66 protein-coding genes and 1 tRNA gene are annotated in these 84,857 nt (G+C 67.6%); 33 read left to right on the top strand and 34 right to left on the bottom strand.

The genetic code is table 11. From position 1 onward, the window contains the following. Nucleotides 1-253: 253 nt before the first annotated feature. The 9 genes from nagE to MHZ35_RS10595 form a co-directional block, all read right to left on the bottom strand. The gene (gene nagE / locus MHZ35_RS10555; protein WP_239435558.1) at nucleotides 254-1,966 is read right to left on the bottom strand and encodes an N-acetylglucosamine-specific PTS transporter subunit IIBC; all 1,713 of its coding nucleotides are present in this window, start codon (nucleotides 1,964-1,966) and stop codon (nucleotides 254-256) included. Then, nucleotides 1,963-4,500, bottom strand: coding sequence for a phosphoenolpyruvate--protein phosphotransferase (ptsP, locus tag MHZ35_RS10560; protein WP_239435559.1), 2,538 nt, complete (start codon nucleotides 4,498-4,500; stop codon nucleotides 1,963-1,965). The genes nagE and ptsP overlap by 4 nt, the downstream gene beginning before the upstream one ends. 40 nt (nucleotides 4,501-4,540) lie before the next feature. After that, nucleotides 4,541-5,677 carry an N-acetylglucosamine-6-phosphate deacetylase gene (nagA, locus tag MHZ35_RS10565; protein WP_239435560.1) on the bottom strand — a complete coding sequence of 379 codons (1,137 nt, stop codon included), beginning with the start codon at nucleotides 5,675-5,677 and terminating at the stop codon, nucleotides 4,541-4,543. Next, nucleotides 5,674-6,723, bottom strand: coding sequence for an SIS domain-containing protein (locus tag MHZ35_RS10570; RefSeq protein WP_239435561.1), 1,050 nt, complete (start codon nucleotides 6,721-6,723; stop codon nucleotides 5,674-5,676). Before MHZ35_RS10570 ends, nagA begins: the two co-directional genes overlap by 4 nt. A 40-nt stretch (nucleotides 6,724-6,763) precedes the next feature. Then, complete coding sequence (locus tag MHZ35_RS10575) at nucleotides 6,764-7,507, bottom strand: copper homeostasis protein CutC (RefSeq protein WP_239435562.1); 744 nt, start codon at nucleotides 7,505-7,507, stop codon at nucleotides 6,764-6,766. After that, nucleotides 7,507-9,828, bottom strand: a complete 2,322-nt coding sequence (locus MHZ35_RS10580; protein ID WP_239435563.1) for a GH92 family glycosyl hydrolase — start codon at nucleotides 9,826-9,828, stop codon at nucleotides 7,507-7,509. The genes MHZ35_RS10575 and MHZ35_RS10580 overlap by 1 nt, the downstream gene beginning before the upstream one ends. A gap of 71 nt (nucleotides 9,829-9,899) precedes the next feature. Next, a complete protein-coding gene (locus tag MHZ35_RS10585) occupies nucleotides 9,900-12,209 on the bottom strand; it encodes a S9 family peptidase (RefSeq protein ID WP_239435564.1) in 2,310 nt (769 codons plus the stop codon). Nucleotide 12,210: 1 nt separating this feature from the next. Further along, on the bottom strand, nucleotides 12,211-15,357 hold the full coding sequence (locus MHZ35_RS10590; protein ID WP_239435565.1) for a glycoside hydrolase family 2 TIM barrel-domain containing protein: 3,147 nt from the start codon (nucleotides 15,355-15,357) through the stop codon (nucleotides 12,211-12,213). A gap of 110 nt (nucleotides 15,358-15,467) precedes the next feature. Beyond that, nucleotides 15,468-18,404, bottom strand: a complete 2,937-nt coding sequence (locus tag MHZ35_RS10595; RefSeq protein ID WP_239435566.1) for a TonB-dependent receptor domain-containing protein — start codon at nucleotides 18,402-18,404, stop codon at nucleotides 15,468-15,470. Between the two features lie 310 nt (nucleotides 18,405-18,714). On the opposite strand from MHZ35_RS10595, the gene MHZ35_RS10600 reads away from it, so the two are divergent. Beyond that, nucleotides 18,715-21,492 carry a TonB-dependent receptor gene (locus tag MHZ35_RS10600; RefSeq protein WP_239435567.1) on the top strand — a complete coding sequence of 926 codons (2,778 nt, stop codon included), beginning with the start codon at nucleotides 18,715-18,717 and terminating at the stop codon, nucleotides 21,490-21,492. Nucleotides 21,493-21,512: 20 nt separating this feature from the next. Next, nucleotides 21,513-22,787: a histidine-type phosphatase gene (locus tag MHZ35_RS10605; RefSeq protein WP_239435568.1), complete on the top strand. Its 1,275-nt coding sequence runs from the start codon at nucleotides 21,513-21,515 to the stop codon at nucleotides 22,785-22,787. Between the two features lie 9 nt (nucleotides 22,788-22,796). Here the strand turns inward: MHZ35_RS10605 and MHZ35_RS10610 are convergent, their stop codons facing one another. Both MHZ35_RS10610 and MHZ35_RS10615 read right to left on the bottom strand, forming a co-directional pair. Then, nucleotides 22,797-23,939 (bottom strand): aminotransferase class I/II-fold pyridoxal phosphate-dependent enzyme, encoded by a 1,143-nt coding sequence (locus MHZ35_RS10610; protein ID WP_239435569.1) that lies wholly within the window; start codon nucleotides 23,937-23,939, stop codon nucleotides 22,797-22,799. A gap of 142 nt (nucleotides 23,940-24,081) precedes the next feature. Next, entirely contained in the window at nucleotides 24,082-25,272 is a 1,191-nt protein-coding gene (locus tag MHZ35_RS10615) for an amino acid aminotransferase (protein WP_239435570.1), read from the bottom strand. Between the two features lie 140 nt (nucleotides 25,273-25,412). On the opposite strand from MHZ35_RS10615, the gene MHZ35_RS10620 reads away from it, so the two are divergent. Then, nucleotides 25,413-26,054 (top strand): glutathione S-transferase family protein, encoded by a 642-nt coding sequence (locus MHZ35_RS10620; protein WP_239435571.1) that lies wholly within the window; start codon nucleotides 25,413-25,415, stop codon nucleotides 26,052-26,054. A gap of 6 nt (nucleotides 26,055-26,060) precedes the next feature. Here MHZ35_RS10620 and MHZ35_RS10625 read toward each other — a convergent pair whose 3' ends face one another. Continuing rightward, on the bottom strand, nucleotides 26,061-27,386 hold the full coding sequence (locus MHZ35_RS10625) for a dicarboxylate/amino acid:cation symporter (RefSeq protein WP_239435572.1): 1,326 nt from the start codon (nucleotides 27,384-27,386) through the stop codon (nucleotides 26,061-26,063). 188 nt (nucleotides 27,387-27,574) lie between these two features. On the opposite strand from MHZ35_RS10625, the gene alaS reads away from it, so the two are divergent. Next, entirely contained in the window at nucleotides 27,575-30,229 is a 2,655-nt protein-coding gene (alaS, locus tag MHZ35_RS10630; protein WP_239435573.1) for an alanine--tRNA ligase, read from the top strand. Nucleotides 30,230-30,582: 353 nt separating this feature from the next. Here alaS and MHZ35_RS10635 read toward each other — a convergent pair whose 3' ends face one another. Continuing rightward, entirely contained in the window at nucleotides 30,583-32,355 is a 1,773-nt protein-coding gene (locus MHZ35_RS10635) for a cation:proton antiporter domain-containing protein (protein ID WP_239435574.1), read from the bottom strand. Between the two features lie 134 nt (nucleotides 32,356-32,489). Further along, entirely contained in the window at nucleotides 32,490-33,713 is a 1,224-nt protein-coding gene (locus MHZ35_RS10640) for an NADP-dependent isocitrate dehydrogenase (RefSeq protein ID WP_239435575.1), read from the bottom strand. A gap of 147 nt (nucleotides 33,714-33,860) precedes the next feature. Here MHZ35_RS10640 and MHZ35_RS10645 point away from each other — a divergent pair, with 147 nt between their 5' ends. Further along, nucleotides 33,861-34,592: a phosphatidylserine decarboxylase gene (locus MHZ35_RS10645; RefSeq protein ID WP_129341106.1), complete on the top strand. Its 732-nt coding sequence runs from the start codon at nucleotides 33,861-33,863 to the stop codon at nucleotides 34,590-34,592. Nucleotides 34,593-34,602: 10 nt separating this feature from the next. Beyond that, on the top strand, nucleotides 34,603-35,379 hold the full coding sequence (locus MHZ35_RS10650) for a CDP-alcohol phosphatidyltransferase family protein (protein ID WP_132883760.1): 777 nt from the start codon (nucleotides 34,603-34,605) through the stop codon (nucleotides 35,377-35,379). Here the strand turns inward: MHZ35_RS10650 and MHZ35_RS10655 are convergent. Continuing rightward, nucleotides 35,333-35,656 (bottom strand): hypothetical protein, encoded by a 324-nt coding sequence (locus MHZ35_RS10655; RefSeq protein WP_239435576.1) that lies wholly within the window; start codon nucleotides 35,654-35,656, stop codon nucleotides 35,333-35,335. The two genes, MHZ35_RS10650 and MHZ35_RS10655, sit on opposite strands and share 47 nt — an antisense overlap. 153 nt (nucleotides 35,657-35,809) lie before the next feature. On the opposite strand from MHZ35_RS10655, the gene rpsB reads away from it, so the two are divergent. From rpsB to rpmE, 12 genes are all read left to right on the top strand, one after another. After that, on the top strand, nucleotides 35,810-36,607 hold the full coding sequence (gene rpsB / locus MHZ35_RS10660) for a 30S ribosomal protein S2 (protein WP_129341105.1): 798 nt from the start codon (nucleotides 35,810-35,812) through the stop codon (nucleotides 36,605-36,607). A gap of 86 nt (nucleotides 36,608-36,693) precedes the next feature. After that, nucleotides 36,694-37,629, top strand: coding sequence for a translation elongation factor Ts (gene tsf, locus MHZ35_RS10665; protein WP_239435577.1), 936 nt, complete (start codon nucleotides 36,694-36,696; stop codon nucleotides 37,627-37,629). Nucleotides 37,630-37,789: 160 nt separating this feature from the next. Beyond that, complete coding sequence (gene pyrH, locus MHZ35_RS10670; protein WP_132883764.1) at nucleotides 37,790-38,518, top strand: UMP kinase; 729 nt, start codon at nucleotides 37,790-37,792, stop codon at nucleotides 38,516-38,518. A gap of 19 nt (nucleotides 38,519-38,537) precedes the next feature. After that, nucleotides 38,538-39,095, top strand: a complete 558-nt coding sequence (gene frr / locus MHZ35_RS10675; protein WP_239435578.1) for a ribosome recycling factor — start codon at nucleotides 38,538-38,540, stop codon at nucleotides 39,093-39,095. Between the two features lie 44 nt (nucleotides 39,096-39,139). Then, on the top strand, nucleotides 39,140-39,835 hold the full coding sequence (locus MHZ35_RS10680; protein ID WP_342453520.1) for an isoprenyl transferase: 696 nt from the start codon (nucleotides 39,140-39,142) through the stop codon (nucleotides 39,833-39,835). Beyond that, nucleotides 39,832-40,623, top strand: coding sequence for a phosphatidate cytidylyltransferase (locus tag MHZ35_RS10685; protein WP_239435579.1), 792 nt, complete (start codon nucleotides 39,832-39,834; stop codon nucleotides 40,621-40,623). Before MHZ35_RS10680 ends, MHZ35_RS10685 begins: the two co-directional genes overlap by 4 nt. After that, entirely contained in the window at nucleotides 40,617-41,777 is a 1,161-nt protein-coding gene (locus tag MHZ35_RS10690) for a 1-deoxy-D-xylulose-5-phosphate reductoisomerase (protein ID WP_239435580.1), read from the top strand. Before MHZ35_RS10685 ends, MHZ35_RS10690 begins: the two co-directional genes overlap by 7 nt. Beyond that, complete coding sequence (locus MHZ35_RS10695) at nucleotides 41,774-42,907, top strand: M50 family metallopeptidase (RefSeq protein WP_239435581.1); 1,134 nt, start codon at nucleotides 41,774-41,776, stop codon at nucleotides 42,905-42,907. Before MHZ35_RS10690 ends, MHZ35_RS10695 begins: the two co-directional genes overlap by 4 nt. Nucleotides 42,908-43,019: 112 nt before the next feature. After that, nucleotides 43,020-45,737 carry an outer membrane protein assembly factor BamA gene (bamA, locus tag MHZ35_RS10700; protein ID WP_125959730.1) on the top strand — a complete coding sequence of 906 codons (2,718 nt, stop codon included), beginning with the start codon at nucleotides 43,020-43,022 and terminating at the stop codon, nucleotides 45,735-45,737. Next, a complete protein-coding gene (locus MHZ35_RS10705; protein ID WP_125959684.1) occupies nucleotides 45,737-46,387 on the top strand; it encodes an OmpH family outer membrane protein in 651 nt (216 codons plus the stop codon). The genes bamA and MHZ35_RS10705 overlap by 1 nt, the downstream gene beginning before the upstream one ends. A gap of 20 nt (nucleotides 46,388-46,407) precedes the next feature. Then, on the top strand, nucleotides 46,408-46,860 hold the full coding sequence (fabZ, locus tag MHZ35_RS10710; RefSeq protein WP_239435582.1) for a 3-hydroxyacyl-ACP dehydratase FabZ: 453 nt from the start codon (nucleotides 46,408-46,410) through the stop codon (nucleotides 46,858-46,860). A 129-nt stretch (nucleotides 46,861-46,989) separates the two neighbouring features. Then, the gene (gene rpmE, locus MHZ35_RS10715) at nucleotides 46,990-47,220 is read left to right on the top strand and encodes a 50S ribosomal protein L31 (protein ID WP_125959682.1); all 231 of its coding nucleotides are present in this window, start codon (nucleotides 46,990-46,992) and stop codon (nucleotides 47,218-47,220) included. Nucleotides 47,221-47,331: 111 nt separating this feature from the next. Here rpmE and MHZ35_RS10720 read toward each other — a convergent pair whose 3' ends face one another. Together MHZ35_RS10720 and MHZ35_RS10725 are read right to left on the bottom strand one after the other, a co-directional pair. Next, on the bottom strand, nucleotides 47,332-48,825 hold the full coding sequence (locus MHZ35_RS10720; protein ID WP_239435583.1) for an alginate export family protein: 1,494 nt from the start codon (nucleotides 48,823-48,825) through the stop codon (nucleotides 47,332-47,334). 16 nt (nucleotides 48,826-48,841) lie between these two features. Then, on the bottom strand, nucleotides 48,842-50,179 hold the full coding sequence (locus tag MHZ35_RS10725) for a dicarboxylate/amino acid:cation symporter (protein WP_125959680.1): 1,338 nt from the start codon (nucleotides 50,177-50,179) through the stop codon (nucleotides 48,842-48,844). A gap of 228 nt (nucleotides 50,180-50,407) precedes the next feature. On the opposite strand from MHZ35_RS10725, the gene MHZ35_RS10730 reads away from it, so the two are divergent. Next, nucleotides 50,408-51,334, top strand: a complete 927-nt coding sequence (locus MHZ35_RS10730) for a DUF808 domain-containing protein (protein ID WP_239435584.1) — start codon at nucleotides 50,408-50,410, stop codon at nucleotides 51,332-51,334. A gap of 25 nt (nucleotides 51,335-51,359) precedes the next feature. Here MHZ35_RS10730 and MHZ35_RS10735 read toward each other — a convergent pair whose 3' ends face one another. From MHZ35_RS10735 to MHZ35_RS10745, 3 genes are read right to left on the bottom strand one after another with little or no spacing between them, the layout of a single operon-like run. After that, nucleotides 51,360-52,847 carry an efflux transporter outer membrane subunit gene (locus MHZ35_RS10735; protein WP_239435585.1) on the bottom strand — a complete coding sequence of 496 codons (1,488 nt, stop codon included), beginning with the start codon at nucleotides 52,845-52,847 and terminating at the stop codon, nucleotides 51,360-51,362. Nucleotides 52,848-52,857: 10 nt separating this feature from the next. After that, nucleotides 52,858-54,414: an MDR family MFS transporter gene (locus MHZ35_RS10740; protein ID WP_239435586.1), complete on the bottom strand. Its 1,557-nt coding sequence runs from the start codon at nucleotides 54,412-54,414 to the stop codon at nucleotides 52,858-52,860. Then, nucleotides 54,407-55,594: an HlyD family secretion protein gene (locus MHZ35_RS10745; RefSeq protein WP_239435587.1), complete on the bottom strand. Its 1,188-nt coding sequence runs from the start codon at nucleotides 55,592-55,594 to the stop codon at nucleotides 54,407-54,409. The genes MHZ35_RS10740 and MHZ35_RS10745 overlap by 8 nt, the downstream gene beginning before the upstream one ends. Nucleotides 55,595-55,640: 46 nt before the next feature. On the opposite strand from MHZ35_RS10745, the gene MHZ35_RS10750 reads away from it, so the two are divergent. Beyond that, nucleotides 55,641-56,168, top strand: coding sequence for a MarR family winged helix-turn-helix transcriptional regulator (locus tag MHZ35_RS10750; protein ID WP_239435588.1), 528 nt, complete (start codon nucleotides 55,641-55,643; stop codon nucleotides 56,166-56,168). Here the strand turns inward: MHZ35_RS10750 and MHZ35_RS10755 are convergent. From MHZ35_RS10755 to MHZ35_RS10795, 9 genes are all read right to left on the bottom strand, one after another. Continuing rightward, nucleotides 56,165-56,539: a response regulator gene (locus MHZ35_RS10755; protein WP_239435589.1), complete on the bottom strand. Its 375-nt coding sequence runs from the start codon at nucleotides 56,537-56,539 to the stop codon at nucleotides 56,165-56,167. The two genes, MHZ35_RS10750 and MHZ35_RS10755, sit on opposite strands and share 4 nt — an antisense overlap. After that, nucleotides 56,539-58,320: a PAS domain S-box protein gene (locus MHZ35_RS10760; protein ID WP_239435590.1), complete on the bottom strand. Its 1,782-nt coding sequence runs from the start codon at nucleotides 58,318-58,320 to the stop codon at nucleotides 56,539-56,541. Before MHZ35_RS10760 ends, MHZ35_RS10755 begins: the two co-directional genes overlap by 1 nt. A gap of 104 nt (nucleotides 58,321-58,424) precedes the next feature. Beyond that, nucleotides 58,425-59,903, bottom strand: a complete 1,479-nt coding sequence (locus MHZ35_RS10765) for a mechanosensitive ion channel family protein (RefSeq protein ID WP_239435591.1) — start codon at nucleotides 59,901-59,903, stop codon at nucleotides 58,425-58,427. 225 nt (nucleotides 59,904-60,128) lie between these two features. Next, nucleotides 60,129-61,736 (bottom strand): phospholipase D family protein, encoded by a 1,608-nt coding sequence (locus MHZ35_RS10770; protein ID WP_239435592.1) that lies wholly within the window; start codon nucleotides 61,734-61,736, stop codon nucleotides 60,129-60,131. Between the two features lie 79 nt (nucleotides 61,737-61,815). Continuing rightward, on the bottom strand, nucleotides 61,816-63,063 hold the full coding sequence (locus MHZ35_RS10775; protein ID WP_239435593.1) for an adenosylmethionine--8-amino-7-oxononanoate transaminase: 1,248 nt from the start codon (nucleotides 63,061-63,063) through the stop codon (nucleotides 61,816-61,818). Beyond that, nucleotides 63,060-63,683, bottom strand: coding sequence for a dethiobiotin synthase (gene bioD, locus MHZ35_RS10780; protein ID WP_239435594.1), 624 nt, complete (start codon nucleotides 63,681-63,683; stop codon nucleotides 63,060-63,062). The genes MHZ35_RS10775 and bioD overlap by 4 nt, the downstream gene beginning before the upstream one ends. Further along, nucleotides 63,680-64,804, bottom strand: coding sequence for an 8-amino-7-oxononanoate synthase (locus tag MHZ35_RS10785; RefSeq protein WP_239435595.1), 1,125 nt, complete (start codon nucleotides 64,802-64,804; stop codon nucleotides 63,680-63,682). Before MHZ35_RS10785 ends, bioD begins: the two co-directional genes overlap by 4 nt. 55 nt (nucleotides 64,805-64,859) lie before the next feature. Next, complete coding sequence (locus MHZ35_RS10790) at nucleotides 64,860-66,656, bottom strand: IlvD/Edd family dehydratase (protein ID WP_239435596.1); 1,797 nt, start codon at nucleotides 66,654-66,656, stop codon at nucleotides 64,860-64,862. Between the two features lie 13 nt (nucleotides 66,657-66,669). Further along, the gene (locus MHZ35_RS10795; protein WP_239435597.1) at nucleotides 66,670-67,824 is read right to left on the bottom strand and encodes an aldose epimerase family protein; all 1,155 of its coding nucleotides are present in this window, start codon (nucleotides 67,822-67,824) and stop codon (nucleotides 66,670-66,672) included. A gap of 138 nt (nucleotides 67,825-67,962) precedes the next feature. On the opposite strand from MHZ35_RS10795, the gene MHZ35_RS10800 reads away from it, so the two are divergent. Then, nucleotides 67,963-69,273 carry a sugar MFS transporter gene (locus MHZ35_RS10800; protein WP_239435598.1) on the top strand — a complete coding sequence of 437 codons (1,311 nt, stop codon included), beginning with the start codon at nucleotides 67,963-67,965 and terminating at the stop codon, nucleotides 69,271-69,273. Nucleotides 69,274-69,331: 58 nt separating this feature from the next. On the opposite strand, the gene MHZ35_RS10805 is transcribed toward MHZ35_RS10800, so the two are convergent. Next, on the bottom strand, nucleotides 69,332-70,090 hold the full coding sequence (locus tag MHZ35_RS10805; protein ID WP_239435599.1) for a FadR/GntR family transcriptional regulator: 759 nt from the start codon (nucleotides 70,088-70,090) through the stop codon (nucleotides 69,332-69,334). A gap of 103 nt (nucleotides 70,091-70,193) precedes the next feature. On the opposite strand from MHZ35_RS10805, the gene MHZ35_RS10810 reads away from it, so the two are divergent. The 3 genes from MHZ35_RS10810 (at nucleotide 70,194) to pncB (ending at nucleotide 74,245) form a co-directional block, all read left to right on the top strand. Further along, entirely contained in the window at nucleotides 70,194-71,759 is a 1,566-nt protein-coding gene (locus tag MHZ35_RS10810) for an aldehyde dehydrogenase (NADP(+)) (protein WP_239435600.1), read from the top strand. A gap of 48 nt (nucleotides 71,760-71,807) precedes the next feature. Beyond that, nucleotides 71,808-72,800, top strand: coding sequence for an AraD1 family protein (gene araD1 / locus MHZ35_RS10815; RefSeq protein ID WP_239435601.1), 993 nt, complete (start codon nucleotides 71,808-71,810; stop codon nucleotides 72,798-72,800). Nucleotides 72,801-72,940: 140 nt separating this feature from the next. Next, nucleotides 72,941-74,245, top strand: coding sequence for a nicotinate phosphoribosyltransferase (gene pncB / locus MHZ35_RS10820; protein ID WP_239435602.1), 1,305 nt, complete (start codon nucleotides 72,941-72,943; stop codon nucleotides 74,243-74,245). Between the two features lie 63 nt (nucleotides 74,246-74,308). On the opposite strand, the gene MHZ35_RS10825 is transcribed toward pncB, so the two are convergent. The 4 genes from MHZ35_RS10825 to MHZ35_RS10840 all read right to left on the bottom strand — a co-directional run bounded on the left by MHZ35_RS10825 (nucleotide 74,309) and on the right by MHZ35_RS10840 (nucleotide 76,537). Continuing rightward, on the bottom strand, nucleotides 74,309-74,491 hold the full coding sequence (locus MHZ35_RS10825) for a hypothetical protein (RefSeq protein WP_239435603.1): 183 nt from the start codon (nucleotides 74,489-74,491) through the stop codon (nucleotides 74,309-74,311). A 38-nt stretch (nucleotides 74,492-74,529) separates the two neighbouring features. Further along, on the bottom strand, nucleotides 74,530-75,048 hold the full coding sequence (locus MHZ35_RS10830) for a ferritin-like domain-containing protein (protein ID WP_125959661.1): 519 nt from the start codon (nucleotides 75,046-75,048) through the stop codon (nucleotides 74,530-74,532). A gap of 119 nt (nucleotides 75,049-75,167) precedes the next feature. Continuing rightward, complete coding sequence (locus tag MHZ35_RS10835; RefSeq protein ID WP_239435604.1) at nucleotides 75,168-76,445, bottom strand: GGDEF domain-containing protein; 1,278 nt, start codon at nucleotides 76,443-76,445, stop codon at nucleotides 75,168-75,170. A 2-nt stretch (nucleotides 76,446-76,447) separates the two neighbouring features. Next, a tRNA-Ser gene (locus MHZ35_RS10840) sits at nucleotides 76,448-76,537 on the bottom strand. A 114-nt stretch (nucleotides 76,538-76,651) separates the two neighbouring features. Here MHZ35_RS10840 and MHZ35_RS10845 point away from each other — a divergent pair. The 9 genes from MHZ35_RS10845 to MHZ35_RS10885 are packed head-to-tail and all read left to right on the top strand — an operon-like array spanning nucleotide 76,652 to nucleotide 84,699. Beyond that, complete coding sequence (locus MHZ35_RS10845) at nucleotides 76,652-77,674, top strand: lytic murein transglycosylase (protein ID WP_239435605.1); 1,023 nt, start codon at nucleotides 76,652-76,654, stop codon at nucleotides 77,672-77,674. Next, on the top strand, nucleotides 77,658-78,533 hold the full coding sequence (locus MHZ35_RS10850) for an SPOR domain-containing protein (protein WP_239435606.1): 876 nt from the start codon (nucleotides 77,658-77,660) through the stop codon (nucleotides 78,531-78,533). The genes MHZ35_RS10845 and MHZ35_RS10850 overlap by 17 nt, the downstream gene beginning before the upstream one ends. Before the next feature lie 21 nt (nucleotides 78,534-78,554). After that, on the top strand, nucleotides 78,555-79,724 hold the full coding sequence (locus MHZ35_RS10855) for a D-alanyl-D-alanine carboxypeptidase family protein (RefSeq protein ID WP_239435607.1): 1,170 nt from the start codon (nucleotides 78,555-78,557) through the stop codon (nucleotides 79,722-79,724). Next, nucleotides 79,721-80,344, top strand: a complete 624-nt coding sequence (gene tmk, locus MHZ35_RS10860) for a dTMP kinase (protein ID WP_239435608.1) — start codon at nucleotides 79,721-79,723, stop codon at nucleotides 80,342-80,344. The genes MHZ35_RS10855 and tmk overlap by 4 nt, the downstream gene beginning before the upstream one ends. Then, on the top strand, nucleotides 80,341-81,351 hold the full coding sequence (locus MHZ35_RS10865; protein WP_239435609.1) for an AAA family ATPase: 1,011 nt from the start codon (nucleotides 80,341-80,343) through the stop codon (nucleotides 81,349-81,351). The genes tmk and MHZ35_RS10865 overlap by 4 nt, the downstream gene beginning before the upstream one ends. Nucleotides 81,352-81,360: 9 nt before the next feature. Beyond that, complete coding sequence (gene metG / locus MHZ35_RS10870; RefSeq protein WP_239435610.1) at nucleotides 81,361-82,917, top strand: methionine--tRNA ligase; 1,557 nt, start codon at nucleotides 81,361-81,363, stop codon at nucleotides 82,915-82,917. After that, nucleotides 82,914-83,693, top strand: a complete 780-nt coding sequence (locus MHZ35_RS10875) for a TatD family hydrolase (RefSeq protein ID WP_239435611.1) — start codon at nucleotides 82,914-82,916, stop codon at nucleotides 83,691-83,693. Before metG ends, MHZ35_RS10875 begins: the two co-directional genes overlap by 4 nt. After that, entirely contained in the window at nucleotides 83,690-84,454 is a 765-nt protein-coding gene (locus MHZ35_RS10880) for an MBL fold metallo-hydrolase (protein ID WP_239435612.1), read from the top strand. Before MHZ35_RS10875 ends, MHZ35_RS10880 begins: the two co-directional genes overlap by 4 nt. Beyond that, complete coding sequence (locus MHZ35_RS10885) at nucleotides 84,451-84,699, top strand: hypothetical protein (protein WP_239435613.1); 249 nt, start codon at nucleotides 84,451-84,453, stop codon at nucleotides 84,697-84,699. The genes MHZ35_RS10880 and MHZ35_RS10885 overlap by 4 nt, the downstream gene beginning before the upstream one ends. Nucleotides 84,700-84,857: the final 158 nt, after the last annotated feature.

Raw genomic sequence — 84,857 nt, forward strand, 5'->3', positions numbered from 1 at the left:
CACAGCCCGAAATACCGCCGGAAGGAGACTGACAGCGCGCCCATCATGGTCCCGCAACATCGAACAATGTCCTCGCCGGACGGACCGCTTCAAAATACGCGGTTTTTGCGGGTGTCCAGCTGGTGCGTCTGAAGACCCTGGGCTCCTGCCTTCGCAGGAGCACGGAGGGGGCGGACCGGCACCCGATCTTCGACGGCTACAAAAGGGGCGGCTCCGCGATCGCGGCGCCGCCCCTTAGACGGTTCGGCGAACCTCAGCGCGCAAGCAGCACGTCCAGCTTGCCCGGCGCAACGACCAGGTGCGCAACGCCCTCGGCCGGCAGCGCGACCGCGCGCACGCCAAGCGCCGCCAGCGCCGCCTGCTCCGTGCCGCCGTTCTCGGCCAGCTCCACCCGGATACGGTTGCCGTGCACGCTGACTGCGCAGACGTTCTCCGCGCCACCCAGCGCGGCGACCAGCGCCGGCGCCAGCCGCGCGTCGCCGGCCTCGGCGACTGCCGCCTCGGTGGGGGCAAGCGCGATCGGCATCGCCAGCGCGTCGCGGATCTCGACCGCGACTACGTCCGCAATCGGCCCCAGCACCACCTGTACCGCCTTGTCCGACGGCCGGATCACGCCCCGCGCGCCCAGCGCCTTCAGCGTAGGCTCGTCGACCTTCGCCTGATCGACGACGATCAGCCGCAGCCGCGTGGTGCAGGCGCCGACCTCGCGGAGATTAGCGGCACCGCCCAGCGCCTGCGCGAACGCCGCGCCCCGTCCGCCTGCCGCGACCGGCGCAATCGCCGTGGCGCCCGGCACCTCCGGCTCCCGGCCCGGTGTCTTCAGGTCGAACCGGCGGATGACGAAGCTGAAGATGCCATAGTACAGGGCGAAATAGACGAGCCCCACCGGGATCAGCATCAGCGGCCGGGTCGATTTGCCGTAGTTCAGCGCATAATCGAAGAACCCCGCCGAAAAGCCGAAGCCCAGCTTCACGCCCAGCACGTCCATCAGCGCCATCGACAGGCCGGTCAGCACCGCGTGCACCGCGTAGAGCACTGGTGCCAGGAACATGAAGCTGAACTCGATCGGCTCGGTCACGCCCGTCAGCATCGAGGTGAGCGCCAGGCTGAACAACATGCCGCCCACCGCCTTGCGCCGCTCGGGCAGCGCCGTGCGGTACATGGCGAGGCACGCTGCCGGCAGGCCGAACATCATGACCGGGAAGAAGCCAGCCATGAAGCTGCCCGCGGTGGGGTCGCCAGCAAAGAAGCGCCGCAGGTCGCCGTTCGCGCCCTCGAAGTCGCCCAGCACGAACCAGAAGACGTTGTTCAGGATGTGGTGCAGCCCGGTCACCAGCAGCAGCCGGTTGAAAAGGCCGAAGAGGAACAGGCCCACGCCGCCGGCATTGGCGATGCCGTGGCCCATCGTGTCGATGCCGCTGCTCAGCGCCTGGAAGCTCGTGCCGACGATCACCGCCAGCACCAGTCCCGCGACTCCGCTCACGATCGGCACGAACCGCCGCCCGCCGAAGAAGGCGAGATATTCCGGCAGCTTGATGCCCGAGAAGCGATTGTAGAAGATCCCGCCGACGAGGCCGGAGAGAATGCCGATCGGCACGTCGAGCCGCGCGATCGCCTTGGCCTTCCAGGCCGCGCTCGCGATCTCTGCGGTGGCCGCTTCCATGCCCTGGGTCACGTCGCCCGGCACGATCAGCAGCACCTTGGCCGCCTCGGTCGCCACCAGGAAGCAGACGATGCCGGCAAGGCACGCCGCGCCATTGCCGTCCCGGGCATAGCCGGTGGCCACGCCGATCGCGAACAGCAGGCCCAGATGCGAGAACAGCGCGTCGCCGGCCGCGCTCAGGAACGCGATGTCGAGCAGGTCGGGCTGGCCCAGGCGGAGCAGCAGCCCCGCCACCGGCAGCACCGCGATCGGCAGCATCAGCGCGCGGCCGAGCGGCTGCAGCGCTTCCAGGATCGACTTCATGCGCGGAACTCCCGGGCGAGGATGCGGACTTCGGCCGCCGATCCGCACTGGAGCGCGGCGGCGGCATGGGCGCGGCAGGCGTCCATGGAGAGGCTGGCGACCAGCGCCTTGATCTCGGGCACCAGTGCCGCGGTCGCGGACAGTTCGGTGACGCCCAACCCAATCAGGATCGGCACGGCGAGCAGGTCGGAGGCGAGGCCGCCGCATACGCCCGTCCAGCGATCGTGGCGTGCCGCGCCGCGGCAGGTCTCGGCGATCATGCGCAGCACGGCAGGATGTAGGCCGTCGATCGCGCCTGCGACCGCCGGGTTCCCGCGATCCATCGCCAGCGCGTATTGGGTGAGGTCGTTGGTGCCGACCGACAGGAAATCCGCCTCCCGCGCGAGCAGGTCGGCAGTGACGGCAGCGGCGGGCGTCTCAATCATCACACCAACGCTGACCGGGTCGCTGATACCCAGTTCGGCGCGCACCCGGTCGACGACCTCGCGCACCCGGCGCAGCTCGTCGATCGACGCGATCATCGGCACCATGATGCGGCACTGGCCGATCGGCTGCACCCGCAGGATCGCGCGGATCTGGTCTTCCAGCAACTGCGGATGGGCAAAGCCGACGCGGATGCCGCGCAGGCCGAGCGCGGGGTTCTCCTCCGCCGGGATCGGCAGATAGGGTGCAGGCTTGTCGCCGCCGATGTCGAGCAGCCGCACGATCAGCGAGCGGCCACCCAGCGCGTCGGCGATCGCCTGATATTCTGCCGTCTGCTCCGCCAGCGAGGGCGCGGTCTCGCGCTCCAGGAACAGGAATTCGGTCCTCAGCAGGCCGCAGCCCTCGGCACCGTTCGCGACCGCCACATCGGCATCCGCGCGCGAGCCAAGGTTGGCGAACACCTCGATGCGCTCACCGCCCGCCATGTGGCAGGGCGCGGCGGCGTTCGCCTGCGCCTCCATGCGCCGCGCGTGCCGCTCGGCGACGAGCGCGTGCGCCTTCGCCAGCGTGGCGGCGTCCGGCCCGATCTGGAGCGAGGCCGCATCGGCGTCCAGGATCAGCATCGATCCTTCCGTGATCTCGTGCAGCGCCGGCCCCATGGCGACCAGCGCAGGCAATCCCATGCTCGCTGCCAGGATGGCGACGTGGGACGTCGGCCCGCCCTTCTCGACGCAGAAGCCGACGACATTCGCGGGATCGAGCGCCATCAGCTGCGACGGCAGCAGGTCCTCGGCCAGCAGGATCGTGTCGGGCGGGAAGGCGATCGGCGCGTCCTCGACCCCCATCAGCAGCGACAGGATGCGCCGCTCCAGGTCGCGCATGTCGTCCGCGCGCTCCGCCAGATGTGCGTCGCCCGTGGCGCGCAGTGCTTCTGCCTGCGGCCGGATCGAGGTGCGCCATGCCTGGCCGGCGCTGGCGCCCGCCGCGATCGCAGCGGCTGCGGCCTCGCGGAGGCCCTCGTCCTCCAGCATGGCGCGGTGCGCGGCCAGGATAGACCGCCGCGCGCCGGAGGCGGTGGCCGTCTCGCCCTCCAGCCGCCGTCCGAGCGTGCGCAGCGCCTGGTCGAGCCGTGCCTGCTCCTCCTCGGCGCCGACGCCCGCGGGATCGATCTCGATCTCGGCGAGGTGGAGCGTGCGGGCGTGGCCGATCGCAAGGCCCGGCGAAGCCGTCACGCCCGCCAGCCTGCCGTCGCTGGAGATGACCGACGCCGGGGCAGGGGCCACTGCCGGCTGCGGCGGCGCCGCAGGTGCCTGCTGCGGGTCCGCAGCCTCGCCCATTCCGCTCGCGATCAGGGTCGCGATCGCGTCCACCGCCGCTTCCGCATCGGCGCCGTGCGCTTCGATCCGGATGAGGTCGCCCAGTCGTGCGCCGAGCGTCAGCAGCGCGACGGGGCTGCGCGCATTGGCGCTACGCTCGCCCTTGACCACCGAGAGTTCCGCGGAGAAGCGGACCGCCGTCTCGCGAATGCGGGCTGCCGGCCGTGCATGGATGCCATGCGCCAGCGGCAGCTGCAGTTCGCGCGCCACCACCTCGCCCTCAGAGGCAGCCGGCGTTTCTGCTGCGGAGGCTTGCTGCGGTACGAGCGCGAAGATCGGATCCCCGACCGCGACCGGCCCCTCTGTCTCCCCGAGCGGGGACACGGCGTATCGATCGCTGTCGAGCAGCAGCACCGGCGTGATCACCGATGGTGCCCCCTGGACCAGCAGGTCCAGGTCGAAGCGGATCAGCGGGTCGCCCCGGCGCACGCGGTCCCCGGCGGCGACCAGCGGTGTGAAGCCGCGGCCCTCGAGGGCGACCGTATCGACGCCGACATGGATCAGCACCTCGGCGCCTTCGGCCGCTGCGATCGTCACGGCATGGCCGGTCGGCTGCAAGGCGCGGATGGTCCCGTCGCAGGGAGCGTGCACCGTGTCGCCGGTGGGATCGATTCCCACGCCCGCGCCAAGCATGCCCTGCGCAAACACGGGGTCCGGTATTTCTGCCAGCGCACAGCGCCAGCCCTGCATCGGCGCGTGAAGGACGATGGAGCCCCCGGCCTGTTCGTCGATCATCTCGGTCGGCGTGGTCGTGCTCAGGGCGTCCTCCAAGGGGTCAGGCGATGGGTGCGCCGGCGATCCAGGTGCCTGCCGGCTGCAGGTCGTGGGTGAGGCAGACCCAGTCCGCGCGCAGCCCGGGCGCGAGCGCGCCGCGATCGTGCGAGAGGCCCAGGAATGCCGCAGGGGCGGTGGCAGACATGACTGCGGCTTCCTCTGGGGTCATCCCGACGCGGTTCACGACGTGGCGGAACGCCCCGGCCATGTCCAGCGCGGAGCCGGCCAGCGTCCCGTCCGCGCCCAGGCAGCAGCCGTTCTCGACGCGGATGGTCTGGCCGTGCAGCACGAAGCTGTCGACGTTCGCGCCGACGCACGACATCGCATCGGTCACCAGCAGGAAGCGGTCGCGCGGGTGCGCGCGCATGGCGATGCGCAGCGCCGCATCATGGACGTGGAAGCCGTCCGCGATGATGCCGCAATAGACGCTCTGATCGTCCAGCGCCGCACCCACGACGCCGGGCTCGCGGTGCTTGAGCGGTGACATCGCATTGTAGAGGTGGGTGACACCGGTCATGCCGGCGGCGAATGCGGCGGCGACCGTGTCGTGGTCGGCGTCGCTGTGGCCGACGCTCAGGATCACGCCCGCTGCGGCCAGGCGGCGGATGTCCTCGTGCGACACCATCTCTGGTGCCAGCGTCAGCAGCACCTTGCCAAGGCGGGGGCGGGTGAACAGCTCGATCAGCCCGTCGTCCAGCCGTCGGAACTTCTCCGGGTCGTGGATGCCCTTGCGGGCGGCGTTGATGATCGGGCCTTCGATGTGGACGCCCACGCACCCCGGCACGCCGGCCGCGATCGCTTCCTCGGTCGCGTCCAGGGCGCGGGCGATCGCCTCGGGCACGTCGCTGATCAGCGTCGGCAGGAAGCCCGTGGTGCCGAACGGCGCATGGCCGCGGCCGATCGCATCGATACCCTCGACGGTCGGCGCGTCGTTGAACAGCACACCGCCGCCGCCGTTCACCTGCACGTCGATGAAACCCGGCACGACCCAGCCGCCGGCCAGGTCGATCTCGCGCTCCGCCGCGGGCGCCTCGGAGTCGATCCCGACGATCCGGCCTGCTTCCAGGTTGAAGGTCGCGCCCTCCAGGGTGCCGGCTGCCGTCACGACATGGCCGTTGGCGAAGCGGATCGTGCTCATCGCGTTTCCGTAACCTTGCGCAGGTGCTGCGGGCGATCCGGGTCGAAGCCGCGGGCCACCGCCAGCGCGTTCGTCATCAGGTAAAAACTCTGCACCATCAGGATCGGCTCCACCGCGGGATGGCCTGCGATCGCGGGAAGCGTTGCCGCTTCCCCGGCCTGGGCATCGGCTAGGCAGACGCGCGCGTCCCGGCCGGCGAACTCGACCGCTGCCTCACGCACGCTGTCGCCCGCGGCATCCGAGGTGGCGAAGCCCAGCACCGGGAAGTCCTTGCCGACGATCGCCATGGGCCCGTGCCGCACCTCCGCGGCGCTGAACGCCTCGGCATGAAGGCCGCAGGTTTCCTTGAACTTAAGCGCCGCTTCCTGGGCGATGCCCAGGCTGTAGCCGCGGCCGATCACGAACAGATTGCGTGCATCCACCAGCGCGTCCTTGGCCGCACTCCAGTTGAGGTCGCGCGCCCGTTCCAAGCCGGCGGGCAGCGCCGCAAGCGCGTCGCCCAGCGCCGCATCCTGGCTCCAAGCCGCGACGATCGCGGCGAGCCCCGCGAGCGAGGCGATATAGGATTTGGTCGCCGCGACCGACGTCTCGGGTCCGGCCTTGAGGCCGATCAGCGTGTCGGCCAGGCCTGCAAGCGGGGAGCCTTCGTCGTTGACCAGCGCCACCACATGCGCGCCCGCCGCCTTCTGCGCCCGTACCGTCTCCAGCAGGTCGGGGCTGCGCCCGCTCTGCGAGGTGGCGATGCACAGGAAATCGCCCGGCGCGACCGGCGCGGTGAAGATGCTGGCCACTGATGGCGCTGCCGAGGATACGGGCACCCCGACCAGCGTCTCGATCAGATACTTGCCATAGGTGGCGGCGTGGTCGGACGATCCGCGCGCGCACGTCACCACCACCTTGGGCGGGTTCGCGCGCAAGGTCTCGCCCAGCACCGTCAATGTCGATGCATTGTCGGCCAGCAGGCGGCGGACCGCATCCGCGGCTTCGCGCGCTTCACTTGCCATCAGGGTGGCGCGCGCGTCCACCATCGTTGCCCCTTGTTCCATGCCGCGGACGATAAGTTACAGATTGGTACTGTTCAAGGTCCTATCGTAGCGGAGAGACAATCTCCTTGAGACGGCGCACCCGCTCCGGGTCGGTCCGCAGCCGTGGCCCCGTCTGGAACCCGAAACGACGCTCGAGCTCGCCGGCATCGTCGCCGGGGCTCCGGCAGGAGGCGTGGAGTTCCCGGACCCCGGTCGCCAGGATCGCCGGCGCGCACGCGGCATCGATCCCGCTGCCCGGCAGGATGCCGATGCGCCCGTCCGCCCGGCGATGAAGTTCGGCCAACATCGGCAACGCGTCGACGGCGCGCGGCTCCCCACCCGAGGTGAGGATCCGATCGAACCCGAGTTCCACCGCTGCTTCCAGGGCGGCGGGAAGGTCCGGGCACAGGTCGAAGGCGCGATGCAGCGTCAGCGAAAGCCGCTGGCCGCGTGCTTCGCCGGCCGCGCGTGCGTGCGCCGCCAGCTCGACGAGCAAGGGGATGTCGAGCCGCCGGTCCGGTGCGCTTGCGCCGATCACCACGCCCGCCAGGCCCGCCTGCGCGGCAAGGCTGATGTCCTCTGCAACCAGCGCCGCTTCCGCCGCGGTGTAGCAGAAGTCGCCGTCGCGCGGGCGGGCCAGCAGGTGTACCGGGATGGGTGCCTCCGCCGCCAGCCGGACCAGCGAGGCGGGCGGGGTCAGCCCCCCGACCGACAACGCCGCACACAGCTCGATGCGGTCGGCCCCGCCGGCGACGGCGGCGTCGATGCCCACGGGTTCGTCGATGCAGACTTCCAGCAAGCCCATCAGCGCTTCGCCGTGCTCATCGAGTAGGGCCGGGCGTTCGCCGCCTTGCCCCAGCTACGGTTCGGCGTCGCCTGCATCACGAAGCGGAGCTCGCCGCCGGCCATGATCTCGTCGTGGCGCAGATAGGTGCGCGGCAGCGGCTTACCGTTCAGCAGCACCTTGCCGACGTAGAGGTTGGCATCGCTCAGGCCCTCGGTGACGACGGTGAAGCGCTTGCCGTTGGGCAGGTTGAGCGCGGCCCGGTCCACGAACGGTCGCCCGATCACATATTCCAGGCTGCCGGGCGTGACGGGATAGAAGCCGAGCCCGGTGAACATCAGCCATGCCGACATCTGCCCCAGGTCGTCGTTGCCCGAAAGGCCGTCCGGCGTCGGCTTGTACTGGCTTTCGACGATCTGCTTCAGCCGCGCCTGCGTCCGCCACGGCTGACCGGCATGGGCGTAGAGATAGGCGACGTGGTGGCTCGGCTCGTTGCCGTGGATGTACTGGCCGATCAGCCCGGCGATGTCCTCGGCATGGCTGTAGTCGAGCTTGGAATTGTCATACTCGAACATCGCATCGAGCTTGGCGACGGTCTTGGCATCGCCGCCCAGCGCGCGGAACAGCGCCGCCTGGTCCTGCGGCACGAACCAGCTGTATTGCCAGGCGTTGCCCTCGGTGTAGTCGGACCCATAGTTGATCGCAGTCGGATCAAACGGCGTGCGGAACGCGCCGTCGCTCTTGCGCGCGCGGACGAAGCCGGTCTTCGGGTCGAAGCTGTTCCGCCAGTTGCCGGCGCGCGCATAGAAGCGCTTTGCCACGTCCGTGCGGCCCAGCTTCTCGGCCATGCGCGCGATGGTCCAGTCGTCGTACGCATATTCGACCGTCTTGGACGCCGCCTCCGGCTCCCGGTCGATCGCGACATAGCCCAGCTTCTGATAGTCGCCCAGGCCGCTATAGGGCGCATAGGTCGCGCTCGCGACCATCGCGTCCAGCGCCTCGTTCGCATCGAAGCCGCCGATACCCTTCATGTAGGCATCGGCGATCACCGGCACCGCGTGATAGCCGATCATCGTCCAGGTCTCGCGCCCGTGGAACTCCCACACCGGCAGGATGCCGTCGGGGCTCACCTTCTGGCTGGCGATCAGCGAGCGCACCATGTCGCTGTTCGCCTGCTCGGGCGCCACCAGGGTCAGAAGCGGATGTTCGGCGCGGAACGTGTCCCACAGCGAAAAGGTCGACCGGAAGGTGAAGCCCTCCGCCTTGTGCACCGCATTGTCCGGGCCCCGATAACGCCCGTCGACGTCACCCGCGACCGACGGGGCGATCAGCGTGTGATATAGTGCGGTATAGAGGTTGCGCCGCATCGGGGCAGGCGCGTCGATCTCGACTGCCGACAGCGCTTTCTCCCAGGCGCCGCGGGTCTGTGCGCGCACCGCATCGAACCCGCCGCTCTCGCTGTCGAGGTTGGCAATCGCACCCGCCTCGTCCACCGACGAGATCGCGACCTTCACCTCCAGCGGTGCATCCAGGTTGCCGAAGTCGAGCCGCCCGACCAGCGCCTGGCCGCTCCGCTCCGCCAGCGCGTCGCTGCCGCGGCCCGGTGCCTGGAAGCCCTTGTACTTCACGTCCTTCTCGGTGCTGACGAAGGCATGGCTCTTCACCGGTGCCGAGAAGCGCATCGCGAAATAAAGCTGCCGGCCGGCCGCCCAGCCGCGTGTCGTGCGCGAGCCCGTCACCGTACCATCCGGCCGCATCCGCAGCGACGACCACAGGATCTTGCCCGGATAATTGTAGAGCGAGCTGCGCAGGTCGAGCAGCAGGTGCGCCGCCTTGTCCTTGCCGAAGGTATAGCGATGGACGCCCACGCGCGTCCCCGCCGTCATCTCCGCGCGCACGCCCGGATCGGTCAGCGTCACCGCATAATAGCCGGGCTGCGCCACCTCGTCCGCGTGGCTGAATCGCGACCGATAGCCCGAGCCCGGCTGCTTGGGATCGCCCGGCTCCAGCGGCACCGCGTCGCCCGCGACCGGCATCACCAGGAAGTCGCCGAGGTCCGAATGGCCGGCGCCCGAGAAGTGCGTGTGCGAGAAGCCCTGGATCGTCGGATCGTCGTAGCGATAGCCCGCGGCATGGCCGTAGCACTCGCGGATCTCGCAACCCGTGTCGGTGTCCGGGCTCAGCTGCACCATCCCGAACGGCGCCACCGCGCCGGGGAAGGTGTGGCCTTCGCCGCCCGTGCCGATCCGGGGATCGACATCCTCATAGCCGTTGGCGAGCAGCATGGGCATTGCCAGCGCAAGCGCGGCAACGGAGGCGAAGCGGGTGCGGAGCCTGTTCATGACGCGAGTGTAACCAGCACGAAGCCGGACGGAAGAGCCCGCGACGAAGTTTCCGCAATTCGTTTGCCGAATTACTCGGCGCGCTGGCTCGCGTTCCAGTTCGGCGTCTGCTCTTGGCGCAGCTTCCGCACGAAGAAGTCGAACTGGCGCCGCTGGACATAGTCGATCGGTCCCGTCGACCGGCCGACGCTATGCTCCTCGTTCGGCACCACCAGCAGCTCGAAGTCCTTGCCCGCGCGGATCAGCGCGTCGGCGACCTGCATGGTCGAAGCTGGATCGACGTTGCTGTCCTGCTCGCCGACGATCATCAGCAGCTCGCCCTGGAGCTTGCCGGCATGATCCACACCGGAGGCAGCGGCATAGCTCTTGTCCACCGGCCAGCCGAGCCACTGTTCGTTCCAGCTGATCTTGTCCATGCGGTTGTCGTAGCAGCCGGCATAGGCGACGCCGGCCTTGTAGAAGTCGGGATGGAACAGCAGTGCGTTCAACGTGCTCTGGCCGCCCGCCGAGGCGCCGTAGATGCCGACGCGCCCGATGTCGTACGACGGATCCTTGGCCGCCAGCGCCTTGTGCCACGCGATGCGATCGGGAAAGCCGGAGTCCGCCAGGTTCTTCCAGGCGACGTCATGGAACGCCTTCGACCGGTTGGCGGTGCCCATGCCGTCGATCTGCACGACGATGAAACCCAGGTCCGCCTGCGCCTGCATGCCGATCACCTTGTCGCCGCCCGAATGATAGCCGAGCGGCCAGAACGCCTTGGGCACGAAGCTGTCGTGCGGGCCGGCGTAGATGTTCTCGATCACCGGATAGCGCTTGGCCGGGTCATAGTCGCGCGGGCGCACGACCAGCCCCCAGATGTCGGTCTTGCCGTCGCGGCCCTTGGCGACGAAGGGCTCGGGCGGGCGGAAGCCGGCGGCCGTGAGGCGGCTCACGTCGCCGCGCTCCAGCGTCGCGATCAGCCGCCCGTCGCGGGCGTCGTGCAGTTCGGAGACGTTGGGCAGGTCGACGCGCGAATAGGTGTCGACGTAGCGCGTCATGTCGGGGGAAAAGCGCACCTCGTGCGTCGCATCGGCAGTAGTCAGCGCCACCAGGTTGCGGCCGTCGAAGTCCACCCGGAAGTAGTGCTTGTAATACGGGTCCTTGCCCGGGTGCATGCCGCTCGCCGCGAACCAGATCTGCCGCTTGGCGTCGTCGACATGGACCACCTCGCGCACCACCCAGTCGCCGCGCGTGACCTGGTTCTTCACCCGACCGGTGCGGCCGTCGATGACATAGAGGTGGTTCCAGCCATCGCGTTCCGACGTCCACAGGATCTCGCGTCCGAGCCCGCCCACGTCATGGCTGAAGCGCCGATCCCAGTAGAAGAAGGTCTCGGTGTCTTCCGTCACCGCCGCATGGGCCGCGCCGGTCTCCGCATCGACCGAGATCACGCGTGCCTGCTGGTGGCCGCGGCGCAGATACTCGAACGCAAAGCTGCGGCCGTCCTTGCGCCATTCGACGTCGGAGAGCTGATAGGGGTTGGGGAACAGCGTGTCCGGCACCTCGATCCGCCGCCGCGCCGCGACGTCGAACAGCACCGGCCGCTCCTGGTCCACCGTGTCGCCGGGCTTGGGGTAGAGCTGCGTGCGCACCTGCGGCTGGAGCGAGTCCGGCGGCGCCGCCGCCACGCGCGTGACCTGCCGCTGGTATCCCGGCCGCACACGGTAGGCGACGAGCCGCCGCGAGTCCGGTGACCAGCGGATCGTCTCGGGATCGTAGAAGTCGCCCGGCGTCCCGTCCGTGCTGAGCGCGACCGCATTGCTGCCGTCGGCGCTCCGCACCACGACGTTATCGTCCACCACCAGTGCCTCATACTGCCCATCGGGCGAGCGCCGCGGGTGATTATCGGCCGGCACGCTCAGGTCGCGCACCACGCCGAAGCCGCGCGGCCGGCTGCGATCCTCCGCTTCATGCTTTCCGCAGCGGTAGGTGGCCAGGTCGCACTGCCACGGCTCATAGCCGATCGTGAAGCGGATCGTCGCGCCCTCGTCAAAGGTGAAGCTCTCGAACGGCAGCCGCAGCGGATCCATCTTGCTGCCCATCGCTTGCCCGAGCGTGGCGGCAAGCCGCACCGCATCGAACGACGGCGTCTTGGCAAGCGTCTGCGCGTCCACCGTCACGAAGGCGAAGCCGCCCTCCACCGTCTTCCGATAGGCGAAGCGGCGTCCGTCCTGGCTCCACGAGGCTTCGCCCGCCACGTCGCGCGTCAGCGTCATCCAGTCTTCGCGCAGGTCGATCGAGCGTTCGAACGCCGCACGATCGGGCGCCTCCGCCAGCGCCGGCACAGGCAGGGAGACGAGCGCAGCAAGGGCAGCGCCGGCGAGCAGCTTGGAAAGGGTCATGTCAGTTCCTGGTCGCTTCGGGCCGGATCTCGAAGGCGAAGCTGCGCGGCTCCAGCGGAATGCGGTATTTCACATGCGGCCGGCCATCGAGGTTCCAGCCGGTGTCGCCGCCGACGCCCGTCTGCACCGAGTCGATCAGTAGCGTGCCGTTGCCATGCACACGAATGTCCGAGCTGTGCGCCTCACCGACCGGCTTCATCTCCAGATCGGAATAGGGGAACGCCAGCGCGTTGACCGACAGCGGCTGCGCGCCCGTCACCCGCAGGCCGCCTGCCTTGCCCGACAGCGCCACCCAGCGCACGTCCTGCTTGGCGCCGGTTTCCTGCGGCCGGATATAGTCGTGATATTGTTCGGCGAGCGTGCCGGCGTGCACCGCGATCAGCCCGCCGGTCTTGCGGTCGGAATAGGTCTCCTGCGGCCCGCGCCCATACCATTGCACCTGGTCGAGCGCCGGCGGCGTCGCAAAGGCGAGGCCGATGCGCAGCGGATCGGGCAGGTCGTCGCGCAGCGGCACGAAGCGCGCCTCCACCCGCACCGCGCCGTCCCTGGCCATGCGATAGCGCGTCTCGAACCGCACCGCGCCCGCACCGATGTTGTAGCTGACTGCGATCGCGTCCCCCTCGATCCGGGCGGACGTCAGCGTCCGCTTCTCGGAGAACAGCTTCCACATCGCATGCGTCTTGGGAATGCCGGTGCCGATATCGTTGTCGGTCGGTGCCCGCCAGAAGTTCGGCGCACCACCCGTCAGCAGCTCGCGCCCGTTCGCCGCATAGCGCCCGAGCAAGCCAGTCTTTGCATCCACCTCCAGCACCGCACCGGCTGCAGCCAACTGCAGCGTGCCCCCGCGCGCCACCGGCTTCACGCCCGTACCCGCAAAGGCGGGCAGGGGGCTCGACGGACCCTCCAGCGCGAACTGCTCCCACGCCATCACCGTGCCTTCCGGCACCATCGGCACCGTGCCCGCGCCGGCATGGGCGCGCAGCACCACGCGATATTCGGCGTCCGCCTTGGTCCGCGGCGGCAGCCCGATCTCCATCGGCGTACGCGCCCCGGCCGGGGTCGCCCGCGCCGTCGCGTCACCGCGTGCCACGGCAACGCCGTTCTCCAGCAGTTCCCAGTCGAAGTGGAAGCCCTCCAGCCCGATGTGGTCGTGGCGGTTCACCAGCGTGAAGCGGCCGGCGCGTGCGTCCACCGCCTCGAATGCGATCGGGGCATAGACCTTCGCGACCTCATAATATTCCGGGTCCGGCGTCCGGTCCGCCTGGATCACGCCATCGCCGATCGTGCTGTCGTCGCCGATCGGGCTGGGGCCATAGTCGAACCCCTGCGCCCAATAGTCGCGCCCGTCCTTGTCCTTGCGCAGCATGGACTGGTCGACCCAGTCCCACAGGAAGCCGCCCTGCAGCTTCTTGTGGGCGCGGATTACGTCCCAATAGTCCTGCAGATTGCCCAGGCTGTTGCCCATCGCATGACCGTACTCGCACTGGATCATCGGCTGGGTGAATTCGGGCGAGGTCGCATAGTCGACCATCTTCTCGATGTCGTCGTACATCGGCGCATAGACGTCGACATAGCTGTTGGGGTCATGCCGCCAGATCAGCGTGCCCCAGCCGAGATAGTTGAGCAGCCGGCTCGGATCCCGCCGCTTGGCCCAGCGGCCCGCCGCCTCGAAGTTCGGCCCGATCCCGGCTTCGTTGCCGAGCGACCAGAAGACGACGGAAGGGTGGTTCTTGTCGCGCTCGATCATGCGCTGCACCCGGTCGAGGTGCGCAGCCGCCCATTCCGGCTTGAAGCCCAGCTGGTGCTTGGAGCGATCGGGGCTGGAATTGCCCATCGCCATGTAGGTGTGGCTCTCGATGTTGGCCTCGTCCATCACGTAGAGACCGTATTCGTCGGTGAGCGCATACCAGCGCGGATCGTTGGGATAGTGTGAGTTGCGCACCGCGTTCACGTTCGCGCGCTTCATCAACTCGATGTCCTTGCGCATGCTCTCTTCGGACAGCACGCGGAAGCTGTGGGGATCATGCTCGTGGCGGTTGACGCCGCGGATCATCACCCGCTTGCCGTTCACCCGTACCTCGTTGTCGACGATCTCGATGGTGCGGAAGCCGATGCGCTGCCGCGTTGCCTCGACCACCTCGCCCCTGGCGTCGAGCAGTTCCACCACCAGCGTGTAGAGGTCCGGCCGCTCGGCCGACCAGGTGCGGATACCGGACAGGGTGGCCTGCACCCGCGCGGTCCGGTTCGCGCCGGTCACGTCGACCTCCCGCGTCAGCAGCGCCGTCTCGCCGTCCAGCACCGTCGCCCGCACCCGCGTCGGCGCCTTCTTGCCCGCAACCTCCACGGACAAGTCGAGCGATCCGTCGCGATAGTTGTTGGTGAGCCCTGCGCGGGCTTCAAAGTCCCGGATGCGGGTCTTGGGCGCCGCGTACAGCGTGACGCTCCGCTCGATGCCGCTCAGCCGCCAGAAATCCTGGTCTTCCAGATAGCTGCCATCGGCATAGCGATAGAGTTCGATCGCGACGACGTTGCGTCCCTGCCGCAGGTGCGGCGTTACGTTGAACTCGGACGGCAGCTTGGAGTCCTCGCTGTAGCCGACCCGCTCGCCGTTGACCCACACGTAATAGGCCGCACCCGCCGCCCCGATCGTCAGGAACACGTCGCGGTCCCCCCAGTCGGCGCCGACCTCGAACTCGCGGCGATAGGAGCCGACCTCGTTCATGTCGTGGCGTACCCACGGCTGGTTCGCCCCGAACGGATAGCCAGCCCCGCTGAACAGCGGCTGGCCATAACCCAGCGCCTGCAGGATGCCGGGCACCTTCACCGTCTTCCACCCAGACACGTCATAGTCGGGGCGGTAGAAATCCTTGGGCCGCGCCTCGGGATTGGGCGAAAAGGCGAACTGCCACTCGCCGTCGAGCGACCGGTGATAGCGCGAGTGCTCGGGCCTGTCGGCGAGCGCTTCTGCCCGCGAGGAGTAGCCGCGGAAGGTCGCGTGCGCCGCTTCCTTGCCGATCTGGAAGACCCCGGGCTGTTCCCATTCCGGCGGCCCTTCGGCAGCGGCGGGGCCAGCGTGTGCGGGAACAGCCGCCAGGCCGGCCACCGCCAGCGTTACAAGAAGCGCGGTGCGGCGGCGGGCTGGGGTCACGGTCGTTCCTTTGCGATGCACGTCATGCGCGCAGAGGCGATCCGCTGCGGACCGCCTCTGCCGTTTGCTGGTGCGGCAGGCTCTCTATCGAAGATCCTGCCGCATGCGTCTTAGAAGTTGGCGCTGATCCCCATGAACAGCGTCCGGCCGGCGACATCATACACCCCCGGATAGGTGTTGCCGTTGCCGAACGAGTACAGGTTGCCCTGCGCCAGCGCGGGCGGATCCTTGTCGAGCAGGTTGTTGATGCCGGCGCGGAAGACCACGCCTTCCTGCACCTTCACCGTGCCGGCCAGGTCGAAGTAGCTGTACGCCTTGATGCGGCGGTTCAGCTCCGAATAACCGCCGCTCGTCAGGAACGGATCGTCGGTGTTGGTGCTGAGCTTGGTGGAGCCGACGTAGCGCCAGTTGAGCGACAGGGTGCCGATCTTCTCGGCATCGGTCCACGTCAGGCGGGCCTGGTGGCGCCATTCCGGGGAAGGCTGGCCGCAGGTCGGCCCGAACAGGCCCTTGCAGTCATAGGAGCCGAGGCCTGGGAGCGGCTCGTTGACCAGCTCGTTCAGCCAGGTACCGGTGAGGTCCAGGTTGAACGTACCGGCGCTCTCGGTCGGGACGCTGTAGCTGCCCACCACGTCGATGCCGGAGGTCTTGAGCGACCCCGTGTTGAGGTTCGTGGAGACGACATAGCCCTCGCGGCCGAACAGGACGCCGGTGCGCGGATCGCGATGGAAAAGGCCGCAGAAATACGGGTCCCCGGTCGAGAAGCACTGGCTGATCGCGAGCGAGGTCGGGACCGAACTGATGTAGTCCTTCACCTTGATGTTGAAATAGTCCACCGACAGCGAGAAGCGCGGCAGGAAGCGCGGCGTCAGCACCGTACCGACCGTGAAGGTGTCGCCCTTTTCCGGCTTCAGGTTCGGGTTGCCGCCGCCCAGCGCGCTGCACGTCTCGGACGGGCACTCCAGGATCTTGCCGTACTGCTCCGGCGTCACGCCGCTGGCGAGGCACTGCTCCAGCGTCGCGTCGGGCTTCGTGCCCGAGCAGGGATCCTGCGCGGAGACGTTGCCGACCTGCTGGCCCGCGTAGAGTTCGCTGATGTTCGGCGCCCGGATCGCGCGGTTGTAGCTGCCGCGGAAGCGAATGTCGGAGACCGGCGCATATTCGACCTCGAACTTGTAGGTCGAGATCTTCTTGGACTGGCTGCTATAGTCCGAAAGGCGATAGCCCGCGTTGACCGTGAGCGACTTGGCGAAGGGCAGGTCCTGCAGGACCGGCACTTCGATTTCGCCATAGATCTCGCTGACGTTGAACTTGCCCTGCGACTCCGTGGTCCCCTTGGACTGGGCGACCTCGTCGGCCTCGAACTTCAGGGTCTCGCGGCGATGCTCGACGCCGATCACCACGCCGATGCCCTGGCTCGCCCAGGGGCTGGTGATGCCATAGCTGGTCAGGTCGGCGCTGACGTTGCCGCTGTAGACCTGCTCGGTGTCCAGTCCGCGGGTGTAGGTCGGGACATAGATATAGTCGAACGCCTCCTGCGAGATCGCGCCATAGCCGAACACGTCCAGCGGCACGCAGTTCGGGTCCGTCCCGTCGATGACCGAGGTGCAGGTGGGGGTGCCGTTGACGTCCACCACCTGCAGCCCGCGGTTCGCACGGCGGGCGTCGATGTCGTTCTGGTAGTTCTCCCGGAACAGCACACGGGAATAGAGCGCGTTCACGTCATAGCGGATGCCCTCGGCGATCTGCCCGCGCACGCCGCCGGTGATGCGATAGTCGGTGTGGCGCAGGTCGTCGCGACGCGGACGCGCGAGGCCGGCGACCGGGCGATAGCCGATGAAGAGGTCCTGCGTCTCGGCCGTGCCATAGGCCGAACCGCACAGGATCTGCCCCTGCTGCGCACTCATCAGCGGGTTGTCGCAGTTGATGGTGTAGGTATCACCCTGCCACAGCGCGGAGGGCGCCACCTGCGAATAGCTGCGGTCGTCCATGAACATGCCGCTGGCGTAGATTTCGGCCGCCGGGCTGATCTCGAAATGCGCGAAACCGCCGGCGGTGTAGCGCTCGTCCGAGCGCTGGAAGTAGTTCAGCGGCGCGGTGTTGTAGCGATAGGCTGGGCCATAGGTGTCCCAGGTCTTCCGGCCGTCCTTGGTGTTGACATAGGTGGTGCCGAAGCCCGGGCCCGACAGCGGGTTGAACAGGCCGTACTGGTTGTTCGACGATCCGCCGCACACCAGACCGGTGGAGTCCGCGTTCGGATCGAACGCGCAGGCGGAGACGTCGCGGTCGGACTGCAGGATCGGCTTCACATTCCGATAGCCGAAGTAGGCGGTGATGTTGCCGCGACCGTCGGCAAAGTCCTTGCCCGCCGCCAGGTTCACGTCCAGGCGCTGGCCGTCCAGCACGTTGCGGTTCGCGCGGTCGTAGCCGGCGTCCTGCACGATCTGGCGAGCGGCATCATTGTTGTTGTCGTGGAAGGCGAAGCCATATTGCACGTCGGCGCGGACGCCGTTCAGGTCCCGCTTGAGGATGAAGTTGACCACGCCCGAGATCGCGTCGGAGCCATAGACGGCCGAAGCGCCGCCCGTGACCACGTCGACGCGCTCGACCAGCAGCGAGGGGATGAGGTTGAGGTCGGTCGCCTGCACCGGCAGCAGACGCTGGCCGTCGACCAGCACCAGGTTACGGTTGCTGCCGAGGTTGCGGAGGTTGACGCGCGCCGTGCCGTCCGAGCCGTTGGAGACGTTCTCGTTCGCGTCGGCAGTCACCTGGGGCAGGCGGTTCAGGACGTTCTCGACATTGGTCGCGCCCTGAAGCCGGATCTCCTGCGCCCCCACCACGGTGAGCGGGCTGTTGCTGGTGAGGTCAGGGCGCTGGATGCGCGTTCCGGTGACGGTGATGGAGCCGCTTTCCGACTCGGCGGTCGAGGGAGGGGCTACGTCCTCGATCGTCGGTCCGGTGCTTTGTGCCGCTGCCTGGCCGCCGGCGGTAAGTGCGGCCGCAACGGCGATCGTCGACGCATATCGCCGGAAATCGCGGTGGCGCATCGTGTTTCTCCCCTTTGAAAAATCCCTCGGCCGGAGAGAACACTAATCGAATACGAAATGTCAAATACGTTATACGATTCTGACATTCCTCTGCACGGATGATATCGGAGTGTTGCTTCGACGTTACGGTTTCGGGAATTGGCGGCCTGACCGTCCGCGTCGCCGAGAGCCCTCGGCTGTCATTTCGGTGTCATCGACGTGCCACGGGACTGTCTTTCGACGTGCCTAGGGAGCCGGCGGCCGCCGCGACGTCTGCGCCGGCCGCTTCCTGGGGGACTATCGCGTGCGAAACGCTCGAACTGCCCGCGCCATGCTGCGCACGGCTCTGCTTGCATCCACTCTGGCGCTTGGCATCGCCGTTCCGGCGGCCGCGCGCGAGGTAACCGGAACCGTCGTAGACGCCAGCGGCACCCGCAGCCTGAGCGGCGCCGAACTCCGCATCGTCGAACTCAACCGCGTCGTCGAGGCGAACCGCGACGGCAGCTTCCGCTTCGTGGACGTGGCGCCGGGCGAATACACCATCGTCGCACGCTACATCGGCGCGGCCGACGAGACCCGTCACGTGACCGTGGTGGACGCCAGCGATCTGGTCGCCGATTTCGCCCTGGCGCCCGCCGGTGCGGCCGCGGACGACGCCGGTAGCATCCTGGTCGTGGGCCTCGCCGCCAACCAGGCCAGCGCCCTGTCGCAGAAGCGCTCCGCCGACGGCGTCGAAAGCGTGCTGTCGCGCGACGCCATCGGCCAGAACCCGGACCAGAACGTGGCAGAGGCGCTGCGCCGCGTCCCCGGCATCTCGGTGCAGGACGATCAGGGCGAGGGCCGCTTCGTGGTCGTCCGCGGCCTTGCGCCCGAGCTCAACAACGTCTCGATCAACGGCGCCCGCATCCCGTCGCCCGAGGCCGAGAACCGCGCGCTGGCGCTCGACACCATCCCCTCGGAACTGGTCGGCTCGATCGAGGTCAAGAAGACGCTCACCCCCGACATGGACGCCGACACCATCGGCGGCTCGATCGAGGTCAAGACCACCAGCGCCTTCGATCGCAAGAAGGACCTGCTGAGCTTCAGCTTCGAAGAGTCCTACAACGACCTGCGTGACCGCGCCTCGCCCAAGGGGGCGGTGGACTTCTCCAAGCGCATCACCCCGGACTTCGGCATCTCCGGCGGCGCATCCTACTATCGTCGCCGCTTTGGAACCGACGGCGTGGAGGCATCCGACTGGACGCGCAGCGATGCCGGCGTCGCCTATCCGGAGGAGGTCGACTACCGCGCCTATGACGTGACGCGCACGCGCATGGCAGGATCCCTCTCGCTCGACTGGCGCCCGGCCCCCAGCACCACCCTCTACGCGCGCGGCATCGTCAGCTCCTTCCGCGACGACGAGTTGCGCAGCCGCCTGCGCTTCACCTTCGGGGGTGAGCCGGTCAGCGGCGACGCGGGGAGCGCCAGCTTCCTTTCCGGCGCAGGCTCGGACAACCGCATCCGCGTCCGCCGCGAGATGAAGGATCGCACCGAGGTCCAGAACGTCTATTCCGGCACCGTCGGCGGCAAGACCGAGGCGGGTCTCTGGACGATCGACTACTCGGGCAGCTATTCCTATTCCGAGGAAAGCGAGCCCAACCGCCAGGACACGATCTTCGATCGCCGCTTCCAGGCAGGTGCCAGCCAGCTCGGCGTGACGCTGTCCGGCCTCGACACGCAGACGCCCGAATATAGCGTCAGCGACCAGCGCCGCTTCACGGACGGAAGCGATCCCATGAGCGCCATCGAGACGACGGATGGCCTCAGCACCGACGACGAATGGGCCGCGCGCCTGGACGTTGCCCGCGACATCCCGCTCGCCTCCGGCACGCTGCAGGTGAAGGCCGGCTTCAAGGGCCGTTTCCGCACCAAGCAGTACGACCTCGACTTCAACAGCTATGACGAACTAACCGACGGCGACTTCCCGACGCTCTCCGGCCTCTCGCGCTCGATCGGCAGCAAGGGGCTGGTCGACATGAACCCCGCCGTCGATCCGCTGGCCGTGCGCGGCTGGTTCCAGGCGAACCGGGATCGCCTGGTCCGGAACGACGACGACAGCATCCTCTCCAGCCTGTCGGCAAGCTATGCCGTCGATGAGGACATCTACGCTGGTTACGGCCAGCTCCGCTACGACAGCGGCGCGCTCCGGGCGGTCGGTGGCGTCCGCATGGAGCACACCGAGAACAAGATGCGCGGCTATGCGATCGATACGGACACGGTGGAAGCCACGCCCGTCACCTTCGACCGCAGCTACACCAACTGGATGCCCAGCCTGAACCTGCGCTTCGAGCCCACCACGAAGCTGGTGCTGCGCGCGGCGGTCACCCGCAGCCTGGTGCGCCCCAACGTCTCCGATCTCGCGCCGCGCTTCTCCTACAATGCCACGGACGGCGAGGGTGAGTTCGGCAACCCCGAGCTCAAGCCCTATCGCTCCTGGAACTTCGACGCATCGGCTGAGTATTATTTCGCCGACAACGCGCTCGCCGAGGTCGCGGTGTTCCACAAGCGGGTGTCGGATTTCATCTTCCAGTCGCGGATCGACGACTACGACTTCGGCGGCGTCGTGATCGACGAGGCGACCGTCCCCTTGAACGGCGACACCGCGAAGGTCTCGGGCGTCGAGCTCAACCTCCAGGCGGCGCTGAACTTCCTGCCGTCGCCGCTCGACGGTCTGCTGGTCGGCGGCAACTATACCTATGTCGATACCAGCGCGACGCTCTACGGTCGCGAGCTGACGCTGCCGGGCAGCTCCAAGCACATCTGGAACGCCTTCGTCGGCTATGACAAGGGTCCGCTCCAGCTGCGGGCCAGCGGCACCTATCGCGGCCGCTACCTCGACGAGGTCACCGCCGATGGCGACGGCGACATCTATGTCGATCATCGCCTGCTGTTCGACGTGGGTGCCAAGCTGCGGGTCGCGCCGGGCGTCCAGCTCACTGCCGACTTCGTCAACATCGGCACCGAGCCGTTCGATCGCTACTATTCGGGCACCGATGCCGGCGGTCGCCGTATCGCCCAGCACGAGGAATATGGCTGGACGGGCAAGTTCGGCTTCAAGATCACGATGTGAGCGGCAGGAAGGTACCCGACATGAACCAGTATCTGGCAGGCGCCGCGCTCGCGATCCTCGCGCTCGCGCAGTCCGCCGTCGCCCAACCCGCGCCGGACGCACCGCCTGCGGGTGCGCTCAAGCTCGATCGCGTCGTGCTGCTGATGCGGCACGGCGTGCGCCCTTCCACCAAGTTCCCGGCGACGCCGGTCGGCACCACCCGCGATCCATGGCCGGCCTGGTCGACGGCCGCGGGCGACCTCACCCCGCACGGCGCAGAGGCGATCCGTCGCCTCGGCGCCTATGACCGCGCGCTGTTCGCGCAGCAGGGCCTGCTCCCCGCGTCCGGCTGCGCTGCCCCGGGCACGGTCGTCGCCTGGGCCAGTTCCGCTTCCCGCGCGATCAAGACCGGCAAGGCGTTCCTGGAGACGCTCCAGCCTGGCTGCGCGGTTCCGCTCGACCATCCGGTCCACGAGGACGACGACGCCGTCTTCCACCCGCTCGACGGCAGCATGGAGATCGACGGGCAAAAGGCACTGGCCTCCGCCCAGGCGCTGCTGCCGCCGGGCGGCATCGCTGGGGAAGTCGCACGCAACGCCGACGCCTTCGCCGTGCTGGAGCGCGTCATCGGCTGCTGCCCGGGCGACGCGTGCGGGGCGACTGCCGCGAAGCACCAGCCGGCCTGCACCGGCCATCGCGAAACCCGGCTACTGGCGGAGCAGGGGGACAAGCCCGATCTCGACGGCGCGCTCGGCTTTGCCTCCACCGCCGGCCAGACCATCCTACTCCAGTATCTGGAGGGGATGCCGATGCGCTCCGTCGGCTGGGGTCGGGCGTCCAAGCGCGACATCCAGACGATGCTGCGTTTCCACCCGGTCAAGTTCCGCTACGAGACCCGCCCGGCCTATGTCGCGGAGCGCGTGGCGGCGCCGATCGCGCGCCGCATCGGCATGGCGCTGAACCAGGGCGATGCACGGGTGACGCTGCTGTTCGGCCATGACAGCAACCTGGCGGCGCTGGGCGGCTTCTACGACCTGCACTGGACGATGGCCGATTATCCGGCGGACGACATCGCGCCGGGCGGGGCGATCGGGTTCGAGCGCTGGAGCGACGCCGCCGGCAACGGCTTCGTCCGTGCGTTCGTCCAGGCGCAGACGATGGATCAAGTCCGCACCCTCGCGCAGCTTGGCAAGCGCAACGCGCCCGACCGTCGCTACATCGCCATTCCGGGCTGTGCCGACGCCGAAACCCCGTGCTCGCTCGCGACCTTCAACCGCATCACCGCCGCCAAGCTCGCGAGCCCGGCGGAGCGCTGATCGAGTGGATCAGCCGGCGACGCGCGCCTGGTTCGGAAGCCAGGCGCGCAGCCGCTCGATCGCTTCCTGCACCAGCGGCGTCGCGACGGCGAAGCTGAAGCGTACGAACTGGTGGCCACGCACCGGATCGAAGTCGACGCCGGGCGCGGTCGCGATGCCGGTATCCGTCAGCATCCGCTTGCAGAAGCCGATGCTGTCGTCCGTCAAGTGCGCGACCGAGGCGTAGATGTAGAAGGCGCCGTCCGGCGGCGCGATCTCGCCGAGGCCGAGTTCCGGCAGCGCGGCCAGCAGCAGTTCGCGGTTGCGGCGATAGGTCTCGACATGCCCCTCCAGTTCGTCGGGCGCGTCGAAGGCGGCGAGCGCGGCATGCTGGCTCAGCGACGGCGGCGTCAGGAACAAATTGCCCATCCGCTTGCGCGCTTCCTCGACCAGGTCGGCCGGCGCGACCATCCAGCCGAGCCGCCATCCGGCCATGCTGAAGTACTTCGAGAAGCTGTTGAGGATGATCGCATCCTCCGCGTGGCGCAGCATCGTGTCCGCCGCCATGCCATAGCTCAGCCCGTGGTAGATCTCGTCGGAGAGGATGCGGATCCCGCGTGCCCGGCACAGCTCGGCGATGCCGGCAAGCTCATCGCTCGGGATGATCGTGCCGGTCGGATTGGCAGGGCTCGCCAGGATCAGCCCCTTGGGTGCCGGGTCGAGCGTCGCCAGCGCCTCACGCGACATCTGGAAGCGCACTTCCTCGCCGCAGTCGATCTCCACCGGCTGCATGTGCAGCGCGCGCAAGGTATTGCGATAGGCGACATAGCCTGGCCGCGCCGTAGCCACCGTGTCGCCCGGCTCGAAGGCGGTGGCGAGCGCCAGCACCAGGGCCGGCGACGCGCCGCAGGTCAGAAGGATGCGTTCCGGCGCGACCTCTACGCCATAGCGCTCGGCATAATGCCGGGCGATCCGCGCCTTCAGCGCCGGGCTTTCCCAATAGCCCATCGCATCGCTGTCGAGCACCTGGTGCGCAGCCGCGATCGCGGTGCTGGGTGCGCCGGTGGAGGGCTGGCCGAACTCCATATGGATGATCGACCGCCCCTCCTGCTTGAGCCGGTGGGCAAGCTGGCTGATGGCGATGGCGTGAAAGGGTTCGACGGTGCTGCGCATCCGCGCCCCATTCCACGACACCGCACTGCGCGCCAGCCCCTCGAGCAACCGAGTACCCCGGCGAAGGGGCCCAGTGGGAACGTCCTCGCAATAGGGCGCCCGCTCTCCACCTCCGTGCGCCTACCTGCGCAGGAGCGCGAGACTAACCGACCTGCGCCTCAACCAGCGCCTTCAGCGCCTCCCCGAACCGCGCGATGCTCGCCTCGCTGAACCCCGCGATGTTGATGCGCCCCGACGCCGCCATGTAGATTGCGTGGTGCTCGCGCAGCCACGCCACCTGGCTGCGCGTGAGGGGCAGGGTGGCGAACATGCCCTTGCCGCCCGCGATCGGCGCCAGGTCGATGCTCCCGATCGTGCCGAGCGCGCTGACACCCTGGCGCAGGGCTACCAGCCGCTCCCGCATCGCATCCAGCTCCCCGCGCCACTCGGCCGCAAGCGCGGCATCCTCCAGCACGATCCGCGCCGCGGCCGCGCCATGGTCGGGCGGCATCGACCAGTTGGCCCGCGCCAGCGCCAGCAGGTTCGAATAGAGGATCGCGCTCGCTTCTGCGTCCGGCGCCACCGTCCACAGCGCGCCCGTGCGCTCACGATAGAGCGCGAAGTTCTTGTCGCACGAATAGGCGAGCAGCCCGTGCCGGCAGCGCGCCAGCACCGCGCGCGCACCCGCCGCGTCGGCGTCCCAGCCGTCGCCCAACCCCTGATAGGCCAGGTCCACGAACGGCACGAGCCCGCGCGCTTCCACCCGCTCGGCAATCTCCGCCCACAGCGCGGCATCGGGATCGATGCCGGTCGGGTTGTGGCAGCAGCCGTGCAGCAGCACCGCGTCGCCGGGCGCAGCCTTGTCGAGCGCCGCAAGCAGCGCCGCCCCGTCCAGCGTCTGGCTGGCTACGTCGAACGCGTCGAACGCCTCCGGCGTCAGCCCCGCCGCGGCAAAGATCGGGGCATGGTTCGGCCAGCTCGGCGTCGCGATCCAGATGCGCGAGACACCCGCACGGGCGAGCAGCTCCGCGCCCAGCCGCAGCGCGCCGGTTCCCCCCGGCGTCTGGATGCCCGCCACCCGCTCGGCCGGCACGGCATCGCCCAGCACCAGCGGCGCCAGCGCGGCGACGAAGCCCGCGTCGCCTTCCGGCCCCAGGTAGGACTTGCTGTCCTGCGTCGCGAGCAGCCGTTCCTCCGCCTTCTTCACCGCGCCCATCACCGGCGTGCCGCCCGCTGCATCGCGGAACACGCCCACGCCCAGGTCCAGCTTGAACGGCCGCGGGTCGTAGCGGTACGCGCCGATCAGCGCCAGCAACGGGTCGGCAGGCAGGAGCGAAAGCTGTTCGAAGGCCATGATCTCTTCCGGATGGAGCAACGCGCCACCACGGTCGCGTCGGATAGGGCGCGACGGTTACCCTCGCAGCAGGGCCCGGCGCAATCGCCTTGCAGCCATCCGCAGCCCCCGGCGTTGGGCAGCCCAGCAGGAGGCACTGGATGATCACCGTTCACCATCTCGAGAATAGCCGATCGCAGCGTGTGCTCTGGCTCCTGGAGGAGCTTGGACTCCCCTATGCCGTGCGCCGCTACGAGCGGGACAAGGCGACGATGCTCGCCCCGCCGGAGTTGCGGCGGGTCCATCCGCTCGGCAAGTCGCCGGTGATCCAGGACGCGGCCGGCGCCGGCGGCAGCCCGGCGGTGATCGCGGAAACGGGTGCGATCGTCGAATATCTGGTCGAAAAGGCGGATGGCCGGCTCGGCGCGCCTGCGCATCGCGAATCCGCGCTGCGCTACCGCCATTTCCTCCACTATGCGGAAGGATCGCTGATGCCGCCCCTGCTGGTGAAGCTGGTGCTCGGCCGCGTGCCGGTGTTCGGCAGGGCGGCGCAGCGCCGCATCCAGCCGATGATCGACGTCCATCTCGATTTCATCGAGGCCGAACTCTCCCGGCGCGACTGGTTCGCGGGCGACGAGTTCACCGCCGCCGACATCATGATGAGCTTTCCGCTGGAGGCGGCGCGCAACCGGGCGGGTCTCGACGAGTCCCGCCCGGCCACGATCGATTGGCTGGAGCGCATCCATGCGCGCCCGGCCTATGGCGCGGCGCTGGCGAAGGGCGGGCCCTACGCCTACGCCTGAGTGGCCTCAGCCGATGTGCCGGAAGCTGTCCGGGGCATCGGCGCGCGGCGTGCCGGAGGGCGCTTGCGGCGGCTCGATCTCCGCCGGCTCCGGCGCATCCAGGCCGCCCTCCCACTTGGCGATCACGGTCGCCGCGATCGCATTGCCGATCACGTTCGTGGCCGTCCGGCCCATGTCCAGGAAGTGATCGACCGCCAGGATCAGCAGCAGGCCGGCTTCCGGGATCTTGAACATCGACAGCGTGGCCGCGATCACCACCAGGCTCGCGCGCGGCACGCCGGCGATGCCCTTGGACGTGACCATCAGCACCAGCAGCATGGTGATCTGCTGCCCCAGCGACAGGTCGATGCCATAGGCCTGCGCGATGAAGATCGACGCGAACGTCATGTACATCATCGAGCCGTCGAGGTTGAACGAATAGCCCAGCGGCAGCACGAAGCTCGCGATGCGCGGCGGAACGCCGAACCGGTCGAGCGCCTCGAGCGTGCGCGGGAAGGCCGCTTCCGAAGAGGCGGTGGAGAAGCCGACCAGGATCGGCTCGCGCAGATACCGGATCAGCTGGCCGATCCGCGGGCCGATCATCAGGAAGGCGATGCCGAACAGCAGCAGCCACAGCGAGGCGAGGCCCGCATAGACGCTGGCCATGAAATAGGCGAGCTGCCCGATCACGCTCGGGCCCTGCTCGGCGAGCGTTCCGGCGACCGCTGCGAACACCGCGATCGGTGCGAATCGCATCACATAGTCGGTGATCTGCAGCATCACCGACACCAGCGCCTCGAGCGCGCGGGTGAGGGGGGCTGCCTTCTCGCCCACCGCCGTCATCGCGACGCCCACGAACACAGAGAAGACGACGATCTGGAGGATCTCGTTGGTCGCCATCGCCTCGACCATCGAGGCCGGCACGATGTGGCTGATGAAGTCCTTGAGGTTGAACGACGCCTTCGCCAGCCCGGCGGAAGCATCTGCCGGCGGCATCGGCAGCCCCAGGCCGACACCCGGCTGCAAGAGGTTCACCAGGATCAGGCCGACCGTCAGCGACAACAGGCTCGCCCCCACGAACCATGCGAACGCACGCAGGCCGACCCGCCCGAGTGCACTGGTGTCGCCCATGTGCGTGATGCCCACCACCAGCGTCGAAAACACCAGCGGCGCGATGATCATCTTGATCAGCCGCAGGAACAATGCGGTCACGATCGAGAAATAGCCGGCGATGTCCTTCAACTGCGCGGTGCCGGCGCCGCCCGCATCATCCAGGGACGCGTTCAGCACCCAGCCGACGACCAGGCCCGCGACCAGACCGAAGAGAATATAGGCGGTAAGCCGCTTGGCCATTCAGAAAAACCCCCGGGGAAGAAGGCCGGCAACCAAGGGGAATGCGCCGCCCGGGTCAAGCCGATTGTCCGCGGCGCGGTGGCGCTCCCGCCCTTTTTTCACAGCCTCAGGAACCCTTGGCAAAAGAACGCAACAGGCGCCTGTGCGGATCGCTTGGCAAGGTCGCGGCTTGCTTCTAATCAGCGCCCATGATTTCGACCAACGATGTTCGCCGCTCGTTCCTCGACTATTTCGAGAAGGAGGGGCATGCGCGCGTGCCGTCTGCGCCGCTGGTGCCGCAGAACGATCCCACGCTGATGTTCGTGAACGCCGGCATGGTCCCGTTCAAGAACGTCTTCACCGGGCTGGAGACGCGCCCCTACAGCACCGCGACCTCGTCGCAGAAGTGCGTGCGTGCAGGCGGCAAGCACAACGACCTCGACAACGTCGGCTACACCGCGCGCCACCACACCTTCTTCGAAATGCTCGGCAACTTCTCGTTCGGCGACTATTTCAAGGATCGCGCGATCGAGCTCGCCTGGAACCTGATCACCCGCGAATGGGGGATCGCCAAGGACCGGCTGCTCGTCACCGTCTACCACACTGACGACCAGGCGGCCGAGCTCTGGAAGAAGATCGCCGGCCTTTCCGACGATCGCATTATTCGCATCGCCACCAAGGACAATTTCTGGGCGATGGGCGACGACGGCCCCTGCGGCCCGTGCTCGGAAATCTTCTTCGACCATGGCGATCACATCGCCGGCGGCCCGCCGGGATCGCCGGACGAGGACGGCGATCGCTTCGTCGAGATCTGGAACCTCGTCTTCATGCAGTATCTGCAGGCGGGGAACGAGATCATCGGCGAGCTGCCGCGCCCGTCGATCGACACCGGCATGGGCCTGGAGCGCGTCGCCGCCGTCCTGCAGGGCGTCCATGACAACTACGACACGGACACCTTCCGCGCGCTGATCGACGAATCGGGTGCGCTCACCGGTGCGGCCACCGATGGTCCGATGCAGGCGAGCCATCGCATCATCGCCGACCATCTGCGCGCCTCGGGCTTCCTGGTCGCCGACGGCGTCCTGCCGGCAAACGAAGGTCGTGGCTATGTGCTCCGCCGCATCATGCGCCGCGCGATGCGCCACGCGCACCTGCTAGGCGCCAAGCAGCCGCTGATGCACCGCATGGTGCCTTCGCTGGTGGCCGAGATGGGCGCCGCCTATCCGGACCTGGTGCGCGCGCAGCCGCTGATCGAGGCGACGCTGCTCCAGGAGGAGACCCGTTTCCGCCAGACGCTCGACAAGGGCCTGCGCCTGCTCGAGGAAGCGACCGCCGGTATGGCCAAGGGCGATACGCTCGCGGGCGAAACCGCGTTCAAGCTCTACGACACCTTCGGTTTCCCCTACGACCTGACCGAGGACGCGCTGCGCAGCCAGGGTCTGGGGGTCGATCGCGCCGGCTTCGAAACCGCAATGGCCGAGCAGAAGCGCGCCGCCCGTGCCGCGTGGAAGGGATCGGGCGCCAAGGCCTCGGACGAAGTCTGGTTCGACATCGTCGAGGAAAGCGGCGCCACCGAATTCACCGGCTATGCGGTCGCCGAAGGCCAGGGCGAAGTGATCGCGCTGGTCCGCGACGGCGCCCGTGTCGACCGGGCCGAGGCAGGCGAGGAAGTATTCGTCGTCACCAACCAGACGCCCTTCTATGCGGAAAGCGGCGGCCAGGTCGGCGACAGCGGCACGATCGACACCGACAAGGGCCTGTCGGCCACCGTGCTCGACACGTCCAAGCAGCTCGGCAAGCTCCACGTCCACCGCACGCGCATCGACGCCGGCACGCTGGCGGTCGGCGACAGCGTGCACCTGGCGATCGACACCGCACGTCGTGGCCAGATCCGCGCCAACCACTCCGCCACCCATCTGCTGCACGAGGCGCTGCGCGAGCAGCTCGGCACCCACGTCGCACAGAAGGGCAGCCTGGTGGCGCCCGAGCGGCTCCGCTTCGACTTCTCGCAGCCGACCCCGATCTCGCCCGCCGACATCGCCGAGGTCGAGGCGCAGGTGAACGCACAGGTGCGCGGCAACGGCACCGTCACCACGCGTCTGATGACCCCGGACGACGCCATCGCGATGGGCGCGATGGCGCTGTTCGGCGAAAAGTACGGCGACGAGGTACGCGTCGTCTCGATGGGCGAGGATGCCGAGGGCACCTATTCGATCGAGCTGTGCGGCGGCACGCACGTCAACGCGCTCGGCGAGATCGGCGTGTTCAAGATCGTCGGCGAAGGTGCTGTGTCGAGCGGCGTCCGCCGCATCGAGGCGCTGACGGGCGAGGCCGCACGCCAGTGGCTCGCCGGCCGCGACGAAAAGCTGCGCGAAGCCGCTGCCCTGCTCAAGGCTACCCCGGACGAGGTGCCCGGTCGCGTCGCGACGCTGGTCGAGGAACGCCGTCGCCTCGAGCGCGAGCTTGCCGAGGCCAAGAAAGCGCTGGCCCTTGGCGGCGGGGCCGGTGCGGCACCGGCGGGTCCGGAGACGGTCGGCGGCGTCGCCTTCGTCGGCCAGGTGCTCGACGGCCTTGAGGCAAAGGCGCTGCGCGGCGCGGTGGACGAGGCCAAGCAGCGCATCGGCTCCGGCGTCGTCGCGCTGGTCGCCGTCAACGAAGGCCGCGCCTCGGTCGCAGTTGGGGTCACCGCCGATCTGGTCGGCACCCACAGCGCCGTCGATCTGGTCAAGGCCGCGGTCGCGGCACTCGGCGGCCAGGGCGGCGGCGGCCGTCCCGACATGGCCCAGGGCGGCGGCCCCGACGGCGACAAGGGCGCCGAAGCCCTCGCTGCCGTCCGCGCAGTGCTGGAGCCGGTCGCGGCCTGAACGGGCAGGGGAGCGGGCCACTGCCCCGCTCCTCCGTCGCTGCCCTGCGCCTTCGGCGCGGCCCCCTCCGAGTGGCTGCGCGCGAGGTGCCTCAGTCTCTGGGGGTGCAAGACGCCTCGCTGCTGCCGAGGGCGAAGCCGTACCCCGGCGAAGGCCGGGGCCCAGGGTCCCACGCGCTGTCGCTTCGGGATCGTGCGCCGAGGGCCAGTAGCGAGACAGTGAGAAGAGTGGCCGCTAACCTTCTGTAAGCGCGCAAGAACTTTGTAATAAGACGTAGCGCTTGCCTTGGGCTCCGGCGGTCGCCCTGGCTACGATGCCTCCACCGCGAGCGCCTGCACCAATCGACCCCGAACCTACCCCGCAACCTCGCTCCGCCGCGTGCGCCGCAAGCGGGGCTCGCGCTCCAGCCCGGCACCTTCGCGGATCTCGCGGCGCAGTTCGTCGCGCTTCTCGTGGATGGAGGCGATCACGGGTCCCATCGCCACGCCCATTTCGACCAGCACCGCCTCCGATAGCTGAAGCGAGCTCTCCAAAGTTTCCGGCACGGCTTCGGTAACCCCCGCCGCATAGAGTTCGGCCGCATGCGCCGCATCGCGCGCGCGCGCGACGATGGTGAGGTTCGGAACCCACCCGCGCACCCGCCGTGCGATCCGCACCGTCAGCACCGGCTCGTCCATCGTCAGGATCAGCGCCGTTGCGCGTCCCAGGTTCAGGCGATCGACGAGCTCCGGCCGCACCACGTCGCCGAAGATCACGGGGTAACCGTGCCGACGCGCCGCCGCCACCGTGTCGATGTTCGATTCGACCGCGATGAACGGCTTGTCGTGCGCACGCAGCATATCCGCGACCATGCGCCCAACCCGGCCGAAGCCGATGATGACCGCACCCGGCCCCTCCGCGCTCGGCTGCGGTTCCTCGACCCCGCTCCCCAGGTCGATCTTGCGCGCCGCGCGTTTGCCGATCATCGCGAGCAGCGGCGTGATCGTGAGGCCGATCGCCGTCACCGTCTGCCAAAAGGCGGCGGTCGAGGGCTGGATCAGATGCGCCTGTGCCGCCGTCGCCAGCACGATCAGCGTCGTCTCGGACGGACTCGCCATCAGCAGGCTGGTCTCGGCGGCGACGCCGCGGCGCAGGCGCGCGACCCGCAGCATCGCGCCCGTGATCAGCGCCTTCACCAGCACCACGCCGCCGACCGCCGCTGCCAGCGACAGCCAGTTCTCGGCGATCGAGCGCAGGTCCAGGCTCATGCCGACCGTGATCAGGAATACGCCCAGCGCCAGTCCCTTGAAGGGCGCGGTGATCACCTCGACCTCGGTGTGATACTCGGTCTCGGCGATCAACAGGCCGGCGAGCAGTGCGCCGACGATCGGCGACAGGCCGGCGACGGTCGTCACCATGCTGGCCACGATCACCACCAGCAGGCTCGCCGACAGGAACAGCTCCGGGCTCTTGGTCCGCGCCGCCTGGGCGAACAGCCGCGGCAGGATCAGCCGGCCGCCGACGAACAGCGCCACGATCGCGACCGTTCCCCAGATCAGCGTGTTGGCGAGGCCGCCCCAGCCGGCATCCTGCGCGTTGGGTGCCAGGGCGCCGAGCGCGAAGATGATCGGCACCAGCGCCAGGTCCTCGAACAACAGCATCGAAAAGGCGGTGCGCCCGACGAGGCTGGTCGTGCCCGCCATCGGCAGCACCAGCGCGGTCGACGACAGCGCCAGCGCCAGCCCGAGCCCCATCGCGCCCGGAAGCCCCTGGCCGAGCAGGAACAGCGCGCCGGCGATCGCAGCCCCCGACACCAGCAGCTCCGACGCGCCCAGGCCGAACACTTGGCTGCGCATCGCCCATAGGCGCCGGAACGATAGCTCCAGCCCGATCGAGAACAGCAGCAGCACGATGCCGAATTCGGCAAAGGGGTCGATCGAGTGCCTGTCCGTGATGGTGACGTGGAACAGCCACGGAAGCCGATCCACCAGCGCGCCCAGTCCTGCGGGGCCAACCAGCACGCCCACCAGGATGAAGCCGATCACCGGGTTGACGCGGAAGCGGGCGAACGCCGGGATCACGAGCCCTGCGGCCCCCAGGATGACGAGGGAGTCGCTGAACGGCGTCGAATCGATCGGGAGTGGCATGCCGCCTTTGTTGCGGATGGCGACCCGTCTGCCAACGCCGCGGAGCGCGGCGCACGCCGTTTACCGCATCCTCAACAAAAAGGGGCCGGCGGATCGCTCCGCCGGCCCCTCGTTGTTACGCGCTTCGGCGAAGATCAGGCGCCGATCGCGCCCATCTTGTTCTCCAGGTTCACGCGGACCTGCTCGAAGAACTGCTCGGTCGTCATCCAGGGCTGGTCCGGGCCGATCAGGATCGCGAGATCCTTGGTCATGTGGCCGTTCTCCACGGTCTCGATGCAGACGCGCTCCAGCGTCTCGGCGAACTGGGTCACCTCCGGCGTGCCGTCGAACTTGCCGCGATACTTGAGGCCGCCGGTCCACGCGAAGATCGACGCGATCGGGTTGGTCGAGGTCGCCTTGCCCTGCTCGTGCTGGCGATAGTGGCGGGTGACGGTGCCGTGCGCCGCTTCCGCCTCGATCGTCTTGCCGTCCGGCGTCATCAGCACCGAGGTCATCAGGCCCAGCGAGCCGAAGCCCTGCGCCACCTGGTCCGACTGCACGTCGCCGTCATAGTTCTTGCAGGCCCACACGAACTCGCCGTTCCACTTCAGCGCGGAGGCGACCATGTCGTCGATCAGGCGGTGCTGGTAGATGATGCCGGCAGCCTGGAACTGGTCGGCGAACTCGGCCGCGAACACCTCTTCGAAGATGTCCTTGAAGCGGCCGTCATAGGCCTTGAGGATGGTGTTCTTGGTCGACAGGTACAGCGGCCAGCCGCGGCCCAGGCTGTAGTTCATGCTGGCACGGGCGAAGTCGCGGATCGACTCGTCCAGGTTGTACATGCCCATCGCGACGCCCGCTGCCGGGAAGTCGAACACCTCGTGCTCGATCACCTGGCCGTCGACGCCCTCGAACTTCATGGTCAGCTTGCCGGCACCCGGCACCTTGAAGTCGGTCGCCTTGTACTGGTCGCCGAACGCATGGCGGCCGACGACGATGGGGTGGGTCCAGCCCGGGATCAGCCGCGGCACGTTCTGGATCACGATGGGCTCGCGGAAGATCACGCCGCCCAGGATGTTGCGGATCGTGCCGTTGGGCGAACGCCACATCTTCTTGAGGCCGAATTCCTCGACGCGCGCCTCGTCCGGGGTGATCGTCGCGCACTTCACGCCGACGCCGTACTTCTGGATCGCCTTGGCCGAATCGATCGTGATCTGGTCGTCGGTCTCGTCGCGCTTCTGGATGCCCAGGTCGTAATATTCGAGGTCGATGTCGAGGTACGGGAGGATCAGCCGCTCGCGGATCCATGCCCAGATGATGCGGGTCATCTCGTCGCCGTCGATCTCCACGACGGGCGTCTTCACCTTGATCTTGGCCATGATCTCGCTTTCCGTGTTGGCTGGATGGGTTGCCGTGCGTCCTAGGAGCAACCCGGGCGGCGATCAACCGGGGAGCCGGCCGGGGGAGGGCGCGTCGACCAAGCGCGCGTGTTGTCAGGCGAACGGGGCGCGGGTACACCCACGTACATGGCATCTTTGGAAAAACCGCCGATCGTGACGACGACGGTGAAATGGCGCTGGCCCTCGGTTCACCCCGAGGGGCGCAAATATGTAGCGATCTCTGCCCTCGTCGCGGCGATCTTCCTCTTCTTCGTCTGGGACGAGCTCGGCTTCGTGCTGGTCGGCTTCACCATCTGGGTGGCCGCCTTCTTCCGCGATCCCATCCGGGTGACGCCCCAGGGCGCCGACCTGATCGTGGCGCCGGCCGACGGCCTGGTGACGATGATCGAGCGTGTGCCGCTGCCGCCCGAGCTGCGCGGCCCCAACGGTCTGGGCGAAGAGCCGCTGGTCCGCGTCTCGATCTTCATGAGCGTGTTCGACGTCCACATCAATCGCTCGCCGATCGCGGGCACCGTTCGCCAGGTCGTCTACATCTCGGGCAAGTTCCTGAACGCCGACCTCAACAAGGCGAGCGACGAGAACGAGCGCCAGCACATCGTGGTCGAGGACATGTACGGCCGCCGCATCGGCTTCACCCAGATCGCGGGCCTCGTCGCCCGCCGCATCGTCGGCTTCGTGAAGCCCGGCGACATCATCGCCGCCGGCCAGCGCGTCGGCCTGATCCGCTTCGGCAGCCGCGTCGACGTGTTCCTGCCCGACGGCATCGAGCCGCAGGTGATCCTCGGCCAGCGCAGCATCGCAGGGGAAACCATCCTCGGCCGCCCGGCAGTGCCGGCACCCGCCGGCGTCGCGCAGTAAGGCGGCCGCAATGCGTCGTCCTCGTCCCACGCGCGGCATTCCGCTGCGCGCTGTCGCCCCCAACGCGGTCACCGCGCTGGCCCTCTGCTCCGGCCTCACCGGCATTCGCTTTGCGATCGCGGGCGATTGGGAGCGTGCGATCATCATGATCCTGGTCGCGGGCGTGCTGGACGGGATCGACGGCCGCATCGCGCGCCTGGTTCACGGGCAGAGCCGCTTCGGGGCCGAGCTCGATTCGCTCTCCGACGCGATTTCCTTCGGCGTCTCGCCCGCGCTGATCCTCTATCTCTGGTCGCTGGTGGCGGCGCCCCGGATCGGTTGGATCTGCGCGCTCGTCTATGCCGTCTTCTGTGCGCTCCGGCTCGCCCGGTTCAACGCCCAGATCGACGTGGTGGAGCAGCCGCACAAGTCCGCCGGCTTCCTCACCGGCATTCCCGCACCCGCGGGTGCGGGCCTTGCCATGCTGCCCATCTACATCTGGCTCTGGTCGGGGGAGGCGGTGTTCCGCTCCCCCTGGATCGTCGCCCCCTGGGTGGCGTTCATCGCCTTCCTGATGGTCTCCAGTCTCGCGACCTACAGCTGGTCGTCGCTGAAGCTTCGGCGCAACATCCGGTTCGAGGCGATCGTGGTGGTGGTGATCGTCGCGGCAGCGCTGGTTTCGGCGCCCTGGCAGACGCTGACCGTGGTCTGCGTCGGCTACCTCGCCACGCTGCCCTTCAGCATCCGCTCCTACCGTCGGGTCAAGCGGCTGCGCGAAGGGTCCGCGCCGTCGCCCGCTGCCGGATAAGGTTGCGGCGCGACGACAGCCGCACCGCCGGCAGGCGCTCCATCGGAACCTCGGGGCCATGGCGCAGCAGGCGGGCGATCCGTTGCCACTGCGGTGCCACAGTTGCAACGATGGTCGAGATTGCCACCGCAAGGGTGAGGGCGAAGAGCAGTGAAGCAAACAGACTGGCCATGAAAACCTCCGAACGCTTGCCGGAACACGGTAACGCTTCTTTAAGACATAAGAGGCGTTCGCCGCTTTGGTTCCGAAATCCTGTTGTGAACATGGTATGTTCCACATTCGTTCCACCTGTCAACGCTTGATCTGAAGCGGCGGCTGGGCTAAGCGCGCCGCCTCAACCCCGCATGGGAAGCGCACATACCGGTGTTCCGGGCCTTGAAGGTCCTCGAATTCCTGCTTCCCAGAGGCTCAACCGGAAGGAGTTATCCCTATGGCGGCACCTGTCGTCTCCATGCAGCAGCTGCTCGAATCGGGCGCGCACTTCGGTCACCAGACCCACCGCTGGAACCCGAAGATGAAGCCGTATATTTTCGGCGACCGTAACGGTGTTCACATCCTCGACCTGTCGCAGACCGTGCCGCTCTTCGCGCGCGCTCTCGAGTTCGTGTCGTCGACCGTCGCCGCCGGCGGCAAGGTGCTGTTCGTCGGCACCAAGCGCCAGGCGCAGGAGCCGATCGCCGACGCCGCGCGCAAGTCGGGCCAGCACTTCGTCAACCACCGCTGGCTGGGCGGCATGCTCACCAACTGGAAGACGATCAGCAACTCGATCAAGCGCCTCAAGACGCTCGAGGAGCAGCTGTCGGGCGACACGCACGGCCTCACCAAGAAGGAAGTGCTGCAGCTCACCCGTGAGCGCGACAAGCTCGAGCTGTCGCTGGGCGGTATCCGCGACCTGGGCGGCATTCCCGACATCATGTTCGTGATCGACGCCAACAAGGAAGAGCTGGCGATCAAGGAAGCCAACAAGCTCGGCATCCCGGTCGTCGCGATCCTCGACTCGAACGTCTCGCCGGAAGGCATCGCCTTCCCGGTGCCGGCGAACGACGACGCGAGCCGCGCCATCCGCCTGTACTGCGAAGCCGTGGCGATCGCCGCGACCCGTGGTGGCCAGCAGCAGATGCAGCAGGCCGATTTCGACGTTGGCGCGATGGACGAGCCGCCGGTCGAGGAGGCGCTGGGCGCCGACCAGACCGTTGCTGCCGAGGGCGAGCAGCAGATCAACGCCTGATCGGCGCGGATCGAATGATTTCGGGCGGGGTGGGGCAGGTGCCTCGCCCCGCCCGTAGCTTTAGCTGAGATACAAGGAACCAGGACATGGCAGAGATCACCGCCGCCGCCGTCAAGGAACTGCGCGAGCGTTCGGGCGCGGGCATGATGGATTGCAAGAAGGCGCTGGCCGAGAGCGGCGGCGACATGGAAGCGGCCGTCGACTGGCTGCGTACCAAGGGCCTGGCTGCCGCCGCCAAGAAGTCCAGCCGCACCGCGGCAGAGGGCCTGGTCGGCGTAGCGGTTGCCGGCACCATCGGTGCTGCGGTCGAGGTTAACTCCGAAACCGACTTCGTCGCGAAGAACGAGCAGTTCCAGAACTTCGTTCGTGAAGTGACCCAGGTCGCGCTGTCGGTTGGCGACGACGTCGAGGCGATCAAGGCTGCGGCGATGCCGTCGGGCACCACCGTGGGCGACGTGCTCACCCACAACATCGCCACGATCGGCGAGAACCAGTCGCTCCGCCGCGCAAAGCGCCTCGAAGTGACCAGCGGCGCGATCGTCCCGTACGTGCACAACGCGACCTCGGCCGGCCTCGGCAAGATCGGCGTGCTCGTCGCGCTCGAATCGACCGCTTCGGACGAAGTGCTGCAGAAGCTCGGCAAGGACCTGGCGATGCACATCGCCGCGGCCTTCCCGCTGGCGCTGTCGGTCGACGATCTCGACCCGGAAGTCGTCGAGCGCGAAGCTGCGGTTCTGCGTGAGAAGAACGCCGAGAAGATCGTCGGCAAGAGCGCCGAAGTGGCCGAGAAGATCCTCAACGGCCCGATCGAGAAGTTCAAGAAGGAGAACGCGCTCCTGACCCAGGCATTCGTCATGGACGGCAAGACGCCGGTTCAGGACGTGATCGCCAAGGCGGGCAAGGACGCCGGCGCCTCGATCGTGCTGAAGGACTACGTCCGCTTCCAGCTCGGCGAGGGCATCGAGAAGGAAGAGAGCGACTTCGCGGCAGAGGTTGCGGCAACCGCCGGCCTTACCAAGTAAGCATCGCTTTTCTCGCGATTTCTTCTGGCGGGCGCGGCTACCTTCGGGTGGTCGCGCCCGTCCTCGTATTCACGGGATCTGCACGGCATCTGCGCTTGGCATCGCAGCCGCCGCCGCCTAAGGTCCGCGCCATTCCCGAACCCCGTACGTACAAGGTGTCATGACCCTGCCTCGCTTCGATCGCATCCTTTTGAAACTCTCGGGCGAGGTCCTGATGGGGCCGGGTCAGTTCGGCATCGATCCCGCCACCTGCGATCGCGTCGCGCGGGAAGTGAAGGCCGCTCGGGACGAGGGGCATGAACTCTGCCTCGTCGTCGGCGGCGGCAACATCTTCCGCGGCCTCGCCGGTGCTGCTCAGGGCTTCGACCGCGCCAGCGCCGATTACATGGGCATGCTCGCGACCGTGATGAACGCGCTTGCCATGCAGAACGCGCTGGAGCGGATCGGTGTCGAGACGCGCGTCCAGTCGGCGATCCCGATGGCATCGGTGTGCGAGCCGTACATCCGCCGTCGCGCCGTCCGCCATATGGAGAAGGGGCGGGTCGTGATCTTCGCCGCAGGCACCGGCAGCCCGTTCTTCACGACGGATACGACCGCCGCGCTCCGCGCCGCCGAAATGAACTGCAGTGCGCTGTTCAAGGGCACCAGCGTCGACGGCGTCTACGATGCCGATCCGAAGAAGGTGCCGACTGCCAAGCGCTACGACACGCTGAGCTTCGGGCGGGTGCTCGCGGACGACCTCAAGGTGATGGACGCGAGCGCCGTCGCCCTGTGCCGCGACAACGACATTCCCATCGTCGTGTTCAACATTCGCGACGAGGGCAATCTGGCAGCCGTGCTGCGCGGTCAGGGCACCGCCACCGTCGTCCAGAACCAGACCAACGCTTAAAAGAACAGGAGCCTGATTCATGGCCGCATATAGCAAGGCCGACCTCGAACGCCGCATGGCCGGCGCGGTCGAGGCGCTGAAGGGCGATCTGGGCGGTCTCCGGACCGGCCGCGCCTCCGTCTCGCTGCTCGATCCGGTGACGGTCGAGGTCTATGGCGCGCACATGCCGCTCAACCAGGTCGCGACCGTGTCTGCGCCGGAGCCGCGCATGCTCTCCGTCCAGGTGTGGGACAAGTCGAACGTCGGGCCTGCCGACAAGGCGATTCGCTCCGCCGGCCTTGGCCTCAATCCGATCGTGGACGGCCAGACGCTGCGCCTGCCGATCCCCGACCTGACGGAAGAGCGTCGCAAGGAACTTGCGAAGCTCGCCGGCCAATATGCTGAAAAGGCACGGATTGCGGTCCGCAATGTTCGTCGCGACGGCATGGACAGCCTGAAGGCCGACGAGAAGAAAGGCCTGATGTCCGAGGACGAGCGCAAGCGCCACGAGACCGAGGTGCAGAAGCTCACCGACGCGACCATCGTCGATCTCGACGCGGCCGCCGCGGCCAAGGAAAAGGAAATCCTGGGCAAGTGAGGTCGCTTGCGGCTTCGGTTCCGGCGTCGGGTGGGGCGGGTGCTGTGGTGCCACGCCACGTCGCGATCATCATGGACGGGAACGGCCGCTGGGCGAAGGCCCGGCGGCTGCCGCGGATCGCCGGGCACCGCCAGGGGGCGGAGGCGGTGCGCCGTGTCGCCCGCGCCGCCCGCGAACTGGGGATCGAGGCGCTCACCCTCTACGCCTTCTCGTCCGAGAACTGGCGCCGGCCGGAGGAAGAGGTCAGCGACCTCATGGGCCTGCTGCGCCATTTCCTGCGCAGCGAGATCGACGAGCTCGCCCGCGAGAACGTCCGCCTGCACGTCATCGGCGACTGGCGCCGCCTCTCGCCCGATCTCGTCCGGCTGATCGAGGACGCGATCGCGCGCACGGCCCGCAACACCGGCTGCCAGCTGGCGATCGCGCTCAACTATGGCGCGCAGGCGGAGATCGCCGCCGCCGCCCGTCAGCTCGCCGCCCGCGTGCGCGATGGCGAAATGGCGGTCGAGGCGATCGACGAGGCCGCGATCGAGGATGCGCTCACCACCCGCGATCTTCCGCCGCTCGACCTCCTGATCCGCACGTCGGGCGAGGTGCGGCTCTCGAACTTCCTGCTGTGGCAGGCGGCCTATGCCGAACTGCTGTTCGTCGACACGCTCTGGCCCGACTTCGGCGCCGATGCGCTTGCGGACGCGGTCGCCCAGTTCGGCCGCCGTCACCGCCGCTTCGGTGGCCTGTGAGCGATCCCTCGGCGCCCGCGCGGCGTTCTGATCTCGGCGTCCGCGCGGTCGCGGGCGTCGCCATGATCGGCGTCGCCGGCCTCGCGCTCTACGCGGGCGGCTTCCTCTTCTGGCTGCTGGTGGCCGTCGCGGCGCTGTTCATGATGGCGGAGTGGGCAGACCTCCACCGCGCCGCCTATGCGGACAAGCGCCTTGCGCAGTTCGCGCTGTTCGTGCCCGTCGCGATCATGGCCCCGCTCGCCGCCGGACCCGGCTTTCTCGCGCTCGGCCTGATTGCAGGCGCCGCCTTCTTCACGGTTATCATCACGCGCCGCCCAGGTCTCGCTCACGGCATCGTCTATGTGGGGCTTCCGGTCCTGGCGCTGCTGCTGTTGCGCAACCAGGAACACGGCGTGCTGCTCAGCCTCTGGGCGATGGCGCTGGTCTGGGCCTGCGACATCGGTGCCTATTTCGCCGGCCGCTCGATCGGCGGCCCGAAGCTCGCGCCCACCATCAGCCCCAACAAGACCTGGGCCGGCCTTATCGGCGGCGTGCTCGCGGCGAGCGTCTTCGGCGCGGCGCTCCAGCCGCTCGGGCTCCCGCTCCACCTGGTGCTCGCGACGCCGCTCCTCGCGGTGCTGGCGCAGATGGGCGACCTGTACGAGAGCCAGCTCAAGCGTCGCGCGGGCGTCAAGGACTCGGGCAACATCCTCCCTGGCCACGGCGGCGTGCTGGACCGGCTCGACGGCCTCGTGCCCGTCGCCCCCGCCGCCGCGCTGATGGTCGAGCTTGCGAAGATCACATGGTGAAGCGCGTTTCCATCCTGGGTGCGACGGGGTCGATCGGCACCTCGACGCTGGACCTGATCGTCCGCGCGCCCGACCAGTTCGAAGTGCTGGCCCTCACCGCCAACCGCGACGTGAAGAAGCTGGCCGAGGCCGCGATCCGCACCCGCGCCCGCCGCGCCGTGGTCGCCGATCCAGAATGCCTCGACGCGCTGCGCGACGCCCTCGCCGGCAGCGACACCGAGGCTGCGGCGGGACCGGATGCGGTCGCCGAGGCAGCCTCGATGGGCGCCGACTGGACCATGGCGGCGATCGTCGGCACCGCCGGCCTTCGCCCCGTCATGGCCGCGCTCCAGACCGGGGCGACCGTCGCGCTCGCCAACAAGGAGGCGCTGGTCTCCGCCGGTGCCGTGGCGACCGCGGCCGCCCGCGCCCATGGCGCGACGCTGCTGCCGGTCGATTCCGAGCACAATGCCGTCTTCCAGTGCTTCGACTTCGCGGCACCCGAGCGGGTGCGCCGCATCGTGCTCACCGCCAGCGGCGGTCCGTTCCGCGAGACCAGCCTGGAGGCGATGCGCGCGATCACCCCGGCCCAGGCCGTCGCCCATCCCAACTGGTCGATGGGCGCCAAGATCTCGGTCGATTCCGCCACCATGATGAACAAGGGGCTGGAACTGATCGAGGCGTTCCACCTCTTCCCGGTTTCCGCCGAGCAGCTCGACGTCATCGTCCACCGCCAGTCGGTGGTGCATTCGATGGTGGAGTATGTCGACGGCTCCGTGCTCGCGCAGATGGGCACGCCCGACATGCGCACCCCGATCGCGCATACGCTCGCCTGGCCCGATCGCATGGCGACGCCCTGCGCCCCGCTCGATCTCGCCGCGATCGGCCGCCTCGATTTCGAGCCTGCCGACCCGGTCCGTTTCCCTGCGCTCTCGCTCGCGCGCGCGGCGCTAGAGGCCGGCGGCGCCCGCCCGGCGATCCTGAACGCCGCCAACGAAGTCGCGGTCGCGGCATTCCTCGCCGGAGCCATCGGGTTCCTCGAAATTGCCGCAATCGTGGCCGATACCCTGGAGCGCTATGATCCGGAGGCCCCGGCCACGCTCGACGCGGTGCTCGCCGTCGACGGGGAGGCCCGAAGGCTGGCGGGAGAGCGTGTGAAGGACTGCGTCGCTTGATCGAAGGCCCGGGCTTCCTGCTGAGCGTGCTCGCCTTTCTGCTGGCGCTCGGCCCGCTCGTATTCGTCCATGAACTCGGCCACTATCTCGCCGGCCGGCGGTTCGGGGTGAAGGTGGAGGCGTTCTCGGTCGGCTTCGGGCGTGAGATCGGAGGCTTCACCGACCGGCACGGCACCCGCTGGAAGTTCGGATGGCTCCCGCTCGGCGGCTATGTCCGCTTTGCCGGCGACATGAACCCGGCCAGCCAGCCGTCCGCGGAATGGCTCTCGCTGCCGGCCGCCGAGCGCAGCGGCACGTTTCAGGCCAAGCCCTTGTGGCAGCGCGCGATCATCGTCGCGGCAGGCCCGGTCATCAACTTCCTGGTCGCGATCCTGATCCTGGCGGGCTTCGCGCTCGCCTATGGCGAGAGCCGCACCCCGCCGACGATCGGCCTCGTCGGGCCGAACAGCGCTGCCGCCGCCGCCGGTCTCCGGCCGGGCGATCGCATCCTCGCGATGGGCGGGCGCGGCGTCGACACCTTCGACGACGTCGCGCGCTACACCCGCATCCGCCCCGGCGAGGCGAGCACCATCCAGCTGGTTCGCGACGGCCAGGTGCAGACGATTCCGGTTACGCTTGGCACCACGACGGAGCAGGACCGCTTCGGCAACGTCTTCCGGCTTGGGCAGCTCGGCATCGGCCCGGCCGGCCGCGTGATCGAGCCCGTAGGCGTGCTGGAGGCGCCGGTGGTGGCCGTCCGCCAGACCGGCCAGATGGTCGGCATGATGGTCGACACGCTGTGGCAGATCGTCAGCGGGCGCCGGCCGGTGTCGGAGCTCGGCGGCCCCATCAGCATCGCGCGCGCTTCCGGCGAGCAGCTGGTGCTCGGGCCCCAGGCGTTCGTGTTCCTGGTGGCGCTGATCTCGATTAACTTGGGGTTCATCAACCTCTTGCCAGTTCCCATGCTGGATGGCGGCCATCTTCTCTTCTACGCCATCGAGGCGGTTCGCCGCCGGCCCACCGATCCGCGGGTCGTGGAATGGGCTTTCCGTGGCGGCGTGATGGCGATCCTGGCATTGATGGTTCTGGTGACGGCGAACGATCTTGGTTCGCTCGGTCTTTGGCGGGGTTTGTCCGGCTTGATCGGGTGAGCGGGTTAGGGCAGGGCGGACGCGATCCGCATGCCGTGTGTGTTGTACGGCTTACCGACTGGGGTGGGATGTGACGAAGGTTTCCAACTACGGCGTGCGCGCGACCGTGCTGATGGCAGGCACGATGCTGTCGGGTGTCGCGATGGCGCAGACGACGCCGACCGCCCCCGCTGCGCAGGCGCAGCAGGCTGCTCCTGCGACGACCCCCCCGGTGGTGGTCTCGGCTCCGGTCCGCAACATCCGGTCGCTCACCGTGCGCGGTTCGCAGCGCATCGAGCCGGATACGGTGCTGTCCTATACGAAGCTGCGCGTGGGCCAGCCCTACACCACCGAGAGCCTTGACCAGGCGATCGTCGACCTGCTCGCGTCCGATCTGCTCGCCGACGCGCAGATCGAGGGCGTCGAGACCGGCGACATCGTCGTCGTCGTGCGCGAGAACCCGATCATCAACCGCGTGGTGCTGGAGGGCAACAAGCGGCTGAAGGACGACAAGATCGTCAAGGAGATCAAGCTCGCGCCGCGGCAGATCTTCACCCGCACCGCGGTGCGTGCCGACGTGGCGCGCATCGTCGAGCTCTATCGCCGTCAGGGCCGCTTCGCCGCCTCGGTCGAGCCGCAGATGGTCATGCTCGACCAGAACCGCGTCGACGTGGTGTTCGAGATCAACGAGGGGCCGAAGAGCAAGGTCCGCCAGATCAACATCATCGGCAACGACCAATATTCGGATTCCGACCTCCGCAAGGAGATGTACACGAAGCAGGCGCGTACCTTCCGGATCTTCAGCTCGAACACCAGCTATGACCAGGACCGGCTCGCCGCCGACCAGCAGAAGCTGCGCCAGTTCTACCTGACCGAGGGCTATGCCGATTTCCGCGTGATCTCGGCCGTGGCGGAGCTCACCCCCGACAAGCGCGACTTCATCATCACCTATGTGGTGGAGGAAGGGCCGCGATATAAGTTCGGCGACGTGAAGGTCGACAGCGCGATCCGCGACTTCGACGGCGAGAAGCTCGCCGCGACGCTGCCGATGAAGAAGGGCGACTGGTACAACGCCAAGCTGGTCGAGGACTCGATCGACAGCCTCAGCCAGTATGCCGGGCTCTACGGCTACGCCTTCACTGACGTTCGCCCGGAATTCCAGCGCGATCGCGAAGCGCTGACGATGGGGATCAACTTCTTCCTGGCTGAGGCGAACCGCACCTACGTCGAGCGGGTGGAGATCACCGGCAACACGCAGACCCAGGACAAGGTGATCCGCCGCGAGATGCGCGTGGCCGAAGGCGACGCCTTCAACGCGTTCATGGTGAAGCGCTCGCAGGATCGCATCAACTCGCTGGGCTATTTCCAGGACAAGTTCGAGATCAAGCAGGAGCAGGGCTCGACCCCTGACCGCATCATCCTTGCGGCGAACGTCGAGGAGCGCTCGACCGGTGAGCTCTCGCTCTCGGCCGGTTTCTCGAGCCTCGAAAAGTTCATCCTGCAGGCGTCGATCCGGCAGAACAACTTCCGCGGCAAGGGGCAGACCCTCTCGGCCAGCGCCAGCTATTCGAGCTACTCGAAGTCGATCGAGTTGGGCTTCACCGAGCCGTATCTGTTCGACAAGAACATCGCGCTCGGCGGCACGCTGTTCCGGCGCGACTACAACTCGTTCAACTATTACGGCAGCGGTCGCGATCGTAACGACCTCTACTCGCAGCTCTCGACCGGCGGCACGCTCGTCGCTGGTGTCCCGCTCACCGAATATTGGCAGCTCTCGGGCCGCTACACGCTGCAGCAGGACAAGGTCACGCTCGACGAGGACACCTACTACACCAACGGCGAGTGCGATCCGCTCAAGGCGGGCCGCTATCTCTGCGACGCGATCGGCAACCGCCTGACCTCCTCGATCGGCCTCTCGCTGATCTATGACAGCCTCAACAGCCGCCTGCGTCCGAGCCGCGGTTCGCGGGTCGTGCTCGGCGCCGACTTCGCCGGCTTGGGCGGCGACGTCCGCTACATCCGCGGCCGCTTCGACGGCGACAAATATTGGAACCTCGGGGGCTGGGTGCTGTCGGCAGGGCTGGAGGGCGGCTACATCCACGCCCTGCAGGACAGCCCGGGACCGGGCATCGATCCGGTTCGCATCACCGACCGCTTCTATCTCGGCGAGCCGCAGTTCCGCGGCTTCGACATCCGCGGCGTGGGCCCGCGCATCCGCCGTACCTATATGACGGGCGATGCGGCTTCGGGGACGCAGGCGCTCACGACCGACAACAGCTACGACGATCCGCTGGGCGGCAAGGCCTATTACCTGGGCAAGCTCGAACTCGAGCCGCCGCTCGGGTCGGGCATTTCCGAACTCGGCCTGCGCCCGTCGGTCTTCGTTCAGATCGGCTCGCTGTTCAGCCTGACGCGTCCGCGCCCGACGGCCGAGTTCGAGCAAGCGACCGACGCGAGCGGGAACCCCATGTTCAACAAGGACGGCTCGCCGTCGCTGCTGCCCCGCGTCGATCCGATCCGGACCGATACCGGCCAGGCACTGTACCTCAACAGCTTCACCAACTCGAGCGGCAGCACCTCGACTCGCCTCACCACCTGTACGACCGGCTATGCCGCCACCTATGGCGGCACCTGCGTCGGCGGTGAGACGAACGTCGCGGCGGTCAACACGGTCGCGCCGTTCCTTGAGGAATATTACGGCGATACCTGGAAGCCGCGTCTGTCGGTTGGTATCGGCGTCAACTGGAACTCGCCGTTCGGGCCGCTGCGGATTGACGTGGCCAAGGCGTTGCTCAAGCAAAAGGGCGACGACACCAAGCTCATTACCTTCAACGTAGGGACTCAATTCTGATGCGTAGCTTCTCCAAGGCGGCGCTCGCCGCACTCGTCACCGTTTCCGCTACTTCGGTCGCGGCGCCTGCGTTCGCACAGGTACAGGGCCTCGGCGTCGTCGACCTGCAGGAGGCGGTGCGCCGCTCCAACGCGTTCACGACCGCGATGACCCAGATCCAGACGACCTACAAGGCGCAGATCGACCAGGCGAACACCCGCCGCACCGCGATCCAGAACGAGCTGAAGCCGCAGGTCGATGCGTTCGAGGCGGCCCGTCGTGCGCCCAACGCGAACCAGCAGGCGCTCCAGACGCAGTACCAGGGCATCCAGCAGCGCGAGCAGACCGCACAGCAGGAACTGGGCCGCATCCTTCAGCCGGTCCAGCTCGCCCAGGCCTATGTCAACGAGCAGATCGTCCGCCAGCTCGAGCCGGCGCTCGATCGCGTGATGGCGGCGCGCCGCCTGTCCGTGATCCTGCCCCCCGACGCGACCGTGAAGTCGCTGCCGGCGGCACAGGTCACCAACGACGTGATCGCCGAGCTGAACCGCTCGGTCCCCAGCGTCCAGATCACCCCGCCGGCCGGTTGGCAGCCGGGTGGTCAGCAGCAGGCCGCACCGGCAGCTGCGGCTCCGGCACCCGCCACCACGACCCGGCCGCGGGGTCGCTGATAATGGCGGCAGACGGTGCCATGACGCAGCCGTATGATATCAAGCGGGTCATGGCGGCGCTGCCGCACCGCTATCCGATGCTGCTGGTCGACCGGGTCGAAGAACTCGTGCTCGATCAGCGCATCACGGCGATCAAGGCCGTCTCGATCAACGAGGAATTCTTCCAGGGACACTTCCCCGGACGGCCGATCATGCCGGGCGTGCTCCAGGTCGAGGCGCTGGCCCAGGCCGCCGGCGTACTCGCGGTCGAGAGCCTCGGCCTCGCCGGCTCGGGCAAGCTCGTCTACTTCATGTCGATCGACGGCGTGAAGTTCCGCAAGCCGGTGGAGCCTGGCGTGCTGCTGAAGCTTGAGGTAGAGTTCGTCCAGAAGCGCTCGCGTGTCTGCAAGTTCGCGGGCAAGGCGCTGCTGGACGGCGAGGTCGCGACCGAATGCGAGTTCACCGCCATGATCGCCGACCCGCCCAAGGCGTGATCTTGGACTAACTTTCGACTAACTTTCCGCCTCTCGGGCGGCCTGCCGCTTGCGGTGGGCCGCCCTTGCGTGTAGGGCGCGCCCTTCGTTCCGGCTGGTCGGAAACCAGCCATTCACAGGAGCTTGACCATGAAGAAAGACATTCATCCCGACTATCACACCATCAAGGTGCAGATGACCGACGGGACCGTGTTCGAGACCCGCTCCACCTGGGGCAAGGAAGGCGACACGATGCAGCTCGACATCGATCCGCTGGCGCACCCGGCCTGGACGGGTGGCAACCAGCGCCTGCTGGACGCGGGCGGCCAGGTCGCGCGCTTCAACAAGCGCTTCGGCGGCCTCACGCTCGGCAAGAAGTAAGCCCGGGCGGGGCCCGCCCCGCGACGGCTTACCGCACGAGATACGACGCCCGCCCGCTTGGAGCCGGCGGGCGTTCGTGTGTCCGGGCGAGGCAGGCTTCTGGCTGCCCGCCTAGAAGCGGAAGCTGATCCAGCCCCCCAGGAAATCGGAGTCGGTGTAGCCGGCCCGCGTCAGCACCGAGCCTGCCGCCAAGTGCTCGTAGCGTCCCGTCAGGGAGACGCGCGGCGACAGGCTGTAGATCGCCTGCAACCGGGCGACGTTGCCGACCTTGTGCCCGCCGACCAGCTCGGTGCCGGCAAAGGCAGTGCCGTTGGCCCGGTACACGGCGTCCGCTGCGGAGTCGCGCCAGCTCAGCTGGTACTCCGCGGTCACGCGCAGCTTCTTGAGCGGGGTGAAGGTGACGTTGGGGGCCAGCGCCACCAGGTTGGTCGGCGTCAGCGCCAGCTGGTAGCTGTAGTAGACGTTGTTGCCGAACGGGGCGAGGGCGTTGCGCAGCGTTCCCTCGCCATAGGCGCCGCCGCCGGTCGCATAATCGATGTGGAAGCCCACGCGTGGCGCGCTGCTCCCGCTCCCGATGCGGTAGGTCTGGGCAAGGAGCAGCTGCCACGCGTCGATGTTCCGGTTGCCGAAGCTGCCGCCCTGGTGGTTGACCGTCCAGTCGAGCGTCAGCGGACCCGCCTCGCCCCACAGGTGCGCGCCCTGGTAATGGCGCTCCTCGCGAGCCGTTACGCCTCCCCAGGAGGCATTGTCGTCGCGCAGCCGCCAGATAAACGGGTCCAGGTACAGCTTGGCGCCCTCTGCCACCGGCGGCAGCACGATCCCGAGGGTGATTCCCGAGAAGCGCTGGCCGTCGTCCACGCGATCGTCGGCGGTGCCCTCGGTGCCCAGGCTGGTGAACTTGAAGTCGAACACGTCGGCGCGTACCCGCCGCCCCCGCACCCAAGCTCGGGCGCCGTTCAGGACGAAGCGGATGGTGTTGTTGTCACGCTGCGAGGTGAGCAGGTTGGGGCCGTCGGTGAACTCCTGCCGGCCATAGCGCACGCCCACCGCCGCGCCCCCGACCCGGGCATTCCCTTCGACGAACGCCTGCTGCACGACCAGATCGTTGCGCAGGTTTGCCGCCACCGTCCCCAGGTTGCGTCCGTCGAGTCCGCCGTGGGCGATCTCTCCATAGGCGCGGAAATGCGGCCCCACGTGCAGATCGGCGCCGGCAACGATGCGGTTGATGTCCTGGCGTTGCGCGCTGGCTTCGCGAAGACCGGGGTTGGTCGTCTCGTTGACCCGAAGCCGCAGTTCGCCCGACAGGGTCAGGTAGACATCGCCGTTGCTGTCGATCGGCAGGCACTTCAGTCGGTCCAGCGGATCATCGCGCTTTGCCGGATCGCAAAGGCTGCGCCAATTCTCCGCCCACCGGGACAGGTTATAGCCTTCACTCGTGGCGCCCTCGCCAGTCGCCGCGGAAGGATAGCTGTCCGCTACCGGAGTCGCTGGGGTGGGGCTCTGACGCGTCTCCTTAGGCGCCGGGCTCGTCTGCGCCTCGGCACCCGCGGGAAGAAGCGCCACGACTGACGCAGCGCCAACGGCGTACCGCAACAGGCTGCTCATGAACCGCTTCCCGCCGTTACGCTGCAGGAATGGTGGCGGGATCGACCTCGTCGACGCGCGGCATTTCGCCGCGCATCGCCGCATCGAACCGCTCCCGGTCGAGCGCACCTTCCCAACGCGACACCACCACCGTCGCGACCGCGTTGCCGATGAAGTTCGTTAGGCTGCGGCACTCGCTCATGAAGCGGTCCACGCCCAGGATCAGCGCCATGCCGGCGACGGGCACCGAAGGCACGATCGAGAGCGTCGCCGCGAGCGTGATGAACCCCGCGCCCGTCACGCCGGCCGCCCCCTTGGAGGAAAGCATCGCGACGCCCAGCAGCAGCAGCTGCTCGCCCAGCGACAGGTGCACGCCCGTCGCCTGCGCGATGAAGAGCGCGGCGAGCGTCATGTAGATGTTGGTGCCGTCCAGGTTAAACGAATAGCCGGTCGGCACCACCAGCCCTACGACCGACTTCGGGCAGCCGGCGCGCTCCATCTTCTCGATCAGCGCGGGCAGGGCGCTTTCGGACGACGAGGTGCCCAGGACCAGCAGGAGCTCGGTCTTGAGATAGCCGATCAGCCGCAGGATCGAGAACCCGCACAACCGGGCGACGATGCCCAGCACCCCCAGCACGAACAGCAACGAGGTGAGGTAGAAAGTCGCCACCAGCATCGCGAGGTTCGCAAGCGTGCCGAGGCCATAGGCGCCGATGGTGAAGGCCATCGCGCCGAATGCGCCGATGGGCGCTGCCTTCATGACGATCGACACGAGCTTGAAGACGACAACCGACACCTGGTTCACCAGGTCGGTGATCCCCTTACCGCGATCTCCGACGAGCGCGAGGCTCACCCCGAACAGGATCGAGACGAACAGGACCTGGAGGATGTTGTCCTGCACCATCGCGGAGAAGATGGTGTCCGGGATCATCGCCATCAGGAAGCCGATGAGCGATGTCTCGTGCGCCTTGGCGGCGTAGCCAGCGACCTTGGAGGGATCGAGGGTGGCGGGATCGATGTTGAGCCCCGCGCCTGGCTGCACGACGTTCGCGACGATCAGGCCGACGATCAGCGCCATGGTGGAGAAGAACAGGAAGTAGGCGAACGCTTTGGCGGCGACTCGCCCCACCGAGCCGAGGTCGCGCATGCCCGCGATCCCCGACACGATGGTCAGGAAGATGACCGGTGCGATGATCATCTTCACCAGCTTGATGAAGGCGTCGCCCAGCGGCTTCAACGCGGCACCGGCTTCAGGGACGAAGTGGCCCAGCATGACGCCTGCGAAGATCGCCGCCAGCACCTGCACGTACAGGTGCGCGTACCACGGACTGCGCGAGACCGGCTGTTCACCGGGGGCGGGGGAGGGCAACATCATGAACCTTTCATCTTCTTCCTGCAGTCCCACCCGCAGGCGGTCGAGAGGCCAGGCCGGATGAACGTTCCGGCAGCCCTTCACAACAGCGATAATCTTTATCGGTGAATGGCCGAACATTGCTGATGCCGACCCGTTCCCACCTCTCGCTGATCTCTCCATCCCGCAGCGCGCTTGAGCAGGCGCCACTTCCCCGGCTAGGCACGGCTTCCTCTTGTTACAGGTGAGCACATGCCCGGTGGACTGGTTGCCCTTCTCGACGATGTTGCTGGCCTCACCAAACTGGCTGCGGCGTCGCTGGACGACGTCGGTGCCGCAGCCGGAAAGGCGGGATCCAAGGCGCTGGGCGTGGTCGTCGACGATGCCGCGGTCACCCCGCGCTATGTCACCGGCCTGACGCCCCAACGCGAACTGCCGATCATCGGCAAGATCGCCCTTGGCTCGGTGCGGAACAAGCTGCTGATCCTGCTGCCTGCGGCACTGCTGCTGAGCGCCTTCGCTCCTTGGGCCATCACGCCGTTGCTGATGCTGGGGGGGGCTTTCCTCTGCTTCGAGGGCGCGGAGAAGGTGCTCGGTGCGATCAAGGGCGAGCATCATGACGCGGCGCCCGTCGAGGAAGGCTTCGTCGATGCCAGCGCGCTTGAGAAGGCGAAGGTCGGCGATGCGGTTCGGACCGATCTGATCCTGTCTGCGGAGATCATGGCGATCGCCCTCGCCGATGTGGCGGAGTCCTCGATCCTCACCCAGGCGCTGGTTCTGGTGGTGGTCGGCCTCGCGATTACCGTCGGCGTCTATGGCGTCGTCGGCTTGATCGTGAAGCTGGACGACATCGGGCTGCACCTGGCCCAGCTGTCTTCATCCGGCGTGCGCGCGCTTGGACGCGGCATGGTCAAGAGCATGCCCGTCATCATGCGGGTCCTGTCCGTCGTCGGCACCGCGGCGATGCTGTGGGTCGGCGGCGGCATCCTGTTGCACGGCGCCGAGGTGCTCGGCTTCGCGGCTCCGGCGGAGTTCGTCCACCATCTCGCCGAAGCCGTCCATCACGCCGTGCCGCTTGGCGGCGTCGTGGCATGGTTTCTGACGGCTTTGTTGTCGGGCGTGCTGGGTGTGGCCGTCGGCGCGATCATCGCCACCGCGGTCCACAAAATCCGCCACTGAGAACGGCCCGGGAAGCCGCGCCCGTCTAGGGCGCGGCAGCCGTGGGGGCGGACCAGCCGAGGCCGAGCGACTTCTGGAGCGCGACATAGTCGGTGGTGAGGCCGGCGGTGGCGACGGACAGCTGCTGCTCGGCGGCGACCCGCTGGCGCTCAACGTCGAGCGTGTCGATCAGCGTAGCGGTGCCTGCGCGAAAACGCTGCTGCATCAGCGTCGAGGCACGATCTGCCGATGCCTTTGCCCGCACCAGGCTGACGAGCGTCTGCCGCCGCGCACCGAAGCGGGCAAGCGCGTCTTCCGCATCGCGAAGCGCGCCGAGCACCGCTTGGCGATAGCTTGCCTCCGCCTCGTCGCGCTCCCCCTCAGCCTGTTCGACCCGAGCGCGTCCCCGGCCGAAATCCAGCAGGTTCCACTGGAGCATCGGGCTCGCGAGAGTGAGCAGATTGTCCGGATCGACGACGTCGGCGATGGAGGTGCCGCCCAGGCCGAGCATGCCCTGAAGGTTCAGGCTCGGGAAGCGTGCTGCCTCCGCGACCCCCACCCGCGCGGTCCGCGATGCAAGCTGGCGCTCCGCGGCGCGAATGTCGGGGCGGCGTTGAAGCAGCGACGTCGGGTCACCCACCGCAACCTGTGCCGGCACCAGCGGGATGGGGCGAGGAGCCTTCAAGGCATCGTCCAGCGCGCCCGGAGCCTCGCCGACCAGAACGGCAAGGGCGTTCAGGTAGCTCGCCACTTCCGCGTTGAGCGGCACCAGCTCGGCATCGGTGTTCTCGACCTGAAGGCGGAGGCGCTCGACGTCGAGTGCCGAAACGGTGCCGCGGGCATAGCGCTCTTCGGTCAGGCCGAGGATCCGGCGCTGCATCTCGGAGGAGCGCTGTGACAGCGCAAGGCGCGCCTGGCGGTCCCGCAGCGCGACATAGGCCTGCGCCACCTCGGCGGTAAGCTGCACCTGAGCATCCGCCAGATTTGCTTCGGCACCCTCCGCGGCGGCGCGCGCCGCCTCCACCGTGCGGCGCCGGCGGCCGAACAGATCGATCTCCCAGCTCGCGTCGAACCCCAGATTGAAGAAGTCGACGCCGATGCTGTCGCCGTCGGCAATGCCTTCGCCCGCGCCTGTGTCGGGGGTTTCGCCGTCGCCGGAGCCGTCGGTCAGCGAACCCAGGTCGATTCCGGGGAGCTCTGCATGCAGGTAGCTGCCGCTGACGTTCGCGCTCGGCAGGCGGTTCGCGCGCTCGAGGCGCAGCGCGCCACGAGCCTGACGGAGGCGGGCCTGGGCGACGGCGATGGACGGATTGGCTGCAAGCGCGCGCTGCTCGAGCGCATCGAGCTGCGGATCCCGAAGGGCCGTCCACCAGTTCGCGACGCCGGGCACGGCCGCGGCCTGCACCGCGTCCGTCGCCCGGACGAACCCTGCGCCGGGAGCACGCGACGGCGTGGCGGGCGGGCCTGCATAATCAGGCCCCATGGTGCAGGCGGCGAGCGACAGGGGAAGGGTGAGAAGGGGCAGGGTGCGCATGAGCGAGCCTCTAGTGACCAGCGGCAAGGGAGACGCCCTTGGGAAGCGGGCGGAGGAACAGGACCAGCGGCATGACGAACAGAATGCCGACGGCGAGGAGCCAGAACAGGTCATTGTACGTCATGACCAGTGCGTCGCGCTGGATCGTCTGGGCGACCGTGCGCAGGGCGGCGTCGGGACTGCCCAGCGCCTGGCCGAGGCCGGCCAAGTAGCTTTGCACGTCGACTGAGTTGGCGTTGAACGTCTCCTCGATGCGCCGCATGTGAAGCCAGTTCCGCTGATCCTGGAGGGTCGCGATGGCGGCAAGCGCCAGCGATCCGCCGATGTTGCGCGCAGCGTTGAAGATGCCCGCGGCGTCGCCTGCATACTGCGGGCTCACCGACGATACCGCCGCCTGGTTCAGGAACAGGAAGCCGAGGATGGTACCCACGCCTCGCAGCAGCTGCGAGTCGACGAACGCGCTTCCGGTGGACTCTGCGGTAAGCGCGGTGTCGATCCAGCAGCTGGCGGCCAGGATCGCCAGACCGGCGCCTACCGCGATGCGGATGTCGATGTGCCGGATCATGAAGGGCGTGAACGGCATCAGGATCATGCTCGGGATACCCGACAGCAGCACGATCTTCCCTGACTGGAGGGCGTTATAGTCGGCGATCGCCGCCAGGAATTGGGGGATCACGTAGGACGTTCCGTAGATCACCATCCCGATGACGACGCCCATCAGAGCGACGCTGCCGAACTGGCGGTCCAGCAGGAGGCGCAACCGGATCACCGGCCGCTGGGCCAGGAACTGGCCAGCGAACAGGAGGACGAAGCCGAGGATCGAGACGGCCGTCAGCTGAAGGATCTCGCTGGACTGGAACCACTGCTCCTGCTGTCCTTCCTCCAGCACGACGGTGAGGCCGCCGAGCCCCAGAGCCAGGCCGACGATGCCGAGCCAGTCGGCGCGGAGGAGGTCGGCGAGATGCGCCTTCTGATGCGGAAGGCCGATCAGCAGCAGCGTCACGAGCAACACGCCCACCGGCAGGTTCAGGAAGAAGGCGTAGTGCCAGCTGATGCTTTCGGTCAGCCAGCCCCCGATCAGCGGCCCGAGCACCGGACCCAGGATGGCGGTGACACCGAACATCGCGGTGCCGATCGGCTGCTGATGGGGCGGAAGCCGCGTGGCGATGATGGTCATCGCCGTAGGGATGAGCGCGCCACCGGTGATGCCTTGGCCGGCGCGGCCGATGATCATCATGGTCAGATTGGTGGAGATGCCGCACAGCATCGAGAATGCGGTGAACAGCACCGCCGCGAGGAGCAGCAGCGTCCGCAAGCCCAGCACCCGCTCCAGCCAAGCGGACAGCGGGATGATGATGATCTCCGCCACCAGATAGGAGGTCGCGATCCAGGTCCCCTCGGTCCCGCTGGCGCCGATCTCCCCTTGAATGGTCGGAAGCGCCGAGTTGACGATGGAGATGTCCAGGGTCGCCATAAGCGCGCCAAGGCTGCCGGCGAACACCGCCAGCCACGCAGCGGCGTCCGCCTTCGCCGGGGCGCCTCCGGCAGCGGCGGCAGGCTTAGTCATGGCCCCGCTGCTCGTTGTAGCGTTCCTGCTCCTGCTTGATCCGCTCCCGTGCGTCACGGGCAGAGCGGGTGTCGACGGTGGGGCTCACCGACATGCCGGGAACCAGCAGTTTCAGGGTCTCGGGACCGGCATCGATCGCGATGCGCACCGGCACGCGCTGAACGATCTTGGTGAAGTTCCCCGTGGCATTCTGCGGCGGCAGCACCGAGAACTGCGCTCCGGTACCGGGGGACACGCTCTCGACGCGGCCGTGGATCTCGACGCCGGGGAGCGCATCGACCTCAAGCTTCACGGGCTGACCGACGCGCATTAGGCCGAGCTGCGTCTCCTTGAAGTTCGCCTCCACATAGAGCTGCTTCGTTGGCACGATCGACATGGTTCGGGTGGCAGGCTGCAGATACTGGCCGACCCGCACGGTCTTGTCGCCGATCCGGCCGTCGATGCTGGCCCGGATCAACGTCGAGCCCACGTCGCCCTGCGCGCTTTCGAGCTGCGCACGCGCGGCATTTCCTTGCGACAAGGCCTGGGCGACCTGCGCGTTCAGTGTGCCGACGCGGCGGCGGGCACTGCTCAGGGCCGCTTCGGCGCTGGCGAGCTGCGCATTGGCCTGCCGCGCTTCGTTCTCCAACTGTGCCAGGCGTTCGCGGCTCTCGGCCCCGCTCGCCGCAAGCGGCCGATAGCGCGCGACCTCGGCATTGGCGAAGCCGGCGCGGGCCCTAGCGGCGGCAACTTCCGCCTGCGCACGCTCGATCGCGGCGTCCTGCTCGCGGATTTGGGCGCGGACACCCTCCGCATTGGCTTCGGCCACGTCGATCTGCGCCTGGAACTGCTGAGCGCGCGCCCGATAATCGCCGGGATCGATCTGGAGCAGCGGCTGGCCAGCACGGACCTGCTGGTTATCGGCGACGAACACCCGCTCCACATAACCCGCGACCTTGGGCGAGACGATGACGGCATCGGCCTGGATATAGGCGTCGTCCGTGCTCTGCATGAAGCGGCCGACACTCCGATACTGGATGAACCACAGCAGCCCGCCCACCAGCACGATCCCGAGGATAGTGATCAGGATGATGCGGATCATGCGCTTCTTGCGGGGAGATGGAGGACTGCTCTCGTTCTGCTCGTCCTCGCGGCCCGCGTCTTGAGGCGCATCGGTCGGCTGCTCGTGTCGGTCGGCCATATACCTGCCCTGGCTATCCTAAACTGACGGGGGGACCTGCTCGCTGTTGCAGCGCAAAGCAAGCCTCTTTATGGAGGGCCCTCACAAAGTGCCGGACACCGACAGCCTCGTCAGCGACTTTGGTCGCTTGTTCCTCCGCTTGCGGCGGATCGCCGACGCGCACCTGGCAGAGCAGGGCGTCTCCCTCGCGCGGATGAAGCTGCTGATGTACCTCCGGTGCGAACACAACAGCGCCCGTGCCGCCGACATCGCGAGCGTCTTCGGGCACTCGCCGCGTACCGTCAGCGAGGCGATCGCCGCGCTGGAACGGGACGGATTGGTTCGACGCACCCCGGATTCGGCCGATGGTCGCGTGAAGCGCGTTTCCCTGACGGCGGCTGGAGAGGCGGCTATCGCGGCGGCAGAACCGCTGCGATCACGCCTAGACCAGGCGATCTTCGGGGCCTTGGACGCGGAGGAGAGATCCCAATTCCGGCGGGCGCTGGCAAAGCTCGACCGGGTAGCGGATGCACTGGAGGCGCAGGGCGGCTTGGACGAGCGACCTCGACCCGCAGAGCCAGCGCCGAAGGCTTAGGCCGCGGCGTTCAGCTGCCGCAGAAGCTGGAACGGGTTGAACGGCTTGGTCAAGTACAGGCTGCGCTCGGGCAGTTCCGAAGCGCTGGGGCGCAATGCTCCTGAAGCGATTACCAGTGACACCGGCGGGTATCGGTCGCGAACATGGTGGGCAAGACGCAGGCCGTCCATCGACCCGGGCATCTGGATGTCCGTGAGGACGATCGAAATGGAGGGATCTTCGTCAAGAAGCGCAATCGCCTCATCGGCGTCGCCTGCCTCGATGACGCGGTAACCGGAGGCTTCGAACAGATCGGCCAGTTCGAGGCGGAAAAGCACTTCATCCTCTACGATGAGGATCGTTCGTGGATTGGTTGGCGCGCGCTGCCCCATCAGTCCGCCCGATCCGTCGCAATCGCATCGGCAAGCGGCGCGTCGAGCGTGAGAACAACGCCCTCGGGCAAAAAGTCCAGCGTCACATGGGCTCGGAAATAGGCCTTCAGCGATCGCTCGATCATTACAGAACCAAAACCTCTTCGGGGAGGAGGCGTGACATCCGGCCCTCCCGTTTCACGCCAGGTCAGCAGCAAACGCGGATTGTCGGGGATCGGTCCGTCCGCAATCCACCATTTCAGCGCCACTTCGCCGGTTTCGTTCGAAAGTGCCCCATATTTGATCGCATTCGTGGTGAGTTCGTGGATCGCGAGCGCGAGTGCCAAGGCAGCTCGTGGATTGACCGCGACACTCGGACCATCGACCGTGATCCGACGGCTGAGAGCGCCATGCGGCCTCAGCACCGTCGTGACCAGGGCGTGGAGCTCCGCCGTCTGCCAGGAAGTCGCGGTCAGGATATCCGTCGCACGTCCAAGGGCCACCAGGCGGGCACTCACTGCTTCTCCCGCGTCCTCGAGCGTCTCGGCCTGCCGGATGGATTGGGCGGCGATCGCCTGAACCATGGTCAGGACGTTCTTGAGCCGGTGACTCAACTCGTTGTTGAGCAAGCGCTGCTGGAAGCGCGCCCGCTCGATTTCAGTGAAATCCCGCATCACGGCACCATAGCCGATCAGCCTGCCGTCCTGTTCCTGGACGCGAAATCCGAGGTAATGGACCGGGATGCGTTCACCGGTGCGGAAATGACGCAGGTTCATCTCGCCGCTCCAGCTGCCCGCGTCGCGGATTGCCGGAAGAACCTCTTCCACCAATCGCTCGGCGTCTGCCGGCCAGATGTAGTCGAGCATCCGGGTTTCGCCCACCGTCTCGGGCGAGAGGCCGACCATGTCGCAACCGGCTGGGTTCACGAACTCCACCCGCTGGTCGAGCGACGCGACGCCGATGAAGTCGGCGCTGTTCTCCACAACGCGCGCCAGGCGGTTGCGTTCGCGCTCGCCCGCACGCTTCGCCGTGATGTCGCGCGCGACGAGCAGCACTTGCCCGCTGGTTTGTCCGTCCCGCAGGATCGGACGGACCGAGACGTCCCACCAGCGCAGCGACCCGTCCCCGATCTCGGCAGGGGCAGCGAAGTTGGTCTCATGACCTTCGGACGCTGCGGCGATCGCCCCGGAAGCACGATTGCCATCCACCTCCTGCCAAAGCATCCGCCATGGTGTGCCGCGAACGTCCGCTTCGTCGCCCAACCCCAGGGCTCGGCGGCCGTTCTCCGTGGCGAAGAGGACGTTCTCCTCGCGATCGAGCACCACGATGCAGTCGCCCGAGCTGGAAAGAACCCCGGCAAGGAAGGCTTCGCGCGCGGCGAGTTCGTCGCGTGCGGACTGCGCCTCCTGCATCAGGTGATTAACCCGCCCGAAGGAAGCGCGCAGTTCGGATGCAAGAAGTACGATGCCGACCCCCACCACCAGGAAGGCGCCGGAGGCGATCCACTGAAGCGGATTGAGGCCCAGGAAGCCGCTCGGCCCCGCGATCGACCACCCTGCCAGGACCGCCGAGAGGAAGGTTGCGTACAAGCCGACGTTGCGGCCGAAGGCCAGCGCCAGCAGCAGGATGGCCGGCATGAAGAGCAGCCACGGCAGCAGCACGGTGACGAAAAGCACGCGTACGAGCGTCACCAGGACGATCGCCGCAGTAGCAATTGCGAACTGCAGCACCGGCGGCAGCGGGCGGCGGATCGATAAGAAGAGGAACTGCTCGAAGAAGCGGGTCAGCTTGGAGGGCGGCATAGACGGCAGTATGGTTCGCGTGGAGGACCATCCTGCCACAGTGTTGCTCCCGTAGCGCAGCAGGACGCCGGATGCGAGCCCCCCGGGTCGTTTCTTGCCCGTTTCTAGTTGTTTAGCTCCTCCGACCTCGCTGGAGCGCGGGAGATCTTCAACGCTTCAGGAAGGTGCAGGGAGCGGGTTGGCAATGCGAGGCTGATGCCAGCCGTCTCGAGCCGCTCCATGATGGTGAGCAAGAGGTCCTGCTTGATGTGGATCGCCTCCACGGCATCGAGCACTGCGATGTAGGAGAAGACCTCCACGTTGACCGAACTCTCGCCGAACGCCGCCAGATTGGCGCGTGCGCCGTCCTGGTCGATCTGGGCATGCTCCTTCAGCACCCCTTCGATGATCGCAATGCCTTTGCGGAGCTTGGCGGCTGAGATGCCGTATTCGAGCGCGATCACCGGAGCGAAGAGATAGCGGTCGCGCGTCGCGAAGTTCTCGATCTGGAGCGAGGCGAAATTGCCGTTGGGGATCGTCACCACCGTGCGATCATTGGTGCGGATGCGCGTGGAACGCATGCCGACGTCTTCGACCGTACCGAGCACATCGCCGACCTTGCAGAAGTCTCCGACCTGAACGGGCCGATCGACGATCACGGTGACGCTGCCCACTAAATTCTCGATGGTCTTCTGCGCGCCCAGGGCGAGGGCGATACCGCCGATCCCGAGGGCGGCGATGCCGGTGGTCACGTCGATGCCGAGCGTGTCCAGAATGGCGACGATCGCGAGCGCGAGGAGCAGCACCTTTGCCGAGCGGCGCAGAAGGGTGATGACGGAAACCGCCTGCCGTCGCTGCGATCGCTGCATCCGTGCGATGATCAACCGGCTGATGGCGTCGACGAAGCGCAGGGCGAACCACGCAAGCGCCACCCAGGCAATGATGCCGGCATAGCGCAGCAGCGTCTGCCGGGCCACGATCGAGACGGGGAGCGAGTCCGCGTAGACGTAGAAGCCCACGACGGCGAGGAAGAGGCTGAGCGGCGGAAGGGCCGCGTGCGAGAAGCGGAACGTGGGGCTTTGCTCGCGATCCCGAACCACACGGCCGATGCCGAGCAGGATGAGACTGGCAAGAAGACGAAGGCCGACGAAGCTGATGGCGGCAAGCCCCAGCAGCAGCCCCCAGTCGACGAGCGGCGCGCCGGCGACGCTCGTGTCGGTGATGCTCTCCGTCTGAGCGGGCGCCGCGGGCTCGGGAGCGTGCGCGCGCAGCACCTTGATGGTCTGGGTGGAGATCCGCCAGAGTTGCTGACCTTCCCCCACATCTCCGCGGACAAGGAGGATAGGCTCCTCTTTCTCCCCGAACTTGAGCGTGCCGACCTGCTCTTGTTCAGGAGCCAGCGTATCGTCGATACGGCCCGTGGCTTCGTTCGAGAGCACGGCAAAGGGGAGCAGCGACCCACCGCTGTCGAGCGCTGACTGGAGGCGCCGCGCCAGATCAGAGGCAGCAGCGGCCGCACGCGGCGTCTTGGGAGGCGCCAATTCGAAGTAATTGGCTGCGCGGGCGTAGTCCTGCTCGCCGAGCGCCTTCACCAGCCCGGTCACTGCCGATCGCGGCGTCTCGCGCCCATAGGTGTCGGCGAGCACTGCGGGCGTCGTGGTGTTGCCGGCGGTCTCCTGCGCCTGGGCGGGCGCACACACCACCATCGTCAACAGCAGGGCGGCCAGGAGCCTCTTGATCACCAGCATTCACAAACCTTCTTCGTCAACTCGCCGGAAGTTCTAAGCGCCCTCGGCCTGATTGCCACGAAGCCGCGCGGGCAAACGCGTTCAGAGGAGCCATTCGATCGGCAGCTTGGCGGCAGCGGCAAGGGCGAGGCGCGGGATCAGCCGCATGCCAGGCTCCTGGTGATGCACGCGCCGCTCACCTCCGTTCTCCTCGATCCAGATGAGTTCGCCGTCCTCCCCGATCCGCACCTCGTAGGCGAGGTGTGCCACCTGGTCGGCAAACACGTCCGCCACTTGTGCGGCGAGGACGGAGCTTTCGATGATGAAACCGAGTTCCGTGTTCAGCGCGACGGAGCGAGGATCGAGGTTGAACGAACCGATGAACAGGCGCTCGCGATCGACGGTGAACGTCTTTGCGTGCAGCGTCGATGCGCCCGAGCGGAGCGCTGCCGTGGAGCCGGTCCCGGAGCCCCTGAAGTTGCTGGCGACACCCAGCCGGACGCCGCGGCGGCGCTCCCGGCGACGGGGCGCCGCGCGTGCTTCCCGCCGCATCTCGAACAAGCGAACGCCCGCCTGCAGCAGCCGTTTGCGGTACGGCGCATAGCCAGCATGAACGATGCCCACGTCGGTCGCCTCATAGGCGTTGGTAAGCACCGATACGGCCACGCCTTCGCGCGCAAGCTTGCCGAAGGTGCGACACCCGCGGCGACCGGGTACGAAATAGCTGGAGATGAGGCCGAGCTCGCTCTTTGCGGTCTCGAGCGCGGCGCTCAGCTTCTCGCTCAGGAGAGCCCGTTCGTGCACGCTGCCGAGAGCCTTGGCGGGATCGTCGCTGAGCATCCGAACCTCCGCCCACTCAAGCGCAAGGTGACCCTCCACCAGCTGGTGCACGAGCGGCAGGTCGCGTAGCGCCTGAACATAGCGTTTCGCCGAAGGATCGCGCTCGACGATCGACGCCCGCTTGCGCAGGCGCCGTCGCTGATCCTTGCGCACGCCCGGGAGGATCCTGGCCGCGGGGTAGGAGGAGCCGCAGCACCAGTAGCGATCAAAGTCGTCGGAAACCTCGGCGACGATCGGACCGATCGCCAGTGCGTCCAGATCGGCGAACAAGCCGCCATCGGCCGCGCCGAAATACTCGTCGCCGATGTTGCGGCCGCCGACGATGGTGACGCTGTTATCGGCGGTGAAGCTCTTGTTGTGCATCCGCCGGTTGAGCCGAGAAAACTCGGTGATGTAGCCAATCGGCTTCGGCCAGCGGATCCGGAACGGGTTGAACAGCCGAACCTCGATGTTGGGATGTGCGTCCAGGGCTGCCAGCACTGCGTCGAGCCCCGAAATGCCGTTGTCGTCGAGAAGCAGTCGAACCCGTACCCCGCGCTCTGCCGCGGCATGGACCGCTTCCAGCAGCAGCGTTCCCGAGCGATCACCGTGCCAGATGTAGTATTGCAGATCGAGGCTGCGCTCGGCCGCCCGGGCGAGGGCGACACGCGCGGCAAAGGCTTCCCGCGCATCGGCGAGCAGTTTGATCCCGGAAGCACTTGGATGGCTCGCGCTCTCTTTCGCCGCACCGCGGGCCAGCGCGGTGTCGGCTACGTCAGCGATGATCCGCGAGCTCGGGTTTTTCGGATTGGGCGGGAGGCGATTGATCCACCAAAGCAGGCCCAGACCTATGGCGCCTGCTCCGATCGATCTCGCCCAACTGGCCTTCACTGCACCGGCGCTCCCGTTTCGTACACCGGCCGGTGCCGGGATGATGGTCGCTTAACGGTTACGGACGCGAGACGATCCGTCAGAGAGCCTCACAGGCCTCGGCGATGGCGGCGTAGATGCGGTCGAGGTCGGCGTCTTCGATGCAGTAAGGCGGCATTACATAAACCGTGTTGCCGAGCGGCCTGAGGAGCAGGTCCCTGTCCCGGAAATGCGCCAGCAGCCGCGGAGCGAGCGCGGACAAGTAGCCGTCCTCTCCCGCGATTTCGAGCGCCGTGATGGTGCCGCTTCGCCGGCAACCCCGAACATTGCGGAGGCTCGACAGCGCGTCGAGCCGAGCCTGTTGACGCTTCCCGAGCGAATCGATGCGCTCGGCCACCGGTTCTTCCGCCCAGATCGCCAGATTGGCACGGGCCGCGGCGCAGGCGATAGGATTGGCGGTGTAGCTGGAGGAGTGGAAGAACATCTTCACGCGATCCGGGCCATAGTGCGCCTGGAAGATCGGCTCGGTGGCCATTGTGACGGCAAGGGGAACAGCGCCCCCCGTCAGTCCTTTCGACAGGCAGAGGATGTCCGGCACCACGCCGGCCTGCTCGCACGCCAGCAACGTTCCGGTCCTTCCCCAGCCGGTCATCACCTCGTCCGCCACGAACAGCACGCCGTGTCGCGCACAGATGGCGCGCATCTCCCGGAGCGTGGAAGGGGCGTAGAAGTGCATGCCGCCAGCGCCCAGCACCAACGGCTCGACGATGAACGCCGCTGCCCCGGCGGCACAGGCCTGCTCCAAGACGTCGAGACTTGCCTGCTCGCCACCCGGCACGGGAAAGGGGATGGTGCCCACGTCGAACAGCAGCGGCTCGTAGGCGCTGTTGAACACGCCGCGGGCGCCCACCGACATTGCGCCGATGGTATCGCCGTGGTAGCCATGTTCGAGGACGAGGATCCGATGCCGGGCCGGATCGTGTTCTCGCCAATAGCCCAGCGCCATCTTGAGCGCGACCTCGACGCTCGTGGAGCCCGAGTCCGAGAAGAACACCCGGGTCAGTTCGCGCGGCATGATGTCGCGCAGGCCCTGGGCGACTGCCTCCGCCGGTTCGTGCGTCCACCCGGCGAAGATGATCTGATCGAGTTTCTCTGCCTGGTCCCGGATCGCGGCGACGATCCGCGGATGGGCATGGCCGTGCGTCGTGACCCACCACGAGGAGATTGCATCCACGATGCGGCGGCCATCGGCAGTGTGGAGCACCGCCCCCTCTGCCCGGGTCACCAGCGGGATCGGCTCGCCGAGCCCATGCTGAGTGAAGGGGTGCCACACGGCCGAGGCGCTCACCGGAAGACCCCCAGATCGAAGTTGCTTTGGAAGGCGGTCGCCAGCGTCTCCGCATTCAGCGGATCCAGCCGGGGAAGGCGGCCGAGACGACGAACCTGACCGATCTCAGCCACGATCGCCTCACTGTCCTCGACCGGCTGCCCGATGAAGGCGACGCCCAGGATCGGTACGCCGCGCGCCCGCAAGGCTTCGATCGACAAGAGGCTGTGATTGATGGTGCCGAGGCCCGTGCGGGCGACCAGCACGACCGGCTGGTTCCAGCGGGCGAAGACATCGGCGAACAGCATGGTTCGCGTGACCGGGACCAGCACGCCGCCCGCACCTTCAACGACGAGCGGGGCGTTGCCGGGCGGCAGTGCGAGCCTGTCCACCTCGATCGCCACTCCGTCGATTTCCGCAGCGAGATGCGGGGAGCAGGGGGTGGCAAGCCGGTAGGCCTCGGGAAGGATTTGGGACCTGGGCACACCCAGCGTTTCAACCCGGGCGGCATCGGTGCCGTCCAGCAGCCCCGACTGGACGGGTTTCCAATAGCGTGCGCCAAGCGCCGCAGCGAGGCCGGCGGCGAAGACGGTCTTGCCGATGTCGGTGTCGGTACCCGTGACGATGATGGTCTTGCTCATGGCACGACCTCCTGCAGCAGCGCGGCCAGCCGGTCCACATCCTCGGTCGTGACATTGAGGGTGAGGGACAGGCGCAGGCGCGAAGTGCCGCGCGGCACTGTCGGTGGGCGGATGCCGCGCACGTCGAACCCAGCGGATTGCAACGCTTCGGCTGCCCGCATGGTCGTGGCGTCGTCCCCGATCACCAGAGGGAGGATCTGCGAGCCGGTCGGCTGGACGCCCGCGGGTGCGAGTGCACGTTCCGCGTGGCGCACGAGGCCGTGGAGCCGTTCGCGCCGATCAGGCTCATCGGCGAGGATGTGCAGGCTCTCCCGAACCGCCCGCGCCATCAGCGGGGAGGGGGCCGTGGAGAAAATGAACCCGCGGCCGCGATTGATCAGAAAGTCGCGCACGATTCTCGCCCCGCAAACGAGCGCGCCTTCGCACCCCATCGCCTTCCCGCAGGTCCGGAGCGTCACGACGTTGTCGCGACCCTCCAAATCCTCGGCAAGACCGCGCCCGCCGACGCCGAAAAGGCCGGTCGCGTGCGCCTCGTCGATCAGCAGGATCGCATCCTCCGCGTCAGCCAGCTTCGCGAGCGCCGCCAGCGGCGCCCGGTCACCGTCCATGCTGTAGAGGCTCTCCACCGCGATCCAAGGCGTCCCGGCCCCGCCGCCCTTGCGCCATTGGCGGATGGCCGCCTCAAAGGCATCGACCTGGTTGTGTTCGGCCGCGACGCAGGTGGCGCGGCCGAGCCGCATCCCTTCATGCGCGCTTGCGTGTACCAGCGCATCATAGACGACCAGGTCGCCGCGCTGGGGAAGGGTCGCGAAGAGCGCCGCGTTGGCGGCAAAGCCGCTCGCAAAGTAGAGGGAGGCTTCGCTGCCGAAGAAGGCGGCGGCCTCGGCCTCTAGCGCTTCGTGCTCGTCGGAGTTGCCGCGGAGGAGCCGCGACCCACCCGAACCGACCGCTACGCCCTCGGCGAGCGCAGCCGCGACAGCATTCCGCAGGCGAGGCGCGGAAGCGAGCGCGAGATAATCGTTGGAGGCGAAGTCGGTGCCCTGACGGGGCAGGAGCCGGCGGATACGATGCTGGTCCGCCAGCTGCGCCAGATCGGCGCGATGGGCTGCAAAGCTCGGCATGGCGGGGGTGTAGCGGCATCGTCTCGCGATGCCACCCCCGCCATGCCGGATGCGCTTAGTGGTTGTCGCGCGGCAGACCCATGGTCTGCGCGATGCGCTGGTACTTCTCGGCACCCTCCAGAATCGCGCCGGTGTTCATCTGGCCGACCACCGAACGCTGGATTTCCTGCCATGGCGTCTGCGAAGCCGGATACTTGTACCCGCCCTCCGCCTCGAGCTTGCGACGACGCTCCGCGAGTTCCTCGTCCGAGATCAGCACGTCGGCCGTACCCTTGTTGAGGTCGATGCGGACGCGGTCACCGGTCTGGATGAGCGCCAGGCCGCCCATTGCGGCCGCCTCGGGCGAGGCGTTCAGGATCGACGGGCTACCGCTGGTGCCGGACTGGCGACCGTCGCCGATGCACGGCAGGGCGTGGATGCCCTCGCGGATCAGGTACGCCGGCGGACGCATGTTGACGACCTCGGCCGCGCCCGGATAGCCGATCGGGCCGGCGCCGCGCATGAACATCAGCGTCTCCGCCGTGATGTTCACGGACGGATCGTCAATGCGGTGGTGATAGTCCTCCGGACCGTCGAACACGACCGCGGGGCCTTCGAAGGCGTTCGGATCGTTCGGGTTCGACAGATAGCGCTCGCGGAACTCGTCGCTGATGACGCTGGTCTTCATGATCGCCGCGTCGAACAGGTTGCCCGACAGGACGATGAAGCCGGCTTCTTCCTTCAGCGGCTGGTTGAACGGACGGATGACCTTCTCGTCCTCGATCTCGACGCCACGGCAGTTCTCGCCGATCGTCTTGCCGTTCACGGTCATGACGTCCTCATGGATCAGGCCCTGGTCCATCAGCTGCGAGACCACTGCCGGCACACCGCCTGCGCGATAATAGTCCTCGCCCAGATATTCGCCCGCCGGCTGCAGGTTCACGAGCAGCGGCACCTTGTGGCCGTGCTCCTGCCAATCGCGAATGTCGAGCTCGACGCCCATGTGGCGGGCGAGTGCGGCGAGGTGGATCGGCGCGTTGGTCGAGCCGCCGATCGCCGAGTTGACGACGATCGCGTTCAGGAACGCTTCGCGCGTCATCACGTCGGAGGGCTTCAGGTCCTCGGCCACCATCTCGACGATGCGCTTGCCGGTCTCGTACGCCACTTCCTGACGGTCGCGGTACGGGGCGGGGATCGCGGCCGAGCCTGGAAGCTGCATGCCGAGCGCCTCGGCGAGCGAGTTCATCGTCGTCGCAGTGCCCATGGTGTTGCAGTAGCCCGTCGACGGTGCAGACGACGCCACCAGCTTGATGAAGCCCGCGTTGTCGATCTCGCCGGCTGCGAGCATCTGGCGCGCCTTCCACACGATGGTGCCCGAACCGGTGCGCTCGCCCTTGTGCCAGCCGTTGAGCATCGGACCGACCGACAGGGCGATCGCCGGGATGTTCACGGTGGCCGCTGCCATCAGGCAGGCAGGCGTGGTCTTGTCGCAGCCGATCGTCAGCACGACGGCGTCGAGCGGATAGCCGTACAGCACCTCGACCAGCGCCATGTACGCAAGGTTGCGGTCAAGCCCGGCAGTCGGCCGCTTGCCGGTTTCCTGGATCGGGTGGACCGGGAACTCGAGCGCAATGCCGCCGGCTTCGCGGATACCTTCGCGCAGGCGCTCCGCCAGCACCAGGTGGTGGCGGTTGCAGGGGGAGAGGTCGCTGCCGGTCTGGGCAATGCCGATGATCGGCTTGCCCGACTGGAGCTCGGCCTGGCTGATGCCGAAGTTCATGTACCGCTCGATGTAGAGCGCCGTCATGTCGATATTCTCGGGATTATCGAACCAGGCGCGCGAGCGAAGCTTGTTGGTCGGGGTGGCAGTCATGGGAGGTGTCCGGTCAGCGAGTCGTGGAAAGGCGATAGATCATGACATGCCGGTACGGCTTGCCGGGATCCACTCGGGCGGAAACAAAGTCGGGGTGATTGGGCGCGTCCGGAAACTTCTGCGGTTCCAGGGCAATCCCATCCCCCATGCGATATAGGTGACCCTTCTTGCCCAAATAGGTGCCGTCAAGGAAGTTGCCCGTGTAGAATTGGACCCCGGGCTCGGTGGTCAGCACTTCGAGCACGCGACCCGACTGCGGGTCCTCCAGGCGGGCGGCGAGTTCAGGCTTCGCGGTCAGCCCCTTGTCGAGGGCGAAGTTGTGGTCGTAGCCCTGGCCGTAGCGGATCTGCTGGTCATGGCCGTCCCGGATGCCGTCGGCCACCACGCGCGGGCTGCGGAAGTCGAACACCGTACCCGCGACCGGGCGACGCTCTCCGGTCGGGATAAGCTTGGCATCCACGGGCGTATAGGTCGCCGCAGGAACGGTCAGGCGGTGCCCGGTGGCACCCATCGGCGAACCTTCCCCCGCCAGGTTGAAGATGGCGTGGTTGGTCATGTTGACGATGGTCGGCTTGCTGGTCTTGCCCTCGAAGGCGATCGTCAGCGAACCCCTGTCGTCCAGCGAATAGGTGACGGTCACGTCGAACTGGCCGGGATAGCCGGAATCGCCGTCCGGGCTGCGATGCGCCAGCACGACCCTCGCCACCGGCCCGTTCTTCACGGAAACGACGCGCCAGACCTGCTTGTCGAAGCCCTTGCCGCCGCCGTGCAGCGAGTTGGTCTTGTCGTTGAGCGGCAACTGGAACTTCTTGCCATCCAGCGTGAACGTGCCGCCGGCGATGCGGTTGGCGTAACGCCCCACGGTGACCCCGAAATAGTTCGGATGATCGACATAGTCAGCGAGGTCGTCGTAGCCGAGCACCACGTCCGCCTTGTTGCCGTCGCGGTCGGGTGCGATCAGTGACTGCAGCGTCGCACCATAGGTCAGCACGCGCGCGGAGACGCCGTTGGCGCCCACGAGCGTAATCGCTTCAACTGCAGTGCCGTCCTTCAGCGTTCCGGCAGCGGAACGCTGCACCTCCGCCGCGGATGCCGTCCCCGCCGTCAGCGCTGTCGTGGCCGCCGCCACCAGCGCCAGAACAACTCCATCGCTGCCCACCTTCCGCATCGTCCTATCCTTGTGTATCGACGCCGTTGACGCGCCTTTCGGGGCTATATAGTCGGACAAAATTCACCAGGGCAAGCCGCGCAGCAGATGCTGGCGAACAGCGCGACCGCTTCGGCTTCCACACAGGAGACAGGATGCATGGCGTTGCCGCCAACTTCTTCCGTCGCTTCGACAGGTGCGCACCATGCGCCCGGTGGAAGCTACAAGCCCGCATTGACGCTGCTTGCCAGCCTCTTCTTCATGTGGGGCTTCATCACCGTCATCAACAATACCCTCCTGCCGCATCTCAGGAGCGTGTTTGAACTCGATTACACGCAGACCACGCTGATCGAATCGGTCTGGTTCATCGCGTATTTCGTGGCCTCGATCCCTTCGGCGAAGCTGATCGAGCGGATCGGCTATCAGAAGTCGATCGTGACCGGGCTCGTCATCATGGCAGCCGGTGCGCTGCTGATGGTGCCGGCAGCGCGACTGCCGTCCTATGGCGTCGTGCTCACCGCGCTGTTCATCATCGCCAGCGGGATCACGCTGCTCCAGGTGGCGGCGAACCCGTATGTCGCGGTCATCGGGCCGCCGGAAACCGGCTCCTCGCGCCTCAACCTGGTGCAGGCATTCAACTCGCTCGGCACTACGCTGGCGCCGCTGTTCGCAGGCTATCTGATCCTGGGCCGTTCGAAGGGCGGCACGGCAGAAGCCGGCGTGACGCTTACGGCTGCTGAGCGCTATGCCGATGCGCAGTCGGTGATCCTGCCGTATCTGATCGTTGCGGCGGTGCTGGTGGTGCTTGCCGTGGTCATCGCCCGCTTCCCGCTTCCCGCGATCGGCCAGGCTACCCAGCGCGTCTCGCGCGAGGAGCGGCGCGGCATGTCGCTTTGGAAGCACCGGAACCTCGTCTGGGGTGTGCCGGCGATCTTCATCTACCTGATCGCGGAAATCGGCGTAGCCAACCTGTTCATCAACTTCGTCTCGCAGCCGGACATCGCCGCGATCACGCACGAGCAGGCATCGCGCTACCTGGCGCTGCTGTGGGGCGGCATGATGGTGGGCCGCTTCGTCGGCAGCTTCGTCATGCAGAAGGTGCCCGCCGACAAGGTTCTGGCGTTCTTCGCGGTCGGCGCGTTCATCGTGATGCTGCTGGCGACCTTCACCAGCGGCCATGCGGCGATGTGGTCGCTGATCGCGGTCGGCCTGTTCCACTCGATCATGTTCCCGACGATCTTCACGCTGGGCATCAAGGGCCTGGGTCCGCTCACCGAAGAAGGCTCGGGCCTGCTCATCATGGCGATCGCCGGCGGTGCGCTGGTGGTGGTGCAGGGCTGGCTGGCCGACACGGTCGGGCTGCAGACCTCGTTCCTGCTGACCGCCGCCTGCGAACTCTACATCCTGTTCTACGCGCTGTGGGGCTCCAAGCCCACGCATGCGCTGCCGGAGCCCGAGGTGATCGGGTAATCTTGCCGGCAAGGCACGACGAGGGCGCCTCCGCTACCGCGGGGGCGCCCTTTTCGTATCACTCCATGGCGTGGCGCGTATCCTCGAGCGCCAGGTCGACCAGTGCGCGCATCGCCGCACCGGCTGCCTCCGCATCGCCTGCCGCAATGGCGTCATAGACGCGGACGTGATCGGGCAAGGGATCGCGGGGCAGGGCGCGGGAGCGTTGCTTGAACTGGGTGGTCCAGTTCACCGCCGCCCCGATGCTGGCGCTCAGCACGACCAGCGCGTCGTTCCGCGTGGCGCGGAGGATCGCGTCGTGGAAATCGCGGTCTGCGGCCAGGCCGGCTTCCGTCGCCAGCGTGTGCCGCCGCATGGCCGCCAATGCGTCCTTCATCGCCTTCAGGTCGGCGCGGTCGCGCCGTTCGGCCGCCAGGCGTGCAGCTGCGGGCTCGACGATCGCCCGTAGTTCGAACAGGCTGCGGATGAACTGGATGTCCGGACTGCCTGCGAAAGCCCAGGCGACGACATCCGGATCCAGGAGGTTCCAGCGGTTGCGCGGCAGGACGCGGGTGCCAGCCTTGGGGCGGCTCTCTACCAGCCCCTTTGCCGTCAGGACCTGCACCGCCTCGCGATAGGCGCTGCGGGAAACGTCCAGCGCCTCCGAGAAGGCGATCTCCCCCGAAAGGGTGTCACCAGGCGCATATTCGCCCGAGACGATCGCAAGGCCCAGCTTGTGTGCGATCGCGCCACGCAGCCGGCGCCCGGTGCCGCGCGGCTGTCGCGCCGGCGTGTTTGCGCTCTCCGGCGCATCAGCCTCGCCCTTCGCATTGGTCATCCCTATCTCCCCCGCTAAGGCTGTGGTCGCGTTTTGAATGCCGAACGAACGATTGCCAAGCCGGCACCGCTTTAATATGTCCGAGTAAATAAGGAGCCACCCCATGACCAACGACACCGCAACCCTCAACCGGGCGAGTGACGCCGGCTTTCGTTCGATCTCGGCCGACACGGGCGAGCCCTTTGGAGAGCCGTTTGCCGTTCATGGTCCGGCCGACGTGGACGCGGCCTGCGCCGCGGCGGAAGCAGCGTTCGACGTTTATCGCTCGACCGACCGCGAGACCCGCGCCGCGTTCCTGGAAAAGATCGGCGAAGAGATCCTGGCGATCGGCGACGAGCTGATCGAGACGGCGATGCGCGAGAGCGGCCTGCCGCGCGCGCGCCTGGAGGGTGAGCGCGGCCGCACCGTCGGCCAGCTCAAGATGTTCGCCGGTGTCGTCCGCAAGGGTGGTTGGCTTGGCCTGCGCATCGATCCGGCGCTTCCGGATCGTCAGCCGCTGCCGCGCCCGGACCTGCGCCTGCGCATGATCCCGCTCGGCCCGGTCGCAGTGTTCGGTGCCTCGAACTTCCCGCTCGCGTTCTCGACCGCTGGTGGAGACACCGCCTCGGCGCTCGCCGCCGGTTGCCCGGTCGTTGTGAAGGGCCACCCGGCGCATCCGGCGACGGGCGCGCTGGTCGCAGAGGCTATCCGTCGCGCGGTCGCCGCCTCCAGCCTGCCGGAAGGCGTGTTCTCGCACCTGGTCGGCCCCGGTAACGAACTCGGGTCGCAGCTGGTGCAGGACCCGCGCATCACCGCAGTGGGCTTCACCGGCTCGCGTGGCGGTGGCCTGGCGCTGATGAAGCTTGCACAGGCGCGCGAAGTGCCGATCCCGGTCTATGCCGAGATGTCGAGCATCAACCCCGTTCTGCTGATGCCGGAAGCGCTCAAGGCGCGCGGCGCGGCACTGGGTACGGCCTTCGTCGGCTCGCTGACGATGGGCGCGGGTCAGTTCTGCACGAATCCGGGCCTGCTGCTCGCGATCGAGGGCGAGGGGCTGGATGCATTCGTCGAAGCGGCGAAGACCGCGCTCGTCGAGGCAGGCGCCAGCACCATGCTGACGCCCGGCATCCACAAGGCATATTCGGAGAGCGTCGAGAACCTTGCGTCGCATGCGCAGGTCGAGACGGTCGCGCGTGGCAAGGTGGGCGAGGGCGTGACCCAGGGTCAGGCCGCGTTCTTCTCGACCACGGCGGAGGCATTCCTGGCCGACAAGACGCTGGGGCATGAGGTGTTTGGCGCCTCGTCGATCCTGGTACGTTGCCGCAACGAGGAAGAGCTGCGCCAGGTGCTCGTGGCCGCCGAGGGACAGCTCACCGCCACGCTGCACATGGACGCGGGCGACGCGGAGCTTGCGGCGCGGATGGTACCGGTGCTGGAGCGCAGGGCAGGCCGCATCCTCGCCAACGGCTGGCCGACGGGCGTCGAAGTGACGCATGCGATGGTCCATGGCGGGCCGTTCCCGTCGACTTCCGACGGTCGCACCACTTCGGTCGGTAGCCTCGCGATCGACCGCTTCCTGCGGCCGGTGTCGTACCAGAACCTGCTGCCGGAGCTGCTGCCCGCAGATCTGCGCGACGGGGCACAGGCAGGCCTGCCGCGTCTGATCGACGGCCAGCTCCACAACGATTGATCAATCCCGGCGACCGCAAACGCGGCGTTCAACTGGGGAGGAATTAGGATGACGTTGCGTTTGTTGCAGCATCGGGCGCCGGACGGCACGCGATCGGTGATCGCGGCCCAGGGCGACCGGGCGGCATTCGTGCCGGGGGTCGATAGTGTGCGGGCGCTCGCCGCCCGCGCCATCGCCCAAGGCACCAGCCTGGCGGATGCGGTCGCCGCATGCGGGGAGGGGGCTACCGTCGACCTCGCCGCGGAGTTTGAGGCCGGTCACCTGATCGCGCCGATCGACCATGAGGATCCGGCGCACGTCGTGATGACGGGCACCGGCCTCACGCACCTCGGCTCGGCCGAAGGGCGCGACAAGATGCACCGCGAGGCGGCCGCCGTCGAAAAGCAGACGGACTCCATGCGGATGTTCCTGGAAGGCGTCGAGGGCGGCAAGCCCGCAGCAGGCCAGGTCGGCCAGCAGCCGGAGTGGTTCTACAAGGGCGACGGATCGCAGCTGGTCGCCCCGGGCGCTCCGCTGTCGATGCCCGCCTTCGCCCAAGACGGCGGCGAAGAGCCGGAGCTTGCCGGCATCTACCTGATCGGTCCGGACGGTACGCCGTTCCGCCTAGGTCTCTGCCTCGCCAATGAGTTCAGCGACCATGTGACCGAGCGTCATAACTACCTGTGGCTCGCGCACTCGAAGCTGCGCCAGGCGTCGCTTGGGCCGGAGATCGTCGTCGGCACGCCGCCGTCGGACGTGCGCGGCAGCAGCCGCATCCTGCGCAACGGCGAGGTTCTCTGGGAAAAGCCGTTCCTGTCGGGTGAGGACAACATGTCCCACAGCCTGGCGAACCTGGAGGCGCATCACTTCAAATATGCGCTGTTCCGCCGCCCCGGCGACATCCACATCCACTTCTTCGGGACGGCCACGCTGTCGTTCACCGACGGCGTGAAGACGGAAACCGGCGACGTGTTCGAGATCGAAGCGGCGCCGTTCACGCTGCCGCTGCGCAACCCGCTCGCCCGCGACGCCGAGGCGCCGGTGACCGTTCGCGCACTCTGATCCAGCCTGCCCGGCCTCCGCGCCATCGCGGGGCCGGGCAGCCACTGCCGATCGCCAAAGGGCTTGCAGTCCGGGCGGTCAGCAGCGACGAGGGATGCAGCCCGCGCGGTATCGGTCGCGCCCTTGCACAGGATCCTTCGATGGTCGTCACGGACATCGCAACCCGCACGTACGACCATAATTTTCGGCTCGACCCGATCGTCCGCAGCCTGCTCGATACGGACTTCTACAAGCTGCTGATGCTGCAGATGATCCGGCACGTGCATCCGGACGTCGACGCGACCTTTTCCGTGATCAATCGCACCCACTTGGTTCGCCTGGCGGAGGTGATCGACGAAGCGGAGCTGCGCGCGCAGCTCGACCATGCCCGCACCATTCGGTTCGCGAAGAAGGAGTTGATCTGGCTCGCGGGCAACAGCTTCTACGGCACGGCACGGATGTTCAGCCCGGATTTCATCCGCTGGCTGGCCGATTTCCAGCTGCCGCCCTATGTGCTGGAGAAGCACGACGGCCAGTATGCGCTGCATTTCGAAGGCCCTTGGACCCACACCACCATGTGGGAAATCCCGGCGCTGACCATCATCAACGAGCTACGCGCTCGCGCCGCCATGCGCGACAAGGGTCGGTTTGCACTCGACGTGCTCTATGCTCGAGCCAAGGCGAAGCTCTGGCAGAAGGTCGAGCGGCTGCGCGCGCTCCCAGATCTGGTTCTGTCCGATTTCGGAACCCGCCGTCGCCATGGTTTTCTTTGGCAACGCTGGTGCGTCGACGCCCTGAAGGAGGGACTCGGCGACCGATTCATCGGCACGTCCAATGTGTTGCTGGCCATGGATGCGGACCTGGAGGCGATCGGGACCAACGCGCACGAGCTTCCCATGGTGGAGGCAGCCTTGTCAGACAGCGATGCGGAACTCGCCGGAGCGCCCTATCGCGTGCTGGAGCAATGGCGGCAGCATTACGGGGGCAACCTGCTGGTGGCCTTGCCGGACGCGTTCGGGACGACGGCGTTCCTGGCGAACGCACCCGCCTGGGTAGCGGACTGGACAGGCTTCCGCCCCGACAGCGCACCCCCGATTGCGGCCGGGGAGCAGATCATCGCCTGGTGGCAACGCCACGGCGTCGATCCGCGCAGCAAGTTGTTGATCTTTTCGGACGGCATGGACGTGGACACGATTGAGCAGGTCTACGGCCACTTCCATGGCCGCGTGCGGATGAGCTTTGGCTGGGGCACCAACCTTACCAACGATTTCCGGGATTGCGATCCCGATGGCGCCCACGGGCTTGAGCCGATCTCGCTGGTGTGCAAGGTCACTCGGGTAAACGGGCGCCCCGCGGTGAAGCTCTCCGACAATCCGGAGAAGGCAACGGGCGAACCGGACGAAATCGCGCGCTACCTGCGCGTATTCGGCGGGGAAGACCGCGTCGCGAGCGCGGTGGAGGTCTAGGCTAGGGCGCTGAGCCGTTCGCGTGCCGGACCCTCGGTGGAGGGAGCCGGCACGCGTGGCATGCTATTGCGCTTGCGCCGTGTTCGAAGGCGCGATCTGGCCCGACGGTCCTTCCTCGCTCATCTGCTTCGCGTGGTGGATGTTGTACCCCACGAAGATGATCGCCCAGATCGCCGCGATGATCAGCAGGATGATCGCGAGGCGCCGGAGGGGCGGTCCTTTTCGAGGATCGGGCGGCACGGGCATGATGAAGTCCTTCGGATCGGTAGGCGCAGGGGCGAGTCTTAGTGGCTGGCGTCCTCGCCGGCAGCGCGAAGGTCGACAAAGGTGCGCATCACCTTCGGGATACCGCCGATCACGAACGAAGCCATCGACTGCTCTTCAGCCAGCGACTGCTCGAGCAGCGCGGTGACGCTGCCAAACCCGCCGTCTTCGGCCAGGGTGATAAGACCGGTGTAGCTTGCGATTTCGAAGTTCTCGAACGCGAAGTTCGCAAAGCTGTTCTTGATGATCTCGTCGCCAGCCACCGTATGGCTGAGCGCTGCCAGATTGCCGGAGATGCTGAGACCCAGGTCCTTCAGGTTGGAATGGCTTTCTCCGAGATCGGCAAGGATTTGCTCGACGCGGGAGATCTGCTGCTCGGTCTCGGCCCGGTGGCTGCGCAGCCGGGCTTCGATTTCGGGATAATGCGCGAGACGATCGAGCTGACGGTCGATCAGCGCCAGAGCCTGATGCTCGACTGCGTGCACGTCGCGCAGGCCGGTGATGAACAGCGGACGGATGATCTCATTGACAGTTGCCATGGGCGTCTCCTCTCGGTTGCGCCTTCAAAGCGCGCGGGAGGAAGGAGAGGTTCCCTCTGGCGTGAAGCGAGATCGGGGCGGGGAAGCATCGGAACCCGCCACCAACGTGGACGATGGCGTCAGGCGCTGGCGAGAAGCGGAAGTGGCCGGGCGAACTCGATCCGGTTGCGACCCAGGGCCTTCGCCGAATAGAGCGCGCGGTCCGCGGCGGAAAGCAGGCTGGGCAGGTCCACGCCGTCGGCGCCCAGCTCCGCCAGCCCGACGCTCACGGTTGCACGGATGTTGCCGCTCTCGCCGTGGACGGTGCCGGCAAAGCGTCGCGCTACCGCCTCGCCGATCTCGCTTGCGCGACTGCCATTCTGTCCCGGCAGCAGCGCCGCAAATTCCTCGCCGCCCAACCGCACCAGCAGGGTCCTGCTCCCGATCGTTTCCTGCGCGATCGAGGCGAAGGACTTTAGGACCTCGTCCCCGGCAGCGTGTCCGTAGCGATCATTGATGGACTTGAAGTGGTCCAGGTCGAACGCGAGCAGCGAGGCGCACGTGCTGTCGGTCAGCATGGCAGCCCCCTCCTCGAAGAAGCGCTGCCGGTTGCCGAGCCCCGTAAGGAAGTCGGTGCGCGAGATCGCAAGGAGCTTGCCCTGCGCCTCTTCGCGAACGAGCGCCAGCAGGGCCATGGGCATCGCCATCGAGTAGAGCACGCCTTCGTACAGGGTCGCCTCCGCCAGCGACGGCAGGATGTCGTCGCCATAGATGCCAGCCAGCACCGGGAGCACGAGCGCTCGGAACGCGTAGAAGAGGGCATGCCCTCCGGCGATCGCGACGGGAATGGGGAGCGATCGGAGCGACCGTAGCGTGGGGCTGCGCGCGAGCCGCCATGCGGTCAGCCCGCAGACCAGGGAGATTGGCAGCGCGGAGCAGTAGTTCCACAAGATCGATCGCGCGCCGGAACCGACGCTTGCCCAGGCGACGGCGACGAACAGCAGAAGCGCCACGGACTGGCGCGCGTAGCGATGCCCGTCCAGTCGCCCAACGCCGTTCAGGACCAGCAGATATCCGGACAGGATGACGAGGTTGCTGAGCGCCCACCCTGTAGCACCCGGGAGATGGGTTCGCCCGATCGCGAGCCCGCATCCGACCGCCAGAACCGCGTACCCCGCAGCCCAGGTGCCGAGTTCGGCAGACCGCCCCGCCCGAGCCTGTCGTTCCCAAAGCGTCATCCCCGCGCCGACGAGCAACGTGCCGATCGCCAGACCGTACAGGGTGAGAAGGTCCAAATGCATCTCAATACAGCCCCCTAAAGGCTGCAATAGCGCAATCGAGATGAAATTTCCACGCCCGTGGAACCGGATGGCCGCTGCCGCGTTTTGCGCGCCCGTGGGATTGTTGCCGCCGTACATCGTGGCGGAGAGGGTGGGATTCGAACCCACGGTGAGCGTGAACCCACGGCGGTTTTCAAGACCGCTGCCTTAAACCACTCGGCCACCTCTCCGCACACAGCGCGCTTACGGCGGCTGGTCGGGTTTGTGCAAGCCTCTCGACGCTTAGGGGTTTCGCGCGGGCTCTCCGCTGTGGCACAGAGCCGCTTCACGTGCGGGAGCCGAGTATGCGTAGATGGGGCAAGGGGCTGCTCGCCCTTGCGGCGATGATGTCGATCAGCGGTTCGGCGGCAGCCCAGGACGAGGCGGGGTTCCAGGCCTATCTTCAGGGAGTTGCAGCAAAAGCACGGTCCCAGGGTGTGAGCGAGCGCGCGATCGGCGCCGTGCTGAACGGGCTCACCTACAATCCGCGGGTGGTGGAACTCGACCGCGGCCAGCCCGGCGGGACCAGCAATAGTGTTCCCGCCTTTGCTCCGTACAAGGCCCGTCATGTCGACGCCGCCCGCATCAACCGCGGGCGCGAGGCGTATCGCGCACAGCGCCCGAAGCTGATGCGGATCGAGCAGGAGACCGGCGTACCCGAATCGATCATGGTCGCGATCTGGGGCCATGAGACCAACTACGGCGGCTACACCGGCAACTTCGACCTGCCGCGCTCGCTCGCGACCCTCGCCTATGAGGGGCGCCGCCGCGCGCTGTTCGAGCCGGAATTGATCGCGACCATGAAAATGGTCGACCGGGGGGTTCCGCGCGACAGCCTGAAGGGCAGCTGGGCAGGGGCGACCGGGTACCCACAGTTCCTGCCGTCGATCTACCTTCGCCTCGCACGCGACGGCGACGGTGACGGCCGGGCGAACATCTGGACCAGCGCAGCCGATGCCCTGGCGTCGATCGGCAACTACTTCGTCAATGCCGGCTGGCGCCCCGGACAGCCCTGGGGTGTCGCGGTGAACGTTCCCGCCAACCTGAACCGGGGGTCGCTCACCTCGCCGACGCGGTCGCCGCGGTGCCCCCGCGTGCATGAGCGGCACACGCGCTGGCGGAGCATGGCCGAGTGGCGGCGCCTGGGCGTGGTCCCGCAATCCGGCCGCTGGCCGGACGACACCATTCAGGCGACGCTTCTCGAACCGGACGGTCCGGGAAACACCGCCTATCTCCTCACCGGGAACTACCGGGTGATCCTGGATTACAACTGCTCGAACTTCTACGCGCTGTCGGTGGGGCTGCTGGCCGATGAAGTCGCACGCTAGCGCGTTGGGAGTGCTGCTGCTGGCGGGGTGCGCGGCGAGCACGCTGCCGCCCGCGCCGCAGCAGCCTCCAAGCGACCTTACGCTCCCTGCCGCGCCACCGACACCCGAGGCTCGCTACGATGCCGTCGGCTGGGCGAATACGGCGGCCGCGCCGGACGCCGACGGCGCCGTGTTCGTCGTCCATCCGACGCTCGCTGCGGGCAGCTTTGTCGAGCTCACGCTGCTCGACGGCGGCCGCACGACGGTGATGAAGGTTGGCCGAAACGCCCCGGTCGCTCCGGGATATGTCCTGGCCCTCTCGCCGGTTGCTGCACAAGCGCTCGGCGTCGGATCAGCGCCGGTAGCCGTGCGGGTGAGGGAGGTCGTGCCGCCGGCCCACGAGCGTGCCGCAGCCGAAGGGGGGAGCCTGACGCGGATGGATGCGCCACAGGTGCTGCTGACGGCGCTGCGCAAGCGTCTTCCGCCGTCGCCGGCCGCGGGATCCACGCCGGGGATCGGCGCGGTGGCGCAGGCGCCGATATCCCCACAACCGCCGTCGCGTCCCGGGCCCAAGCCGATCGAGACCGTCGCGCTGCCGCCGAGCCAAGTTTCGCCGCTGCCCGCGGTGCCGGTTGCTCCGCCACCTACACCCGCCTCCAGCGTGCCCGCGACCGGCGCCTGGGCCGTTCAGGTGGCGGCGCTGTCGAACGCGACCCGCGCCGAGGCGCTGGCGCGCGAGCTGGGCGGCTTCACGCGACGTACGGGGGCGCTGGTCCGTGTACGCATGGGGCCGTATTCAACCAACGCGGCCGCCGAACGCGGGCGTGCGCAAGCCGCTGCGCGCGGCTATGGTGACGCAAAAGTTATTCGCAACGACTGACCTAAGGCCCTGGACCCTACGATGAAGAAGCTGCTTACCGCCGTCCTGCTTTCCGCCGTCGCCGTCACGCCGTCGGTCGCCGCTGCGCCCCCATTCGAGACTCCGGCGCCCGTCGCCTATCTCCAGGACCTGTCATCGGGCGCCATCCTGTATGCCAAGGATGCCGACCGCCGCATGCCGCCGGCCTCCATGGCCAAGATGATGACCGCCTATGTGGCGTTCGACCTCATCAAGAAGGGCGAGCTGAAGCTCGACCAGAAGTTCCAGGTGCGCCCCGAAACCTGGCAGCGCTGGCATGGCCCGGCTGCGGGCTCGACCATGTTCCTGTCCGTGAACGAGCAGGTCAGCGTCGACGACTTGCTCAAGGGGATCATCACCCTTTCCGGCAACGACGCGTGCGTGGTCCTGGCCGAAGGCGTCGCGGGGACGGAAGAGGCGTTCACGAGTCTGATGAACCAGCGCGCCAAGGAGCTGGGGCTGACCAACAGCCACTTCGGCACGTCCAACGGCTGGCCGGATGAAGGCCGCACCTTTGTCAGCGCGCGGGACTTGGCGACGCTCGCGTCCGCGACGATCCAGAAGTTCCCCGATCTCTACAAACGCTTCTATTCGCTGGAAAGCTTCACCTGGGGCAAGACGCTGGGCGCGGGCAGCGACATCACGCAGGCGAATCGTGACCCGCTGCTCGGGCGCGTCGCCGGCGCCGATGGCCTGAAGACCGGCCACACCGAGGAGGCCGGCTATGGTTTCACCGGTTCCGCCGAACAGAACGGCCGGCGCCTGGTGATGGTGCTGGCGGGCCTGACGAGCTTCAACCAGCGCATTTCCGAATCGGTCCGCTTCATGGAGTGGGGCTTCCGTGCGTGGCGTGCCCGGCCCATCGCTAAGAAGGGCAAGCTGGTCGAAACCGCCGATGTCCAGCTGGGGGATAGCAGCACCGTCGGCCTCGTCGCGCCGCGCGACCTGACCGTCACGGTTCCGGCGGGCGCCGCTACCGAACTCGCAGGCACGGTCGTGTATCAGGGGCCGATCAAGGCGCCGATCAAGGCCGGCCAGCATATCGCCGATCTCGTCATCTCCTCGCCCGGCATGGAGCCGCAGCGCCTGCCGCTGGTGGCCGAGAAGGACGTGGACGAGGCCGGCTTCTTCGGTCGCGCCTGGGCGGGCCTGATGGCGCTGTTCGGCGCTTGAGCGGCCTGTTCATCTCGTTGGAGGGCGGCGAGGGCGTCGGCAAGTCGACCCAGACCACCCGCCTCGCTGCCGCGTTGGAGGCGCGGGGCCTGCACGTCGTGGTCACCCGGGAGCCGGGCGGCAGCGAGGGCGCGGAAGCGATCCGCGGCCTGCTGATGCAGGGCGAGGTGACGCGCTGGAGCCCCCATGCCGAGGCGCTCTTGTTCGCAGCGGCGCGGGCGGATCATGTCGAAAAGCGCATCCGTCCTGCCCTCGAGGCGGGGCAGTGGGTGTTGTGCGATCGATATATCGATAGCACCCGCGCGTATCAGGGCGGGCAGGGGATCGATGACGCGGCGATCCTAGCGCTGCATGCCTTTGGGTCGAAGGGGCTGCTCCCGGATCGGACCCTGCTGCTGTCCCTGCCCGAAGGGGCGGGGGAGGAGCGTGCGCTCGTCCGGGACCGTGGCGTCGCGGATCGGTTCGGTGCCAGGGGACCCGAGTTCCACGCACAAGTCGCGGCGGCCTTCGAACGGATCGCCGACGGCGAAGCCGCGCGTGTCCGCCGTGTCGATGCGGCGGGAACGCCCGAAGCCGTGACGGCCCGCCTGATGGATGCGCTCGCCGACCTCCTGCCATGATCGAACTCGTCGGGAATCGGGCCGCGCACGACGCCTTCTTCACGGCGGCAGAGCGGGGCGGGCTGCACCACGCCTGGCTCCTGGCGGGGCCGGAGGGGGTAGGGAAGGCCAGCTTCGCCCGCGTGGCGGCGGCCCGCCTGCTTGCGCTTGCGGTCGATCCCCGGGTGCCGGTTCGCGGAGGCGCGCTTGCCGAGGAGGACCGAACCGCGGCGCTGATCGCGGCGGGCTCTCACCCGGACTATCGCGAGATGGCCCGGCAGCCAAAGGACCCGGCAAAGCCCGACGAGAACCTCGCCCGCAGCATCCCGATCGCGCAGGTGCGTGCACTCCAGCCGATGTTCGCGACCAAGCCGTCGCTGTCCGAACGACGCGTGGTGCTGATCGACGCGATCGACGACTTGGAAACGGCAGCTGCCAACGCGCTGCTGAAGAACCTTGAGGAGCCGCCCGCCGGCACGATCTTCCTGCTGATCAGCCATGCGCCCGGCCGACTGCTCCCAACGATCCGCTCGCGCTGCCGGATGCTCCGCTTCGAGCGGCTTTCGGATGCGGAGGTGGGGACCGTCGTCCGGGCGGCGATGCCGGACGTGAGCGATGTCGAATGCGATGCGCTGGTCCGCGGGGGCGAAGGATCGCCTGGTCGCGCGCTCGCCTTCGCTGGCCTCGACGTCGCCGCCCTGGAGCGTGCGATGGCGGCGATCGCCGGCGACGGCGATCCAAGCAACGCGCTGCGCGGCAAGCTCGCCAAGGCACTTGGCGGCAAGGCTGCGCAGCACCGGTATGAAGCGTTTCTGGAGCGCGCACCGAGCTTCATCGCCGCCAGAGCGCGTGAGCGCAGTGGCGTCGCCTTGCGCACGGCGCTGGGCGCCTATGAGGCGGCACGCGCACTCGCGGCGGCAGCGCCGGGCCTCTCGCTGGACGCACAGGCAACGGTGTTCGAGATGGGCGGCATTCTTGCGCGTCTCGCAGAGCAGGACGGGCTTCAATCGCGCGGAGCGATGCACTAGGGACACGGCATGGCCGAGCCCTATTACATCACCACCGCGATCCATTATCCCAACGGCAAGCCGCACATCGGCCACGCCTACGAGATGATCGCCGCCGACGCGATCGCGCGTTTTCACCGCCAGGCGGGCCGCGACGTCCGCTTCCAGACCGGGACCGACGAGCACGGCCTCAAGATGGTGCAGACCGCGCGCAAGCGGGGCATGGAAGTGCGCGCGCTTGCGGACGAAATGTCGAGCTATTTCCATGAGATGGCGGACAAGCTTGACATCTCCTATGATCGCTTCATCCGGACCGTGGAGCCGGCGCACTATGCGGCGAGCCAGGCAATCTGGCAGGCGATGGCCGATGCCGGCGACCTGTACCTGTCCCGTTACGAGGGCTGGTACTCCGTTCGCGACGAGGCGTTCTACGAAGAGAAGGAACTGACCGAAGGGGAAGGGGGCGTTCGCCTTTCACCTCAGGGAACGCCGGTCGAGTGGACCGCCGAGGAGACCTGGTTCTTCCGGCTTTCCAAGTACCAGCAGCCGCTGCTCGATTTCTATGCGGGGCATCCGGAGTTCATCCAGCCCGAGAGCCGGCGCAACGAGGTACTGCGCTTCGTCGAGGGAGGGCTTGCCGACTTGTCGGTATCGCGTACCAGCTTCGACTGGGGCGTGCCGGTGCCGGGTAGCCCCGGTCACGTCATGTACGTCTGGGTCGACGCACTGACCAATTACCTGACCGGCGCCGGCTATCCGGATGGTGGGGACACGGCGCGCTTCTGGCCCGCCGACCTGCACCTGATCGGGAAGGACATTGTCCGGTTCCACGCGGTCTATTGGCCTGCCTTCCTGATGTCTGCCAAGCTCGCGCTGCCGCGGCAGGTATTCGGCCATGGCTTCCTCCTCAACCGCGGGGAGAAAATGTCCAAGTCGACCGGAAACGTCATCGACCCGATGGCCCTTGCTGGCTTGTACGGTGTCGACGCGCTGCGCTATTTTCTGCTGCGCGACATCAGCTTCGGTCAGGACGGGACCTTCTCGGACGAGGCGATCGTCACTCGTGCCAACGCCGATCTCGCCAACAGTTTCGGCAATCTGGCGCAGCGCACCCTGTCGTTCATCGCGAAGAACCTGGACGGCGTGCTGCCGTTGCCCGGCCGCAGTGACCCCGCCGACGATGCTTTGCTCGCGCAGGTGGCGGAGGCAGGCGCCGCATTCCGCGAAGAGTTCGCCGCCCTTTCCCTGGGACAGGCACTGGAAAGCTGGATGCGGGGGGTGTTTGCCTGCAACCAGTATATCGACGCACAAGCGCCCTGGTCGCTGCGCAAGACCGACCCGGAGCGGATGCATGCCGTGCTTGGAACGCTGGTGCGGGCCATCCGCGATCTCGCGATCCTGGTATGGCCGGTGATCCCCACCTCGGCCGGTCGTGTGCTCGACCAGTTGGGGCAGGATGCGCGCGATCATGGCGCGCTCGCTGACTCCGCCTGGTACATCCGTGCGGCGGACGCGGGCTTCCGCATCGCTCCGCCCGCACCGATATTCCCGCGGCTCGCGCTGGAAGAGGCTGCGGTATCCGCATGAAGCTCGCCGACAGCCACTGCCACCTGAACTACAAGGATGTCTTCGAGCAGCAGCCGGAGGTGCTGGCGCGCGCGCGGGACGCTGGCGTGGTGGCGATGCTCAACATCTCGACCCGAGAGAACGAGTGGGACGCGGTGATCGGCACCGCAGAGCGTGAGCCGGACGTCTGGGCGACGATCGGCATCCACCCGAACGAAGCAGACAGCTACCCCGAGGTCGATACCGAGCGGCTTGTCGCCCGGGCCGCTCATCCTCGCGTCGTCGGCATCGGAGAGACCGGACTGGATTACTACTATGAGCATTCCGATCGCGCCCGGCAGCAAGCGAGCTTCCGCAGCCATCTCGCTGCCTGCCGGCAAATCGGCCTTCCGGTGGTGGTGCACACGCGGGATGCCGAGGCGGATACTGCGGCGATCCTGAAGGAAGAGATGGGGAAGGGGAGCTTCCCCGGCGTGATCCATTGCTTCACCGGCACTGCGGAATTCGCGCGCCAGGCGCTCGATCTCGGCTTCTACATCTCCATTTCCGGCATCGTGACGTTCAAGAACGCGCGCGAACTCCAGGAAACCGCACGCTGGCTGCCGCGCGAGCGCCTGCTGGTGGAGACCGACGCGCCGTTCCTGGCGCCGGTGCCGCATCGCGGACGTCCCGGCGAGCCCGCCTATGTCGCGGACACCTGCCGCTTCCTTGCGGAGCTGCGCGGGGAGGATGTCGAGGGGCTGGCGGATACCACCCGCGCGAACTTCCACGCGCTGTTTGCGAAAACGACCGCGTGAAGATCCGCATCCTGGGCTCCGGCACTTCGTCGGGCGTGCCGCGGCTTGGCGGAGACTGGGGAGCATGCGATCCGACCGATCCTCGTAACCGGCGCACACGCGTGTCGGCACTGATCGAGACGGACACGACGCGCATCCTGATCGACACCGGCCCCGACATGCGGCAGCAGCTGCTCGACGCCGAGGTGGCGGACGTGGATGCGGTGCTCTGGACCCACGACCATGCCGATCACTGCCATGGCATCGACGACCTGCGACAGCTATTCCATCTGCGCGGACAGCCGGTACGCGGCTATGCCCGTCCTGAGACATTGGCAGTGCTGCGGGAACGCTTCGGCTACGTCTTCTTCGGCCGCAATGGCTACCGGGCAACCGTCGACGCGCAGGAGCTTCCGGATCGGCTGCGGATCGGCGACATCGACATTTCCGTGACCGATCAGCCGCATGGGGCGATCCGGTCCGCGGGACTGCGTTTCGAAAGTGGTGGTCGTTCCGTTGTTTACGCGACGGACTTCAACGAAGTGACAGACGCGATGCTTGCGCTTTACCGAGGGTGCGACCTCATGGTCGTCGATGCGCTTCGGGATGCACCGCATCCGACGCACCCGACGGTGGACGAGGCGCTGGCGCTGGTAAAGGCGTGCGGCGATCCGCGAGCGGTGTTGATCCACATGGACCACAGCCTGGATTACCGGGCGCTTCGATCCCGGCTGCCGGCGCACGTCGAGCCGGGCTTCGACGGCTTGGAACTGGCCGCGTGAGCCTGGAGAGCAGCGCCGAGCTGCTCTGGGGCATCGGAGCGCTCGTGCTTGCTGTATCCGCGCTGATCGCCCGCCGTCCGAGCAGAAATACGATCCTGCGCTCATTGCTGGCGTGGCTGCTCATCGGCGCAGTGATCGTTCTGGCTGTGGTGAGCGTGTACTATCTCAGTGGTACGGCTGAGGAGAATGAGGGCAGCACAGGCTCCGGTAGCGCAGCACTCGTTCTATATTCGGCTGCACATTAACATAATGTATATTACCGGTCTAATGTATTGTAAGCGCTAAGTACAAATGGCACCAGCCCGCTAGATAGAAATGGCACTCTGCGGTGCTATCGGCGGGTCGCCGGTGTCATAGCCGTTCTTGGCAACGAGGACGCGCATTGTATGACGGTGCTGACGGT

It is taken from the genome of Sphingomonas sp. ACRSK (assembly GCF_022346685.1).
GTDB lineage: Bacteria > Pseudomonadota > Alphaproteobacteria > Sphingomonadales > Sphingomonadaceae > Sphingomonas > Sphingomonas molluscorum.

Coding starts and splice junctions, on each gene's coding strand:
- nagE (WP_239435558.1), bottom strand. CDS start 1,966: ATGAAGTCGATCCTGGAAGCGCTGCAGCCGCTCGGCCGCGCGCTGATG.
- ptsP (WP_239435559.1), bottom strand. CDS start 4,500: ATGATCGACGAACAGGCCGGGGGCTCCATCGTCCTTCACGCGCCGATG.
- nagA (WP_239435560.1), bottom strand. CDS start 5,677: ATGAGCACGATCCGCTTCGCCAACGGCCATGTCGTGACGGCAGCCGGC.
- MHZ35_RS10570 (WP_239435561.1), bottom strand. CDS start 6,723: ATGGAACAAGGGGCAACGATGGTGGACGCGCGCGCCACCCTGATGGCA.
- MHZ35_RS10575 (WP_239435562.1), bottom strand. CDS start 7,507: ATGGGCTTGCTGGAAGTCTGCATCGACGAACCCGTGGGCATCGACGCC.
- MHZ35_RS10580 (WP_239435563.1), bottom strand. CDS start 9,828: ATGAACAGGCTCCGCACCCGCTTCGCCTCCGTTGCCGCGCTTGCGCTG.
- MHZ35_RS10585 (WP_239435564.1), bottom strand. CDS start 12,209: ATGACCCTTTCCAAGCTGCTCGCCGGCGCTGCCCTTGCTGCGCTCGTC.
- MHZ35_RS10595 (WP_239435566.1), bottom strand. CDS start 18,404: ATGCGCCACCGCGATTTCCGGCGATATGCGTCGACGATCGCCGTTGCG.
- MHZ35_RS10600 (WP_239435567.1), top strand. CDS start 18,715: ATGCTGCGCACGGCTCTGCTTGCATCCACTCTGGCGCTTGGCATCGCC.
- MHZ35_RS10605 (WP_239435568.1), top strand. CDS start 21,513: ATGAACCAGTATCTGGCAGGCGCCGCGCTCGCGATCCTCGCGCTCGCG.
- MHZ35_RS10610 (WP_239435569.1), bottom strand. CDS start 23,939: ATGCGCAGCACCGTCGAACCCTTTCACGCCATCGCCATCAGCCAGCTT.
- MHZ35_RS10615 (WP_239435570.1), bottom strand. CDS start 25,272: ATGGCCTTCGAACAGCTTTCGCTCCTGCCTGCCGACCCGTTGCTGGCG.
- MHZ35_RS10620 (WP_239435571.1), top strand. CDS start 25,413: ATGATCACCGTTCACCATCTCGAGAATAGCCGATCGCAGCGTGTGCTC.
- MHZ35_RS10625 (WP_239435572.1), bottom strand. CDS start 27,386: ATGGCCAAGCGGCTTACCGCCTATATTCTCTTCGGTCTGGTCGCGGGC.
- alaS (WP_239435573.1), top strand. CDS start 27,575: ATGATTTCGACCAACGATGTTCGCCGCTCGTTCCTCGACTATTTCGAG.
- MHZ35_RS10635 (WP_239435574.1), bottom strand. CDS start 32,355: ATGCCACTCCCGATCGATTCGACGCCGTTCAGCGACTCCCTCGTCATC.
- MHZ35_RS10640 (WP_239435575.1), bottom strand. CDS start 33,713: ATGGCCAAGATCAAGGTGAAGACGCCCGTCGTGGAGATCGACGGCGAC.
- MHZ35_RS10645 (WP_129341106.1), top strand. CDS start 33,861: ATGGCATCTTTGGAAAAACCGCCGATCGTGACGACGACGGTGAAATGG.
- MHZ35_RS10650 (WP_132883760.1), top strand. CDS start 34,603: ATGCGTCGTCCTCGTCCCACGCGCGGCATTCCGCTGCGCGCTGTCGCC.
- rpsB (WP_129341105.1), top strand. CDS start 35,810: ATGGCGGCACCTGTCGTCTCCATGCAGCAGCTGCTCGAATCGGGCGCG.
- tsf (WP_239435577.1), top strand. CDS start 36,694: ATGGCAGAGATCACCGCCGCCGCCGTCAAGGAACTGCGCGAGCGTTCG.
- pyrH (WP_132883764.1), top strand. CDS start 37,790: ATGACCCTGCCTCGCTTCGATCGCATCCTTTTGAAACTCTCGGGCGAG.
- frr (WP_239435578.1), top strand. CDS start 38,538: ATGGCCGCATATAGCAAGGCCGACCTCGAACGCCGCATGGCCGGCGCG.
- MHZ35_RS10690 (WP_239435580.1), top strand. CDS start 40,617: ATGGTGAAGCGCGTTTCCATCCTGGGTGCGACGGGGTCGATCGGCACC.
- bamA (WP_125959730.1), top strand. CDS start 43,020: ATGGCAGGCACGATGCTGTCGGGTGTCGCGATGGCGCAGACGACGCCG.
- MHZ35_RS10705 (WP_125959684.1), top strand. CDS start 45,737: ATGCGTAGCTTCTCCAAGGCGGCGCTCGCCGCACTCGTCACCGTTTCC.
- fabZ (WP_239435582.1), top strand. CDS start 46,408: ATGACGCAGCCGTATGATATCAAGCGGGTCATGGCGGCGCTGCCGCAC.
- rpmE (WP_125959682.1), top strand. CDS start 46,990: ATGAAGAAAGACATTCATCCCGACTATCACACCATCAAGGTGCAGATG.
- MHZ35_RS10720 (WP_239435583.1), bottom strand. CDS start 48,825: ATGAGCAGCCTGTTGCGGTACGCCGTTGGCGCTGCGTCAGTCGTGGCG.
- MHZ35_RS10725 (WP_125959680.1), bottom strand. CDS start 50,179: ATGATGTTGCCCTCCCCCGCCCCCGGTGAACAGCCGGTCTCGCGCAGT.
- MHZ35_RS10730 (WP_239435584.1), top strand. CDS start 50,408: ATGCCCGGTGGACTGGTTGCCCTTCTCGACGATGTTGCTGGCCTCACC.
- MHZ35_RS10735 (WP_239435585.1), bottom strand. CDS start 52,847: ATGCGCACCCTGCCCCTTCTCACCCTTCCCCTGTCGCTCGCCGCCTGC.
- MHZ35_RS10740 (WP_239435586.1), bottom strand. CDS start 54,414: ATGACTAAGCCTGCCGCCGCTGCCGGAGGCGCCCCGGCGAAGGCGGAC.
- MHZ35_RS10745 (WP_239435587.1), bottom strand. CDS start 55,594: ATGGCCGACCGACACGAGCAGCCGACCGATGCGCCTCAAGACGCGGGC.
- MHZ35_RS10755 (WP_239435589.1), bottom strand. CDS start 56,539: ATGGGGCAGCGCGCGCCAACCAATCCACGAACGATCCTCATCGTAGAG.
- MHZ35_RS10760 (WP_239435590.1), bottom strand. CDS start 58,320: ATGCCGCCCTCCAAGCTGACCCGCTTCTTCGAGCAGTTCCTCTTCTTA.
- bioD (WP_239435594.1), bottom strand. CDS start 63,683: ATGAGCAAGACCATCATCGTCACGGGTACCGACACCGACATCGGCAAG.
- MHZ35_RS10785 (WP_239435595.1), bottom strand. CDS start 64,804: ATGCCGAGCTTTGCAGCCCATCGCGCCGATCTGGCGCAGCTGGCGGAC.
- MHZ35_RS10790 (WP_239435596.1), bottom strand. CDS start 66,656: ATGACTGCCACCCCGACCAACAAGCTTCGCTCGCGCGCCTGGTTCGAT.
- MHZ35_RS10795 (WP_239435597.1), bottom strand. CDS start 67,824: ATGCGGAAGGTGGGCAGCGATGGAGTTGTTCTGGCGCTGGTGGCGGCG.
- MHZ35_RS10800 (WP_239435598.1), top strand. CDS start 67,963: ATGGCGTTGCCGCCAACTTCTTCCGTCGCTTCGACAGGTGCGCACCAT.
- MHZ35_RS10805 (WP_239435599.1), bottom strand. CDS start 70,090: ATGACCAATGCGAAGGGCGAGGCTGATGCGCCGGAGAGCGCAAACACG.
- MHZ35_RS10810 (WP_239435600.1), top strand. CDS start 70,194: ATGACCAACGACACCGCAACCCTCAACCGGGCGAGTGACGCCGGCTTT.
- araD1 (WP_239435601.1), top strand. CDS start 71,808: ATGACGTTGCGTTTGTTGCAGCATCGGGCGCCGGACGGCACGCGATCG.
- pncB (WP_239435602.1), top strand. CDS start 72,941: ATGGTCGTCACGGACATCGCAACCCGCACGTACGACCATAATTTTCGG.
- MHZ35_RS10825 (WP_239435603.1), bottom strand. CDS start 74,491: ATGCCCGTGCCGCCCGATCCTCGAAAAGGACCGCCCCTCCGGCGCCTC.
- MHZ35_RS10830 (WP_125959661.1), bottom strand. CDS start 75,048: ATGGCAACTGTCAATGAGATCATCCGTCCGCTGTTCATCACCGGCCTG.
- MHZ35_RS10835 (WP_239435604.1), bottom strand. CDS start 76,445: ATGTACGGCGGCAACAATCCCACGGGCGCGCAAAACGCGGCAGCGGCC.
- MHZ35_RS10845 (WP_239435605.1), top strand. CDS start 76,652: ATGCGTAGATGGGGCAAGGGGCTGCTCGCCCTTGCGGCGATGATGTCG.
- MHZ35_RS10850 (WP_239435606.1), top strand. CDS start 77,658: ATGAAGTCGCACGCTAGCGCGTTGGGAGTGCTGCTGCTGGCGGGGTGC.
- MHZ35_RS10855 (WP_239435607.1), top strand. CDS start 78,555: ATGAAGAAGCTGCTTACCGCCGTCCTGCTTTCCGCCGTCGCCGTCACG.
- MHZ35_RS10865 (WP_239435609.1), top strand. CDS start 80,341: ATGATCGAACTCGTCGGGAATCGGGCCGCGCACGACGCCTTCTTCACG.
- metG (WP_239435610.1), top strand. CDS start 81,361: ATGGCCGAGCCCTATTACATCACCACCGCGATCCATTATCCCAACGGC.
- MHZ35_RS10875 (WP_239435611.1), top strand. CDS start 82,914: ATGAAGCTCGCCGACAGCCACTGCCACCTGAACTACAAGGATGTCTTC.